Genomic DNA, 115,343 nt, shown 5'->3' with positions numbered 1-115,343 from the left:
GCGCTCGTCGGCACGCCGCAACAGGTCGCCGACACGCTCGCCGAGTACTACGCGCTCGGCGTCACGACCTTCCTCGTGCGCGGCTTCGATCCGCTCGAAGACGCCATCGACTATGGCCGCGAACTGATTCCCGCAACACGCGAACGCGTGGCGCGCGTTGCCCTGGCCGCGTGAACGGAGGCGCGATGACCGACCTTTCTCACGCGCATCCACGGACTGACGAAGCACGTTCGCCGGCCAGCACGCTCTCGACCCTGCAACGCCACGCGCCGCTGCGCAAATTCTGGTTCGACGACGTGCCGCCGCGCGCGGACCTCGCCGCCGAGCGCCGTTATCGCCAGGAGCGGCTTGCCGTCGCCTTTCGTCTCTTTGCGCGCTACGGCTTCGATCAGGGGCTCGCCGGTCACATCACCGCACGCGATCCGGAATGGACCGATCACTTCTGGGTCAATCCGTTCGGCAAGCATTTCAGCCGCATCCGCGTGTCGGATCTGCTGCTCGTGAATGCGCAAGGCGAGATCGTGGTGGGAGAAGGGCCCGTGAATCAGGCGGCGTTTGCGATTCATGCGGCGATTCACGAGGCGCGTCCCGATGTCATCGCGGCGGCGCACACGCATTCGCTCTACGGCAAGGCGTGGTCCACGCTGGGCCGCACGCTCGATCCGCTGACGCAGGATTCATGCGCGTTCTACGAGGACCACGCGCTGTTCGACGATTTTCGCGGCGTCGTGCTCGATACCGGCGAAGGCGCGCGCATCGCAGCGTCGCTCGGCACGCACAAGGCGGTGATCCTCAAGAACCACGGCATTCTCACGGCGGGTCCGAGCGTGGAGGCGGCCGCGTGGTGGTACATCGCGCTCGACAACGCGTGTCATGCACAACTGCTCGCCGAAGCGGCCGGCACGCCGCAACGTATCCCACACGACGTTGCCAAGCTCACGCACGAGCAGGTGGGCCGCGCGAATGGCGCATTGTTCGCGTTTCAGAGCCTGCTGGAAGGGCTCGTCGAAGCGGAGCCCGACGTGCTGAATTGAAGCGCGCGTACGCATGCCACGCGTAGTGTTTCTTCGCGAGACGCTGCGCGCCACGTCGTGCAGGCGGCAGCCGTTCGCGGTCGATGTTGCACCGCTTTGGGCCGCCGCTGCCGCGCGATGCTCTCTCGATGTGCGTAAAAGACGAAGAGAACTCGCGCGCATCAATCTTCGGACCTATCCTTCAATGTTAGCGATGACCCAGACCCTGCGGCCGGACCGGCTGCGCACGTTCGTCGGCCAGATCGCGGCGCTCGTCGACGGCGACACGCCCGAAGCGGCGCTGCTCGACGCCGGCGCGACCGCGCTGCGTGAACTGATTGCTCACGACGACTGGCTGCCCGACGCATTCGCGCGGCCCGATCCCGAGCGCTATCAGCAGTACCTGTTGCACGCGGACTCGCGGCAGCGCTTTTCGGTCGTCAGTTTCGTGTGGGGGCCGGGGCAGGCGACGCCGGTTCACGATCATACGGTTTGGGGCTTGATCGGCGTGCTGCGTGGCGCGGAAATTGCGCAGCGTTACCGTGTCGCGGCGCACGGCGAAGTCGTCGCCGGGGGCGCGCCCGAGCGCCTTGGCGCCGGCGCCGTGGATGCCGTGTCGCCACGCATCGGCGATATTCATCGCGTGAGCAACGCATTTGGTGACCGTACGTCGATCAGCATTCACGTGTACGGTGGAAATATCGGCGCAGTGAACCGCTCGGTGTACCCGGGCGGCGCCCGTCGAAAAAAGTTTGTGTCCGGCTACTCGAACGACGTGTTGCCGAACATCTGGAATGTGTCGAAGGAGTCTCCGATCCCATGACTTTCGTGAAAGATTTTCGTACCCGATCTTATGCAGACGTGCGCCGCGCACTGCTCGAACGCGAGGAAATCGCGCTCGTCGATGTGCGCGAGGAAGATCCGCACGCGCGCAGTCATCCGCTCTTTGCCGCGAATCTGCCGCTGTCGCGGCTCGAACTCGATGCACCGGTGCGCTTGCCGCGCCGCGACGTGCCGATCGTCGTGCTCGACGACGGCGAAGGGCTCGCCGCGCGCGCCGCTGAACGTTTCGAAAGCCTCGGCTATAGCGACGTCGCGCTGCTCGAAGGCGGCCTGCAAGGCTGGCGCAAAGCCGGCGGCGAGTTGTTCCAGGACGTCAACGTGCCGAGCAAGGCGTTCGGCGAACTGGTCGAAAGCGTGCGCCACACGCCGTCGCTCCCGGCACAGCAGGTGCAGGCGCTGCTCGACCGCGAAGAGAACGTGGTCGTGCTCGACGCGCGCCGTTTCGATGAATACCAGACCATGAACATTCCCGGCAGCATCAGCGTGCCGGGGGCGGAACTCGTGCTGCGCGCGCGCGAACTGGCGCCGGACCCGGCCACGCGGATCATCGTCAATTGCGCGGGACGCACGCGCAGCATCATCGGCGCGCAGTCGCTGATCAACGCGGGTTTGCCGAACCCGGTTGCCGCGCTGCGCAACGGCACCATCGGCTGGACGCTCGCGGGGCAGCCGCTCGCGCACGGCAGTTCGCGGCGGCCTGGTCCCGTCGTCGACGACGCGTTGCGTCTCATCGCAGCCGATGGCGCGCGCGCCGTCGGCGACCGTGCGAAAGTGGGCCGCACGTCACGCGATGAAGCGCGCCGCTGGGCCGACGAAGCGGTGCGCACCGTGTACCGCTTCGACGTACGCACGCCGGAGGAATACGAAGCGGGCCACGTGCCGGGCTTTCGTTCCGCGCCAGGCGGCCAGCTTGTGCAGGAAACCGAAATGTTCGCGCCGGTGCGCGGCGCGCGCGTGATTCTCGCGGACAGCGACGGCGTGCGCGCGAACATGACCGCGTCGTGGCTCGCGCAGATGAACATCGAGGTCTACGTGGTCGACGGTTTGACGGCCGCCGACTTCGCGGAAAAAGGCGCGGCGCCCGCGGCGCGCCTGGCCCCGCAGCCGCCCGACGCCGATGAAATCGCCCCCGCCGAACTGGCCGCGCTGCTTCAGTCGCCGGGCACGGTGGTGCTCGACTTCACGAGCAGCGCGAACTACGTGAAGCGCCACATACCGGGCGCGTGGTTCGTGATCCGCAGTCAGTTGGAAACGGCATTGCACAAGCTGCCGGACGCGCGCCGCTATGTGCTGACGTGCGGCAGCAGTCTGCTCGCGCGCTTCGCCGCGCCCGACGTGGCGGCGCTCGCCGGCAAGCCGGTGCAGGTGCTGACGGGCGGCACGGCGGCGTGGATCGAAGCGGGCCTGCCGGTGGAAAGCGGCGAGACGCGGCTGGCGTCACCGCGCATCGACCGTTACCGGCGTCCTTATGAGGGCACCGATAACGCGCGCGAAGCGATGAATGCCTATCTCGAGTGGGAATACGGGCTCGTCGCGCAACTGGCTCGCGACGGCACGCATGGTTTTCATGTGATCTGACGGGGTTCGGCGGATCGCGGGAACAGGGACGGCGACTGACGACGCGCGCCCGCGGCTGCGCGTGTGTCCTTGAATTGCCGCGCGATCGCGGTGCCGAACCGCTCCACCGGCTGCTGCAATTTGCCGAGCGCGCGTGGCTGCACGAGCCAGATGTCGATGAGCGGCTTGAAGTCGCTGACCGACACCACGGCGAGCCGGTCGGCATAGGCGCTCGCATTCAGGAGTGGCAGCGGCACGAGTCCAAGACCATGACCGTCCGCCACGAGTCGCAACTGCAACTCGGTGCCGAGCGTTTCCAGATTCAGCTTGAGCGCGAGACCGAGACCCGTCAGCGCGCGTTGCAGACCGTCGCGGAAGCCGCAGCCGTCCGGATTCAACACCCAGCCAATCGACTGACACTGCGCGAGCGTATGCGCGCGTTTCGTGAGCAAACCCTTGCGCGCGACCACCGCGAGTTTGATGCGGCCGAGCGAGCGCGCCGTCAGCGTGTCGTCGAAGGTTTTGTTGGCCGGGAGCAGGATCGCGGCGACATCCAGTTCGCCCTCTTGCAGCCGTTCGAGCAACTGGCCGCCCCAGCCGGTCGACGCGCGCGCCTGCAAATCGGGGTACGCGTCTTTCACCGCGCGCAGCGCGTCGCCGAGCGCGACGTCGGCGATGGTCTGCGCGACGCCCACGCGCAGCGTGCCGGTGGGCGGCGTATCGGTCGCGACCATTTCGCGCAGCACGTCGAGTTCGCGCTGAATCGCGCGACATTGCTCATAGACGATCCGGCCGGTCGCGGTCGCCTTCAGCGGACGCGTGTTGCGGTCGAGCAATTCGACGCCGAGCGCTTCCTCGAAATTCTGCAAACGGCGCGTGATGGCCGGTTGCGTGAGCCCGAGCGAGAGCGCCGCCTGCTGCAGCGACTGACAGCGAATAACGGTGACGTAGGCGTCGATTTCGTCGATCTTCATGATGAGCGATGAGGTGGTTCGTGCGCCCGATGATACCTGCATCGCTGTTCCCGCATACTTTGCAAGCAACAAAAATTCGCATATTTGCTTAGCACGATAATGCGTTTGTCTTATACAAGACGCTCGCTTATCGTCGTCGAATCTATTGCTCGACACGTTCCTGGAACGTCATCCTCATCATGTCTTTTGCGATTTTCTCCGTCGTGCCTCGGGCACTTGTCAAACCGCTTGCCGCAATTATCGTGGCCATTCCCGCGATGTTGATGTTGTGCGCGAGGCCCGCCGCCGCGGCCGACTTACCCGTGCTCAAGGTCGGCGATCAGTCGTTGCAGACACGCGGCATTCTCGAAGCGTCCGGCCAGTTGAAAGACCTGCCGTACAAGATCGAATGGTTCAATTTTCCGGCAGCGCAGCCGCTTGGCGAAGCATTGAACGCGGGCGCGGTGGACGTCGGCGGCCTCGGCGACGCGCCGCTCGTTTTCGCGCTCGCAGCGGGCGCGCGGGTGAGGGCGGTCGCCGCGACGCGCTCGAATCCGCTCGATCTGGCGATCGTCGTCGGTCCGCATTCGCCGCTCACGGACGTCGCGGGTCTGAAGGGCAAGCGTCTCGCGACGACGCGCGGCTCCATCGGCCACTATCTCGCGCTCGCCGCGCTGAAAAAGGCCAACCTGTCCGCAAGCGACGTCGCGTTCGTGTTCCTCGCGCCCGCCGACGCCAAGGCCGCGCTCGCGTCCGGCAGCGTCGACGCGTGGTCGGTATGGGACCCGTACACGGCGCTCGGCGAGTCGCGCGATCACGACCGCATCATCGCGAACGGCGTGGGTTTGTCGGAAGGGCTCAGCTATCAGGTCGCGACCGAGGCCGCGATTGCCGGCAAACGCGCGCAATTGGCGGACTTCCTGCGGCGCGTGGCGATCGGCCAGCGCTGGGCGCTCACGCATCCCGACGAAGTCGCGGCGATGCAATCGCGCGTGACGGGCTTGCCCACCGATGTGTTGAAGACGGTCTATCAGCGCGGCCAGGTGCATCCGGTCGCAATCGACGATACGGTCGTGGCCGCGCAGCAGCGCACCGCGGACACGTACGAAGCGGCCAACGTGATTCGCGCGCATCTGGATGTGCGTGCAAGTTTCGACCGCAGTTTCCCGTTGCCCTGACCGCGTCCCGCGGTGCCACTGACAGCGCCGCGAAATCCTCTGCAAATTCGGTGTAAACGCGCTCTCGTCTAGCGCTTCCAATCCCGTTAGATTAACGTCACTTGGAAGGCTTATTGAGGGGACCAGGGCGGCCAGTCAAGCAGCGGTTCGCCACTTCCGGCGATGGCGCAAGGTGTACGGCCAAGGCCGTTCATCGCCGCGCCGGAACGGACCGCTGCGCGTCGTCCTTCACGCGGTTTTCGCACATCTTCAAGACCGGCGTACTGACCGTACCCGCCGTCACGACCACCGCTTCACTGCCGTCCGGCATGGGCGACGCTTTGCACAGCGTCGCTTTTTTGCTTTCTGTTGCGTCTGTTGCGCTTTGCAATAATTGGCGCGCAGAGGGCGTCATCGTCGGAAAAGCGCTTTACGTCCTGCATTTTTCGCCTGCGAGGCCGGTTTCGCGGTGTCTTTGCGCGCCGTGTGCGCGCTCGCGGTTTTTGCGTCACGCGGTTATCCTGTAGCGCGCCCTAAGGAACGTCCAGCGGATGTCGAGCGGGAAATCCAGCGGGGAATCACTACACGACCGATGCGGGCACTCGCGTCCGCATCGCTACAGGAAATTTGCTGTGAGCCTGAAACTGCCTCTTGTCGCCATGCTGGCTGCATGCCTCGCGCTTACCGCGTGCGACGACCAACAGAGCGAGCACGCCGTGCAAAAAATCAAGGACCTGTTTAACGCCGTCAAGCCCGACGCGCTGCTGCTCAAGGACATGACGCCGGGCGTCACGACCGAAGCGCAGATCCGCGAGCAGATGGGCAAGCCCGAAACCGAACGCACTTATACGGACGGCTCGAAGCGCTTCGAGTATCCACGTGGTCCGCAAGGTATGAATACGTACATGGTGGACGTTGACCGGGACGGTAAACTGCAATCCATCACGCAAGTGTTGACCGCGGCGAACTTCGGCAAGATCCGCATCGGCATGAGCGAGGACGAAGTGCGGCGGCTGCTCGGCAAACCGGGTCAGGTCGCGGTGTTTCCGCTCAAGCCGGAAACGGTGTGGAGCTGGAAGTGGCGCGAGGGCGGCGTGACGGAAGAAGGCATTTTCAACGTGCACTTCGACCAGAATCACACGGTGTACACGACATCGCGTTCGGACGTCATGCGCGGGCGCTAGAAACGCTGTAAACAACGAGAAGCAGACGAAGAAAGACGGGGGGCATCATGATACGTCGACGTCGATACAGCCGTATCGGGCTGGTGTTGGGAGGCGGCGCCGCGCGCGGCTGGGCGCATATCGGCGCGATCCGCGCGCTGCACGACGCGGGCATCAAGCCCGACGTGGTATGCGGCACGTCGATTGGCGCGCTGGTCGGCGCCGTCTATGCGAACGGCGACCTCGACTGGCTCGAGGAGTGGGTGTCGCGGCTCACGTGGCAGACGGTCGTGCGCCTGCTCGACTTGCGTTTGTCGGGCGGTCTGCTTGGCGGGCGCAAGGTGATCCAGTTATTCGCCGACAAATTCAACGGCCGGTCCATCGCGCAACTGAACATGCCGTTCGCCGCGGTCGCCACCGAACTCGACACGGGCCGCGAAAGCTGGCTGCAGGACGGCAGCGTGGTCGACGCGGTGCGTGCGTCGATTGCGATTCCCGGCATTTTCACGCCGGTTTGGCACAACGGCGTATGGCTCGTCGACGGCGGCTTGAGCAATCCGGTGCCGGTGTCGGTCGCGCGCGGCATGCGGGCCGACTGCGTGATCGCCGTCGATCTGAACAACGACATTCTCAACGGACGCGATTTCGGCGGCGCGGTCGTGGACACGCCCGCCATCGACCCGAACGCACCGACGCCCGTTTCGATGCGCCGCAACGGCAAGCCTTGGCCGCGCTGGCTCGCGCCCGCCGAAGAGCGCGCCACCGACGACGTGCGCGTGCCGCCCGCGCCGAGCGCGCGCGTGCCGTCCATGCTCAGTTCGATCGCGCAAAGCATCGACATCATGCAGGTGCGGATCACGCGCAGCCGTCTCGCGGGCGAGCCCGCGGACATCCTGATCCAGCCGCGCCTGGGCGGCATGGGCATCTTCGATTTTCATCGCGCGGCGCCGGCCATCGAGGAAGGGCGCGCGGCGGTCGAATACATGCTGCCCGCGATCCGCGCGCGGCTCGGCATGGACTAGCGGCGGCCCGCTCCTGGTCTTCGCACGGCCGCGCTTCGCCTTGCGCGAAGCGCGCGCCGTCTATCGAAAAAGCGACCTCAAACTTGCTAAATCGCGGCGGCGCGTCCGGGCCGCGCTGGTGACTGCATCCCGCCGCGTCCCCCAACACCAAGCGCCGCGAGCCGCCCGGCGCTTTCCGCGTACCCTGTTGCGGCGCAGCAAACTTTGCGTCGGCCTTTGAGAAATTAATTTTCGCTTGGGAGACTCCGCGCCATGCCTGATGAGCCGGGGTCCGACGAGCCGGCTGCATCGAGGCGTTCTCAAACCAAACTGGATGGAGACACGCGTGGTGCTATACGGCTTTGGTCCGGTCCTGCTGGCCGGCACGATCCAGACGGTCGAACTGTCGGTGCTGTCGCTCGCGGCCGCCGTGCTGCTCGGCCTCGCGGGCGCGGCGGCGAAACTCTCCTTGAACCGGCCGTTGCGCGCGCTCGCCACCGGCTACACGACCTTGATCCGCTCGGTGCCCGACCTCGTGCTGATGCTGCTGCTTTTCTACAGCATCCAGATCGCGGTCAACAATCTGACCGACGCGCTCGACGTGGCGCAGTTCGACATCGACCCGTTCGTCGCCGGCGTGCTGACGCTCGGCTTCATTTACGGCGCGTATTTCACCGAGACGTTTCGCGGCGCGTTTCTCGCCGTGCCGCGCGGCCAGCTCGAAGCGGGCAGCGCCTACGGCATGAGCGGCGTGCGCGTATTCGCGCGCATTCTGTTTCCGCAGATGATGCGTTTCGCGCTGCCCGGCATCGGCAACAACTGGCAGGTGCTCGTGAAAGCGACGGCGCTGGTGTCGATCATCGGTCTCGCGGATGTCGTCAAGGCCGCGCAGGACGCGGGCAAAAGCACCTTCAACATGTTCTTCTTCATCCTGATCGCGGCGCTCATCTATCTCGCGCTGACGACCGTCTCGAACCTCGCGCTGATCTGGCTGGAACGCCGCTATTCGATCGGCGTCCGGCACGCGGAGCTTTAAGACCATGATCGACATTCTCAACGACTTCTGGCGCGCGTTTCTCTACTGGGACGGCCAGCGCATGTCCGGCCTCGCGGTCACGTTGTGGCTGCTGGTCGTGTCCGTCGGCATCGGCTTTTGTCTTGCGATTCCGCTCGCGGTCGCGCGCGTGTCGAAAAAGCGCTGGCTGTCGACGCCCGTGCGTCTCTACACGTATGTATTTCGCGGCACGCCGCTCTACGTGCAATTGCTGCTTATCTACACCGGCATGTACAGCCTCGAATTCGTGCGCTCGCACCAACTGCTGGATGCGTTTTTCCGCAGCGGCTTTCACTGCGCGATTCTCGCGTTCGCGCTGAACACCTGCGCGTACACCACGGAGATTTTCGCGGGCGCAATTCGCTCGACCTCGCATGGCGAAGTGGAAGCGGCCCGCGCCTATGGCATGAGCTGGTTCACGATGTACCGCCGCATTGTGATACCGTCCGCGCTGCGCCGCGCCTTGCCGTTGTACAGTAACGAAGTGATCCTGATGCTGCACGCGACCACCGTCGCGTTCACGGCTACCGTGCCGGATATCCTGAAGGTGGCGCGCGACGCGAATTCGGCAACCTACCGTTCGTTCGACGCATTCGGCCTCGCGGCGTTGATCTACCTCGTGGTGTCGTTTGCTCTGGTCGCGCTGTTCCGCCGCGCCGAGCGTCACTGGCTCGGTTATCTGGCGGTCCGCACGCATTGAGCGCGCCGTCGCAAGTTCGATCGTATTTTCAAAGGGAGAGCACCTTGCTCCACACCACGCAAACCCAGGCTTGCAAGCTCGCCGTGCAGGACATCCACAAGCGCTACGGCGACAACGAAGTGCTCAAGGGCGTGTCGCTGAACGCGAACAAGGGCGACGTGATCAGCATCATCGGCGCGAGCGGTTCGGGCAAGAGCACCTTCCTGCGCTGCATTAACTTTCTCGAGCGGCCGAACGCGGGGCAGATTGTCGTCGACGGCGAAGCGGTGAAGACCAAGGCCGACCGCGCCGGCAATCTCGAAGTCGCGGATCACAAGCAGTTGCAACGCATTCGCACGAAGCTCGCGATGGTGTTCCAGCACTTCAATTTGTGGGCGCATATGAACGTGATCGAGAACGTCGTCGAGGCGCCGATTCACGTGCTCGGCCTGCCGCGTCGCGAAGCCGAAGAGCGCGCGCGCGAATATCTCGAGAAGGTGGGCCTCGCGCCGCGCGTCGAAAAACAGTATCCGGCGCATCTGTCCGGCGGTCAGCAGCAGCGCGTGGCGATTGCCCGCGCGCTCGCGATGGATCCCGATGTGATGCTGTTCGACGAGCCGACTTCGGCGCTCGATCCCGAACTCGTCGGCGAAGTGTTGAAGGTCATGCAGAAGCTCGCGGAAGAAGGGCGCACGATGATCGTCGTCACCCACGAAATGGGTTTTGCGCGCAACGTGTCGAACCATGTGATGTTCCTGCATCAAGGCCGCACGGAAGAAGAAGGCTTGCCCGCCGAAGTGCTGAGCGCGCCGCGCAGCGAGCGGCTCAAGCAGTTCCTCTCCGGCAGCCTGAAGTAACGCGCGCCGCGTCCGCCCGTTCGCCCGCTCGCCGCGTTGTGATCCGCTGATGGCCCGTACGTCCAGTCCCGCACGCACCACGCAGGTTGCAATCGTCGCATTGCCGCCCGTGTCGATGTCGGGCGTCGGGCCGATTGTCGACGCGCTCAATCTCGCCAACGAAATCGACGGCCGCGCGCTGTATCGCGTGCAGGTCTGCTCGTGGGACGGCCGCGCGGTGCCGCTCGCGGGCGGAGCGCAATGGCCTGCGGACGCCGCATTCGGCGACGCGATCGCGTGCGACTGGCTGATCGTCATCGCCGAACGCTTTCAGCAATTTGCCGACTATCGGCTGTTTCTCGCGAGCCTTGCGCGCGTCGGGCAACGCACGCCGCTCGTCACGGGGATCCATCACGGCGTGTGGTGGCTCGCGATGGCGGGGCAATTGTCCGGCTATCGCGTGAGCGTGAACTGGGAAACCTATCAGCAGTTCGCCGAGCAGTTCGAGCGCTCCATCGTCACGCAGCAGATTTTCGAAATCGACCGCGATCGCGCGACCTGCGCGGGCGGTCAGGCCACCGTCGACTTCATGCTCGCGATGATCGGCCGCGAACACGGCCCCGAACTCGCGGATCGCATCGCGGATACGCTCGGCGTCGGCGTGTTGCGCGCGGGCGAGGAACGTCAGCGCATTCCGTTCGTGACCGCGCCGGGCGAGCGCCATCCGCGGCTGAACGATGCGTTGATGCTGATGGAAGCGAATATCGAAGACCCGCTCACCACCGACGAAATCGCCGGTCTCGTCGGCGTTTCGCGGCGGCAGTTGGAGCGCCTCTTTCGCCAGTATCTCGGCTCGATGCCGTCCAAATACTACCTGGGTCTGCGCCTTTCGAAAGCGCGCACGCAATTGCAGCGCACCAGCAAATCGGTCGTGCAGATCAGCCTCGCGTGCGGATTTTCGTCGGCGGCGCACTTTTCGAATGCGTACCGTGAACGCTTCGGCGTGACGCCGCGCGAGGATCGCCGCAACTGGCTCGACCGGCAGACGGGCGCGGGCGGCGCGGCGGCGAGCGAACCGCGCGCGGGCGCGTTGATCGAGCGGCCGGATCTCGCGGATTGAAAGCGCCTCGGCGCGCGGCGGGCGCCGCTCGCAGCACGCAACGAGGTGGAAGCTCATAGAAAGCGTCGCGTATGCGCAAGACGTATCGCGCGCGGTTTCCTACACTATCTGTATTACCTCTCACCGTAACGAGGATTTGCCATGAACGACCTGACTGTGACACGCAAGACCTTCGACGAAGTCATGGTGCCGGTATTCGCGCCCGCCGCCTTCGTGCCGGATCGCGGTCTCGGCTCACGCGTCTGGGATACGCAGGGCCGCGACTATATCGACTTCGCCGGCGGCATCGCCGTCACCGCGCTCGGTCACGCGCATCCCGAACTGCTGAAGGTTTTGCAGGAGCAGGGCAGCAAGCTGTGGCATATCGGCAATGGCTACACGAACGAGCCGGTGTTGCGTCTTGCGAAACGTCTCGAAGACCTGACCTTCGCGGACCGCGCGTTCTTCGCGAACTCGGGCGCCGAAGCGAACGAAGCGGCGCTGAAGCTCGCACGCCGAGTCGCGTTCGACCGCCACGGCGCCGAGAAATTCGAAGTGATCTCGTTCACGCAGTCGTTTCATGGCCGCACGTTCTTCACTGTCAGCGTCGGCGGTCAGCCGAAGTATTCGGAAGGCTTCGGACCGGTGCCGCAAGGCATCGTGCATTTGCCGTACAACGACATCGAGGCCGCGAAGAAGGCGATTGGCGCGAAGACCTGCGCGGTGATCGTCGAGCCGATTCAGGGCGAGGGCGGGGTGATTCCGGCCGATCCGGCGTTCCTGAAAGCGCTGCGCGAAGCCTGCGACCAGCACGGCGCGCTGCTGATTTTCGACGAAGTGCAAACCGGCGTGGGCCGCAGCGGCTACTTCTACGCGTATCAGGACACCGGCGTCACGCCGGACATTTTGACCACCGCGAAGGCGCTCGGCAACGGCTTCCCGATCGGCGCGATGCTGACCACGAACGAACTGGCCGCGCATTTCAAGGTCGGCGTGCATGGCACCACGTATGGCGGCAATCCGCTGGGCTCGGCCATCGCGGAGAAGGTTGTCGAACTGGTTAGCGATCCGAAGCTGCTCGAAGGCGTGCGCACGCGCAGCGAAGTGCTGAGGGGTCATCTCGCGAAGCTCAACGAGCGCTTCGGCCTCTTCACCGAAGTGCGCGGCAAGGGCCTGTTGATCGGCGCCGAATTGACCGACGCGTACAAGGGCCGCGCGAAAGACTTCGTCACGGCCGCGGGCCAGCATGGCGTGATCATGCTGATGGCGGGACCGGACGTGTTGCGCTTCGTGCCGTCGCTGATCATGCCGCTCGACGACATGAACGAAGGCTTCGAACGGCTCGCGAAAGCGATTGCCGAAGTGGTCGGCGCGAAGGCCGAAGCGGCGTCGAAATAAAACGGCGCGTTCAACGCCTCGCACCGACGCATAGGGGAACTCATGCGTCACATTCAACAGGAACGATGATGCTCTTCGTACGCCCCGGCCGCCTCGCCGATCTCGATGCGCTCGAACATATGGCGCGCACCGCGCAACCGGTGCTGCATTCCCTGCCGCACGACCGGCGCGCGCTCGAGGCACGCGTCGCGCTGTCGGAAGATTCGTTTCGCGCGGACGTCGACTTTCCGGGCGAGGAGTTCTATCTGTTCGTGCTCGAAGACAGCGAGACCGGCAAACTGATGGGCACGGCGAGCATCATTGCGGCGGCGGGTTATTCGGACCCGTTCTACGCGTTTCGTAACGACGCGCTGATTCATGCGTCGCGCGAATTGCACGTGAACCGCAAGATTCACGCGCTCACCATGTCGCATGAACTGACGGGCAAGAGCCGGCTCGCGGGCTATTACATCGACCCGTCGCTGCGTGGCGACGCCGCTGCGCATCTGCTGTCGCGCGCGCGCATGATGTACATCGCCGCGAATCGCAGGCGCTTTACGTCCGAGGTGTTCTCGCTGCTGCTCGGCGTGACCGACGAGCATGGCGTGTCGCCATTCTGGGAAGCGGTGGGGCGCAAGTTCTTCGGCCGCGATTTTGCCGACATCGAAATCGAATCGGGCGGACGCAGCCGAACGTTTATCGCCGAAGTGATGCCGACGTATCCGATCTATGTGCCCTTGCTGCCGGAAGCCGCGCAGCGCGTGCTCGGCGAACCGGATTCGAACGCTTTGCTGGCGTATGAAATCCATCTGGAAGAAGGCTTCGAGACGGACCGCTTCATCGATATTTTCGACGCGGGCCCGGTGCTCACTGCGCAAGTGGACCGCAGTGCGTCGGTCGCGCGCAATGAAACGCGCGTCGTGCACGAGACGGCCGCAGCCGCGAGCGGCGCTGCGTATCTGATCGCGCACAACGGCGTGGATGGCGAATTCCGCTGCGTGCTCGGCGATCTGCCGTCGACGAAAAGCGAAGGGGCACCCCTCGCGCAGGCGGCGCGGGCGGCACTCGGCGTGCAGGACGGCAATGCGGTGCGTTGCGCGCCGCTGCATCGTCCGGGAGACGAAGAAGATCAACAGCAGCACGAACAATCGGGAGACGCGCAATGATCGTCGTTCGCGTTGTGCAACGAGGCGATGTGGACGCGTTGATGCGGCTCGCGCAGGAAACCGGCCCAGGCCTCACCACCTTCAAGCCGGACCGCGAAGCGCTTGCCGCACGCGTCGAACGGGCGCGCCGCACGATGGAAGACAAGGCCGCGCCGCATGAAGCAGGCTACTTCTTCGTGATGGAAGACACGCAAACCGGCGACGTCGCCGGCGTCTGCGGCATCGAAGCGGCTGTCGGCCTGCAGCAGCCGTTCTACAACTATCGCGTGAGCACGGTGGTGCACGCGAGCCAGGACCTCGGCATCTGGACGCGCATGCGCGCGCTCAACATCTCGCATGACCTGACGGGTTACGCCGAAGTGTGTTCGCTCTTTCTGAGCCCGCGTTATCGCACGAGCGGAGTGGGCGGCCTGCTGTCGCGCTCGCGCTTCATGTTTCTCGCGCAGTTTCGCGAGCGCTTTCCGCAGCGTTTGTGCGCGGAATTGCGCGGCCATTTCGATGAGCAAGGCACGTCGCCGTTCTGGCGCGCGGTCGGCTCGCATTTCTATCAGATCGACTTCAACGCGGCCGATTACCTCAGTTCTCATGGACGCAAGGCGTTTCTTGCCGAGCTGATGCCGCGCTATCCGGTGTATGTCGAGTTGCTGCCTGAAGAAGCGCAGCAATGCGTCGGACTCACGCATAGCGACACGATTCCGGCGCGCCGCATGCTCGAAGCGGAAGGGCTGCGCTACGAGAACCACGTCGATATTTTCGATGCCGGTCCGGTGCTCGAATGCCATATCTCCGACTTGCGCACGGTGCGCGAAAGCGTGATGGTGCCGCTCGAAATCGCCGACGTGCCGGCGGGCGCGCCGCAGGATGCGCCGCGTTCGATGGTGTCGAACACGTCGCTCGGCGATTTTCGCGTGGGCGTGGCGGCGGGCGTGCCGCAAGACGGCGTGTTCCGCATGAACGCGATCGAAGCGTCGGCACTCGGCGTCAAGGCAGGCGACCCGGTGCGGGTGCTGCCGCTGAAACATAAACAGGGATGATCATGAGCGAGCTTTTCATCGGCGGCGAATGGGCTGCCGGCACGGGACCCGCATTCGCGTCGCGCAACCCCGGTACGGGCGCGACGGTGTGGGAAGGCAATAGCGCGTCCGCGGACGACGTGGATCGCGCGGTGCGCGGCGCACGGCGAGCGTTCGCGGCATGGTCGGCGCTGAGTCTCGATGAGCGTTGCGCGGTGGTGCGCCGTTTCGCCGCGCTCGTCACCGAACGCAAGGAAGCGCTCGCTGAAGCGATCGGCCGCGAGACCGGCAAGCCGCTGTGGGAAGCGCGCACCGAAGCGGCTTCGATGGCCGCGAAAGTCGAGATTTCGATTCAGGCGTACAACGAGCGCACCGGCGAAAAGCGTTCGTCGATGGCGGACGGCACCGCGGTTTTGCGGCATCGTCCGCATGGCGTGGTCGCCGTGTTCGGGCCGTATAACTTTCCTGGGCATCTGCCGAACGGGCATATCGTGCCGGCGCTGATCGCGGGCAATGCGGTCGTGTTCAAGCCGTCCGAACTCGCGCCGGGCGTCGCCGCGCTGACCGTGCAAATCTGGGCCGATGCGGGCTTGCCGGCCGGCGTGCTGAACCTCGTGCAGGGCGAGAAGGACACGGGCATTGCGCTCGCGAATCATCGGCAGATCGACGGTCTGTTCTTCACCGGTAGTTCGGATACCGGAACATTGTTGCACAAGCAGTTCGGCGGACGGCCGGAGATCGTGCTCGCGCTCGAAATGGGCGGCAACAATCCGCTCGTGATCGGGCCGGTCGCGGACATCGACGCCGCCGTGCATCACACGATCCAGTCGGCGTTTCTGTCGGCGGGGCAGCGCTGTACCTGCGCGCGCCGCATTTTCGTACCGAACGACGCGTTCGGCGAGCGCTTTCTCGCGCGCTTCGTCGAGGTGAGTTCGCGCATCAGCGTCGGCGAATATAACGCCGAGCCGCAGCCGTTCATGGGCGCGGTGATCTCGGCGCGCGCGGCCTCGCGTCTCGTCGCGGCGCAGGAACGTTTGCTTGCGGATGGCGCCCATGCGTTGCTGAAAATGGAGCAGCGCGATCCGAAGCTCGGCTTCGTCACGCCGGCCATTCTCGACGTGAGCGCCGTGAAGAATCTGCCCGACGAGGAACACTTCGGGCCGCTCGCGCAGATCATCCGTTACGACAGCTTTAACGAAGCGCTCGAAAAAGCCAACGACACCGAGTTCGGTTTGTCCGCGGGCCTGCTCGCCGACGACGAATCGCTGTGGACGCATTTCCAGCGCACTATCCGCGCGGGCATCGTCAACTGGAACCGGCCGACCAACGGCGCGTCGTCGGGTGCGCCGTTCGGCGGGCCGGGGCGTTCGGGCAATCACCGGCCGAGCGCTTATTACGCGGCCGATTACTGCGCGTATCCGATGGCGTCGGTTGAAAGCGCGCAACTGCAAATGCCCGCGAGCGTCTCGCCGGGCCTTCAATTCTAAGGATCGACGATGCAAGCCACTGAAGCCAATTTCGACGGCCTGGTCGGCCCGACGCACAACTATGCGGGGCTGTCGTTCGGCAACGTCGCGTCGCAGAACAACGAGAAGTCGGTTGCGAATCCGAAGGCGGCCGCGAAGCAGGGTCTGCGCAAGATGAAGCAGTTGGCCGATCTCGGCTTTCATCAGGGCGTGCTGCCGCCGCAGGAGCGTCCGTCGGTGCGTCTGTTGCGCGAGCTGGGTTTTTCCGGCGACGACGCCACGGTGATCGCCAACGTGGCGAAGAATGCGCCCGAGTTGCTGGCCGCCGCGAGTTCGGCTTCGGCGATGTGGACCGCGAATGCCGCGACCGTGAGTCCGTCCGCCGACACGCACGACGGCCGCGTGCATTTCACGCCGGCCAATCTGTGCAGCAAGCTGCATCGCGCGATCGAACACGAATCGACGCGCCGCACGTTGCGCGCGATTTTCAGCGACGCCGATCGCTTCGCCGTGCATGAGGCTTTGCCCGGCACGCCCGCACTCGGCGACGAAGGCGCGGCGAATCACACACGCTTTAGCGCGGAATATGGCGCACGTGGCGTCGAATTCTTCGTGTACGGCCGCAGCGAGTATCGCCGCGGACCCGAGCCGAAACGCTTTCCCGCGCGTCAGACGTTCGAAGCGAGCCGCGCGGTCGCGCATCGTCATGGCTTGCAGGAAGAAGCAACTGTCTACGCGCAGCAGAATCCCGAGGTGATCGACGCAGGCGTTTTTCATAACGACGTGATCGCGGTCGGCAACCGCAACACGCTGTTCTGTCATCAGCTTGCGTTTGTCGAACAGCAGGCGGTGTACGACGAGTTGCGCGCGAAGCTCGTTGGCCTGAAGGCGGATTTCAACGTGATCGAAGTGCCCGATGCGCAGGTGAACGTGGCGGACGCGGTCTCGTCGTATCTGTTCAACAGCCAGTTGCTGACGCGCCCCGACGGCAAGCAGGTGCTGGTGGTGCCGCAGGAGTGCCGCGAAAATCCGCGCGTGGCCGCGTATCTGGACGATCTGACGTCGCACACGGGTCCGATCGACGAGGTGCTCGTGTTCGATCTGCGCGAAAGCATGAAGAACGGCGGCGGGCCGGCGTGCCTGCGTCTGCGTGTAGTGCTGAACGAGGCGGAGCGCGCGGCGGTCACACGCGGCGTGTGGATCGACGACACGTTGTTCGGGCGGCTCGATACGTGGATCGAAAAGCATTATCGCGACCGTCTCGCACCGTCGGATCTCGCCGATCCTAAACTGCTCGTCGAGTCGCGCACCGCGCTCGATGAACTCACGCAGATTCTCGGCCTCGGATCGCTCTATGACTTCCAGCGCTGAGCGCGGCGAGCCGGTCGCAATGCTCGACGATTTCCTCGCCTATACGCTCGCGGGCACGCGGCCTGCCGCGAACGACATGCAAGGCACGTGCGCCGGCGGCGTGCGCTGGTCGTGGCTCGATGACGGCGTGCTGCTGCTGGAGCCGGCCGCGTCTTTGAACAACACACGCAGCGTGCTCGCATCGGCCGGCGTGCATGGCGACGAAACCGCGCCGATCGAACTGCTGTCGCATCTCGTGCGCGACATCGCGCGCGGCGAGGCAACGTTGACCTGCCGGCTGCTGGCGATTCTCGGCAATGTCGATGCGATGCGCGACGCGTGCCGCTATCGCGACGACGACCTGAACCGCCTCTTCAGCGGCCGGCATCTGCAACTGCCGCACAGTCACGAGGCTCCGCGCGCCGCGGCGCTCGAGCGGGCCGCTGTGCGGTTCTTCGATGCCGCTTCGAAAGAGCCGGGCGCGCGCTGGCATATCGACATGCACACGGCGATCCGCGCGTCCGCGTTCGAGCGCTTCGCGCTGCTGCCGCATACGGGCAGGCCATTTTCGCGCGCGATGTTCGAGTGGCTCGGCGAGGCGCGCATTAGCGCAGTGCTGTTGCACACCACGAAGGGCAACACGTACTCGCATTTCACCGCGCAGGCTTGCGCTGCCGACGCGTGCACGCTGGAACTCGGCAAGGTGCGTCCGTTCGGCCAGAACGACCTCACGCGATTCGAAGGTGCGAATCAGGCGTTGCGTCATCTGCTCGCGGGCACGAATGGCAATACGCAAGCGGAACTGCCGCGCGCCTTCACGGTGATCGACCAGATCACGAAGCAAAGCGACGCGTTCGAATTGCTGGTCGCGCCCGATGTCGCGAACTTCACGCCGTTCGCGAAGCACACGTTGCTCGCACGCGATGGCGACTATCGCTACGTCGTGCAACACGACGAAGAGCGCCTCGTGTTTCCGAATGCGACGGTGAAGCCTGGTTTGCGCGCGGGCTTGATGGTGATCGAGACGACTGAAGAGACGCACGGCGCGCTCGTCTAGCGGCACGATGTTTGAAGACGCGAGAGCGCATGCTATTTGCGTCGGTTGAACTCGTTGCATTGCTTGCGCCACCGCGACATCAACTTGCAGCTTTGCCCTTCAGCGCTGCCCCGCGCTCGCGATGCCGCCTTCACCCGAGCGCCACGCAGCCGCGGCAAACGAGCCTGTACAATCCCCGCCTCGCGGCTGTTGCGCTGCACCACAACGGCCGCGCGAGTTTGAATCGCATTTTTGGCGCGGCAATCATGCCTGTCCGGATTCGGCTCCGTCCTGTTCAATACCGTAGAGGAACACCCGTAATGAAGATGAATTGGCGAAACACGGCTGCGCTCGCGCTATTCGCGACGGCAACGCTCACGGCAGCGTCCGCTTCGGCGGCGGACATCAAGGAAGTGCGCTTCGGTGTCGAGGCGTCGTATGCGCCGTTCGAATCGAAGTCGCCGTCGGGCGAACTGCAGGGCTTCGACATCGACGTCGGCAATGCCGTGTGCGCGAAGTTGAAGGCAAAGTGCGTGTGGGTCGAGAATTCGTTCGACGGCCTGATTCCCGCGTTGCAGGCGCGCAAATTCAACGCGATCAACTCGGACATGACGATCACCGAGCAGCGTCGTCAGGCCATCGACTTCACCGACCCGATCTACACGATCCCGAATCAGATGATCGCGAAGAAAGGCAGCGGCTTGCAGCCGACGCCCGCGTCGCTGAAGGGCAAGCACGTCGGCGTGCTGCAGGGCACGATTCAGGAAACGTATGCGAAGGCGCGTTGGGCGCCGGCCGGTGTCGACGTCGTGCCGTATCAGACCCAGGACCAGATCTACGCGGACCTCTCGTCCGGGCGTCTGGATGCATCGTTCCAGGACGCGGAAGCGGCATCGAAGGGCTTTCTGAAGAAGCCGCAAGGCGCGGGCTTCGAGTTCGCCGGTCCGGCCGTCACGGACGAAAAGCTGCTCGGCGCGGGCGTGGGCTTCGGCATTCGCCGCGGCGACAAGGCATTGAAGGACGCGTTGAACCAGGCGCTGAAGGAACTCAAGGCCGACGGCACGATCGACCGTTTCGCGGCGAAATACTTCGACGTGAAAGTGGTGTTGAAGTAACGCGTTGCTGCTTGACGCCTCAACAAAAAACGGCCGCTGCTTGCGGCCGTTTCGCATGGTGCGCGTGGTTGTCCGCCTCGTCATGGGCGCTATCGGCTTTCTCCGCCCGCCAAATATTTCCAGATATTGTTTTGTGGACATGTGCGCGCAAGACAGCCTGCGCTAAAATCGCCGGGCGCGCTGCGATGGCGAACCTGGCCGTCGCCAACGCGACGTCGCAAACGATAAACACGCCGCGCGCGTTGCCGTGCGGCGAAAACCACAAGACAGCAGCAAGCGCCGGGGCGGCGCCTCGCGGGGGACCACAATGAGCACCATTGCAGTCGAAAATCCGGGCCGTGCATATGCCAGCGACGCCACGGACGATGCGCAGTTGAACGCCAGCTTCGCGCGGCAGCCCATCCTCAATCGGGACGGCATGCTGTGCGGCTACGAGCTCAAGATACGCGCGCCGGAAGCGCCGGCAGAGGCGCAGTCCGACCTCGGCTCTGAGGCAGACACCGAAAGCGGCGCAGACGATCAAGACGATCAAGACCCGCGAGCCGGCCGGGCGCCTACGCCCGCGCAGCGCGTGGCGCGCGCGATCATCCGCGGACTGGTCGAGAGCAATGTGCGCAACGCGCTGACCGGGCATCCGGCGTATATCGACACGAACCGCGACATGCTGTTCGACGACGCGATCGAGCGGCTGCCCGCCGAGCGCTTTCTGTTCGAACTGCCGCCCGACATGCACGTCGACGACGAGCTGATCGCGCGCATCGTGCTGCTGCATGGCCGGCGCTATCGCTTCGTGCTCGACGACGTCACGCAGCCCAACGAGACTTTCGCGAAGCTCTTGCCCTACGCGGAAGCCATCAAGATCGACATCACGCGCGCGCCCGCCGCGCTGTTGCCCAAGCTGACGAGCGTGCTCAAATCGGCGGGCAAGCTGCTGATCGCAGCGGGGCTCGACGCGCAAGCCGATTTCGAAACGGCGCACGGCCTCGGCTTCGACCGCTTCCAGGGTTACTTCTTCGCGCGTCCGCAAACGTCGATGACGCGCCGCGTGAGCGCGCCGCGCCACGCGTTGCTCAATCTGCTGCAATTGCTCGCCGGCGACCCGACCGTCGCGCAGCTCGAAGCGGAGCTCAAGCTCAACCCCGTGCTGGTGATGCATCTCATGAAGCTCGCGAATTCGAGCGGCTTCGCGGTCGGCCATAAGGTCACGACGCTGCGCGAGGCGATCAACGCAACCGGCACCGACCGCATCGCGCGCTGGACGCAGTTGCTGTTGTATGCGGACGGCCGCAAGGTCGCGCTCGAAGACGACCCGCTGCTGCAACTCGCGGCCACGCGCGCGCGTTTCATGGAACTGGCGATCGAGCGTCTGCCTGACGCGGGCCGCGACGAAGCGGACGCGGCGTTTCTCACCGGCGTGTTTTCATTCGTCGATGCGGTGTTCGGCGGCTCGCTCGAAAGCACGCTTAACGTGCTGACGTTGTCGCGTCCGATTCAGGCGGCGATTCTGCATCGCGAGGGCGTGCTCGGCCAACTGCTCGCCGCGGTCGAGGCGTTGGAAAATGGCGCGTGGGACACGCTCGCCGCGCGCTGCGCGCAGCTTGCGCCGTTGACGATCGAAGAGGTCGCGCAAATGGGACTCGCGGCCGGCGCCTGGGCAGGCGTCGCGGACCGCAGCGCGGAAGGGTTGGAAAGAATCGAGGACTGAGGCGGCACCTGCGACGAAGCCGGCATGCAGCGCATGCCGGCTTCAAAATCAGCCTTGGAAAACAGCCTCGCAAATCAGCTTAAAAACACCTGGCGTCGGGCAAACACAGAAAACTGCAGACTCACGCGACGTGATCAGCGATCACGCCACGTCTTTACATCGTCTCCATTTCCCGCATCTGCCCCAGGCCGAAAAAACGGCCTAACTCCCTGGCCAGTTCGTTCAGCACGCTCATCTCCTTCTGCGAGATACGGCGTGGCTCCTGCGTATGAGACCAGTCGCCATAGAGCAACGCGACCGTCTGGTCCGTTTCATCCACCACGGGTAACAGCACGAAGGCGCGGGCGTCGTCGAACGAACGGCGGAACCACTCGGGCAGCCGCGCGACCATTTTCGGATCGCGCGCATTTTCGATGAAGATGCCCACCGAATTCGCGATGGCCAGGTGGAACACATCGGGCTCGAACGCGGAACTGAACGTGAGCTTGGGCAGCGCCGCGTCGATTTTCGGGCCGAGGCCGAGACGCGCGCGGAACGTGCCGTTGCTGTGCTTGACGAATACCACGGTGCGCGCAAAGCCGAGCGCCGCGAGCACCGTTTCCGACGCCATGCCGAGGGCCGGCGCGAGCGAGCTGCTGTCAGGCAGATTGCGCAAATCCTGCACGCCCGCCGCAATGCGCGACTCGGGGTCGAGCGCCTCGCGCGCCATTGCGTCGGCATTCGCGCGCAACTCGACGATCTCGCGCATCACGCCGTCGCCGCCTTCCTCGCGCGCCAACGCCACGCTCATTTCGAGCAGCACTTCGGGATCGGTGTTGAGCGCGCGGCTATATTCCTGCGCGAGTTCGGCGATGCGCTCCTCGCGCTCGAAGTCGGGCATGTTCTGCTGCGTGAGGACGTCCGCGACCGCCGTCGAATAATTGGTGATCGCGCGCAGCCACTGCACCTGGCGCGGCTGTTCGGTGTCTTGCGGATCGAACTCGCCCATGCCCGAGCGGATCATGTCGGGCAGGCGCCAGCGCACCGCGGCTTCCGCGCCGATTTCGTCGAACGTCACGCCGAGCACCAGCACGCACGCATCCGCTTCGAGCGTGCCGCCTTCGATGTGCCGGCGAATCTGATCCCATTCCGCGTCGAGATAGAACACCACCAGCAGCTTGCCGATTTGCCGCATCAGCGTGCAGACCACGGCTTCCTCGCCGGCACGCAGATCGCCGCGCTCCGTCAGCTTGCGCGCGACGCAGCCCGACAGCAGCGTGCGGTTCAGTTCGAGTTTCGCGTCGATGCGGCGCGGCGCGCTGTGATGAAAGTGATCGACGATCTTCAGGCCGACGACGAGATGACCGACCGCATCCATGCCGAGCACCATCAACGCGCGCGACACCGTGGTGATATTGCCGCCGAACGCCATGTACATGGCCGAGTTCGCGAGCCGCAGCACTTTTTGCGTCAGTGCGAAGTCCGACAGCACCACCTGCACGAGGCCGGTGAAGTCGAGGTCGTCGTTGTTCATTGCCGCCATGGTGGTGCGCAACGACTGCGACAGCATGGGGAAATCGCCGCGCTCGCTCATTCGCGTCCAGAGCCGGTCGAGCACCGCCGCCTTTACCATGTGAGTCCCGCAAAAGCCATACGTGTTCCAATGAATGCCATGCCGGCGCGAGGCCGGCTGATGCCGCTGCTTGAGCGCTTGAGCCGCACTGCTATGCGCTGTGCAGATGAAGCGAACGCGCTTCGAAACGCTGCGCCAGTTCGTCGGAGGGCAGCGCCTTGCAGACGAGCCATCCCTGTATGTGGTCACATCCCATTTCGGTGAGCAGGCTGCGCTGCGCTTCCGTTTCGACGCCCTCGGCGACCAGTTCGAGGTCGAGTGTCTGGGCGAGCCCGACCACCGCGCTGACGATCGCCTGATCGTTCCGGGAGGTTAGCAGATTCTCGACAAAACTCCTGTCGATCTTAAGTTTTGCAAGGGGAAACCGTTGCAGGTAAGCCAGGCTCGAATAGCCGGTGCCGAAATCGTCGACGGCAAAGCGGATGCCCATCGCGGTCAGATCTTCGAGCAGCACCTTCGCGTGCGCCGGGTCGTGCATCAGCAGGCTTTCGGTGATCTCGAACACGAGGCGCCGCGGATCGATGCCGGTCAGCTCGATCGCCTCGCGCACGGCGTCCTTGAAGCGCGGGTCGCGGAACTGCTGCGGCGACACGTTGACCGCGACGTATTGCAGCGAGATGCCGCGCGCGTCCCACTGGATCAACTGCATGCAGGCGACCTTGAGCACCCAGTTGCCGAGGAAGTTGATGAGCCCGACCGACTCCGCGAGCGGAATGAACATGGACGGCGGCACGAGTCCATGCACCGGATGCATCCAGCGGATCAGCGCCTCGACGCCGACCACGCCGTGCGTGCGGCTGCTCGTGATCGGCTGGAAGTGCAGCGAGAACTCGCCGTTGCGCACGCCGTCGTACAGATCGGCCTCCAGCTTCAGGCGCTCGGCGTCGGCGGGATTGTCGTCCGGCACATAGAACGCGAGCGTGTTGCCGCCCGCAGACTTGGCCTGCAGCAGCGCGTGATCGGCCCAGCGCAGCAGATGGGTGTCGTGCGCGGCGGTGTCGTTGGCGTGACGCACGTCCGGATAGAGCGCAATGCCGATGCTCGCCGACAGGTGCACCTGCTGGCCGCTGAAGACATACGGCTGCTGGATCGCGGTCAACAGACGCCGCGCCAGCGCTTCGGCGGCGGCCGCGGCGTCGGTGCGGTTCGCGGCGGGCTTCACGAGAATCGCGAACTCGTCGCTGGCCACGCGCGCCACCGTCTCGTTCGGTCCCGTCATGTTCAGGATGCGCCGCGCTGTGTCGCGCAGCATGTCGTCGCCGGCGTCGTAGCCGAGCGCGCGGTTCACGCGCTGATAATCGTCGATGTCGAGCAGCAGCAGCGCGGCGGGCGTGCCGTGCGCGTCGGCCTGCTGTTGCGCCTCGAGCAGTGCGGGAATCAGCGCCGACTGGTTGGCGAGATTGGTCAGCCGGTCCAGATGCAGCGCCTGGATCAGGCGCTCCTCGCTCGCGCGCCACGCGGACACGTCGAAGCCGGCAATCGCAAAGCCGTCGATACCGTTATGGCTGTTGCGCACCACGCGCAGCTCGACGGTGATCGGATAGGTCAGCGACTTGATGAGCCCAAGCGTCGCCTTCTCGACATTGCCGGAGGCCGAGGCACGGACCAGCAGCGCGTCGAGCCGCGCGACGTCGGCCGGCGCCACCAGCTCATGCAGCGTGATCGTCTCCAGATACTCGCGGTGATAGCCGATAAAGCGCAGGCTCGCGTCGGACACATAGATAAAGCGCAGGTCGCTGTCCACGTGCGCCAGCAGGTCCACGGCGCCGACCACGTGCTCGAAGTGCAGCGCGGCGGGCGGCTCGGCTTGCGGTCGGGCTTGCGGCCTGGATTGCGGCTTCTGTTCGACGCGCCGGCCAAGCGCCAGAAGCCGGTCGACGACCGTGCGCAAGGAGCCCCGGCGGGGCGCGGTGATCCTGTTCGCTTCCATGTTTGTCGCTGGCAACCTGTGTTCGTCTGCGGGCGGAGCGGTTTGACGGTCCGCCAGGTGAGGGCGGTGAAAAACTATCAGGCCGCCCCATCAGGACTAGATAACGGCCTGCGCCCTGGAATCTTTAGTGCTTGCGCGAGAAAAACATCCCGTAAGGGACGAGACTGCGCGCGGCGGCAATTCCCAACCGCCGATTCCGTTAAAGTGCGGTTGCCTCACGTCCGTTAATACGGCAAACCCCCTGTGCGGTGGCGCGCGCCGCTGCCGTGCAGTCCTTCGAAAGCTGCATCGACGATCCATGTCTGAACTACATCTGGTCAGGGCCTCCGCCCGGCGCATCGAGGTGCGCGACGCGTCCGGCGACGATCCCGACGCGGCTGCCGCCCCGCAGTTCGTTTATCTGGGCCGGCAGCCGATCCTCGATCGCCAGGGCGCGCTCAACGCGTACGAGCTGCTGTTCCGGGCCGGCGCCCACAATTACGCCGAGGTGACCAACGACGCGCAGGCGACCGCGCAGGTGGTGGCGCGCGCGCTCGGCGGAATCGGCGTGCCGGCCGTGCTCGGCCCGCATCGCGGCTTCGTGAACATCGACCGGACCATGCTGTTCGACGACATCGTGCATGTGATGCCGCCCGAGCGCTTCGTGCTCGAGATCCTCGAAACCGTTCAGTTCGACGCGCAACTCGGCCGCCGGCTCGGCGAGCTGCGGCGCGGCGGCTTCCAGGTCGCGCTCGACGACGTGACCGCGCTGTCCGACGAACTGCTCGCGATGCTGCCGCATGCGGACATCGTCAAGATCGACTTTTTGCAGACCGAGCGCGCGCATTTGCCCGAGCTTGCGGCCGCGATGCGCGGCCAGGGCAAGACGCTGATCGCCGAGAAAGTGGAGACGCGCGAAGACTTCGCGCTGGCTCGCGAGCTCGGCTTCGATCTGTTCCAGGGTTATTTTTTCGCGCGGCCGCAAGTGCTGGCCGCGCCGCGCAACCGCTCGCCGCGGCCGGGTTTGCTGCGTCTGCTCGCGCTGCTGTCGCGCGATGCGGGCATCGTCGAACTCGAAGCCGAACTGAAGCTGAATCCGAGCGTGGTCGTGCAACTGCTGCGGCTCGTCAATTCGAGTGCGTTTGGTCTCGGGCGCAATATCGCGTCGTTGCGCGAGGCGATCATCGCGACCGGCACGCGGCAGATCGCGCGCTGGGCGCAACTGCTGCTTTACGCGGACAGCGGCGATCTGCCGTGGCGCGCCGATCCGCTCGTGCAACTGGCGGCGACGCGCTCGCGCTTCATGGAGCTGGCGGCAAGCTGGATGCGTCCCGCCGACGACGAATTCGCCGACGCCGCGTTCATGACCGGCATCTTTTCGCTCGTGCATGTGCTGCTCGGCACGACGCCGAAGGCCGTGCTCGAGAAGCTCGGTCTCGCGGCGCAGATCCGCGAGGCGATCGTCGAACTGCGCGGGCCGCTCGGCATGCTGTTGCGTATCGCGGAGGCGGCCGGCGAGGGTGCCGACGCGGCGTCGATCGCGCGCTCGGCGGATGCGCCGCCGGAATTCGCCGCGCTCACGCCGGAGATACTGGCCGAGCTGAATCTGTCGGCGGCCGCGTGGTTCGGCGCGCATGTGCAGGAAGCCGCCTGATTCTTTGCCCCTGATTCTTTGATCTGCGCCGATTGCTGCATGCGGCGCTGCGTTCCGCGCGTGTTTTTCGCGTACGTGGTCCAATAGAGCACAAGGCCGACGGACTCCTTTGCGAGGGAGACGCCGTGCATCAACGCAACGCTCAAAGGATCAGCCGATGAAACGAAAACTCCTGCCCGCCGTGCTGGCCGCTGCCGTGTCGGTGGCATGCGCCGCCTGGTCGTTGACCGCGGGCGCGACGCTCAAGCCCGGCGACACCGCGCCGCAGTTCACCGCGCAGGCGTCGCTCGGCGGCAAGACGTACACGTATTCGCTCGCCGACCAGCTCAAGAAAGGACCGGTGGTGCTGTACTTCTACCCGGCGGCTTTCACGAAGGGCTGCACGATCGAGGCGCATGAATTCGCTGAGGCCGTCGACGAATACAGCAAATACGGCGCGACGGTGATCGGCGTGTCGCACGACAACATCGACACGTTGACGAAGTTCTCCGTCAGCGAGTGCCGCAGCAAATTCCCGGTGGCGGCGGACGCGGAGTCGAAGGTGATCGGCGCCTACGACGCGGGCCTGCCGATGCATAGCTCGATGGCCAATCGCGTGTCGTACGTGATCGCGCCGGACGGCAAGATCATCTACGAATACACGAGCCTTTCGCCCGAAAAGCATGTCGAGAACACGTTGAAGGCCGTGAAGGATTGGGCCGCGGCGCACAAGCAATAAGGCTTTTTGTCGAGAGTTCGCGATGCCGATTCTGATTGCACTACTTGCGCTGATCGCGCTCGTGTATGGCGCCGTGCGCGCGTTCGACGCGTTGCAGGCGGCGGCGGGGACGGCGGTGGCCGTGGGCGTCGCCGTGCTCGTAGCGTTGCTGCTGATGGCCGCGCTCGCCTATTGGCTGCGCCGCCGCAAGGAAGTCGCGCCGAATATTCATGACGGCAACTGGACGCACTTGCTCGACGGCAGTTGGGGCTCGGTGCGGCTCGCCTCGGGCCAGCGTTTCTGCGAGATTCGCGTCGGCGCCGAGCACGGCGCGTATATCTTCGCGGATCTGCTTGGCGCGGATGTCGAGCGTCGCGAAACGCAATGGCAACTCGCGCTGAAGGTGAAGGACGCCGCTCACGGCCTGTGGCTGCTGCCGATGCAGAACGAGCGGCAGGCAAAGCAATGGCAGCGCATTTTTCTGCTCGCGATGGAGCAGAAGCTTTAGCGTTGCCCGGCTTCGAAGCCCGCCGCGCATCCCATGCAAGAACCTCACGCAGACGGAGCGACACCGCCTCTGCGCGCCTTCCTCGACTCCCACCGCACGCGAATCCGGTCCATATAAAGGTAGACCACCGGCGTGGTGTAGAGCGTGAGCATCTGGCTCATGATGAGCCCGCCGACAATCGCAATGCCGAGCGGCGCGCGCAACTCCGCGCCTTCGCCGCGTCCGAACGCGAGCGGCAACGCGCCGAGCATCGCGGCGAAAGTCGTCATCATGATCGGGCGAAAGCGCAACAGACACGCCTCGCGAATCGCGTCGCTCGACGAGCGGCCGTGGCGCGACGCTTCGATCGCGAAGTCCACCATCATGATCGCGTTTTTCTTGACGATGCCGATCAGCAGAATCACGCCGATCAACGCGATGATGCTGAAGTCGGTCTTGAAGAGCAGCAGCGCGAGCAAGGCGCCGACGCCCGCCGAGGGCAGCGTCGACAGAATGGTGAGCGGGTGGATATAGCTCTCGTACAGAATGCCGAGCACGATATACACGGCGGCGAGCGCGGCCAGAATCAGGATCGGCTGATCCGACATGGACTGCTGGAACGCCTGCGCGGTGCCCTGGAAACTGCCGTGTATCATCGCCGGCATGCCGATCTCGGCCATGGTCTGGTAGATCGCGTCGGTCGCAGTGGAAAGCGACACGCCGGGCGGCAGGTTGAACGAGATCGTCGACGCGACGAACTGGCTCTGGTGATTCACCGAGAGCGGCGTGTTGCCGGGCCCGAAGCTCGCAATGGCCGACAACGGCACCATCGTTTCCTTCGACGTCGACACCGCCGCGCCCGACGATGCGCTCGACTTGCCGCTCGTCGCAATCGAGTTGATCGCCTGGTTGCGCGCGGAATCCGCGGCAATGGAGGCGGCGCTCGATGCGGTCGTGCCCGCCGTGCCGCCCGCCGAAGCGCTAGTGGACGACGACGTGGACGTGGTCTCCTTCGTCACGGTTCCGGCCGGCGCGTTGGTGGTCTGCGCGCCGCTCGCGCTGCCTCCCGACGTGCTGATGTAGACCTGCTTGAGCATGTCCGGGCTTTGCCAGTACTTCGGCGCGACTTCCATCACAACGTGATACTGGTTGAGCGGGTTGTAGATCGTCGACACCTGGCGCTGGCCGAACGCGTCGTACAGCGTGTTGTCGATCTGCGCGGGCTTGATGCCGAGGCGCGCGGCGCTCGCGCGGTCGATCGTCACCATCGCTTCGAGGCCGCCTTGCTGCTGGTCGGAGTTGACGTCGGCCAGTTCCTTGCGCGCTTGTAGCGCCTCAGTCAGCTTCGGTCCCCACAGGTACAGGTCGGGCGTGGAATCGGCGAGCAGCGTGAACTGGTATTGCGCATTCGACTGCCGACCGCCCACGCGAATGTCCTGCACCGCTTGCAGGAAAGTGCGCGCGCCCGCCACGTCGCCGAGCGGCGCGCGCAGTTGCTGGATCACCTGATCGGCGGAAATCTTGCGCTCGCTCTTCGGCTTCAGCGAGACGAACATGAAGCCCGAATTGGTCTGCCGGCCGCCGGTGAAACCGACCACGCTATCCACCGCCGGATTCTTGCCGACGATGTCCATCATTTGCGAGAACTTGCCTTTCATCGCCTGGAACGACGTGCTCTGGTCCGCCTGAATGCCGCCGATGAGCCGCCCGGTGTCCTGCTGCGGAAAGAAGCCCTTTGGCACGATGATGTAGAGCCACACGTTGATGCCGATGGTCGCGAGCAGCACCATCAGGATCAGCCGCGGATGCAGCAGCGCCCAGCCGAGCGTGCGTTCGTAGCCGCGCTGCATCGACGCAAAGCCGCGTTCGAGCCAGCGCCCGAAGCGGCCTTCCTCTTTCTGTTCGTGCGGCTCGCGCAAGAGGCGCGAGCACATCATGGGCGTGAGCGTGAGCGAGACGATCAGCGACACGCCGATTGCGAGCGACAGCGTCAGCGCGAATTCGCGGAACAGCCGTCCGACGATGCCGCCCATCAGCAGGATAGGCAGAAAGACGGCGACGAGCGAGATGCTGATCGACATCACCGTAAAGCCGACTTCGCGCGCGCCGAGGAACGCGGCCTTCATGCGCGGCACGCCGTTCTCGATATGACGCGAGATGTTTTCCAGCACCACGATGGCGTCGTCCACCACGAAGCCGGTCGCGATGGTCAAGGCCATCAGCGAGAGGTTGTCGATGGAAAAGCCGAGCAGATACATCGCGCCGAACGTGCCGATGATCGAGATCGGCACGGCCACGCTCGGAATCAGCGTCGCGCGCCAGTTGCGCAGGAACAGGAACACCACCATCACGACGAGCGCGACGGCGATCATCAGCGTGTACTGCGTGTCCTTGAGCGACGCGCGGATCGTGGTCGAGCGGTCGGCGGTCGGCGTGATGTCCACGTCGGCGGGCAGCGACGCGTGCAGTTGCGGCAGCATCGCGGTGACGCGGTCGATTGTCTCGATGATGTTCGCGCCCGGCTGCCGGTACAGGATCACGAGCACCGAGCGCTTGCCGTTGAAGAGACCGAGGTTGCGCAGGTCTTCGACGGAATCGACCACTTCGGCGACATCCGAGAGTCTGACCGCCGAGCCGTTGCGATACGCGATCACGAGGTCGCGGTATTGCGACGCCTTGCTCGCCTGGTCGTTCGTGTAGATCTGCACGCGGTTCGCGCCGAACTCGATGGAGCCTTTGGGACTGTTCGCGTTGGCCGCGGCGAGCGCGGCGCGCACGTCCTCGAGACCGATGCCGTAGTGGAACAGCGCCTGCGGCTCGAGTTCGACGCGCACCGCCGGATTGGCCGACCCGCTCACGTCCACTTCGCCGACACCTTCGACTTGCGACAGCGACTGCTGCAGGACGGTCGCGGCGGAGTCGTACAACTGGCCGGCGGTCAGCGTTTTCGACGTCAGCGCGAGAATCATGATCGGCGCGTCGGCCGGATTCACCTTGTGGTACGTCGGGTTGCTGCGCAGGCTCGCCGGCAGGTCGGCGCGCGCGGCGTTGATGGCCGCCTGCACGTCGCGCGCGGCGCCGTCGATATTGCGGTTCAGGCCGAACTGCATCGTGATGCGCGCGGAGCCGACCGAACTCATCGAGGTCATTTCGGTGACGTCGGCGATCGAACCGAGATGCCGTTCGAGCGGACTCGCGACGCTGGTGGCGACCGTATCGGGGCTCGCGCCCGGCAACGACGCCTGGATCGAAATGGTCGGGAAATCCACTTGCGGCAGCGGCGCGACCGGCAGCTTCATGAACGCGAAGATGCCGGACAGCGCAATGCCGATTGCCAGCAGCGTGGTCGCGACGGGGCGCGAGATAAAAGGACGCGACAGGTTCATCGCATCAGTTCCCTGCGTCGGTCGCGCCGGCCGTCGGGCCGCCGCGGTTGAACCGTTCGCGCGCGCGGCGTGCGAGCGAGTCGAACGCGAGATAGATGACCGGCGTGGTGAACAGGGTCAGCAACTGGCTCACGATCAGACCGCCGGCAATCGCGATGCCGAGTGGCCGGCGCAACTCCGAACCTGCGCCGGTGCCGAGCATCAGCGGCAGCGCGCCGAGCAGCGCCGCGAGCGTGGTCATCAGAATGGGCCGGAAGCGCAGCAGACACGCCTGGTAAATCGCCTCGCGCGGGGCCTTGCCTTCCTCACGTTCGGCATACAGCGCGAAGTCGATCATCATGATCGCGTTCTTCTTCACGATACCGATCAGCAGCACGATGCCGATAATGCCGATGATGTCGAGATCGTGACCCGTGATCAGCAGCGCGAGCAACGCGCCGACGCCCGCCGAGGGCAGCGTCGACAGAATCGTGATCGGGTGAATGAAGCTCTCGTACAGCACGCCGAGCACGATATACATCGTGACGATGGCCGCGAGGATCAGGAACAGTTCGTTCGACAGCGAGGCCTGGAACGCGAGCGCCGCGCCCTGATAACGCGTCTGGAACGACGCCGGCAAGCCGATGTCTTTCTGCGCCTGGTCGATCGCCTTCACGGCCGCGCCGAGCGACGAACCGGGCGCGAGATTGAACGAGACCGTGGTCGCGGGGAACTGGCTCAGGTGCGTGACGAGCAGCGGCGCCGGCCTTTCGATGAACTTCGCGATGGCCGACAGCGGCACCTGGCCGCCGGACGACGTGGAAGAGGGCAGATAGATCGAATTCAGCGACTCGGTGTAATGCTGCATCGACGGCTGCGCTTCCAGAATCACGCGGTACTGGTTCGACTGCGTGAAGATAGTCGAGACGATGCGCTGGCCGAATGCGTCGTAAAGCGCGCTGTCCACGGTGGCGGGTGTGATGCCGTAACGCGACGCGGTCGCGCGGTCGATCTCGACATACACCGACTGGCCGTTGTCCTGCAGGTCGGTGGCGACATCGGCGAGTTCGGGCGCCTCTTTGAGCCGCTCGACGAGCTTCGGCACCCACGTTGTGAACTCGCTCATGTTCGGGTCCGTGAGCATGAACTGATACTGCGTGGGGCTGACGGTCGAATCGATTGTCAGATCCTGCACCGGCTGCATGTACAGCGACGCGCCCGCGATATGCGCGACGTCCTGCTGCAATTGCCGGATCACTTCGCTTGCGGTGCTGCTGCGGTCGTCGCGCGGTTTCAGGTTGATCAGCATGCGGCCGCTGTTCAACGTGATATTGCTGCCGTCCACGCCGATGAACGAGGTCAGGCTTTGCACATCCGGGTTCTTCAGGATCTGGGCGGCGAGTTCCTGCTGACGCTCGGCCATCGACGCATACGACACCGACTGCGGCGCCTGCGTGATCGCCTGGATCACGCCCGTGTCCTGCACCGGGAAGAAGCCCTTTGGAATGAACACGTAAAGCAGCGCCGTCAACACGAGCGTGAGCACCGCGACAACCAGCGTCGAGCGCTCGCGATCGAGCACCCAGGTGAGCGCGACCGCGTAACGCGCGATCACCCAGTCGATTGCGCGGTGCGCGCGCGCCTCGAAGCGGTGGCTCTCGTGCGGCGGCGTGTGGCGCAGCAGCTTCGCGCACATCATCGGCACGAGCGTGAGCGACACGATCGCCGAAATCACGATGGTCACGGCAAGCGTGATCGCGAACTCGTGGAAGAGGCGGCCGACCACGTCGCCCATAAACAGCAGCGGAATCAGCACGGCGATCAGCGAGACGGTCAGCGAAATGATCGTGAAGCCGATCTGCTTCGAGCCCTTCAGCGCGGCTTCGAGCGGCGGCTCGCCTTCTTCCACGTAACGCGCGATGTTCTCGATCATCACGATCGCGTCGTCGACCACGAAGCCGGTCGCGATGGTCAGCGCCATCAGCGATAAATTGTCCAGCGAGAAGCCGCACAGGTACATCACGGCGAGCGTGCCGATCAGCGAAAGCGGCACCGAGAGACTCGGAATGATGGTCGCGTAGACGTTGGCGAGAAAGAGGTACATGACCAGCACGACGAGCACGACCGACATCGCCAGTTCGAACTGCACGTCGCGCACGGAGGCGCGAATCGTCGTCGTGCGGTCGGTGACGGTGCGCACTTCGAGCGCGGCGGGCAGCGACTGCTGCAGTTGCGGCAGCAGCTTCTTGATGTTGTCCACCACCTGAATCACGTTCGCGCCAGGCTGGCGCTGCACGTTCAGAATGATCGCGGGCGTGCCGTCGACCCACGCGCCGAGCTTGGTGTTTTCCGGACCCTGCACGATGGTCGCGACGTCGGTCAGCATCACCGGGCGGCCGCTCTTGTACGCGACCACCGCGCTCTTGTAGGCGTCGGCGTCGGTCAACTGGTCGTTTGCGTTGATCGTGTAGTTGCGCGTGGGACCGTCGAAGTTGCCCTTCGGCGTGTTGACGTTCAGGTTCGAGATGGTGGTGCGCAGGTCGTCGAGATTCAGGCCGTACGCGGCAAGCGCGCGCGGGTTCGCCTGAATCCGCACGGCCGGCCGCTGACCACCGGAAAGACTCACGAGACCGACGCCCGCGACCTGCGAGATTTTCTGCGCGAGACGCGTGTCGGCGAGATCCTGAACCTGCGTGAGCGGCAAGGTTTTCGACGTGATCGCGAGCGTGAGGATCGGCGCGTCGGCGGGATTCACTTTCGCGTAGATCGGCGGCGCGGGCAGGTCGGACGGCAGCAGGTTGCCCGCTGCGTTGATCGCGGCCTGCACTTCCTGCTCGGCGATGTCGAGCGGCAGATCGAGGTTGAATTGCAGCGTGATGATCGACGAGCCGGCCGAGCTTTGCGACGACATCTGATTGAGCGACGGCATCTGTCCGAACTGACGCTCGAGCGGCGCAGTCACGGATGAGGTCATCACGTCCGGGCTCGCGCCCGGATAGAACGTCTGCACCTGGATGGTCGGATAGTCGACCTGGGGCAGCGCCGAGAGCGGCAAAAAGCGCAGCGCGACCAGGCCGACCAGCATGATTGCCGCCATCAGCAGCGCGGTGCCGACGGGACGCAGAATAAAAGCGCGGGATGGATTCATGCGGTAAGTGCCGTGCCTTTATTGCGACGCTTGCGACGCGTGCCTGCCGTGATGCGCGCGCGCGCCGGAGGCGCCCGAAGCGGCCGAAGCAGCCCACGCGCCCGATGCGCCCGACGCACCACGCGCGCCCGAAGCGCCGCGCGGCTTGTCGGCCGGAATGGTGATCTTCGCGCCTTCCTTCAGGCGGTCCGAACCGTCGATCACGACGCGCTCGCCGACCTGCAAGCCCGACTTGATGCTGGTGCGCTCGCCGTCGACGGGGCCGATTTTCACCGGCCGCACAGTGACCGTGTTGTCGGCTTTCACGACATACACGAACTGGCCCATCGAGCCGTTGAGCACCGCCGAGGTCGGCACGATCACCGCGTCCTTGATCGTATTGACGAGCAGGCGTGTGTTGACGAACTGATTCGGGAACAGCAGGTTGCTGGTGTTCTGGAAGAGCGCGCGCAGCTTCACCGTGCCGGTGGTGGTGTCGATCTGGTTGTCGAGCGTCTCCAGCGCGCCGCCTTCAAGCGACTTCGTGTTGCTGCGGTCGTACGCGGTGACAGACAGCTTCGCGCCCGTTTGCGTCTGCTCGAGAATCTGCTGGAGGTTGTCTTCCGACGTGGTGAAGATCACGCTGATCGGCTGCAACTGCGTAATCACGACGATGCCGTTCGTCAGGCTCGGCGTCACGTAGTTGCCCGGATCGACCTGGCGCAAGCCGACGCGCCCCGACACCGGCGCGGTAATGCGCGCATACACGAGGTCGAGCTTGAAGGTGTCGACGTTGGCCTTGTCCGACTTCACGGTGCCTTCGTACTGACGCACGAGCGACGCCTGCGTATCGACCTGCTGGCTCGCAATCGAATCTTGCGCGAGCAGCGTCTGATAGCGCTTCAGGTCCAGACGCGCGGTTTGCAGCAGCGCTTCGTCGCGGGCGAGCGTGCCTTGGGCGTTGTCGAGCGAGATCTGATAAGGGCGCGGGTCGATCTGCGCGAGCAGGTCGCCCTTCTTGACCATCTGGCCTTCCTTGAAATAGACGTCCTGCAGGATGCCGCTCAACTGCGGCAGAACGGTCACGCTCGCGAGCGGCGTGACGGTGCCGAGCGCGGTCAGCACGACCGGCATTTCGCCTTGCGTCGCCGTCGCGACATGAACCGGCTGCGGCATGTTGGCCATGCCGCCGGGACCGCCGCGGCCGGCACGGCCGCTATGCGTGCCGCTCGCGCCCGGCGCCGACGCGCCGTCCGGCGAGCCCCACGGATGCCAGCGCCACAGCACGAAGCCGAGGATCAGCAGCGCGAGGACAATCAGCGCGATATTGCGGCCGCGATGGCTCTTGACGACGCCAGGCGGTGTGTCCCGCTTGTCCGTCGGACGGCCTGGAGCGCCGCCGGGGGACTTCGGGGAAGCCGGAGCGGCGGGGCGTGAAGTTTCCGAATGCTGTTGTTGTTCGTCCATCGGTTCGGTCAGTGACTGGCTTGGAAGTGAGGCGTACGCGCGATTGTGCCGCATCGCGGCCTGGCGCTTGTTGGGCGATTGCCGGGCGCGTGCCTGGCGCTCACACTTGCGGATCGCATGACAGGCGGTCTCGACAGCGGACCGGCCGCGCAGATTCACCGCGATGCTACCGGAGATGCAAGCGAAGAGGCTTGCGCCGCGCGCCTAAGGTGAAGGCCGCGCAAGCCGGGCTCCGGCAGGCTGTATCAGGCGCCTCGCGCCGCACTGCGCGGGCGCCCCGCGACAGGAATGCATGATCCTACGTCCCGCGCTCTGTAACAGTCCACCCGTGTATTTTTCTTTTGATTACGCCGGTTACAGGATGGAGACAGTGTCGGTGACGGGATCGCAGCGGTCCGGTTGAAGCGGGCGGCTGGCGGCGCGGCGCGTTCAGTTGTCGAGGCGGCGCCCTGGCGTGCCGCCGATTTCCAGCACGATGCGCGCGACGCAATCGAGCAGCTCGGGCCCCGCGCGGCTGATGAGCCAATCGCGCGGGCACTGGTCGGCCGAGCCGCCGCAGTTGACGGCGTAGCGCTCGCCCGACGGCCCGGTGAACCCGAGCGCGATGGCGTTCAGGCCGTCGTACCACTCGCCGGTCGCGACAGCAAAACCGCGCTCGATGGTTTCCTGCAGCGCCGTTTCGAGCGGGCCGCCGACGTGGCCCCAGTCGTCGCCTTCGGCGGCCTGCAGGCCGGTCAGCAGTTTCGCGCGATCCGGCTCGTCGAGCGCGGCGAGATACGCGCGGCCGATCGCGGTGCGGCTCAGGCTCATGCGCGCGCCGACTTCGAGGCGCGACACGAGCACGGCCGAGCGCGGCCGGATCACGTCGATCACCACCATGTCGAGGCGGTCGCGCACCGCGAGATGCACGGAGAGCCGCGTGCGCTCGGCGAGTTCGATCAGGAAGGGCCGGGCGCGCGCGCGAATGTCGAAGTTGCGCAAGAAGCCGTTGCTCAGTTCAAGCACCGACGACGTCAGCACGAAGCGTTCGCTGTCGGGCAGCCGGAACAGGAAGCCGGTGCCGACGAGCGTCGCTGTGATTCGCGACACCGTGGGTTTGGGAATGCCCGTGATTTCGGTCAGCTCGCGATTGCTGAGCGGCGCGTCCGCCGCGGCAACGGAGCGCAGCACCGTCAGGCCGCGCGCCAGCGCGGTGACCTCGTCGCCGGAGCCGTCTTTGTCCTTGACGGTCTCGGCGGCGGAGCGGGATCGCGTTCGTGGATTCATATAAATTGTGGAACGATATTTCAGATTACCAGCGCCGGAACGGACAGCGGAGCACGCGGGTTTTGCACGCCGCGATGCGCCGCCGTTAGCGCCTTGTCACAGATTTCTTCGTATTATTCATTGTATCGGAATTATTTTCCGCGGCGCGCGGCGGCTGCTTAGATTTTGCTTGACTTAGTCAGCATAACCATAAAAAATGGAACCTCATTTCGAAAGAAAGTAGCAGGGTTGGCGGTTTCTTGCCGCGAGCGTTGGCTTTCCACCGTGCGAATGCGGTGAGTTGGCTCCCGGTCTGCCGCGGCAATCAAATGCTTTGCACCGCGTAGTTCGCGTGACCGCCCGGTCGCCTGGTTCTCTTCGAAATACCGTCTCTCAGGTTCTAGCACGGCCCTCGGAATGGCTAGAACTTTTCAAGGCGCTACGGAAACGTGGCGCCTTTTTTTTGCGCGCGCGGCCGAGCTCGCTCAGGACTCCCGTTGATACCAGCGCCGCGACGAGTTGACGACTTTCACGACTGCGAGCATCACCGGCACTTCGATGAGCACGCCAACCACAGTGGCTAGCGCCGCCCCGGACTTCAGGCCGAACAGACTGATTGCCGTTGCCACGGCCAGCTCGAAGAAATTCGACGCGCCGATGAGACACGACGGCGCGGCGACTTCATGCGACACGCCCAGTTGCCGATTCGCCAGGTAGGCAAGCGAAGCGTTCACCACAACCTGAATCAGGATCGGCACTGCAAGCAGAAGGATCACAACCGGCTGCGCGATGATCTGCTCACCCTGGAAAGCAAACAGCAACACGAGCGTCAGCAAAAGCGCCGCGATGGAGAACGGTCCGATCTTCGTCAGCGCGCGTTGGAACGCCGCCTCGCCCTGGCGCAAAAGCGCCCTGCGGACAAGCTGCGCGATGATGACCGGCACGACGATGTAGAGCACCACCGAAGTCAGCAACGTATCCCACGGTACGGCGATGTTCGAGATGCCCAGCAACAGGCCAACCACGGGCGCGAACGCGAACACCATGATCAGGTCGTTCAGCGCGACCTGCGACAACGTGAAGTACGGGTCGCCCTTCGTTAATTGACTCCAGACGAAGACCATCGCGGTGCAAGGTGCTGCGGCCAGCAAAATCAGCCCGGCGACGTAGCTGTCCAACTGGTCGGCGGGCAAGAGCGACGCAAACGCGTGCCGCACGAAGACCCACGCGAGGAAGGCCATCGTGAACGGCTTCACCGCCCAGTTGATGACCAGCGTCACGCCGATGCCCCTGAGTTGAGTCCGCACCTTGCCGAGCGACGCGAAGTCGATGCGTAACAGCATCGGAATAATCATTACCCAGATCAGAATGCCGACGGGGATGTTGACGTGGGCCAATTCGAGCATCGACACGGTGTGGACTGCGCCGGGCAACAGCTTGCCAAGCACGATGCCAACCACGATACAGAGCGCGACCCACAGCGACAAATAGCGCTCGAAAAATCCGATGCCGCCTGGCGCGCGCCGCGCGGCTTTCGCGACGGTTTGACTGCCCGCCATCGTTACTCTCCCTTCTCATGCAGCGACGTGCCGATACTTTGCATCTGCTGCTGGATGGCGAGACCGTCGAGCTTTTCGAGCGGGAGATTCGTGAAAAGCTCTATGCGCTTTTTCATCTGCACGAAGGCTTGCAGGAATGCCTCGCGCTTGTCGTCGTCCGAACCTTTTGCCTTCGATGGGTCCGCGACGCCCCAATGTGCTTTCGCAGGATGGCCCGGCCAGATCGGGCAGACTTCACCGGCTGCATCGTCGCAGACTGTGAAGATGAAGTCCATTTGCGGCGCGCCGTCTTTAGCGAATTCGTCCCAGCTCTTGCTGCGCAGCCGGTCCGTTTCGATACCTTGCGATTTGAGCAAGGCGATTGCGTAGGGGTTCGGCGCCGTTCCCGGATGACTGCCCGCGCTGTACCCGACAAAGCGGTCACCGGCGAGCTGATTAAGCGCAGCCTCGGCAAGGATGGAACGCGCCGAGTTGTGGGTGCAAAGGAACAAGACGTTGTACTTTCGGTTTTCTGTCACACATTTCTCCTGACGACGTCTCGCCGCGATTGAGTTTTAAATCGACATCTGCAGAAGCGCTTCACTAAGGCTTCCTCCACGCCTGGGTCTCATTGATCGCGCAGTCGCATTGCTCTGCCTGATCCGCGGCGCAACAGTTCTCCATCAGGAAGTCCATGAGCGTCAGCATGTGGTCATAACTGGCGCTGTAAATGATGAACCGCCCCTGACTTTTTCCCTCGATAAGCCCCGCGTGCGCAAGCTCCTTCAGATGGAACGACAGCGTCGGCGCGGGCAGTCCCATTTGTTCGGCGATGGCGCCCGGACTCATGCCCGAGGGGCCCGCCGTAACCAGAAGGCGGAAGACGGCGAGGCGAGTCTCATGCGCGAGCGCTGCCAGCGCCTTGACTGCGAGCTTCGAATCGAACGTTGCCATGACGTACCTTTATTGGTTGCTCGTCTGTGCTTCTTTCCGCGAATGGTCGGTAATTGCCTGCGATGTTGGGTCGGTCACCAGGTCGGTCGCCGGGTCGAGCAGACGGTCTTCCTTCACGCGTTCGCTGTACCGGTCGACGAGATAATCGGCGCGGCCGCGAAGCAGCAGCGTGAACTTCACGAGTTCTTCCATGACGTCGACGAGGCGGTCGTAATACGAGGACGGTTTCATCCGCCCGTTCTCTTCGAACTCTTCAAACACCTTGGCTACCGACGACTGATTGGGAATGGTGAACATGCGCATCCATCGTCCGAGCTGCCGCAGTTGATTGACGGAGTTGAACGACTGCGAACCGCCACTGACCTGCATGACGGCAAGCGTGCGCCCCTGTGTTGGGCGGATGCCGCCGCTGACGAGCGGCAGATGATCGATCTGCGTCTTTATCAAACCGGTGATCGTGCCGTGGCGCTCGGGGCTGCACCACACGTGTCCTTCGGACCACAGCGACAACTCGAGCAACTCTTTTACTTTCGGATGGTTCTTCACGTCGACGTCGTCGGCATGCGGCAGACCGCGCGGATCGAAAATCCGCGTTTCAGCGCCGAACGTCTGCAGCAGGCGGGCGGCTTCCTCGACTAGCAGCCGCGAATACGAGCGTTCACGCAGCGAACCGTAGAGCAGCAAAATCCTCACGGGCGATTGCCCATTCATGCCGAGGCGCGCTGCGATATCGGTGTCGAAAAAATCTGTCCTGGCGGCCGGAAATCTGCGGTCGTCGTTCGTTGCATCAACGGTCATCTGATTACCTTGCTATTTGATCTTTCCAATTGCACACGGATGTTTGGCGAGTCAATGCCGGCATTGCGGCGCATGACGAGCAATACATCACTGTTGGTGCTTTGCATTCTATGACGTTTCCGTTATTCTGGAAATATCAAAGTTACGACCGCGGCGTGAAAAGAAAGGCTGCACTGCGGACCTTTAATCCACGAAGCCAAATGAAAGGCCAAAAAAATTGAGCACGACGTCGAATCCGGACGAGAGCGCAAGAGACGACACAGAAACAACGGACAGTCGCGACAGACTGGTGACGTGGGCACTAGCCGTCGCTCAACTCGTATCGTGGGGCTCCGTCTACTATTCCTTTTCGCTGCTGGTCGTGCCAATGGAGCAGGCCATGGGCTGGAGCCGGACGGCGATGAACGCGGCGCTTTCCGTGGGCTTACTCGTTTCGGGCGTCGCGGCCTATCCGATCGGCCGCTGGATCGACCACGGATTTGGCCGCCGCGTCATGGCCCTCGGCTCCATCATCGCCGCGGCGATGCTGCTGCTGTGGGCCGATGCGCAATCGTTGACGGTGCTCTTCGTCGTGTGGATTGGCCTGGGCGTTTCGATGGCCGCCACGTTTTATGACCCGGTGTTCGCGGTCGTGACGCACCGTTATCCGCGAAGCTTCCGCACCAAGATCACGCTCATTACATTGGTCGCCGGATTCGCGAGCACGGTCTTTATTCCGTTGACGCAGTTCCTCGTTGGCGCCGTCGGCTGGCGCACGTCGCTTGTTGTCCTCGCCGCATTGAATGTGTTTATATGCCTTCCTGTTCACGTGGCGGCAATCCGTTCATCGAGGCTTGACGTCGAAGCACGGCCGACCAGCGCCGAAGTTAAACAGACGAACGATGCCGCTACGCAACGCGCGCTTCGTTCGCCCGTTTTCTGGGCGCTCGCCGTCTGCTTCACCGCCTACTACGCGACGTTCGCCGCGCTCACATTTCATCTCGTGCCGCTCATGGTCGAGCGCGGCATATCGAACGCAGTGCTCGTGACAACCATGGCGCTCATCGGACCGGCGCAGGTCGCCGCTCGAGCAATCTGGTTCATGTTCGGTCGAGGGGTGCATATCAGCACGGTGGGTATCGTCATCGTGACGTTGTTCCCGGTCTCGACGCTTATCCTGATCGGCGCGGGTCATTCGGCCGCGCTGCTATGGCTCTTCGCGCTGTGCTACGGCGCTGCGAATGGGATGATGACGATCCTTCGCGGCACCATTGTTCAGGACCTGATGTGGACCGAAGGCTACGGCGCGGTCAGTGGCATGCTTTCGTTTCCGTCCAACGTTGCGAAGGGCGTAGCACCGATTGCCGCTGCCAGCATATGGAGCTTTACGCACGGTTACGTGGCCGTCGAGTGGACAGTGTTTCTCGTCTCGATACTGTCGGCAATTGCTTTCTTTGCGGCTATCCGGTTTAGCCGACACGCGACAGTCCGAGCCGCCTGACTTCGCTTCAGGGATCATCCCCGGGGACAACATCGACTATGAAGATGCGCGCTGCACAAAGCGAAGACCTTGAGGCCATCAAGGCATTGCTCGCAGAAAACGAACTCCCGGTCGCCGATGTGAATGCAGCCATGCTCGCGGACTTCCTCGTCGCGGAAGACGAGGGTGGGAGGATTGTCGGCAGCGTTGGGCTCGAGCGGTTGGGAGTCAATGCGTTGCTACGCTCGCTGGCAGTCGCGCGGACCGCTCGTCACGCGCGATTGGGCACCATGCTGGTCGCTCATGCAGAGTCGATGGCGCGAGCGTCGGACATATCCGACTTGTGGCTGCTTACAACGACCGCGGCCGGGTTCTTCAGGCGCATGGGCTACGTGGATGTCGACAGAAGCAAAGTGGCCGCGGAAGTGAAGTCCACCACGCAGTTCGCGCAACTGTGTCCGGCGACTGCCGCTTGCATGAGGAAGACGTTGTAGCAGTTAATCGCGCGCGAAAAGCCGCGGGTGACCGCGGCGTTGCACACCAACTATCGCGCCGGCCTATCAGCTCTTCAGATCGTCCGGCACTTTGCCGCCGTTCTCCGCGAGCTTCTGCATGACCTGCTTGTGCAGCCACATGTTCATCGCGGCCGAGTCTTCCGTGCTGCCGGTGTAGTGCAATTCCGACGCGAGCTCCTTACGCGCGGCAAGGCTGCTGTCGAGACCGAGCAGTTTCAGCAGATCGACAATCGACGTGCGCCAGTTCAACTTTTCGCCGCTGCTTTCCTGCATTTTCGCGAGCACCGCTTCGACGTCGACGGTCGGCATCGGCGTGACAGGCGGTTGCGAATTGCCGGCGGCCGTGGTGGAGGGCGTGGCCGGCGTGCCGGCCGGAGCGCTCGCGCTGCCGGGTGCTGCAGTGGGCGAGGCCGCCGCGCCGGCCGCTGCGCCGGAGCCGGTGTTGGCCGGATGATCGTGCGGGAAAATCTTGTTGAGAATGCTTGAAAAAATGCTCATGTGTCGCTCCTCGTTCGTACCGGCCAATGCGGCCGGCCTTCACGGAGCGCAATGGCTGTGCCTGTGCGGCCGGCTTCGGCATAGATGCCGTCGTCTGCTGGGGCGCCGTCACTGATCAGACGTTTGCATGTGCAGTAAAAAAGCATCGCCATCCTAACTAATAACGATAAGCCGCACGCGAGGCACAACGTTTGCTGAACGTTGTCCACTCAACGCAAAGAGAGGGAGGTTGAAAATGGCCGAGTCTTATCAATCCACCAGTTCCGGTTCCGCCGATGCGTCGCGCGACGACAGCCTCGCGGGACGACCCAACGGCAGCGACGAATTGCGTGCCCGCAGCACGATGAAACTCTCGGAATTGAAGGACAAACTTGCGGACGCGCAGGACGTGGTCAAGACGAAATATCGCGTCGTGTCCGAATCGACCGATGATTTCGTTCACGACAGTCCGTGGAAAGCGGTGACGATGGCGCTGATCGGCGGGCTCATCATCGGCATGCTGGCTGCGCGCTAACTCACGCGCGTTGCGCCATGTGAAGAGGGATCGTGCGTTGCTTGCGCGCGATCCATGCCACCGCATTGCGACGCGGTGGCATGGTCACTCAGACGCGCGCTCCTTCGCGAGCGTCATCCTGCATCAGTGTTCGCTTGGCCGGATGGCCGGGTCGTCCTCGACGACGCCGCGTGTCGCGGACCAATACGGTTCCCGGTTGTAGTAGCTGTACGTCGATTCGCCCCAGGCACGGTCGGCCATCGACGGCCAGTGGTCCTTGTCGAAACCCGGATCGTCCTTCAGGCGCTGCGCGGTGATGTCGACGAAGAAGCACTTCTGGTCGGTATCGAGCGTCAGCGCACTCCACGGAATGGCGTGCAGGTTCGCGCCCATCCCGAGAAAACCGCCTTCCGACAGCACCGCGTAGGCGATGCGTCCGTTGCGCACGTCGAGCATGATGTCGGAGATCTTGCCGACATGTTCACCATCCGACGACATCACCTTCGTTCCGTCCAGCGTGGCAGCCGCCATGACTTCCGGCCCCGGACCTTCGCCGATGCCGCCGCCGACAATCTTTGCTCCGCCTCGAGTGGCGCCTTGCGGGTTGATTGAGCCCATCTTTCACCTCCTTAACGAAAAGGGTGCGTCCGAAGGTGCGCAAGCGATGTGCCCGCCCGGCGGCAAAACCGCTCTCTCAACGCGATAAAAGCGCGACCGTGGCGATGCCGAGAACCGTCATGCAAAGCGATGCGCCGACGTGAATCGCGACTTCGCCCGCGGCCCAGCCGAGGCGCCCGTCCTGCAGATGCTGCACGACTTCGGCGGAGAAGGTCGAGAAGGTGGAGAGTCCGCCCATCATCCCGGTGATCACGAAGAGCCGCCATTCCGGCGCGATCTGCGGCGCGCGCGCAAAGCCGGCGACGGCCACGCCGATCACGTAGCCGGCGATCACATTGGCGGCGAAGGTGCCGAGCGGCAGCGACGGAAATAGCGCGTTCAGACGCAGGCCGAGAAGCCAGCGAAACAGTGAACCGAGCGCACCGCCGATAGCGACGGCCAGGATGGACCAGTACATGAGTGGACTTTGCTGAAACCGGAGTCGACAAGCCGGGCTGAGCGGGGAGACGCGATGCCGCCTCCGCATGGGTCCGGGGAAGCAGGCATCATCAGCACGAGGCGGTTAATGGATTGACGTGAGCGTGTGCATTGAAGCGCACGCCGGACACCCATTGGAGAATGCCATCTCCAGCACGCAAGTCTAACATTCGGCGGCTCTATGGGGACAGGTCGGACCAGGCCGCGGCTTGCCCACTGGCATCGGCTTGTGCCCACGCGAGCCGCTGCATCAGCCGAGGCTTTCGCGCTCCGGCGTCGCGGAAATCTTGTGGATCGACAGGTCGGCTCCGTTGTATTCGTCCTCCTGGTCGAGCCGCAGGCCCACCGTCAGGCGAATCGCGCCGTACACGAGCGTGCCGCCGAGCGTCGCCACGACAATCCCGCCGAGCGTGCCGAGCACCTGCGCGCCGAACGACACGCCGCCCATTCCGCCGAGCGCCCGCAAGCCGAAGATGCCCGCTGCGACGCCGCCCCACGCGCCGCACAGACCGTGCAGCGGCCACACGCCGAGCACGTCGTCGATGCGCCAGCGGTTTTGCACGCACGTGAACATATAGACGAACAGCACGCCGGCGATGCCGCCCGTGACGAGCGCGCCGAGCGGATGCATCAGGTCCGAGCCGGCGCATACGGCGACCAGCCCGGCGAGCGGCCCGTTGTACGTGAAGCCCGGATCGTTGCGGCCCGCGAGCCAGGCGGTCAGCGTGCCGCCGACCATCGCCATCAGCGAATTGACGGCGACGAGTCCGCTGATCTTGTCGACGGTCTGCGCGCTCATCACGTTAAAGCCGAACCAGCCGACGGCCAGCACCCACGCGCCGAGCGCCAGAAACGGAATATTCGACGGCGGATGCGCGGCAATCCCGCCGTCGCGGTGATAGCGGCCGTGGCGCGCGCCGAGCAGCAGCACGGCCGGCAACGCGACCCAGCCGCCGAACGCGTGCACGACGACCGAACCGGCGAAGTCGTGAAACGGCGCGCCGAACGTCTGCGCGATCCACGCCTGCACGCCGAAGCGCTCGTTCCACGCGATGCCTTCGAAGAACGGATAGACGAAGCCGACCAGCACGAAGGTAGCGAAAAGCTGCGGATTGAACTTCGAGCGCTCGGCGATGCCGCCCGAGACGATCGCGGGAATCGCGGCGGCGAACGTCAGCAGGAAAAAGAAGCGCACGAGCGCGTAGCCGTTGTGCGCGGCGAGCGTCCCGGCGTTGTCGAAGAACTGCACGCCGTACGCGATCGTGTAGCCGATAAAGAAATAGGCGATCGTGGAGACCGAGAAGTCCACCAGAATCTTGACCAGTGCGTTGACCTGGTTCTTCTTGCGCACCGTGCCGAGCTCGAGAAAGGCGAATCCCGCGTGCATCGCCAGCACCATGGCGGCCCCGAGCAAAAGAAAGAGCGTATCGGTGCCGGTTTTCAAGCTATCCATCGGTTGTTTCCGCTTATGCCAAAAAGTCGGGCATTGGATGCAAGAAGCGGGCCAAAAAGGTGCTTGTCCGCCGAATGCAGTGCAAACGAGCACCGGATTGGGATTGTCGCCTGCGACGGCGAGCCCCGAGTCGCGCAGTCTGCACCTTCAATGCACGCGTCCAAGCACAAAAGATGTGCGGAAACGTCCCGTTTTGGTTCCTATGATCCATTACGGGTCCAAAGTTTTCGTCCGGCTTACGGGCGCGGCGTCGAGCCTGAAGGTGTGCGAGCACATCGGATGCAGCCCGACCTGCAGCCTGCATCGACACGCCTGCCGCCAAAGTTTGGGCGCTAGCCCGACCCTTTGTTTCCGCAGCAAACGCCGACATAATGTCCCGTCCCGTACACGACTGGCGGCCCACCTTCCAATGCGCACGCATGCGACTTACCACTAAAGGCCTGCTGCTGATCGCGATTCCGGCGGTCTTCGAACTGGCGCTTCTGTCAGGACTGGTCAAGGCGCAGTCCGACGCGGCCGACGCCGAGCGCTGGGCCGTCCACGGTCAGGAAGTGCTGCGCCAGACCACGTCGATTCTCGATCCGGTACTCGGCGAGTCTGTCGCGCTGCGCGGCGCGGTGCTTGCCGGCGACAACCACTTTGTGACACCGCTCTCCGTCTGGGTCGATGTCGACCGGCGGATCGATCAGCTCGCGGAACTCGTCTCTGACAACCCGGCCGAGGTCGAACGCGTCGTCCAGGTGCGCCAGGCGGTGCAGGCCTACCGGCAATGGTCCGACCGCATGCAGGACATGCTGCGCTCGGGCCGCGGCAACGACATCGTCGAGCGCTTCGGCGATCTTGCGCAGACCGACGTGCTCGACCGCTTTCGCCAGCAGGTGGCCGCCTTCCAGGCGGAAGAGCGGCGTCTCGACAGCCAGCGCGCCAATGCCGCCGACGCCGCGCGCGAGCGGCAGCAGGCGCTGGTCGGCGCGGCGGTGTTCGGCTCGCTGCTGTTTGTGGCGCTGGCCGTGTGGCTTTTCACGCGCGGCTTGCGTGGCCGGCTTGCGGTCCTGTCGGACAACGCCGGGCGCCTTGCCGGCAACGAGCCGCTCGCGCCGATCGGGCCGGGCCACGACGAAATCGCGCAACTCGACCTGACCTTGCACGAAACCAGCCGGCGTCTTCTCGAGGCCGAGCGCATCCAGGCGCGCTTTCAGGCGGACCTTGCGCGCCGCGCGGACGAGCTTGCGCGCATCAACGAGACGCTGCGGCAGCAGACGCAGGAAAACGAGATGTTCATCTACAGCGTGTCGCACGATCTGCGCGTGCCGCTCGTCAATCTGCAGGGCTTTTCGAAGGAACTGATCCGCGCGTGCGACGAACTGCGCGCGGCCCTGAGCGATTCGTCGATCGACGCGCAGATGCGGCAGCGCATCGAGCGGGTGGTCGACGAGGACATCGGCGAAGCGCTGCATTATCTGCAGACGGCGGTGCTGCGCGCGTCGCACATCATCGACGCGTTGTTGCGGCTGTCGCGGATCGGCCGCGTCGAATACCGGCATCAGAAAGTGGAGGTGCGCGATATCGTGCCGCGCGTGATCGACGCGATGCAGGGCTCGATCCGCGCGCGGCGGGCACAGGTGCAGGTGAGCGACTTGCCGGCCGTGTGGGGCGATCCGACCGCGCTCGAGCAGGTGTTCGCGAATCTGATCGGCAATGCGGTGAATTATCTGGACCCGTCGCGCGAAGGCCGGATCGAAATCGGCACGACGCCCGCGCCGCCGGGCGTTCAGTCGCTGCGGATCTTTTACGTGCGCGACAACGGCCTCGGCATTCCGGCGATCGCGCTGCCGCGGCTGTTCAACGCGTTTCAGCGCTTGCACGGCACGGCGGCCGCGGGCGAGGGGATTGGGCTCGCGCTGGTGCGGCGCGTCGTCGAGCGGCACGGCGGGCGGGTCTGGGCGGAGTCGGCGGAAGGCGTCGGTACGACGTTTTATCTGTCGCTGCCCGAAGCGGGGGCCCGGCCGGCGGCGGGGCGAGCGCGTGAAGGCGGTGAAGGGCGCGGCGGGCGACCGCTATCCGTGGCGGCCAACGATCAGGCGATGGACAAGCCGGGGAATCTGCGGATGGGCCCGTAAGGGCTGACGTGGGTTGCCGTGGGCAGCGGTCGAGCGGTGAGGCGCTAGTGCCCGCGACGGCCTGCGGGCGGCGCAGGCGCGAGCGAATCGAAAATCAGGAAGGGTTGCGTGAAGCGGAAACCGAGGCGATGGCTCGGAACCGATCAGGATGGTGGGCCGGCGTGACCGCAGGCTACATCACCTCAGCAAGAAGCAAACAAACGGCGTGACTTCAGCAGTTGCCGGCCGCGAACCGACCAGTAGCACGCGCAGGCAAGCAGAACGGCGACCACGACGAGCACCTGGTAGAGCGTGGGGCGCAGGCCGAGCAGGCCGTCGAGCGCGAACACGCAGCGCGCCAGAATCAACAAAGCCGCCCAGACCGAGCAGGCTGCCAGCACCAGCATTCGCGTGCCGGCGAGGCGCCGCGCGCGGTTTTCACGAGCCCAGCCGGCCGGCGTGCGCGCGCAGCGAAAAGCAATCGCGATCAACGCGACGGCGAGAATGACGATCCAGTCGGTAAGTTCCATCGAAAACCGCTCCACAAGTCAGCCCGTGACTATAGGAAGGCCCTCCGGCGCGAACCATAGGACGACTCTCAAATGCCGCGCGCGACCGCCGTGGCCGCCCGCGGCATTTGAGCCGGCTCAAAGCTCGATACGCGTGCCGAGCAGAACGAGGAATTGACGCAGCCATTCGGGATGCGCGGGCCACGCGGGCGCCGTCACGAAGTTGCCGTCGGTGATCGCGGCGTCGACGGGAATGTCGGCGTACTCGCCGCCGGCCAGCTTGACCTCGGGCGCGCAGGCCGGATACGCGGAGATGCGCTTGCCGCGGATCACGTCCGCGGCGGCGAGCAACTGCGCGGCGTGACAGATCGCGGCGATCGGTTTGCCGGCCTCGGCGAACTGCCGCACGATGTCGATGACTTTCGGATTGAGCCGCAGATACTCGGGCGCGCGCCCGCCGGCAATCGCGAGCGCATCGTACTGACGCGGATCGGCGTCTTCGAACGATGCGTTCAGCGCGAACAGATGCCCTGGCTTTTCGGTGTAGGTCTGATCCCCTTCGAAATCATGAATGGCGGTCTTGATCCGGTCGCCGGCCTTCTTGTCCGGGCACACCGCGTCGACCACGTGTCCGACTGCCTGCAGCGCCTGAAACGGCACCATCGTTTCGTAATCCTCGGCGAAATCGCCGGTGAGAAACAGAATCTTCTTTGCCGCCATCGTATGCCTCCAGTGGGTCAAGGGAACACAGCCAATGCTCGATTGCGTTGGCCAGTCTACCGCACAAGCTTTGACAGAACCGCGACGGCCGCCGGCCGCCGTGCGCGTCGATTTATCGCGCATGAAGCCGTTGTCCGGCAGGCAGCGGCAACAGCGTATGATGAGCGCGTTTTCGTCAGAGAGGCCGCTTCGCGCGGTTCACATACACACATGAATTCATCCATCCGTTCGCCGTTGCTGCGCCGTGCCGCCGTGGTCCTCTTCGTATTCGGCGGTCTCGCGGCCTGCCAGAAGAACGATGCGTCGGCGGGGCAGGTTGCCGGCAAGCTCAACGACGCCGCGCAGGCCGCGTCGCAGAAGCTCGATCAGGCCGCGAGCTACGTCGGCCAGAAGGTCGACGAAACCAAATCCGCGGCGCAGCAGAACATTCAATCGGCTTCGGCGCCGACGGTCACGATCGATCCGAACGCGCTCGCGTCGAGCGCTCAGGCGAATCTGCAGAACGCCGCCAGCGCGGCGCAGGCGCAGCTCGGCAAAGCCGCGTCGCTGACCGGCGAGAGCCTGGAAAACGCGGGGCGCAAACTGCAGCAGTGGTCGGCGCAAAGCTCGGCTTCGTCGACGAGTGCAGCGGCTTCGTCGTCCGGTTCGGGCTACGGCGGCGATGCGCAAAAGCAGATGGACAAGTGAGATGCGCGTGAGCCGATTCAATCGCGCGCGTTCGTGCGTTCGGCCGGGAAGAGCGGACGCGTTTGACAGTGCCGATAAATGTAATTACTATGGTTACACATTGTCGTCGCAGGGCGGGTTGTTGTGAACACCAGTAGCCGGTTTGCATTTGCGGTGCATGTGCTCGCGCTGTTGTCTTTGCAGGAGGGCACGCCGCTTTCGTCGGAGATGATCGCGGGCAGCGTGAATACGAATCCCGCGCTGATCCGGCGGCTTTTGACCATGCTGGCCGAAGCGGGCCTCACGACCTCGCAGCTCGGCGCGGGCGGCGGCGCGCTGCTCGCCCGGGCGCCCGAGCAGATTTCGCTGCTCGACGTGTACCGCGCAGTCGACGACGCGCAGCTCTTCGCGCTTCATCGCGAGGAGCCGAATCCGGCGTGCATGGTGGGGCGCAACATCCAGGTCGTGCTGCGCGGAATCATCGACGAAGCGCAGCAGGCGATGGAGGCGTCGCTCGCGCAGCGCACGTTGGCCGACGCGACGGCGGACTTGCTGCGCGCCGAGCGAGCGCGCGAACGCAAGCGGCGGCCGCATGCGTGACGCGGGTGCTTGAAGCTGAAACCGCGCTCGCCGATGATTGCTAATGCGCACGCAATGAGCGCGCAATAAGCGCGGAATGACAGACGGGGGCCGAGGCCCCTCTTTTTTGCGGCATATATGTAATCATCTTGGTTACATATAAACAAATGACAGGAGCATTGAAATGAGCAAGCAGTTGAAGATCGCATTGTTCGGCGCGACCGGCATGATCGGTTCGCGAATTGCGGCCGAAGCGGCGCGTCGCGGGCATCAGGTCACGGCGCTTGCGCGCAATCCCGCGCGCGTTCCGGCCGACGTGCCGAATCTCAAAGCGGCGCAGGCCGACCTGCTCGACGCGGCGAGCGTCGGCGCAGCGGTGCGCGGTCACGACGTGGTGGCGAGCGCGTATGCGCCGCCGCAAGGCGACGTCGGCGTGCTGGACAAGGCGACTCGCGCGCTGGTCGAAGGTGTGCGCGCCGCGGGTCTGAAGCGCCTCGTGGTGGTGGGCGGCGCGGGCTCGCTCGAAGTCGCGCCGGGCAAACAGCTCGTCGATAGCGAAGGTTTCCCGGATGCCTACAAGGCCGTCGCGCTCGCGCATCGCGATGCGCTCGGCTACTACCGCAGCGTCGCCGATCTCGACTGGACGTTCTTTTCGCCGGCCGCGATCATCGCGCCGGGGGAGCGCACGGGTACGTTCCGCACCGGCACGAACTCGCTGATCGCCGACGCCGAAGGCAACAGCCGCATTTCCGCCGAGGATTACGCGATCGCGTTCGTCGACGAACTCGAGCAGGGCCGTTTCGTTCGTCAGCTCACGACGGTCGCTTATTGAAGGCGCCGCGTGCTTGCGCGGCGTGCGTGCCGCGCGGCGTGGGTGGCATGGTGCCGCGGCTCGTCACCCTCCGCGGCGCGCTGCACGCATGAAATCATGCAAGCGTCCTAACAATCCGTTACGCATGTCCGGTTGCGGGCGCGCCAACTGAGGCTACACTGGCGTCTCCCGTTTTCTCACGGATTGCCATGCAGTCATGCCCATCGCGGCGTGAATCCGAGGCTGCGCCGTCAAACGGCGGGCTTTCTTCGATTCACGCTGCATTTGTTCGTCTTTCCGCTTGCGTCGGATGGCCGCACGTCCGCGGCGGCGCGCGCGTGCGCGCGGGCGGGTCGGCTCGCAGATATGCGGCGCGAAGCGGTTCAATCAGCGCCTCGCTCAGTGCGTGGCTTCGTGCCGTCATCAGCGCGTGTCCCGCCGCGATCGGAATCGCGCTTCTCGTCTGCATCGCATCGCTGCCTCTCGGCGCGCACGCCGCCGGCACTGCAGCCAGCAGCACGCCCGTCATTCCCGCGTTGCAGAGCCTGATCAACAGCGCGACGGTCGCGCCCGCGTCGGAGGCGTCCGGCGCATCGGCGGCCGAGGCCGCGTCGGCGCCGTCGCCCGCGAGCCAGGCGGAAATCGCGCGTTCGCTCGACAGCGTCATCGCCACCCTCGACAACGACCGCCAGCGCACCGCGCTCGTCGCGCAACTCAAAAAACTGCGCGACGTCTCGCGCACCGTCGGTCCGCTCGCGCCGGCGCCCGCGCAGCCGAGTCCCGGCTTGCTCGGCGCGATTGCGTCGGGCATCGCGTCGTTCGAATCGGACATGCATCAGGGCCGTACGCCCGTGCGCTACTGGGGCGGGCGCTTCAACGCGGCCGGCAACGAGCTTTACACCATCATCTCCGGGCAGGGGCCGGAGAGCTTCGGCCGCATTCTCCTGTCGATGTTCGCGATGCTGGCCGGCTGGGGCGCATGCGCGGCCGCGCTGATCTATTTGCAGCAGCGGCTGTACCGGCGCCTTGGCATCGTGATGGGACTGAATCCCAATCCGACGACACGCGAGCTGCTCGTCTTCGCGTTGCGGCGCGTGGGGCCGTGGATCATCGCGTTCGTCGCCGCGCTGCTGTTCGTGCGCGCGATGCCCGATGCGCTCGGCCGCACGCTCGGCATGGTGGTCGCCTATGCGATCGTCGCGGGCGCGGTGTTTTCGGCGATCTGCCTGATCATGTTTTCGCTGTTCGGCTCGGGGCACCGGCGCATCGCCGTGCGTCTGCTGATCGATCATGCGCGGCGCCTGCTGTTCGCGGTCGGCGTGTTCGGCGCGCTCGGCGACGCCGCGGTCAATTACGACGTCGCGCATCAACTCGGCACCAACCTGGCCGCACTCGTTTCGACCGCCGCCAACATGACGGCCGCCGTGCTCGCCGGCTATTTCGCGCTGGCGTTTCGCCGGCCGGTCGCGCACCTGATCCGCAACCGGCCTTACGAGCAGCGCAACGATCACAAGGCCGCGACCGACGCCTTCGAGGTGCTCGCCGCGCTGTGGCACGTGCCGGTCCTCGTGCTGGCGACGGCGTCCGTGGTCGCCACGCTCGGCGGCTCGGGGTCGAGCGAAAACGTGCTGCAAATCTCGGTGGTGACCGCGCTGTTGCTCGTGCTCGCGTTCTTCCTGTCGGCCATCGTCCTGCGCATGACGCGCCCGCGCAGTCCGCGCGCGCGGCGCCGCTCGCCGTATCTCACGCGCTTGCTGCGTTTTTGCGGCACGTTGCTGACGCTTTTCATCTGGCTGTTTTTCTTCGAACTGGCGGCGCGTTTGTGGGGCGTGTCGCTGGCCGCGGTCGTCGAGGAAAACGTCGCGGCGCGCGGCATCGCACATGCGGTGACCGCGATCGTCGCGACGGTGTTCATCGCGTGGCTGTTGTGGATTCTCGTCGACACCGCGATCACGGAGGCGCTCAATCCCGGCAGCTCGCGCAACAAGTCGCGCAACCCGAGCACGCGGGCGCGCACGATGTTGCCGCTCGTGCGCAACGTGTTGCTCGTGAGCATCATGACGATCGCGGGCATCGTCACGGCGGCGAATCTCGGCATCAACGTGACGCCGCTGCTCGCGGGCGCCGGCGTGATCGGTCTCGCGATCGGCTTCGGTGCGCAATCGCTCGTGACCGACCTGATCACGGGGCTTTTCATCATCATCGAAGACACGATTTCAGTGGGCGACTGGATCGATGTGGACGGCGGCCATGCGGGCACGGTCGAGCATCTGTCGATCCGCACGGTGCGCCTGCGCGACGGTCAGGGCGCGATTCACGCCATTCCGTTCTCGCAGATCAAGATCGTCAAGAACCTGTCGCGCGACTTCGCGTATGCCGTGTTCGAAGTGCGCATGTCGTTCTCTACCGACGTCGATGAAATCACGCAGATGATCCGCGAAGTCGGCGCCGACCTGATGGCCGACTTCCGTTACCGGCGTGAGATGCTCGGGCCGATCGAAGTGTGGGGCCTCGACCGTTTCGATCCGAACTGGATGGTCGTCAAAGGGCAGATCAAGACGCGGCCGCTGCAGCAATGGAGCGTGGCGCGGGCGTTCAATGCGCGGCTCAAGCGCAAGATGGACGAAGCCGGCATCGAGATTCCGGTGCCGCAGATGCGCTTGTTCACGTCGTCGAAAGACAGCGAGGGGCAGCCGTGGCGCGACGACAGTACACCGGACGAAACCGGACATGAAGAGCACGGCCACGAGTCCGGCCATGCTCGCCCGCACACGGAGAAAACGCTGCCGATGCGCGGCGCGCATCCGGCGGTAGCGGTGGCGCGCGACGTGTCGCATGAACCACGGCCGGCGCCGCCGGCGACCGCGCAAACGGCGCCGATTCCGCCGCAGGTTCCCACGGCGGGCGAAGGCAAGAGCTGATTATTCGGCGAGGGCAGAGGGCGCGAAGTTTTGTGCGTGTGTGTACGTATGTGCGTGCGCCTGTTCGTGCCTTGCCCGTGCTCGCCGTGCCGCTGTCAGACGAGCACGGGCGCGGCGCGCACTACATCGTTGACATGCGTGGCGATGCGCGCGCCGGGCACGCCGTAAATATGCAGCGACACGGCCGGCGCATCGCTGCAATTTTGCAGCCGATGAATGCTGCCGCGGCCGCCTCGCACGAACGACACCGCGCCTTGCCTGCGCGCCTGCGTGCGTTCAGCGCTCGCACACTGCTCGCGCTCGTTCCACTCAAAAACCGTTTCGCTCAACGCGCCGTCGATCACCGCGTATCCGCACCATGTGTGGTGCGCATGCACGGGGCTCGCCTGATGCGGCTGCCAGACAAGCGCGGCGATCGCATAGCGGCCGTGCGGATCGGCGGCGAGCAGATGACGGCGGTAGTTCTCACTCGATCCCTCGCGCTGCGCGGGCGTCAGCAGCGCGGCGTCCGCAGCCGCTTCCGCGAGCGCGATACGCATGCTGCGCGCGAAGAAGCTCGAATGCGAAGGCTCGGCAAAATGGGCGCACGCTTCGAACATGGCGTCGAGCGCATCGCACAGGCGGGCGAGAGGCGCGGGCTGAGCGGCGCGTGAAGGCAGATCGTGCGCGGCGCAAACTTGCTTGAACGTATCGAGGAGGGCGGCGGAGGAAGCGAGGTTGTGAGTCACGGTCGTTGAACGGCACTGGCTGCCGTGTTTTTCTTCGGATCAGGATTTATACCGTTTTGTCCGGAGAAAGAGTTTCCATATAATTCCCCCATCAATCTGAAAAGTAGAAAAATTTGCTAAAGGGGTGAGACGATGGGAATGGACATCATCGACAGGAAGCTGCTCGAGTTGCTGCAGGAAGACGCGACCATGCCGATTGCCGAACTGGCGCAGCGCGTGAATCTGTCGCAAACGCCGTGCTGGAAGCGGCTGCAGCGTCTGAAGGAGACCGGTGTGATCCGCGGGCAAGTGGCGCTGTGCGATGCGCGCAAGCTGGGCGTCGGCACGACCGTGTTCGTCGCCGTGCGCACGAATCAGCACACGCAGGCGTGGGCGCAGACTTTCACGCAGGCGGTGCAGGACATTCCCGAAGTGGTGGAGGTTTACCGGATGAGCGGCGAGACGGATTACCTGCTGCGCGTGGTGGTTTCCGACATCGACGACTACGACCGCGTGTACAAGCTGCTGATCGCCGCCGTGCCGCTGTACGACGTGAGTTCGAGCTTCGCGATGGAGCAGATCAAATATTCGACGGCGCTGCCCGTGCGGTATAGCGCGTGACGGCGAGCGGGCGCGTAGCGATCGGCTTCGCGTCTCTGACGGCGTTGGCCTACAAAAGCTCGCGCAGCTTGTAGTACCACATGCCCAGCACCAGAGCCCGCGTGCGAAGCGCCTTGCCGCCGGGGAAGCGTCGATGCCGGATGCGGCTGAACACGTCGAAGGTCGACGCGTCGCCCGCGATCGCGTCGGCGAGAATCTTCCCGGCCATTCCCGCGAACACCAGACCGTGCCCGGAAAAGCCTTGCACGTAGTAAATGTTCGCGCCGATCCGGCCGAGGTCCGGCGCGCGGTTCATCGTGACGTCGACGAAACCGCCCCACGCGTAGTCGATGCCGACATCGGCGAGTTGCGGGAAAACGCCCGTGATCCGATCCCGCATCCTGTCGATCAGATTACGCGGCGTCGTGGCGTCGTAGCTTTCTCCGGCGCCGAACAACAGCCGGTTGTCGGCGCTCAGCCGGAAGTAATCGAGGATGAGATTGTTGTCCGACGCCGCGGCTCGGCCCGGCATGAGCTCGTTGGCGAATGCGTCGGAAAGCGGCTCGGTGGCGACCATGTAGGTGCCCACCGGCATGATCCGCGCTTCGATTTCGGGTGCCGGATGATCGCCGAATTCGCCGAGATAAACGTTGCCGGCGATCACCACGCGGTCGCACGACACCGCGCCTTCGGCTGTCTTCACGACGGGCCGCGCGCCGCGTTCGAGCCGGGACACCGCTGAATTTTCGAAGACCTTGACTCCCGCTTGCCGCGCCGCTTCGCCGAGACCGAGGCAGTACAGCAGCGGATGCAGATGACCGGACCCGCCGTCATACACGCCGGCAGAAAATCTTTGCGTGGCGATATGCGAACGAAGCGCCGAACGATCCAGCCATTCGAGCGGATACGCATACCGGTCCTGCGTGCGCTCCATCCACTCCTTGAGTTTGCGCGCCTTGCGATCGTTGACGGCGAGCGTCAGATAACCGCGCCGATAATGGCATTCGATGCCATAACGCGCGAGACGCTCTTCGAGCAGGCGCAGACCTTCGAGCGACACGTCCCAGGCCTTGCGCGCGATCTCGCGCGAGCACTGCTGCTCGATCGCGTCTTCTCCTTCCGCGCCGAAGCCGACAATCGCCTGCCCGCCATTGCGGCCCGACGCGCCCCAGCCGATGCGCTGCGCTTCCAGCAGCGCGACGTCGAAGCCGCGCCCGGCGAGTTCCAACGCGCACGAAACGCCCGCGTAGCCGCCGCCGATCACGCACACATCCACGGACAGCTTTTGCTGCAGCGGCGCGCTCGGTTGCGGACGCGTGACGCTCGCCTCGTAATACGAGTCCTCGACGACACCAAGCTCCTTGTTCAGCAGCGACGACATAGGCTGCGCTCCAGGTATCGGTTCACCACGGAACCCGTACGTTGAGAAACTGCCAGGGGTCCTCGTCGTACGGCGTGTCGAAAAGCGGCGAGCGCTGGTCGAGCGGCGTCCATGTGTCGTACACGCCGACGAGTTCGCCCAGGTACGGACGAGCGACCCGCATCACCGTCCGATAGTCGATGTCGTCCGGTTCGACCACGCCGGCCCGCGGATTCTCGAGCGCCCACACGATGCCGCCCATGATGCCGGCCACCACCTGAAGGCTCGTCGCCGTGTTATGCGGTGCGAGCCGCCGGGCTTGCGGCGTGGTCAGCCGCGAGCCGTACCAGTAAACGCCTTTGTCGTTGCCCATCAGCAGCACGCCGAGTTCGTCGGCGCCGTCGACGATTTCGTCGCGCATGATCCGCTTGTTGTCCTGCATGCGCCAGCCACGTCCGGCGAATTCCTCGATCGACAGCAGCGCGTCGTCGCACGGACGATACGCATAGTGGACCGTCGGGCGGTACACGACCTCGCCGTCCTTGCGCAATGTCAGATGGTCCGCGATCGAGATCGACTCGCCATGCGTGACAAGAAAGCCCTGATAGCTGCCGGCGAGCGGCGTCCAACTGCGTACTCGCGTGGCAAGTCCCGGCCGTTGCAGATAGATCGCCGCATCGCTGCCGAACCCGTGACGCTGCGCGTCGGCGGGCCAATGACGTTCATGCGTGCCCCAGCCCAGTTCCGCCGGCTGCATGCCTTCTTCGACGAAGGCATCGACGGACCAGGTGTTGACGAACTCGTTGCGCGCCTTGCGGCGTTCGGAGAACTGCCAGTCCTGTTCAGCGACGTGAATCGCCTTGATGTCGAGGCGCTGCGCGAGCACGGCCCAATCTTCGTAGCTGTCGAGCGCGGTCGGCTGGATGCCGCTGTTTGCCGCCATGTCGACCAGCGCCTGTTTGACGAAAGCCGAAGCGAGCCCAGGGTTCGCGCCTTGCGTCAAAACCGCTGTCGGGCCGTCGCGCTTGTCGAGGCGAAAAGCCAGCACCGCCTCCCGCAGTGCGTAATTGCTGCGCCGTGACGGAGGACGGTCGGGATCGGTTGATCCGCCTTCCCACGGTTCGATGGACGTATCGAGATAGAGCGCGTCGCGAGACCAGCAAAAGCGAATCAGCGATTCGCTCGACACATTGACCGACAGGTTGACCAGCAGCGTGCCTTTCGTCACATAAGCTGTAAGCAGTGTCTCGAAGTTGTCTTCGCTGAGCGCCTGCTCGACGACATGCACGCCGCATTCATGGGCGATCGCCGTGTCATTACCAGGCGGACACACCACGGTCACGTCTTTTGGGCTCACCTCGATGTGTCTTAAAAGCACCGGTAAAAGCGAACTCGCTATGCTGCCGAATCCGATGATTACAACGCCGCTGTTGCAAACAGCGTGCTTCGTCCACTGCACATGCGCATCCATCTTTCCTCCCGACTACCGCGCGTTGGGTCGCGCTTCTTTGTGCGGGCGTGATGCGTGGCTCCAATGTTTCGGCCCGCATTAGCGGCGCAGCATTGCGCGTGCCGGGATTTTTCATTTCGGTTCGATTGCATCGCAAGCCTTGCTGTCCACCGCTTGCCGACTGCAAGGCGAGTGCAAGGCGCCTCGGCGTAGAATGCCGCCTTCTCCGCTATCTTCCGCGATTGCCTCGCGGTCCGAGTCGCCTCATGAACAAACCGCCGCGCAAGAAAAACCCGACCTTCGGCATCGCTGTATTCATCGTGGTCGCGGTACTGTTCGTCATCGCCACGCTGTTCTATAACGCGATCAAGGAGAAGCGCGAGTTCGACAACGACAACGCGCCGGCGGCTTCCGTTTCATCGGGCGCGGCTGCGGCGACGGCCACGGCGACGAGCGCTGCGGCTACTGCTGCGAAGCCTGCGAGCGGCACGGCGCAGTGAGCTTGTCGCGGTCATGGTGTATGACCGCGTTTGAGTTTGAGTCGGACGCGCTTAGGCGTCGCACTTCACTACGCTAGTTCAAGCCCGGTCGCGTCATTCATCGGGCAGGCGGATCACGCTCGCGTCCTTGCGAATCAACGCCGCCGCCGTCAGCATCTGCTTGCATTGATGCGCAAGCAGTTTGATGTCGTGCACCGCATCGGCCGAATAGTCCTGCGATTTCTCCGCTTCGACCACCATCGTGTCCAGTTCGCGCGTGATCTGTTTGATCTGCTCGCCCTGGTCCGCAGGCGGCGCAGTGCCTGCTTCTGCTTCGGTGAGATTGTCGCGCACGAGACTCAACGCGCGTTGCAGCGGCTGCAGCGACACGCCGTCGGCGTGTTGCGCGGAGGTGCGCAAGAGCGGCGCGGCTGCGGTGATTTGCGATGCAAGCACATGGCTGCTCACCAGCAAACCGTTGAGTTCGGGGACGAACTTCTGCGCCGATTTCGGTTCGAGCATCATCCGCTGAAAGGCCTGGCCGAGGTTCGCGAATGCGACGTGCACGTTCTTGCGCGCGAGGCGGTAGCGGTAATCGCGATCGAGTGCAGTGGCGGCGGCTGCGGCAGCGGGTGAGGCGCCGGCGACGGGCTTCGCCGTCGTGTTGGTGGTTGCGGAAGCTGGTGTGCTTGCGGGCGCGCTTGATGTTGTTGGTGCAGTTGCCGATGGGCTTGCTGTTGCGCCTGCTGATGTACCTGCTGCCGAACCTGCCGTTGCGCCTGCCGCTGAGCCTGCCGCTGAACCTGCCGTTGCGCCTAACGCCGCGCTCCCTGCGATGTTCGCTTCGGCGCGTATTCGCACGTCCGCCGCCACATCCGCTTGCGATAGCCCCCGATTGCCAGCCACCAAACCATCACTCGTCAGCGGCCCGCTTGCAGCCGCCAACGCCGGCCTGCCGACATCGATCGCCGGGTCCGCCATTGCCGCGACCGGCGCCCGCGCGCCCGCTTCGGTCACGGTGGCGGCGAGCGGCGCGGCCGGCTTGCCGCTCCACCACCAGCTTGCTTCGAGAAACTGCCGCGTCGCGCTGATCACGTTATTGACGAGCTTGCCCATCAGACGATATTCCCAGTACGGGAACAGATGGCTTGCGGCAATCGCGATCGCGCAGCCGACCACGGTGTCGATCGCGCGTTCGCCGATGATGTGCAGGCTGCCGGGCGCGAGCAGATGAAACATCAGCAGCACATACGATGACGTGAACACCACGCTCGCCGCGTAATTGAACAGCAGCAGGCTGTAGCTCATCACCATCGACGCGAACATTACCACCAGCAGAATGTGCGGCTCCTTCACGAAGATCATCAGCGCGATGCTCGCCGTGCAGCCGATCAACGTGCCGACGATCCGCTGCCCGTTGCGCTGCTTGGTCAGCGAATAACCGGGCTTCAGGATGATGACCGTGGTCATCACGATCCAGTAAGCGTTCGTGAGCGGCAGCAGGCGGCCGAGCCAGAAGCCGACCGCCACCGCGATCGTCACGCGCAACGCGTGACGAAAGCTCGGCGAGGACATCGTCAGGTTCGAGAAGATCTGGCCGAACGGCACACGGCGGCTCGACACGAAGCGGTTCAGCGCCTGATCGAGGCGCAGTTCCGTTTCGGTCGTGGCCGGATCGCTCGAAAGACTCTTGCGCATCTTGTCGATCAGTCGCGTGGCGCTCCACACGCGGCGGAATGTGGACGACACCGCCGAATACGCCTCGGGATTCTTCGCCGGCAACTCCTGCTTGCGCATCAGTTCGATTTCGAACTCGATGGCGCGCAGTTCCGCCTTCACATTCACGCGTGCGCGCGGCGCATGATTCTGCAGGACGGCGAGCCCGATTTCCTCGAGATCCTCAGCGGCTTTGCGGATCAGATCGCGATAGAACACCAGCAGGTCGGTGCCGCCGAAGGTATTGCGCACGAGCGGGTAATCGGTATGCGTGCCGACGAACAACTCATGCAAATCGACCGTGTTGATAAACAGATTGAACAGCATCGCGCGACGCGGCTCGAGCTTGCCGCTCTTTAACTTCGGCAGATTGCGCAGCACGATGTCACGCGCCGCGTCCTGCCGCTCGACCGCGGCGATCTGCTTGGCGACCAGGTTGCGATAACACTCGTCCAGATCGTTATCGAGGTCGTAAAACGCGGCGCGCGCGAGCAGATAATCGGCGCAGGCGAACACGCTTTCGGCGAGCGCCTGCTGCTCGATCCGATGCATCATCCAGCGGCTCACGGCAGTCGACCAGTACGTGAACCAGAGCCCGCCCACGAGTATCCACGACGCATTCACGAGCGCCTGCATCGGCGTGAAGTGCTCCTCGAGCGTCATGATCATCATGAAGAGCGTGGCGAAGCTGATCTGCGGCCAGCGGTTGCCATACACGACAATCAACGACAGCACGAACGTGAGCGGCACGACGGTGCACCACAGCGCCACCGGATTGACCGTGGCAAGGCCGGTGGCGAGCGCGGACAGAAAACCGATCACCGAGCACGCCAGCATTTCGTTGTGCTTGTACTTGAGCGGACCCGGCATGTCGACGACACATGCGCCGAGCGCGCCCGTCGCAATCGTGAAGCCCAGCTCGCGATTGTGAAACACGATCAGGCACAGCACCGCTGGTAACGACACGCCGACCGCGATGCGCAGTCCGCCATAAAAATACTGGCTGTAAAGGAATTTTTTTATCTCGACCGAATAGCGCATCGACAGCCTGGTTTCATTCTCTGACAAAAAGCGGTTGAGGACACAACTTCGGACACAACTTCGGATACAACTTCGGATACAACTTCGGATACAACTTCGGGCGCAACTTGGACAGCCCAAAACTGCCGACGAGTCTAACTGATTTTGCGTCTGATCTGACCTCCCCAATTCGGGCGGGTTCTGCGCCGCGAGCGGCTTTGTTATGCTGTCGCTTCAATGTCTGCCGAGCTTCGCGCGTTCGTCGCGAATGCGGCAAAGCCCCATCGCGTTGTCAGGACCCATGCTCCAGCTCTTCTACTCGAACCGCTATGAAACGCTCGTCGGCGCGCTGCTCGACGATCTCGCGCAAGCGCCGTCCGATCCCTGGACCGCGCAGCCCGTGATCGTGCCGAGCGCTGCTGTGCGGCGGCGGCTCGAACTGGACATCGCGGCGCGCCAGGGCGTCTGCGCGAACGTCAGCTTCGGCTATCTCGCGCAATGGCTGTGGGCGCAAATCGGCGGCGTGATCGCGGTGCCGCGGCATTCGCCGTTCGCGCCGGACCGGCTTGTGTGGCGTTGTTATCGTTTGCTCGGCGATTCGAACGAAGCCCTGCCGTGGAATGCGTCGCCGCGTCTTCGCACGTATCTCGATGCGGCCGATCCGTCCATGCGCTATGAACTCGCACGCCGTGTGGCGACCGTGCTCGATCACTATCTGACCTATCGCCCGGAGTGGCTGTTGCAATGGCAGAAGGGCGGTTCGATTTTCGCGAGCGGTGGGGCCGATGACACAGGCCCGCGCCTCGTCGGCGCAAGCGAGGCAGCGCGCGAAGATGAGCGATGGCAGGCGGCGCTGTGGCGCGCGGTGCTGACCGAACTCGCCGGGGAAGCCGGGGACGCGGGGGGGGCCGGGGGTGCCGGGGGTGCAAAAACGCCCGCAGCCGCGCTGCCGCCCGCCTATCGTTTCCTCGACGAAATCGGCACGCTGGATCTCGACGCGATTGCCAACGCCAGGTGGCCCGAAGCGGTGAGCGTGTTCGCGCTGCCCACCATGCCGCCATTGCACGTCGCGTTGCTGCGCGCGCTATCGCGTTGGGTCGACGTGCGTCTGTATGTGATGAACCCATGCCGCGAATTCTGGTTCGACGTGGTGAGCGAAGGCCGCGTTCAGGCGCTCGACGCGGCAGGGCAGTTGGACTATCAGGAAGTGGGTCATCCGCTGCTGGCCGAATGGGGTCGTCAGACGCAGGCGCAGTTGCACATGCTGCACGAACTCACCGAAAGCGCGGCTTCGGGCGAGACAGGCGAGTTCACGGAGAATCCCGAACCGAGCTGGCTCGCCGCCGTGCAAAACAGCATTCTCGATCTGCGTTCCGAGACGCAGACGGACGAGTTGCCATACGAAAACGGCATCGAAGTTCATGTGTGCCATAGCCTCTCGCGGCAGCTCGAAGTGCTGCACGATCGTCTGCTTGGCTGGTTCGACGAGTTCGACGACCTGGAGCCGTCTGACGTGCTCGTCGCCGTGTCCGATCTGACCGCCGCCGGTCCGCTGATCGACGCCGTGTTCGGCACCACGCCGGCTGGCGACACGCGCCGCATTCCGTATCGGATCACCGGCTTGCCGCCTTCGCAGGCCAACCCCGTCGCGCGTCTCTTGCTCGACTGGCTCGCGTTGCCCGAGCGCAGCGTCGGCGCGCCGGACCTGATCGAATGGTTGCGGGTCGACGCGGTTGCGGTGCGTTACGGCATCGACGCGGGTTCGCTCGAAGCCGCGCAGGAATGGCTCGCGGCGGCCGGCGCGCGGCGCGGGCTATCGCCTGCCGAGCCGAGCGGCGAACACGTGCCGGTCGCGCGTCACACGTTTGCCGATGCGTTGACGCGCCTGTACCTCGGCTATGCGATGCCCGACGGCGGCGAGCCGGTGGATGCGTGGCTGCCCGTCGAGGGCGCGGGCGGCTCGGACGCCGAACTGCTCGGCCGTCTGTCGCGTTTCGTCGACGACGTGGACAGCTTCGCGACCCGCTGCGCGAGCGAGCAGACGCCGGTCGAATGGACGCAGTTGCTGCTCGAAACGCTTGCTCAATGTTTTGACGGCGGCGTCCAGTTCGCCGAGTCGCTCTCCGCGGTGCGCGACGCGATCGACAAGATGAGCGACGCGATGCAGGCCGGCGCGCAGGAGGTCACGCTGCCCGCCGCGGTCGTGCGCGGCGCGCTCACGGAAGCACTCGACGACCCGGCGCGTGGCGGCGTGCCTTGGGGCAGCGTGACGTTTTCATCGCTGACGAGCTTGCGTGGCTTGCCCTACCGCGTGGTGTGTCTGCTCGGCATGGACGACGGCGTGCTGCCGAGTCTCGCGCGTGCCGACGAGTTCGATCTGATGGCCGCGTTCGGCAAAGCCGGCGACCGCCAGCGCCGCGACGACGAGCGCAATCTGTTTCTCGATCTGCTGCTCGCCGCGCGCAGCCGTCTCTTTATCGCGTACACGGGACGTAGCATTCGCGACAACGCACCGTTGCCGCCGGCCGCGCTCGTCGACGAACTGCTCGACTATCTCGCGCAAGTGTCGGCGGGCGAGGGCGCGAGTCCCGCGGAGGTTGACGAGGCGCGCCGCGCGTTCATTGTCGATCATCCGTTGCAGGCGTTCGCGTCGGAGTACTTCGCCGCGCAGCCCGAGCTTTTCACCTACGACGCCGATCGCGCGGAACTCGCGACCTTGCTGGCCGCGCCGCAGCAGAAAACCGCCGCGCCGTTCTTCGACCAGCCCTTGCCACCCGAAGACGCCGCGCCTGTCGCGTTCGACGATTTCGTGCGTTTCTGGCGTCATCCGGCGCGAGCAGTGCTGCGCGATCGCCTCGGCATCGTGTTGTCCGACGCGCAGGCCGAACTGCTCGACACCGAGCCGTTCGAACTCGACTACGCCGGTCGCGACGCGTTGGCCGGGCGTCTGTTGCCGGTACTGCTCGACACGGACGACGAAGACGGCGATCTCATGTTCGACCGCGTGCGGCGTGTCGCCGAGGCGAGTCCCGAATTGCCAGGAGGCGCGACCGGCGCGGTGTGGCGCGCGCGCGAACTGGGCGCGCTGCGCCAGTTGGCCGACAGCGTGCGCCGCGAAGTGGCGTCGGGCATCGAGCGCTTGCCGTTCGTGCTCGACATCGCGCCGCGCTGGCCGGACGCTGCGGACATCGCCGGCGACCTGTTCGGCTCGCATGACGAAGCGCTTCGCGAAGCCGCCGAAGCGCCGCTGCAATTGCACGGCACGTTGAACCTGCTGACCGATACGGGACAAGTGATTTTTCGCTACGCCAAACCCACCGCGCGCGACTATCTGTCGGCATGGCTCGCGCATCTGGCTTATTGCGCGGCCCGGCCGGACGGTCCGCGCCGCACCGTCTGGCACGGCAGCGGCGAGAGCTTCGAGCTTGCGCCGGTCGCCGCGCCGCTCGATCAACTCGCGCCGCTCGCCGCGCTGTTCAGGGCAGGGCGCAGATTGCCGCTGCGCTTTTTCCCGAAGAGCGCGTGGGCCAAAGTCAGCGAAAGCGATTCCGCGGCGCAGGGCGTGTGGATCAACGACCGCGTGCGCGGCGAGTCCGACGACCCGGCCTTGCGCATCGCGCTGCGAGGTACGCCGCTCACGCTCGACGAACCGTTCGGCAGTCTCGCGTCGATCGTGTTCAAGCCGTTGATGCAGCATCTGCGGAGCACGTCATGAGCGCGCTGCATCGTCATACGCTGGCGGCTGAGGAGCTTGACGTCTTCGCGTGCTCGCTCGACGGCGTCAATCAGATCGAAGCCTCGGCGGGCACCGGCAAGACGTGGAACATCTGCGCGCTGTATGTGCGCTTGCTGCTCGAGAAGAACCTGAACGCCGATCAGATTCTCGTCGTAACCTTCACGAAGGCCGCGACCGCCGAACTGCACGAGCGCATTCGCGGCCGGCTCGCGGAACTGCATCGCGCGATCGAACTTGACGACGACGGCGGCGATCCGTTTATCCGCCGGCTCTTCGAAACGACGCTTGCGCCGGAGCGCGGCATCGACCGCGAGACCGCGCTGAAGGTCGTGCGCCGCGCGCTGCGCACATTCGATCAGGCGGCCATCCACACGATTCACGCGTTCTGCCAGCGCGCGCTTCAGGAGGCGCCGTTTGCTGCCGCCATGCCGTTCGCCTTCGAGATGGAAGCCGACGACGCCGCACTCCGCTTCGAAATGGCCGCCGATTTCTGGCGCGAGCAGGTCGAGCCCGTCGCGCATGCGCATCCCTCATTCGCCGCATGGCTGGTGGCGAGACGCGCCGGGCCCGCATCGCTCGACGAACAACTCGCGCGGCGCCTGAAGAAGCCGTTGGCGCAATTGCGCTGGGGAAGCATGAGCGCCGACGCGAGCGCCGATCCGCAAGCCGGTTTCGACGCCGCCTGCGAGTTGTGGCATGCCGAGCGCGATGCGATCGTCAGCCTGCTCGCCGAGGCACAGGACCGCTTGAGCAAGACCACACACAAGCCCGATCACGTGAGCGCCGCGATTGCCGCATGGACCGAGTACTTCGCGCAAGGCGATTGCCATGCGCCGCCGCCGCGGGCCGCGCTGAAACTGACAGCCTCGGCGTTGAAGAAGGCCACGAAGGTCAAGTTCGATCCGCCGCAACACGCGTTCTTCGAGCACGCGGAAGCCTTGGCTGCGGCCGTCGTCGCGGCGGAAGCGGCGCAACGCGCGCGCTGGCTCGCGCTGGTGCAAACCTGGCTCGACCATGCGCCTGCCGAACTGGTCGCGCGCAAGCGCACGCGCCGCGTCGTTTCGTTCGACGATCTGTTGTCGAATTTGTACCGTGCGCTGGCCGCGCATCCGTGGCTAGCCGATGCGTTGCGCGCCCGTTATCCCGCCGCTTTGATCGATGAGTTTCAGGACACCGATCCGCTGCAGTTCGCGATCTTCAGCCGCATTTTCGCGCCGGCCGGGCCGCTCTTTCTGGTCGGCGATCCGAAGCAGGCCATCTACAGTTTTCGCGCGGCCGATCTGCATACGTATCTGGCGGCGCGCGCGTCGGCTTCGGCGCGTTATACGCTGGCCGTCAATCAGCGCTCCACGGCGCCGATCGTCGACGCTTGCAATCGCGTGTTCGAGGCGAACCCACAGGCCTTCGTGCTGGAAGGGCTCGACTATCAGCCGGTGCGCGCGGGAGAACGGCGCAGGCCGCCGTTCTCCGATCTCGATGCGAGCGGCGGCGACTTTTGCATCTGGACCTTGCCACCGGGCGAGCACGCGTTGATCAAGCGCGAGGCTCAGCGCGAAGCGAGCGAAGCGTGCGCGGCCGAAATCGTCCGGCTGTTGCGCGGCGCGCGCGAGGGCACCGTGACGATCGGCGACGCGCCGCTTGCGCCGGGCAATATCGCGGTGCTCGTGCAGACGCACAAGCAGGGCAGCCTCATCAAACGCGTGCTGGCGGCGTGGGGCGTCGGCAGTGTGGAACTGGCGCAGGCGTCGGTGTTCGCGACGCTCGACGCCGAGCAGATCGAGCGCGTGCTGGCCGCCGTCGATACGCCCGGCGACTTGCGCCGTCTGCGCGCCGCGCTCGCGACCGACTGGCTCGGGCTCGATGCTGCGGCGCTGTGGCGTTTGGAGCAGGTCGCCGACGCGCCCGCTGTCGCCGACGATCCCGCGCACGCCGCCGACGCGATGGGCTGGGTCGAGCGGTTTTCGCGCTATCGCATGCTCTGGCACGAGCGCGGCTTTGCCGTCATGTGGCGCACGCTGATGCGCGAACTGCGGATCGCACAACGGCTCGTCGCCGCGCCGGACGGCGAGCGACGTCTCACCAACGTCAACCATCTTGCCGAACTCGTGCAGGCGCGCGCGGCCACGCAGCCGGGCATCGCGCCGACCTTGCGCTGGCTTGCCGCGCAGCGGACGCAGGGCGGCGGCGAGGAAGCGCAGTTGCGGCTCGAGTCCGACCGCAATCTCGTGCAGATCGTCACCGTGCACAAGTCGAAAGGACTCGAATACGCGGTGGTGTTCTGCCCGTTTCTGAATGACGGCGGATTGCGCGAACCGCCGTCGTCGGGTTTGCCGGATGCACGCGAATATCACGATCCGGGCGGCGACGCGGTACTGCATTACGGCTGCGACGACGAAGAGGCGGAACGCGCGGCCCGTCACGCGGCGCGCGAGCAGGCGGCCGAGCGGGCGCGGCTCGTCTACGTCGCGCTGACGCGTGCGGTGTATCGCTGTTATCTCGTGGCGGGCACCTACCTGTCGTCGCGTTCCACGAAAGAGTCGCGGCGCAGCGTGTTGAACTGGCTGGTGGCCGGCAGCGGCTACGAATTCGACGACTGGCTCGCCGATCCGCCGGACGAAGCGGCGTTGTCCGCGCGCTGGCAAGCGCTGGCGGGCGGCCCGATTGCGTTGCAGCCGCTGCCGAAGGTGGAGCGCCGCAGGCCGCTCGAGAGCATGCAGGAAAGCGGCGCGCACAAACGCGCACGGAGCCATCGCCGGTCTTTACGCGATCAGTGGCGCATGGCGAGCTTTAGCGGTCTGATCGCCGCGGGCGACAAGGCCGAAGAGGCGCAAGCGCCGCTGGAGGAAGTGCGCCCCGATCACGACGAGATAGCCGATGTGCTGGCGGCAGCGCCGACGTTGTTGGCACCCGCGCCCGCGCTGCAAGTATCCTCGCTTGCCGCCGACGATATTCTCGCGTTTCCGCGCGGCGCCGCGGCCGGCGAGTGTCTGCACCGGATGTTCGAACTCGCGGATTTCAGCGATCCGCGTACGTGGCCCGACGCGATTCGCGGTGCGTTGCGCGAGCGTCCTGCGCCGGCGTCGCCGGACCTCGCGCCGCGTTTGCCGGCGATGATGCATAAGCTGCTGGAGGACGTGGTGAGCACGGAACTCGTGCCCGGCATGACGCTCGCGCAACTCGATCCACGGCGGCGTCTCAACGAGCTCGAATTTCTGTTCGCCGCGCCTTCGCTCGATTTCGCCGCGCTGCGCGCGTTGCTGATCGAGCACGGCTATCCCGACGTCGCGTTGGAGCCGGGCGCGCTGCGCGGTTTCGTCAAAGGATTCATCGACATGATCGTCGAACACGACGGGCGTTTCTGGATCGTCGACTGGAAGTCGAACCATCTGGGCGAGACCGCCGAAGACTACTCGGCCGTGCCGCTCGAAGCCGCGATGGCGAGCCATGCTTACCACCTCCAGGCGCTGCTTTATACGGTCGCGCTGCATCGCTATCTGAAGACGCGGTTGCGCGATTATTCGTACGACGCGCATATCGGCGGCTATCTGTATCTGTTCGTGCGCGGCGTGCGTCCGCATTGGCGCGACGCGGAAGGGCCGGCCGGCGTGCATGCCAGACGGCCGTCGTTCGAACTGGTCGCGTTGCTCGACGCGGCGATGATCGGAGGCGGCGTATGAGCACGTTCGATCGGGACGCATCGGTGCCGTTGGCGTCGGTGCCGTCGTTGCAACTCGAAGACATCGGCGTCAATCTGCCTGCGCCGGCTGATTTCAGCATTGCGCTCGCGGAGGGTTTCGCACGCCGCATTGGCGCATTGGCGCGACGCGGCGGCGCATCCGGCGACGCGGTCAAGTGGGCGGCGCGCGCTGCTTTCGCCGCGAGTCGCGCGACCGCGGAAGGGCACGTGTGTGTGCCGCTTGCGTCGCTCGCGCAGCGCTTCGAGGCGTCCGCTGCCGAAGTACGCGCGGCGTTGTTCGCGAGCGGTATGGCGAGCGGTATGGCGAGCGACGGCGCGAGCGGCGCGGCGGCGCTGCGGCCGCTTGTTATCGACGGACAAGGGCGGCTGTACCTCGCGCGCTACTACGATTACGAACGGCGTCTCGCACGGGCGCTGGTCGCGCATGCGGGCGCGGCTCACCGTTTTTCCGATGCCGCGGCGCCGTGGCTCGCCGGGCGTTCCGGGACAGCGGGCGGTGCGCGTAGCGACGAGGCGGTCGGTGCAAGAAAGGTGGCGGGCGGCGATGCCGACGCCACCTCGAACGCGGCCACCGACGCCACCACTGGCGCCACCACCAACGCCACCACCAACGCCACCACCAACGCCACCTCCAACGCCTCCACCAACGCCGACGACACCCAAACGCTCAACGAGCGTCTCCTACGCTACTTCGGCCCGCCGAAGGACGACCAGGTCGATTGGCAGCGCGTGGCTGCCGTGATGGCGCTGTCGGGACGGCTCACGATTGTCAGCGGCGGCCCGGGCACGGGCAAGACGACGACGGTGGTCGGCGTGCTCGCGTGTCTGCTCGATACGCGCGCCGATTTGCGGATCGCGCTTGCCGCGCCTACCGGCAAGGCGGCGCAGCGCATGCAGGAAGCCCTCCTCGCGCGCGCCGGCGATCTGCCGCCCGAGCTGGCCGCGCGTTTGCCGCAGACGTCGTATACGTTGCATCGGCTGCTCGGCTCGGGGCCGGGCGGGCGCTTCCGGCATCATCGGGATAATCCATTGCCGTATGACGTCGTCGTGATCGACGAGGCGTCGATGATCGACGTCGCGATGGCCGCGCATCTGCTCGACGCGATTGCACCGCATACGCGGCTCGTGATGCTCGGCGACAAGGATCAGCTCGCGGCGGTCGAGGCCGGCGCCGTGTTCGCGGAATTGAGCGCCCAGCCAGCTTTTACCGCGCAAGGGGTGAAGCGGATTGCCGGCGCTTTGGGCGTGGAGGAGGCGCGGCTGGTGCAGTCGCTGCCGCGAGTCGGGCGGGACATCGACGCGGACGCCGGGCGTTTCACGAAAGGCTCGCACTTGCCCGACAGCGATGGCGATGACGTCCCCGATCTTTTCCGCGGCCCCGAAGACGACGTTTTCTCAGAGCCCGTTGCGGCCCGTTCCGCTGCCCAACCAGTCACTGCGGACCTCTTTGACGCCGACGTCTCCAGCAACAACTTGCGCCCCGCGCCGGCCGCTCAGCAGCCGCCAAGCCCGCTCGCGGATTGCGTCGTGTGGCTCGAGCGCAATTATCGGTTCGGGCTCGAATCGCCGATCGGCCGCCTGTCGTTGGCGATTCGCAATGGCGCGGCGAGCGCAGCGCTCGACGTGCTGCTCGCCGACGCGACGCAAGCTGCGGCCGTGCTTCACGAAGACGCGCAGGCGACGCTGACCGAGCGCACCGTCGAGCGCCTCGCCGCCGGCTTCGCGCCTTATGCGCGAGCGCTGGCCGCAGCGCTCGCCGAGGCGACGCCGAACCCGTTGCCGCTATTCGACGCGCTCAATCGCTTCCGTGTTTTGTGCGCGACGCGCTCCGGCGCGCGCGGCGTCGATCAGGTGAACGCGCTGATGGCGGCGCAGGTGCGGCGCGTGGCCGGCGTCACGCTCGCAGTCGGTGCGCAGTGGTTTGCCGGGCGGCCGGTGATGGTCACGCGCAACGACTACGCGCTGGGGCTTTTCAATGGCGACATCGGCATTGCGCTGCCGGGCGCGGGCGGTGCGCTGCGGGTCTATTTTCGCACCGGCGATGGCGGTCTGCGAGCCGTGTCGCCCGCCGCGCTGCCGCCGCACGACACCGCGTTCGCGCTGACGGTGCACAAGTCGCAAGGCTCGGAGTTCGAGCATGCGGTTCTGATGCTGCCGTCCGCATTCAGCAGGGTGCTGTCGCGCGAACTGGTTTATACGGCGATCACGCGCGCTCGTGAACGGGTCGAGGTGATCGGGGCGCGCGCGGTGCTGGCGCAGGCGATCGCGACGCCGACGCAGCGCGACTCGGGGCTTGCCGCGAGAATTGCGGAGGCGTCGCGGGGGCGTTAGCGGTAGGAGGTGCATCGGTGTGAAAAGCGAGGGATGCACTGTGCTCGGTGCTTCGCGCCGCACACAGCAATCGCCTCGCACAACCGCCGCGTCGCCTCAACTGGCACTTGGCGCCGCTTCGACCGGTTCCTCCGCGCGCCTGCGCATCGTCCGGCGATAGTGCAGCGTCCACAGAGCCAACGCTCCGTAGATGCCGTAGCCGATGAACGGCGACATCGCGAGAAACCGCTCGATCGGCCAGGTCATTGCCAGCCATGCTCGCAGCACCATTTCGGCGGTGAGCCCGACGCCCCATACAACGGTCATCAGCCGCATACTGCTGACCACCGCGGGACGCTCGCGCCATAGCGCTTCGAAGCGTTGCGCACCGCCTTCCATCTCGCGGGCAACGGTCGCGCGCGCAAGGTAGAAAATCAGCGGCCGGCGCATGGCGAGCGACAGCAGGAAGGCCACGCCGACAGCGCCGGACACGAGCGACTCGCGCAACAGCAACATGCGAGGGCTGCCGCCGAGCGCCATCGCGCCGACCGAGAGCACGATGCCGGCAACGACCATCACGCTGAGTGCGTCGACGCGGCGAAACCGCGCCAGTTCGACGAGACTCCATATCACGGGCGGCGCGGCGGACCCGAGCAGCGCGCGCGTTTCGCCAAGATGCGGCAGGGCCAGCCGATAGGCGAGCCAGGGCAACACGAAATTGACGGCCAGTTCGGCCACGAAACCGGGACGAAGCTTCATGCAAAGATCCGTCGAAGGAGAAAGGGAAAGAGACAGCGCCCAGTATCGACGATTGCGCGGCGCCGGATCAACTCGTACGCCGGTTTTCACCCGCCCCCGACGCGCGCCGCATCGCGCGGCTGTGTACACTTTGAGCGCCATGACATCCCGCTATCCCATTCCATTGAACGAAGTCGAGTTGACCGCGGTTCGTGCGCAGGGCGCCGGCGGTCAGAACGTCAACAAGGTATCGAGCGCCATTCAGTTGCGTTTCGACGTGCGCGCTTCGTCGCTGCCCGAGGTGCTGAAGATGCGCCTGCTTGCGTTGCCCGATCGCCGCATCACGCGTGACGGCGTCGTGGTCATCAAGGCTCAGGAGCATCGGACGCAGGATCTGAACCGCGCGGCGGCGCTCGCGCGGCTCGACGAACTGGTGGAAAGCGTCAGCGTGACGCGCAAGCCGCGCGTCGCAACGCGGCCGACGCGCGCATCGAATACGCGGCGTCTCGAGAGCAAAACGCGGCGCGGCGAGATCAAGGCCGGCCGTGGCCGGATCGACGATTAGCGAGGCCGTCCGCCGGCGCGCGGTCCTGCAACGGAGCCGGCAGGCCCGGCAGACCCAGCAGGCACGAAGTCGACGCACAGCACGTGCGTCTTGCCGTCACGCTCGAACGCGAGCGCGGCGGTGTAGCAGTCGTCGCCGTCGGCGAGCGAGTAGTGCGGACCCATCATCGCGACGCGTCCGCGGGCGGCGAGCGCGTGCTTCAGATAGGCGCGCCGCGACCAGTTGCTGCGCGCGCTACTCGTGAGCGGCGCGAGCCGCAGTTCGGGCAGCGGCACCGACGCGGCCGTGACGGATGCCTGGGTCTGCTGACCGTGCTCGTCGGTGATGAACACGCGGCGCGCCTCGCTCAGATGCCACACTTTCTGCGCCGCCTGATCCAGATCGCCGGTGTTCCGGTATGCGTCGGCGGCGGCCGTGACGGCTTCCGCGAAACCTTCGAAACCGAGCTGCTTGTGGCGCGCGTGCGCGCGCTCGTAGTCCGCGAACTTGCCCCACATCGACTCGATCTGTGCCGGCACGCTCGCGACGGCGGCCTCGATCGAACCGTTCGGCTGGCCAAGCCAGAAGCCTTGCACGAAGTCGACGTCGGCCTGCATCAGGATCATCAGCTCCTCGTCCGTTTCGACGCCCTCGGCAAGCACCAGCGTGCCGGACTGATGCAGCATCGCGATTAGATGACTGATCATCGAGTCGTCGCCCTCGCGCTTGCCCGCGCGCGCGACGAGCGACCGGTCGAGCTTGACGATGTCCGGGCGGAAGCGCCAGACGCGATCGAAGTTCGAGAAACCGGTGCCGAAGTCGTCGATTGCAATCAGAAAGTCGCGCGGCTGCGAGGCGGCGAGCATGCTGGCGACGGCGGATTCGTCATCGGCGGGCTGCTCGAGCACCTCGATCACGATGCGCTCCTGCGGCAAGCCGAAATGCGCGGACAGTTCGTCGATGAACGTCCGCTGCGGCCAGCCGGTTTCGAACACCTGCGGCCGCGTGTTCAGAAAGAGCCAGCCGCTCGCGACGCGTTGCTCCATGAAATTCGCGACGTGCAGGCAACGCGCGATGCGGTCGAGCTCGCGCGCGTCGGCCGCCGAGCGCGTGCCCGAGAACAGCACTTCCGGCGACACCGGCAAACCGACCGGATCGAATGCACGCAGCAGGGCCTCGTAGCCGACCACGCATTGATGCGTGACCGAAAGCACCGGCTGAAACACGCTGTGCAGCGTGAGCGCGCGCCACGTCGCCGTCCAGCCGGACTCGTCGCGGACCAGATGCGGAAGCAGGCCGCTCAGACTCAGTTCGCTGACGGACGGCATAACGGCGGGCATAACGGCGGGCATGAGAGCGGACATGGTGGCATCGCGGCAATCGGGTGGCGGGGCACGCGCGCGAGTTCGGCGCGCGGCGGATGCGCAACGGAATACTCAACCGGAGCACCCGCACGGCGGACCGGATCGAACCCTGGAACGCGGAGAGCGGTGCCAGCCATGCGGGACTCCGGCGGAGTGGTCAAATTGAGTCTAGCAGCTTGCATTTCGCATGAATGTGCGGGCTGTCACAGAGGCGCGAACCGCGCGTGCAACGCATGACATTGCGTTGCCGCGGGCAAACGGCGCGGCGCGCGCGGTGTCACGGTGGATTCGCCGGCGTTCGCTGCGATGCGCGCTTGCATCGCTTCGCCCCGCGCGCCGGCTGTGGCGGGCCGCGGGCCGTCGTGAGGTATCTGCAAGCTTGCATGAGCCGAGGGTATCAGGGCGGCCCGTGAATGCCCGCCAAACTCCAGGCGGCGACGGTGCTCAGACGTTAGCTTCGCGCGCTCGATGGCTTCTACGCCGAACGGCGCGGCGGCGGTGCGCGGCCGCCTGCAACATCGGCGGGTGGCGGGTATGCTGCTGCTTTCGCAAAAACGGAGAGTCAAGATGTCGGAGATCGCGGTGGTCGCCATTTCGGTAGCGAAACCCGGTTACGAAGAGCGCTTGCGCGAAGCGCTCGAAGGAATCGTCGGGCCGACGCGCAAAGAGCAGGGCGCGCTTCAGTACGATTTGCACCGCGACATGCAGGAGCCGCGCCGGTTCGTCTTTTTCGAGCGCTGGACAAGTCAGGAAGCGCTCGCCGCACACGCAAAGTCGGCGCACATCACGGCCTACAAGCAGGCGGTGGCCGATTGGGTCGAACACGCGGAGATTCGCGTGGTGTCGAAAATTCTGTAAGTCTTCCGGGCGCTCTGCGGAGCGCCTGGCAGTTCGACGCGCTGATCGTGCGGCTTTCGTGCGATCAGCGGTGTGGGCTAGCGCGGCGCGCGCCGCGCACCGCTTAACCTGCGCATCAATGCGTGGCTTGCGGCACGTCGAGGATCAGAATGATCGTCCAGTCGGCCTCGCCATCGTGATGATACTGGCGCTCGGCGACGATGAACGGTTGCTGCTTGCCGTCCGGGCCGAGAAACAGCACGTCGCCTTCCATCGGCAGGCATTCGACGGGAGGCAGCGCAAGGAACGCTTCCTGACCGCCGCGCGGCATCAGTTTTTCGATTTTGCGGGATGCTGCTTCAGTCCATTCGATATCTAGCTGGATGTTGCTCATGCTGTCCTCCGCACCAGGGTGCGCACGGGTTAGGGTTCCGGCAGGCGCCGGTCGGTGCGCGACTTTAGCATACCGGGCATCGTGCGCCGGCCGGTCCATTGGACAATAAAAAAGCCGGAACCGGCGCTGCCGGCTTCGGCTTTTCCACTGCGCCGGCGAGGCCGCGGGGCGTTGCTGCGGGTCAGCAAAATGGCCCGCGATGCCCGCTCTCACCAAAGGCCGCGCACTGCGCTCAGGAGCTCGAGGCGTCGGCCTTCGCGCCCTTCTTGTGATGATGCTGCGAGCCCTTGTGATGCTTCATCGGCGCGGCGGGCGCGGTTTCCATCGTTTGCTGGCGGTTTTGCAAATCTTGCGCGCGCTGCTCGACGTCGGCGGCCCGCGCCGGATCGGTACTCATCGTGACGCCGCCTTGCTGCGCATAGGCCGCGCCGGATACGGCACCGAGAGAAATCAGAATCGCGAGGGACACTTTCTTCATTGCTACCTCCGCAGAGTGGTTGTGGACCCGAGTACTTGTCTATCCATTCGGAGAGACAGTGCATTCTAGCCAGCAATCTCCGCTCCAGCGGACGGTTTGTAACCGCGCGCGCCATTGGTTACATCTTGTTACTGGCTTCTTGATGCGCGTTGCTTAGGTGCGGCGTCCGTGTGTCGCGCGAGCGAGGCCACTCTGTCAGATTGATTGGCATCGCTAAGCAAAGCCGCTGCCGCGTATGTGGGACACATGTCAGACACATGTCAGAACAGGCCAATCGCGCTATACACGTGATATTGCGCGATGCCGATCAGCTCATGCAACGCGATCTCAGCGTTCGCCAGATTCGAGTAGCGCGGCAGCACGCCCAGGCGCGCGCGGCGCGCGCTCGAGATCAACGGCTGCGGCTCGAGCCCGAAATGTCTGAAGTCGAGCATGGCGCGCGGCATGTGATACGCGGACGTGACCAGTATCAAGGAATCGTAACGTGACTGGCCCACAATGGCCGACACGTTGCGGGCGTTCTCGTATGTCGTGAGGCTCTGGTTTTCAAGCACGATGTCCGAGCGCGGCACCTGTTCGCGCAGCAGATAAGGTAGATAGGTGTCGGCTTCCGTTGCAGGATGCCGCTGCGGATTGCCGCCGCTGACAATCACGCTGCAGACCGTCGCGCTGCGTTTGCATGCGGCGTAGTTTTTCGCGCTGACCGCGATGCGCGCGAGCACTTCGCGCGGCGGCACGAGCACCTTGTCGCGGTTGTACACCGTACCGCCGCCGAGCAGGACGATGGCGGTGCGCGGCGCGAATCTGGCGGGCGTGCTGGTTTGCGCTTGCGGCTGCGCAAGGCTCAAGAGCGGAGCCGTCAGCCAGCCGGCAGAAAGCAGCCAGAAAATGGCGATTGTGCAAAAGAGGAGAGGCCGTCGAGCGCGCTTCCATATAACAATTGCTGCAAAAAAAAGCGCCAATAAAGTGAATAGAATCAATTTAGATGGGGTAACGTATGTCTTTCGGGATTAAATCTTCGGGCCTGCTATCGCGCCGCAGCGGTTGCATCGTCGGTTCGTAGGTAGAACGCTAACATGCCGTTCTGACGGGGGTCCTGAAACATTAGACCAGGCAGCACCTGGCGGAATTCGGCCGTAGTGCTTACGGCCAGCTTCCAGCCATGGGCGGGTGCCAGGCGCGTCGCTGGTGGCGCGGCGACGTGTTGGCATAAATGTGTCATGGCTGCACTTTAAGAAAGAAGTGAGATGACCACGTATTCCAACGAAGCAGTACTCGAAGCGCTGCGGCGAGCGCAATATCGTCAAGTGCCGTGGGCCAGGCGCCCGGGCGTTTTCCAATATCTTCGCGCGCTCGGCCTGATGGACACCGTTCGGCAACGTACCGTCGCGCCGGCGCCTGGCTTTCATGCTCCTGTCGACATCGCCGTCCTCACGGATCGCGGCCGCGCCGAATTTGCGCGGCTCTCACACGACGAAACCCGCCTGACCTGGACCGTGCAGCGCATGAACGACTACGTCCTGGCTGCCGCCGAGACGCACGCCGTCGCACCGCTCGAAGCGCGCACCTAGCTGCGCCGCATTTAGCCAATCCCGCTGGTCGAGCGACGCACAAGCGCGAATCACGTGACGCGTGTGCGCGTTCGGCCCGTCGTTGTCCTTCTCGTTTCTTCCCTTTCTCGCCGGCGAAAAAAAGCCCGTATCGCAAGGATACGGGCGTACCGGAATTACTACTGCCACGCTGTGCTAATGGCGTTAAGTCAGACCGATACGGATAGCCGTGGTTCCCCGAGATTCGCTTGTCTTTCGGCGACTCGCGCCGATCTTCGCGCGAGCTGCGGTTCGCACTGCGCAGCTACCGAAGCCGGCATGTTAGCGGCGCCGCGGCGCGTCGCCATGCGGCGCTTCAGGCCGCGTGCGCACATTGCTCGCAATATCGCCGCGCAAGTCGCCCCGCGGCGCCGGTGGCGTGAAGTTGCGGCCACGCTCGGCGCTGCGCTGCCAGGCCTCTACGGAAGCCGTGCGGTCGGGCCGCCAGTTCCAGCCTTGCGGGCGCTGTTGGGCAAGCGCCGATGCGGCCATTGATGAAAGCACAATGCCGCACAGAAGCAGTGACATTGGTTTCATGCTGAGCTCCCGTCCAAGCCCCCTGGTTACCAGGCCTGTTTGCATACGTATAAGGTATGCGGATGGACGAAAGCACGCTGTAAGTAATAGTAAATGGATGTTTCACCCGCAACTCAGTGGTTGCGGGGAGTGTTCGATTCGAGACACGTAATGCGGCGGCACACGCGAGGAGGAGCGCGCCCAGCGGCGCGGTGGCTTGCCGATGCACTGCCGCCTCCCCGGCGACCGTCTGGAGACGCGGGCCGAGCGGCCCACGTGAACCGTAGCGGCCGCCCAGTTCCGTGGAAACGAGGCCGTCGGGAACAAGCCGCCGGGCGTGCGCCGGGCGGGTCCAGATAAGCTTCGGGCGCCCGCAGGCGCCCGGAGAAAAAACGAGGTTGCTTAGGCCATCTTCACCGGCGCGCGCCACGATTCCGGATTCGTCCAGAATGCGCCACGCAGACGGTCGCGGCTCGGCGGTGCGGGCGGCTTGGCTGCGGTTGCGCCGATGCGTCCGCGCAGCGAAATCTCGCGGCCGCTCGTGCCGAGTCGCTTCACAATTTCGGCGAGCGTGCCGTCGGCTTGCCACTCGTCGAAACGGCGGCGGCAAGTCGGCGGCGACGGATAGCGGCCCGGCAGTTTGGACCAGCCTTCGCCTGTCGACAGCACCCACAGCACCGCGTTGACGACCGCGCGCGCTTCGACACGCGGCCGACCGCGACGCTCGCTCCGTGCAGGCTCCGCACAGAACAACGCCTCGACCAGCGCCCACTCGTTGTCTCTCAAATCGTCGAACAGCATCATGTTTCACCTCAGCGAAGCTAACTCCGGTGCGCTGCCCCGCGCCGCGCACTCTCCATGCACTCGATAGGCGAGTGCCAAGGGGGTCGGGTTTGCCACGGTCTGCCATGCGGTCAGAAGTCGTGGCGCCGATCCTGTGAGCATGTCAATGCAGGATGTATGCCAAGTTGACTCCAACCGCCTCGAAGCCCCGTAACAGCGGGCCAGCGCGGGCGCTAGCTAGGGCCGTATGAGAATCCAAAAAACCCATCTCGCAAATCGGGACAATCACCAATCTTGTGCAACGAGGCCCGCAGGACGTGCGTTTGCGCCTCAATGCTGCATTGCAGCGAGTGCGTCGAAAGCCCGTGCCACCGCGCGCCGGCGCGTACAATGCGCATCAAAATATGCCATTGATGAGCCGAATAAATGAACGTCACGCTGCGCCAGCTAAGGGTTTTCATCGAGGTCGCGCGCCTGCAGAGCTTCAGCCGAGCGGGCGAGGAGGTCGGGCTGACGCAATCGGCGGTGAGCCGTTGCGTGCGCGAGCTGGAGGGCGAAATCGGCCTCAAACTGATCGACCGCACGACGCGCGAGGTGCAACTCACCGACGTCGGCGGGAATCTCGTCTCGAGCGTGTCGCGGCTCCTCGGCGATCTGGACGACGCGCTGCGCGAGATCCGCGAAATCGGCGAGCAGCGGCGCGGACGGGTGGTGGTGGCCGCGAGTCCGACCATCGCGTGCCGGTTGATGCCGGGCGTGCTCGCGTCGTGCGGCGAGCGCTTTCCTCACATTGCGCTGGGCTTGCGCGACGACGTGCAGAGCGACGTGGTGCGCAAGGTGAAGTCGGGCGAGGTGGATTTCGGCGTGATCATTGGGCCGTTCGCCGCCGACGATCTGCTGAGCGAATCGCTGATGACCGACTCCTTCTGCCTCGTCTCGCGCGACGATCATCCGCTTGCCCGCCAGAAGGAGGTCGCGTGGGCGGATCTCGAAGGCGAGCGGCTCGTGATGCTCGACTACGCATCGGGGAGCCGTCCCCTCATTGACGCGGTGATGCACGAGCACGGCGTGAACGCCACGGTGGTGCAGGAGCTCGGGCATTCGGCGACGGTGTTCGGTCTTGTCGAGGCCGGCATCGGCGTGAGCGTGCTGCCGTGGCTCGCATTGCCGTTGCCAGCGGGCGCTGCGCTTGCCGCGCGTCCTCTCGTGCCGCGGGCAGAGCGCACGGTCGAACTGGTGCGGCGGCGCGACCGCTCGCTGTCGCCGGCGGCCGAGGCGGTGTGGGAGTTGATCCGCGAACTGCCGTCGCGGGCGGAAGATCTGGTTTGAGGAGGGGGTTGGCCTGGATGCTTTTGAGCTCCCGATTGCGGGTGCGGTCGGTGCGGTCGGTGCGGTCGCCGAGGCTGAAGGGTGTGGCCCGGCGCACGGCGGGTTGCATTCGTCGTGGCGGACTTTTTCGACGCCTCAGCAGCACCAACGCGGTGTGACCTTCTTTCTCAATGCCTTGCCCCAACCCCCACCACTCATAACCGTGCTCGGCGCGACGTTTCACAACCGAACGCTGGGCTAAACTCCCGGCTGCGCTTCCCGACGACATACATCGCCTCGTGGCGCGCCAGCCCGACCTCTGCATTTCTTCTAACCTTGGAAGCCTTGATGAGCGAACCGGACCTCTCCGTGTCATCCATGCCCAACGCACGCGAGGCGGTGCGCGCGCTGCGTCCGTCGCAGATTCGCGAAGTGGCGAACGCCGGCTTCGGCGTCGCCGACGTGCTGCCGTTCTGGTTCGGCGAGTCCGACCGCGTGACGCCGGCCTTTATCCGCGATGCCGCCAGCGCCGCGCTGCAGGCGGGCGCGACCTTCTACACGCATAACCTGGGCATCGCGCCGTTGCGCGCGGCGCTCGCCGATTACGTCGGCGAACTGCACGGCGCCACCTTGCCGGACCACATTGCGGTGACGAGCGCGGGCGTCAACGCGCTCATGCTGGCGGCGCAACTGGTCGTGGGAGCGGGCGACCGCGTGGTTGCCGTTACGCCGCTGTGGCCGAATCTCGTCGAGATTCCGAAAATTCTCGGCGCTCATGTGGAAACCGTCTCGCTCGATTACGGCGAACGGGGTTGGCAGCTCGACCTGGCGCGCCTGCTCGCGGCGCTCACGCCCGACACGAAAATGCTGCTCATCAATTCGCCGAACAATCCGACCGGCTGGGTGATGAGCCGCGAGCAGCAGCGCGCGGTGCTTGCGCATTGCCGGCGGCACGGCATCTGGATCGTCGCGGACGAAGTCTACGAGCGCCTTTATTACCCGGACGCTTCCATCGAAAGCGAGGGCGCCGCTCCCGCCCGTACGGCGCCGTCGTTTCTCGATCTGGCCTCGCGCGACGAGCGGGTGATCTGCGTGAACTCGTTCTCGAAGGCGTGGCTGATGACAGGCTGGCGCCTCGGCTGGATCGTCGCGCCGACGCGTCTGATGGACGATCTCGGCAAACTCGTCGAGTACAACACCTCGTGCGCGCCGTCGTTCGTCCAGCAGGCCGGGATCGCCGCCGTGCAGCAGGGCGAGCGCTTCACGCAGGATCTGGTGCGCGACCTGAAGGCATCGCGCGACCATCTGGTGCGGGCGTTGTCTGCCGTGCCCGGCGTCGACGTTAAGGCGCCCCACGGCGCGATGTATCTCTTTTTCTCGATGACGGGCGCCTCGCGCAGCCTCGAACTGTGCAAGGCGCTGGTGCGCGAAGTCGGCCTGGGAATCGCGCCCGGCAGCGCGTTCGGTCCCGAGGGTGAGGGCTTTCTGCGCTGGTGCTACGCGTGCGACGTCGCGCGGCTGGATGCGGGCGTCGAGCGCCTGAAGCGCTTTCTCGCCAGGCATGCCGCGCTGTAGCTGATGCGGGAAAGACATGCGAGAGCTTCGCGTTCAATGAGCGCCTCTCACGGATGCACCCGCATTCGCGCATATGCACCAATGCGCCGGGCATGTTCTCCGGCGCCTGGCGGCGGTTGGCTTTACGCACCGGATGTTTTTGCGTAATATGGCGCTCAGTCACGCGATTCCTGTCCGGAATATCGCTGCTCCGTCCGGCTGGGTTTGGCTCGATAGTCTGTTTCGCCTCCCCCCGGTGCGTGCTCCCATCAATATGACCGATCAGAATCGGGCGAGCGCGTCTTCAGTTCCACATCGTCTGTTTGATCCGGTTCTTTGACCACAGGGTCTGACCTAGCTGCATGAATACCCAAGAGGCGAAGATCGTCCTCGAGACAGCCTTGATCTGCGCGCAGGAGCCGTTAAAGCTCGGCGATTTGCGCAAGCTCTTTGCCGACGGCGTGTCGGCAGACACCGTTAGGACTCTGCTCGAAGACCTGAAACAGGATTGGTCGGGGCGCGGTGTGGAGTTGGTCGGGCTGGCGTCGGGGTGGCGGTTTCAAAGCAAGCCCGCGATGCGTTCGTATCTGGATCGTCTGCATCCGGAAAAGCCGCCGAAATATTCGCGCGCGGTGCTCGAAACGCTCGCGATCATTGCATACAGGCAACCGGTCACGCGTGGCGATATTGAAGAGATTCGCGGCGTGACGGTGAACACGCAGGTCGTCAAGCAGCTTGAGGATCGCGGCTGGATCGAAGTGATCGGCCATCGCGACGTGCCGGGCCGCCCGGCGCTCTACGCGACCACGCGGCAGTTTCTCGACGACCTGGGCTTGCGCGCGCTCGACGAATTGCCGCCGCTCGCGGACCCGTCGGCGCAACTGAACGCGGACTTGCTCGGACAGCATGCAATCGAGTTTTCCGATGCGGACGCCGAGGTCGGCGAGACGCCGGCATCGAACGAAGAAGGCGAAGCGAGCGCGTCCGAACAGCCGGACATGGCTCACGCGGAAGCAACAAGCGGCGCGCAGCTCGCGGCAGGAACGGAAATCGCTGGCGAAGAGGCTCAGGGCGATCCGGCGCAGCAGGCCGATGGCACGCAAACGGGCATCGCGGCTGATGGCGTCGACACTCTTGAAGTCGCCGCGAATGAGGCTTTCGGAGCGCAACCCGACGTAGCACCAGAAGAAGCAAAACCCGCGGAGCAGGCGGACGTGATGAACGACGCGGAACACGCGGACAACGCGGACCGTGCGGAACACGCCCGCGAGGCCGGCGCCGAAGCGGCAAACGTTGCACCGCTGCCCGCCGCCGTGGCATCCGAAGAGAATCGCGATCCGGCCGCCAAGGCCGATCCGGCAGCAGCCGCACATGGTTCGGACGTTCTCCGCGACGCGGAGCATGCGGCCGGATCGAACCCGACCAGGGCGGCGCACGGCGATCAGGAAGATCGTCGCGACGCCGCACAGGACGCAGGCATTCTGACCGACGACGAAACCGAGTCGCGCAGCGCCTGACGTAACCGAACATTTTTTGCCGCGCCTGCAAGGGGCGCGCGCGACCTGACATTTTGAGGTTGTTTTGACACATACCCACGACACCGATTCGTCCGAATCCGAGCGCGCCGTGCCGTCGGCGCGCGCTGACGAAACGCGCACCACGCAAGCGTCGGCAGGCGAGCATGAGCGCCCGGCGCAGACCACGGAAGCAGACGGCGAGGACCGTCCGCGCCGCGGCCTGCGTCGCGGACCGCGCAGCCTGATCGCCCGGCGCCGTGCCGGCGCGAAGACGAAGGCCGTCGAAGGCGCGCCGGGGCAGGCCGCGCCGGTCGCCGGCGAGGCTGCGCCGGAAGGCGAAGCGGTGGCGCAAGCGCGTCCGCCGCGCAAGGACGCGGGCGCCAAGGGTCAAGGGCCGCGACGCAATGCAGGCGCCGCTAAACGCGAAGGGCAGCGCGAGGGTCAACGCGACGGCGCGCCGCGTGAAGGCGCCCCCCGCGAAGGTCAGCGCGAGCGTCAGCCGCGCGCAGGCGGTCAGCGGCAGAATCGCCGCGGCGGCGAAGCTCCGGCAGCAGCGGGCGCAGCGGCCGAAGGGAATCAGGATGATCTGTTCTCCTACGTCACGTCGCCGGCCTTCGATGCCGACAACAGCACGACGGGCGGCGTGCGCGCGCCGATGCTGCGCCGTGGCAAGCCGGCTGCGCCGAAGCGCGTGCTGTCCGCCGACGACGACGCGCCGAAGCTCCACAAGGTGCTCGCCGAAGCCGGCATGGGTTCGCGCCGCGACATGGAAGAACTGATCGTCGCCGGCCGCGTGTCGGTGAACGGCGAGCCGGCTCACATCGGCCAGCGCATCATGCCGACCGACCAGGTCCGCATCAACGGCAAGCCGGTCAAGCGCAAGCTCGCCAACAAGCCGCCGCGCGTGCTGCTGTATCACAAACCGACCGGCGAGATCGTCAGCCATGCCGATCCGGAAGGCCGTCCGTCGGTGTTCGACAAACTGCCGCCGATGAAAACCGCCAAGTGGCTCGCGGTTGGCCGTCTGGACTTCAATACCGAAGGTCTGCTGATGTTGACCACCTCGGGCGATCTGGCGAACCGGTTCATGCATCCGCGTTACAGCGTCGAGCGTGAATACGCGGTCCGCGTGGTCGGCGAACTGGCCGAAGGCATGCGTCAAAAGCTGCTGAACGGCGTCGAACTCGACGACGGCCCGGCGAACTTCCTGCGCATTCGCGACGGCGGCGGCGAAGGCACCAATCATTGGTATCACGTCGCGCTCGCCGAAGGGCGTAACCGCGAAGTGCGTCGTATGTTCGAGGCGGCCGGTCTGATGGTGAGCCGTCTGATCCGCACGCGTCACGGCCCGATTTCGCTGCCGAAGGGCTTGAAGCGCGGTCGTTGGGAAGAGCTTGAAGACAATCAGGTGCGCGCGCTGATGGCGTCGGTCGGGCTGAAGGCGCCGAGCGAAGAGCGCGGCGGCCGCAATGCGGCGCCTGAGCGCAAGCAACCCGATCCGATGCAGACGTCGATGGGCTTCATCAACCGCGAACCGGTGCTGATGTCGCATAGCCGCTTCGAGCAGCAGCCGCGCGGCCAGGGCCGGCGCGGTGCGGCAGGCGGCGGCTTCGGCGGCGGCGCGGGTGCGGGCACCGGGTTCGGCGGCGGCTACGGCAATCGCGGCACGGGTCGCGGCGCGGGCGGCGCTGGCGGATTTAGCGGAGGAGCGGGCGGCGCAGGCGGTGGTGCAGGCGGTCCGCGCGGCGGCCGCGACGTCGACGGCAACCGCGCGCCTTCGGGCGGCGGCAATCGGGCTCCTTCGGGCGGCGGCAAGCGCGCTGGCGGCAACGGTCCGAATGCGGGCGGCGGCAATCGTGCGCCCGCGGGCAACCGCGGCAACGCCAACCGCTCGGGTGGCGGCAACCCCAACGCCGGCGGTGCAAACCGTAGCGGCGGCGCACCGCGCGGCCGTTCGCGCGGGCGCTGATCGCGAGTGTGACGATCATTGCGGCCCGGCTTCATCGAGCCGGCCGCAAAGTGCCGTCTTAATCATTCAATCGACGGGCGTCGCGGTCGCTGACCGCGAGGCGTATGAAACGCCGCGCAGGCCGAACTCGGGCCACATCGCGCGGCGCCGCCTTGTAAAGTCCCGCAAGCGCCGCCATATCGTCGAAAGATCGCCATGAAATCAAGCGGGAATCCGCTTGGCGCGGCGCTCTGCGGTTTGCGTTTGTCCTGAAAAATGGCTACAATCGCGGAGTCGCTGGGCGTGCGGCTTTTCATGTGCGGCTCAGGTGCGACCACCGGTAATAAGATGATGGGCGTTTAGCCCATTTTTTTTTGCCGCTCAGTTCATCGTGGTTCGTCATCTCGGGTAGCACGAACGTGCGCCGGCCAGGCGCGCGGCCCGCATTGGTTGTTTGCAGAACAAGCGGCAGGCTCGCTGCGCGAACATCTAAGAGGGCACTGTGCAACTGACGGAACTGATTGAAACCACGGTCGTGGGACTCGGCTACGAGCTCGTCGATCTCGAGCGCACCGGGCGCGGCATGCTGTGTATTTATATCGACCAGCCTGCCGGCATCGCGATCGAAGACTGCGAGAAAGTCACGCGTCAGCTCCAGCACGTACTGACGGTCGAAAATATCGATTATGAGCGGCTTGAAGTATCGTCGCCGGGGCTCGACCGTCCGCTGAAAAAACTGGCGGATTTTGAACGCTTTGCAGGCAGCGAAGCGGTAATCACATTGAAAAAGCCATTGGACGGACGGAAATCGTACCGGGGTATTTTGCATGCCCCGCAAGGCGAGACCATCGGTCTGGAATTTGAAGGGAAGGAAGGCGCCGCGATGCTCGATTTCACGCTCGCGGACATGGACAAAGCACGCCTCGTTCCGAAAGTTGACTTTAGGAGCCGCAAACAATGAGTCGCGAAGTGTTGATGCTGGTGGATGCGCTGGCACGCGAGAAGAACGTCGACAAAGACGTGGTATTTGCCGCGCTCGAAGCGGCTCTCGCTTCGGCCTCCAAGAAACTCTTCGAAGAAGACGCGGACATCCGCGTCCATATCGACCGTGAAAGCGGCGAGCACGAAACGTTTCGCCGCTGGAAAGTGGTGCCGGACGAAGCCGGTCTGCAAGAGCCGGATCAGGAAATCCTGCTGTTCGAAGCACGCGAGCAGAAGCCTGAAATCCAGATCGACGACTACATCGAAGAACCGGTGCCGTCCATCGAATTCGGCCGGATCGGCGCGCAGGCCGCCAAGCAGGTGATCCTGCAGAAGGTGCGCGACGCCGAGCGCGAGCAGATCCTGAACGACTTCCTCGAGCGCGGCGAGCACATCATGACCGGCTCGGTGAAGCGCCTGGACAAGGGCAACTTCATCGTCGAAACCGGTCGTGTCGAAGCGCTCTTGCGCCGCGACCAGCTGATTCCGAAGGAAAACCTGCGCGTGGGCGACCGCGTGCGCGCCTATATCGCGAAGGTCGATCGCACCGCGCGCGGTCCGCAGATCGAACTGTCGCGTACGGCGCCCGAATTCCTGATGAAGCTATTCGAAATGGAAGTGCCCGAAATCGAACAGGGCCTGCTGGAAATCAAGGCGGCGGCGCGCGATCCCGGCGTGCGCGCCAAGATCGGCGTGGTCGCTTACGACAAGCGCATCGATCCGATCGGCACTTGCGTCGGCATTCGCGGTTCGCGTGTGCAGGCGGTGCGTAACGAGCTCGGTGGCGAAAACGTCGACATCGTGCTATGGTCGGAGGATCCCGCCCAGTTTGTGATCGGCGCGCTCGCGCCGGCAGCCGTCCAATCGATCGTCGTCGACGAAGAGAAGCATTCGATGGACGTCGTCGTGGACGAAAACGAACTGGCGGTCGCGATCGGCCGCAGCGGCCAGAACGTGCGTCTTGCCAGCGAACTCACCGGCTGGCAGATCAACATCATGACGCCGGACGAATCTGTGCAAAAGCAGAATCAGGAACGCGGTGTTCTGCGCGACCTGTTCATGGCGCGTCTCGATGTCGACGAGGAAGTCGCTGACATCCTGATCGACGAAGGCTTTACGAGCCTCGAAGAGATCGCCTACGTGCCGCTCAACGAAATGCTCGAAATCGAAGCATTCGACGAAGACACCGTCCACGAACTGCGTAACCGCTCGCGTGACGCGTTGTTGACAATGGCGATCGCGAATGAAGAAAAGGTCGAAAATGTAGCGCTCGACCTGAAGAGCCTGGACGGCATGGACGCCGACCTGCTCGCAAAGCTGGCCGAACATCAGATCCAGACGCGCGACGAACTCGCCGAGCTGGCTGTGGACGAACTGGTCGAGATGACCGGAATGGAAGAGGATGCCGCTAAGGCGTTGATCATGAAAGCACGTGAACACTGGTTCCAGTGAGAAATGACCATGGCGCACTAAATTGAACGCGGCCGTCAGGCCGCATGACCCGATGCTAACCGCAAGGAATCGGTCCTTGCATTAAGAGGAATGAATGGCGAGTAACAACGTAGCCCAATTTGCCGCGGAACTGAAAATGCCTGCAGGCGTGCTGCTCGAGCAGCTGCAGGCGGCGGGCGTCACCAAAGCGAGCGAAGCCGACTCCTTGTCCGAAACGGACAAGGCGCGTCTGCTCGACCACTTGCGCAAGTCACACGGCTCGACTGATGCAGACAAGCGCAAGATCACGCTGACGAAACGGCATACGTCGGAGATCAAGCAGTCCGATGCGACGGGCAAGGCTCGCACCATTCAGGTCGAGGTGCGCAAGAAGCGCACTTTCGTCCGCCGCGACGAAACCTCCGCTGAAGGCGGAGAGGCATCGAATCATGTGGCCGAGGCAGCGGAAGTCGACGATCTCGAACTCCAGCGCCGTGAAGAAGAAGCGCGTCATGAAGCCGAACTGCTCGAGAAGCAGGCTCAGGAACTGAAGGCACGTCAGGAGCAGCTCGAACGAGAAGAGGCCGAGCGCCAGGCGCGCGAGCAGGCTGCTGAAGCGGAGCGTCGCCGCGCGGAAGAAGAAGCGGCGAAGAAGCGCGCAGCGGCTGCGGCCGAGGTAACGGCTCGCGAGAAAGTGCAGCAGGCCACGCAAACGGCGAAGGTCGAGGCGGCGGCTGCAAGCGCGGCCGAACCGGCTGTCGCGAAAGACACCGAGCAGGACGACGAGCGTGCCGCAGCAGAACGCGCGGCACAACGCGAAGCGGCGAAGAAGGCGGAAGACGCAGCGCGTCAGGCTGCTGAAAAGGCGCGTGCCGAGCAGGAACAGATCGCCAAGCGCCGTGCCGCGGCGGAAGCCGAAGCGCGTGCGATCCGCGAAATGATGAACACGCCGCGCAAGGCGCAGGTGAAGGCGCCGGAACCGGCACCGAAGCCCGCCGAGCCGGCCAAGGCCGCCGAAGCGAAGGGCACGCTGCACAAGCCGGCGCGTCCGGCTGGCGAAGCGGCCGCGCGTCCCGCGGCCCGCAAGCCCGCTACCGCGGCTCCGGCTGCGACGACGATCACGCCGTCGGCAGGCGACAAGAAGAAGCCGGGCGGCAAGGGCGGCTGGCAGGACGACGCAGCCAAGCGCCGCGGCATCAAGACGCGCGGCGACACGAGCGGCGGCGTCGACCGCGGCTGGCGCGGCGGCCCGAAGGGTCGTGGCAAGCATCAGGACCAGAACACCACGTTCCAGGCGCCGACCGAACCGATCGTGCGTGAAGTGCACGTGCCGGAAACCATCACGGTCGCCGATCTGGCGCACAAGATGGCGGTGAAGGCGTCGGAAGTCATCAAGTCGATGATGAAGCTCGGCCAGATGGTCACGATCAACCAGATGCTGGACCAGGAAACGGCGATGATCATCGTCGAGGAACTGGGCCATCACGCGGTGGCGGCCAAGCTGGACGATCCGGAAGCCATGCTGGTGGAAGGCGAAGTGTCGGATGCGGAAGCACTGCCGCGTCCGCCGGTCGTCACCGTCATGGGTCACGTCGACCACGGCAAGACCTCGCTGCTCGACTACATCCGCCGCGCGAAGGTTGCAGCGGGCGAGGCGGGCGGCATTACGCAGCACATCGGCGCTTATCACGTCGAAACGCCGCGTGGCGTCATCACGTTCCTCGACACGCCGGGTCACGAGGCCTTTACGGCCATGCGTGCCCGCGGTGCGAAGGCAACGGACATCGTGATTCTGGTGGTCGCAGCCGACGACGGCGTGATGCCGCAAACGAAGGAAGCGATCGCCCACGCGAAGGCAGGCGGCGTGCCGCTCGTCGTCGCGATCAACAAGATCGACAAGCCGGATGCGAATCCGGACCGCGTCAAGCAGGAACTGGTCGCCGAAGGCGTCGTGCCGGAAGAATACGGTGGCGATTCGCCGTTCGTGTCGGTGTCGGCCAAGACCGGCTCGGGCATCGACGATCTGCTGGAAAACGTGCTGCTGCAAGCCGAAGTGCTGGAACTGAAGGCACCGGTCGAAGCGCCGGCCAAGGGTCTCGTCATCGAAGCGAAGCTCGATAAGGGTAAGGGTCCGGTTGCGACCATCCTCGTCCAGTCGGGTACGTTGAACCGTGGCGACGTCGTGCTGGCAGGCAGCGCCTATGGCCGCGTGCGAGCCATGCTGGACGAAACCGGCAAGCCGACCAAGTCGGCGGGTCCGTCGATCCCGGTCGAAATCCAGGGTCTGTCGGAAGTGCCGCAGGCTGGCGAGGAAGTCATCGTCATGCCGGACGAGCGCAAGGCGCGTGAAGTCGCGTTGTTCCGTCAAGGCAAGTTCCGCGACGTCAAGCTGGCGAAGCAGCAGGCCGCGAAGCTCGAGAACATGCTCGAGCAAATGGGCGAAGGCGAAGTGCAGTACATGCCGCTCATCGTCAAGGCCGACGTGCAAGGTTCGCAGGAAGCGCTGGTGCAGTCGCTGCTCAAGCTCTCCACCGACGAAGTGCGCGTACAGATCGTGCACGGCGCCGTGGGCGGCATCAGCGAGTCCGACGTCAACCTGGCAACGGCTTCGAAGGCGGTCATCATCGGCTTCAACACGCGGGCGGATGCTCAGGCTCGCAAGCTGGCCGAGTCCAACGGCGTGGACATTCGCTACTACAACATCATCTACGACGCAGTGGATGAGGTGAAGGCCGCGATGTCGGGCATGCTGGCTCCGGAGAAGCGCGAAGTCGTGACCGGTACGGTCGAAGTTCGCCAGGTATTCAAGGTGCCGAAGGTCGGCACGGTGGCCGGCTGTATGGTCACGGACGGTTTCGTCAAGCGCTCGTCGTCGGTGCGTGTGCTGCGCAACAACGTCGTCATCTTCACGGGCGAGCTGGATTCGCTCAAGCGCTTCAAGGACGACGTGAAGGAAGTCCGTCAGGGCTTCGAGTGCGGTATGTCGGTCAAGAACTTCAACGACATCGTCGAAGGCGATCAGTTCGAAGTCTTCGAGGTCACCGAAGTCGCGCGTACGCTGTAAGTCACGCGGCACGGTTCCAGGGGGCGGAGCGGGCATCAACGCCCGCTCCGCCCGTTGTTTTTGGGGCGGCCCGTTTGGGGCCTGCCGCTTGGGGCGACCCGCTTGGGGCGGCCCGTTTGGGCTCTGCCGCTTGGGGCCTTCCGTTTAGGGCTCTTCCGTTTCGGGCCTGCTGCTTCTGGCGCCGTGAGCGGCGCCGCCGCGCGAACGCCGCGATTTGTCCGGCACGCCCCGGCCGCGAACCATTTTTTGCATCCGTCACAACGGATCACACAACACCATGCCTAAAAAACGTTCTTCACCCAATCGCAACGTGCAAATCGCCGATCAGATCCAGCGCGATCTGTCGGAGCTGCTGCGCGAGGTCAAGGACCCGCGCATCGGCATCGTCACGATTCAAAGCGTCGAGCTGACGCCGGACTATGCGCACGCGAAGGTCTATTTCACGACCTTGACCGGCGATCCGCAGCAGACGCTCGCGGCGCTCACGCACGCGGCCGGCCATCTGCACAACCAGTTGTTCAAGCGCCTGCATATCCATACGGTGCCGACGCTGCATTTCCATTACGACAAGACGATCGAGCGCGCTGTCGAAATGTCGCGCCTGATCGACGAGGCTAACGCCAGTCGTGCGAAAGAGGACTGAGCGCTGCGTGGGGTTCTCGCGTTGCGCCGCGTGTTGCAACGGCCGCGGCGCAGCAACCCAGCGCACCTGACGCGCACCGATCCGGCTTCACTATCAAATTCCTCTTTCGACATGACCGCACCTCAACGCCCCCGCGTGCCGCGCCGCGCGCTCGACGGCGTGCTGCTGCTCGACAAGCCGCTCGGGTTGTCGAGCAACGACGCACTGATTCGCGCCAAACGCCTCTATCTGGCGAAGAAGGCGGGCCACACCGGCACGCTCGATCCGCTTGCCACGGGCCTGCTGCCGCTCTGTTTCGGCGAAGCCACCAAGTTCTCGCAGGATCTGCTCGAGGCCGACAAGACCTATGAGGCGACCATGCGCCTCGGCATTCGCACGACGACCGGCGACGCCGAAGGCGAGCCCGTCGACACGCGCGCGGTGACCTGCGACGAAGCGGCGGTGCTGGCGACCTTGCCCGGATTCCTCGGCAACATCGTTCAGATCCCGCCGATGTATTCGGCGCTCAAGCGCGACGGCAAGCCGCTCTACGAATACGCGCGCGCCGGTCAGACCGTCGAGCGGGAAGGGCGCGAGGTGACGATCCACGCGCTCGAACTGCTCGCTTGCGCGCTGCCCGACGTCACCTTTCGCGTCACGTGCAGCAAGGGCACGTACGTGCGCACGCTGGCCGAGGACATCGGCGAGGCGCTCGGCTGCGGCGCGCATCTGGTCGCGTTGCGGCGCACCGGCGTCGGCGCGTTGACGCTCGAGCATTCGGTGACGCTCGACGCGTTGTCGGACGCAACGGAAAGCGAACGCAATGCGTGGCTCCAACCGGTCGACGCGTTGCTGTCGACGTTCCCGTCCGTGCATCTCGACGAGGACGCGACGCGCCGCTTTCTGCACGGCCAGCGCTTGAAACTCGCGGAACTGAACGTTAGCCGCGAGGCGATGAACGCGTCGCGCGTGCGAGTCTACGCGGCGGCGCAGGGCCGCCTGCTCGGTGTCGCGAAGCCGGGCGAGGGAGTGCTTGCGCCCGAACGGCTCGTGGTCACGGCGGAAAACTAGGAACCAGGGTTCGGGGCGGCAACGCGTCTGACAGAAGTCGCGCAAGCGGCGCTTTGAAAAATCTGTCGGCGCGGCAATGTCCGCTTTGTAGAAACTTGAAGGCCCGTTGAGGGCCGACTTCTGCACGACGCGGACCGATCAATCGCGGCTTACTCGGCCAGTGCAACGTCGGACCGTGACCGGCCAGCTTCGGCCATTCGCTCGATCGAGTAGTTTGCCGCTTGAAAGGCTGTATGGCCTGAATCCAGTCCCAAAGCTGTAGGCACGGTTATCGGAGTTTCGCTTTGCATATCCGTATGCAAGGACCGCGATTCCGAGCGCTCCTGCATGGGTTGCCATGTGAAACCCATCAGCGAGCAACGCCATTGAGCCGGTGACGTACCCAGCGACTACCTCGCCGACCATCATGATGAACGTCAGTGCGACGACAGAGCGCGTCCGGCGTGCGTTCTCGTCGTGGGAGCTTCCTAAAAACGAGTGCTCGTGTCCGAGTGCCTGGTTCTTTGAGTCTGTCATTTCGTGTATCGCCGAATGGCTTCAATCAGTGCGTCAAGCCCGCTTTCTCGCTTTTTAGCGGTCAAGTCAGGGTGGGCAACATGCTCGCGGGCATGCGCCTGGATAATTTCGTCGAGAAGCCCATTCATTGCGCCACTGAGAGTTTCTGTTGCTGTGCGCTCAGGTCTCGATAATATTCAGGAACTGCCGGACGAGATCCAGAAGCACCGCAAGAAGTTCGGCACTGGTGGACGCCGTTGCTTCGGTATCCGAAGAAATCTGTCTGAAAGCGGCCGGCGTCGCGCAAGCCGTCTCCCTCTTCGACATCTGAGATCAAAGCGGACGTGGGTCGCAAGACGCACTGGTTGACCGCATAAAGACCGCGGCAGCGCCTCTCCAGTGAAGCGTCATAAGTCCATCCCGGTTCGCGCGACGCGATTCATCAGCTGCCGCCGGCGGAGATCGAGGTCGCCACTCTTCAACTGATCGAGAGGAGCTTTGGCGCCACGCGGGAGCAGGTCGTTCAGGCGGTATCACGTGGATTTGGTATCCGCAACACGAGCAGTCAGATTCGAAGCGTCCTTGAGCAGGCCGTCGACAGCATGGTCGCTCGACGGCAATTGAAGGAAGTCTCGGGAGTGTTGACTGCCGCGGAGGAATCGATGCGTTCAGTGTGACCTGCCGAACAACCAGCGGCATATCTAGTACATAGGAGACCGGTCAGCGCTGGAAGCGATTAAGCGTCAGGCGTGTGCTGCGCCGCTGGCTCGGGTCCGGCTCTTCGAGGTCGTGCTGCTTCCCCGTTTCGCGACTGGCCGTGGTTTCTTTGCCACTGCGGCCTTCGACGCGGTTTTGGCTTTTGCGGCTGCCCTTGGCACTGCCTCGGGCTTTGCCAACGTGAGGTGCAGGCCCATCGCCCCGATCACCTTCATGATCGTCGCGAACTCGGCATTTCCCTTGTTGGAGAGCGCGCGGTACAACGCTTCACGCGCGATGCCCGACTCGCGTGCGAGTGCCGTCATGCCACGTGCCTTGGCAACGTCGCCAAGTGCCGCCTGGATTTCGACCGGATCTCCACCTTCAAACGCTTGTGAGAGATACAGCCGGTAGTCGTTTTCATCCTTCAGGTACTTGGATGCGTCGAACTCCATCAACTCGCTGACTTTCATGTCAAAACTCCAACTCTTTCGCGATGACCTTGGCGCGCTTGATGTCTGCGGCCTGCGTGGACTTGTCGCCACCGCATAGGATGATCACCAGCACATCGCCACGCTGCGTGAAATAGACACGGTAGCCCTTGCCGACATCGATCTTCATTTCCGAGACTCCGTCGCCCACGGCACGCCAATGTCCAAGGTTGCCTAGCCGCGCCCGGCTGAGCCGACCGACGATCGCCGTCGCCGCCAGGCGGTCTCGCACGCGGGACAGCCAGTGTCGAATTCGGGCGTAATGATCAGCTTCGTCATGCTCGGATCGTAATCCATGGATTACGGAATATCAAAACGTTCGCGCTGGCATGCAAGCCCAGCAACCTAACCTTCCTCCCCAAACGCCCCAGTCCGCACCTCGCCCTCGCGCAAATACCGCGTGATAATCACCCCACGCGACGTCCCCACCGACTGCACCAGCCTGAACGCGCACGCCGCAGCGTCATCACCAAAAAGCCGCTTCCCCCGCCCAAGTATCACCGGATAGACAAGCAACCTCAGCTCATCCACCAAACCGGCAGCGAGCAATTGCCCCACCATATTCCCACTACCAAACGTCAACAAATCTGCCCCATCTTCATCTTTGAGCACGCGCAGCGCATCGACCAAACCGCCCTCAAGCGCATGACTGTTTTGCCACTCGAGCGTCTCCGGCCGATGCGTAGCCACATGCTTGCGCACGCTGTTGAACAGATCGGCGATGCCGCGACTCGGCGAACCAGCCGGCACCTGCGGCCAATGCGCCGCGAAAATGTCGTAGGTGCAACGTCCGAGCAGCAATTCGAAGGGCTTTGAGAGCAGTTCCTGCACATATCCGCCGATGGCTTCATCGCCATACGGCACGATCCAGCCGCCGAGGCGAAAGTCGCCGCTGAGATCTTCGCGCGGACCGCCGGGCGCCTGAATGACGCCGTCCAGACTGATGAATGCGGAAACAGTGAGCTTGCGCATGGAGTTCTCCAGGTTGACGGACCGGATCGGCCCATCCATACGACGAGCGAGTCGTATCACGATCGACAACCAGGCGACATCCTTGCACCGTCGATCGAGCCCCGCGCTGCCTCACCGCTTCATCGGCTCAATTCCGCGGACTCGCGTCGATCGGGACGCTTCTGGTCTCGCCGGTCGACGCTCGGTCCTGGCGGCGCGGACCCCGCGCATGCCTCGAGCGCGACCGCCGCACGTTTTGCAAGCTCAACGGTTTCGTTACACGCGACCACGTCCCTCAGCAGCTTGCAGCGAGCGCCGCCGCCGAGCTTCGACAACATCGTGCGCAGCTTCGCGAGCGCCGCTTGCGGCGAGCCGTTGTCCGAAATGAGCGAAGCGACGTCGAACGCGCTGCCGGCGGGCGTCGTGATCACCGTCGGACAACTCGACGTGGCGTCGGCGCTGGACACGAAGAGCGCCAGCGTCAGCCCGATCGTGCCCGCGCGCAAACTGCCCGGACCCTCGAAACACGCATTCATCGATACCGTCATGGCTCACTCCCGGTCGTCTTCACTCACTGCGATACGGATCGCGCGGCATGGTCCAGTATCGGCGGGGCACTTTTCATTTCGCTTGCGAGCGTTGCCAGTAAGCGCGTCATCGCTCGCGACGCCGCCGCGCCAGCGCCAGCGCTTTGTGGTACTTGCGCCGCGTATAAGCGCAAGCGTAAAGCGCCAATATCAGACCGACGCGACCGTCGCGGATCTTCCCCTTGCGAACCTACCACTTCACGAACGCGCCGAGCGGGCTGATGCAACTCTTGAGCCACAGCATCGCAGCCGGGTCGTTGCTGTCGAGCAGATCGATCGAAGCGAGATCGGTATAGAGATCGAGCTTTTGCATCATCGCGGCTGTGGTCTCGAACGTATGATGAACGAGCGGCGCTTCAGTCCGTCCGCCGCTTGCATGGCCCATCAGCGTTTCGTGCACGCTGTGGCGCTGAAATGCAAAGCGTCGCGTCGCTTGCTATTTCGTCGGCTGCCACGGCCGCTGAGACCGGTTCGCGTTTTGCCGTCCGGTCGCGAATGCAGGTTCAAAAGCAAGCTTCCGGCCTGGCCGCTCGACGCGCCGCGCCCGACGTCGGAGTGGATCGTTGTTTTTTCGCGACCTGCACAAAACGCCGCATGCGGGAACAGCACGCGCCAGAAGCATTTGACGGCACAACGCTAACCATTCATACGAAATACCCGATTTCCAGCGCGGGTAAACATGGCTACGATTTGTAAGGCGTCAGCGTTCCCAAACGTTCGGCGTGTGTGTTTGTTTTTTGGCCGCAGCTTTGTCTGCGGCTTTTTTCTATGCGCCTCGCAGTCGCAAGTCTCTGCGTTCGTCAGACGCCTTTGATCTGACGACAGGCGGCGCGCCTTCCTCCTCGCAACACGACTGAGTCTATCCCGGCGCCCGCGCTTCACGCGCACCCGCCCGGTTTTCGTCGACCTCTCCATCTCTCTGGTAAACCCGGTTGCATCATGATTTTGACGCGCATATATTGCTATACACCATCAACTATTGCGATGCGATAAATCATGAGCAATGACGTGCTGTTCTCGAATCACGGCCGCGTCGCGGTCATCACCCTGAACCGTCCCGAGCGCCTGAACGCGTGGACGACGCCGATGCGCGAGACGATCATCGACGCGCTCGAGCGCTTCAACCGTGACCCGGAGGTCGCGGCGATCATCATGACGGGCGCGGGCAATCGCGCGTTCTCGGCGGGCCAGGACCTGTCGGAAGCGCATGATTTCGACGGCGAACGCGCGGTCGCGTGGGTCAAGGAATGGCAGCGTTACTACACGGCGCTGCGCAGCCTGTCGAAGCCGCTCGTCATGGCGCTGAACGGCACGGCCGCCGGCTCCGCATTTCAGGTGGCGCTGCTCGGCGACATTCGCGTCGGGCATCCCGGCGTGCGCATGGGGCAGCCGGAGATCAACGCGGGCATCGCGAGCACCACGGGCCCGTGGATCATGAACGCGATGCTCGGCATGTCGCGCACTATCGAGCTCACGCTGACCGGCCGTTTGATGGAGGCGGAAGAGTGCCATCGCATCGGCCTCATTCATCACCTCGTCGACGAAGACAAGGTGTTCGACAAGGCACTCGAAATCGCCACCGAACTCGCCGCGAAGCCGCCCGTCGCGATGCGCCTCGACAAGCAGCGTTTTCGCGAAATGACGGAGCCGGGTTTCATCGACTGCATCGAAGCGGGCGAGCGGATTCAGCGCGAAGCGTACGACTCCGGCGAGCCTGCACGCATGATGGAAGAGTTCTTCAGCAAGCGCGCGAAGTAGCCGCCGCGAACGAAGCTCGCGAATCAGGCCTGCGAGCAGGCCCGTCCCACAGCAACCGCAAGTCAGCCGTTCCAATCTCAACCGTAGTGCGGAGACCTGAACAATGACGCAAGACTTCAACGCGGCGCGCCGCCGCATCCTTCACGGCGCGGGCGCGCTTGCCGTGGCGAGCGCATTGCCGCTCGCCGCGCGTGCGCAGGCCAAGCAGATCGTGGTGTCGGACCCGGGCGGTCCCTACACGACCGCCTATCGCGAAGCGTTCTACGATCCGTTCGAGAAAGCGACGGGCATCAAGGTCGTGAGCGTCGCGCGCGAATCGCAGCCCGTTGCCCAGTTCGCGGCGATGGTGCAGACGAAGAACTACGTGTGGGACGTCACCACGCTGACGCTCTCCGCCGATATTCCGTACCTCGAAGCACAAGGTCTGCTCGAACCGATCGGCCTGAAAGCGAGCGATTATCCGGAGCTCATGCCCGAAGCGATCACGCCGAACTGGCTCGGCGTCGACGTGTATTCGACGGTGCTTGCGTATCGCGCCGACAAGTTCAAGGACGGCGGCCCGAAATCGTGGGCCGACTTCTGGGACGTGAAGAAATTCCCCGGCCGCCGCTGCCTGCGCCGCAGTCCGCTCGACACGCTCGAACAGGCGCTGCTCGCCGACGGCGTGCCGCTCGACAAGCTTTATCCGCTCGACGTCGACCGCGCGTTCAAGAGCCTCGACAGGATCAAGCCGCACGTCAACATCTGGTGGACCTCGGGCGCGCAGGCCATGCAGGCGATCCAGAGCGGCGACGTCGACATGATCTCGACATGGAACGGCCGCGCGCAAGCCGCGAAAGACGCGGGCGCGCCGGTCACGATCGTGTGGAATCAGGGGCTGTATTCGATCGAAGGCTGGGGCATTCCGAAGGGCACGCCGCGCGCCGATGCGGCGAAGCAGTTCGTGCGTTTTTGCGCCGACGCGAAGCGCCAGGCGCTGCTCACGCGCACGCTCGCCTACGGGCCGACCAACAAAAAAGCGTTCGAGACGATTTCGAAAGAGCGTGCGACGTTGCTGCCCACGGCGCCCGACAATCTTCGCGACATGCGGCTGCCGAGTCCGCAATGGTGGGAAGCGAACCGCCAGAAAGTCACCGAACGGTTCAATTCGTGGATCATTTCGTAAGGACGCACGATGAGCTCCAAACTCGAGGCGATAGGCATTGCGAAGCGCTACGGCGAGGCTCTCGCGCTGGAACCGACGGATCTCGCCGTGCAGGCAGGCGAATTCCTGACGCTGCTCGGTCCCTCGGGTTCGGGCAAGACGACGCTGCTGCAGATGATCTCGGGGCTCGTCGCGCCGAGCGCGGGACGCATCGAAATCGACGGGCGCGACGTCACGCACGTCGAGCCGGGCAAGCGCGGCATCGGCATGGTGTTCCAGAGCTATGCGCTGTTTCCGCACATGAGCGTGTGGGACAACGTCGCGTACGGTTTGCGCATGCGCCGCAAGTCGCGCGACGAAGTACGCGCGGCTGTGGACAGCGCGCTCGCGATGGTGCGCATGACCGACTACGGGAAGCGCTTTCCGAAGGAACTGTCGGGCGGGCAGCAGCAGCGCATCGCGCTGGCGCGTTGCTTCGCCTACCGGCCGTCGGTGATTCTGCTCGACGAGCCGCTCGGCGCACTCGACAAAAAATTGCGCGAGCACATGCAGGGCGAAATTCGTCGCTTGCATAAGGAGCTCGGCGCAACGTTCGTGTACGTCACGCACGATCAGGACGAAGCGCTCACGCTGTCCGACCGCATCTGCCTGATGAATCAGGCGCGCATCGAGCAGGTGGGCACGCCTGCCGATCTGTACGACCGTCCCGCAACGCGTTTCGCGGCCGGCTTCATCGGTCATTCGAATCTGCTCGAAGGCGCGATCGACGACACGCGTGGCGCGAGCGGCGAACCGATCCTGCTCGCAGCCGGCGGCCGCATTCCATTGCCGATGAACGCAATGAACGCGATGAATACGATGAAGGCGGCGAACGGGAAGGGCGCGGCTTCCGGTGCGCGCCACACGCTGCTCGTGCGGCCCGAAGCGCCGCGGCTCGTCGAGCCGCGCAGCGGTTTTGTCGACGGCACGATTGCGGACGTCGTGTTCTTCGGCAGCGACACGCGCGTGCAGCTCGCGATGAACGACGGCAGCGAGCTCACCGTGCGTTGCGAACGCAGTCTGTCCCCGCGTATCGGCGACAAGGTGGGCCTCGTGTGGGACCCGTATCGCACGACGCTTCTGCATAGCTGAAAGGGATCGGAATGACCATCGCTCTTCACGCGCATCGCGAAAACGAAGCCTCGCGGCGCGGCCGTTCGATGTGGCTCGCGCGCTGCCTGCGCTTTCTGCCTATCGTGCCGACGCTGCTGTTTCTGCTCGTGTTCTTTATCGTACCTGTCGGCGAGATTCTGCAAGGCGGACTCGTCGGTGCGGACGGGCAGATCGGGCTCACGCAGTTCGAGCGCATCGCGCGCACGCCGGTTTACGCGAAGGTTTTATGGATCACCTTCGCCATTTCGTTCATGACAGCGGCGCTTTCCATCGTGCTCGGCTATCCGGTCGCGTATCTGTTGAGCCGTCTGTCGGAGCGCGCCCGCGAACGCTGGCTGCTGTGGGTGATGCTGCCGTTCTGGACCAGCTATCTCGTGAAGACGTATGCGTGGATGCTGCTGCTGTCGAAGACCGGCGTGCTGTCGACCATCGCGCTATCGCTCGGTCTCGTGAGCGAGACGAGCGGCACGATTCCGTCGCTGACCGGCGTGCTGATCGGCATGGTGCATTCGATGCTGCCGCTCGCCGTGATGACGATGCTGCCCGTCATGCGCGGCATCGACGACCGTTTGACGCAAGCCGCCGAAACGCTCGGCGCCGAACGCAGCACGAGTTTCTTTACCGTCTATCTGCCGCTGTCGTCGCCCGGTGTGGCGGCAGCGGGCCTGCTCGTCTTCATCTCGAGCCTCGGCTTCTTTATCGTGCCCGCGCTTCTCGGCTCACCGAAGGAAACGATGATCGCGCAACTCGTGATCTCGTCGGTGCTCGAGCTTTTCGACATGCGCTTTGCCGGCGCGCTCTCGACCGTGCTGCTGGTCTGCTCGATCGTGATCTTCTTCATCTACGACCGGATGGTGGGCCTCACGTCGCTGACCGGCGAAGTCGCCGAGCGTCAACGCGGCTCGCGTGCGCAAGGATTCAAGCTCGCGCTGCTGATGACCGCGGGACGCGTCTTCGCACCGCTGACGATGCGCCGCAAGGTGCACGCCGGCGAAGCATCGCGCGCGCTCGGCCCGCTGGGTTTTTACACCTGTGTCGTGATGCTCGTGCTGGTCGTGCCGGTGCTTTCCGTGATCCCGTATGCGTTCACGAAGAGCGACTACATCGCGTTTCCGCCGAAGCTCTTCAGCATCCGCTGGTTCGGCACGTTCATGGATTCGCCGGTGTGGCAAAGCGCAGTGATCCGTTCGTTCGAAGTGGGTCTCGGCACCGCGCTGCTGTCGCTGCTGCTCGGCTTCGGCGCGACGCTCGCGATGACGCGCATGCCGCGCCGCGTGAGCAAGCCCGTATTCGCGTTGCTGGTTGCGCCGCTGATCGTGCCGCGTATCGTGGTGGCCGTCGGTTTGCTGTATCTGTTCGCGCGCTTTGGGCTGACGGGCACGAACCTCGGCCTCGTGATCGGCCATACAGTGCTCGCTATTCCGTATGTCGTCGTGACGCTGGCCGCAGGCTTCCAGCGCTTCGACTGGCGCCTCGACGACGCCGCGCGCGTGATGGGCGCGTCGCCGTTGCGGCGCATCACGTCGATCGTGTTGCCGCTCCTCATGGCAAGCGTGACCGCCGCGTTCCTGTTCGCATTCCTCGTTTCGTTCGATGACCTGACTATCGCGATCTTCGTCTCCGGCGGCATTAACTCGACGCTGCCCAAGCAGATGTGGGACGACATCCAGCTCGCCATCACGCCGACGCTCGCGGCCGTGTCGACCACGCTCGTGATACTGATCGCACTCGTCGTCGCGGTTTCTTCCTGGCTCAAGCGCAAGGCGCGCTAATTTTCGGTCATTCAACCGGTTCACACATGCATCGTTATCCAGAATATTTTGCTCACCGGCACGCAAGCGACGAGCTCGACTGTGTGCCGCTGCTCGCGGCAGGATTGCGCCGCGATCCCACGCGCACCGTCGTGCATTTCGAGGATCACGCGATCACCTGCGAAGACGCTTCACGGCACGTCGCGCAGTTACAGCGCTGGTTCGGCGAACGCGGTCTCGTACAGGGCGATCGCGTCGCCGTGATGCTCGGCAATAGTCCCGAACACATTCACCTGATTTACGCGCTGCATGTGAGCGGGCTTGTGTGGGTGCCCGTCAACACGAAGCTGCGTGCAGCGGGCCTCGACTATCTGCTGCAACACGCACAGCCCAAACTCTTCGTGATCGACGATGAATTCGACGCGGTGACCGCGCAACTCGATTGCGGCGCGGCGCAACGCACGCGTCTGCCTGCGTTCGATGCAAGCGACACCCATGCGGCGTTCGCGACGCCCGCGATCGGCGTGCACGATCCGCTGTGCATCATCTACACATCGGGCACGACGGGCGCGCCGAAGGGCGTCGTCTTCACGCACCGGATGATGCGCATCGCGAGCGAGGCGGCGCTGCGTGTCGCCGATGTGTGCGACGGCGACCGGCTGTTTCTGTGGGAGCCCCTGTGTCACATCGGCGGCGCGCAAATGCTGCTGCTGCCGTTCCTCGAGAACGTGACGTTGCATGCGGTGCCGCGTTTTTCGGCATCGCAGTTCTGGCCGCAGATCGAGCGCGCGGGCGCGACTCAGTTGCATTATCTCGGCGGCGTGCTCGACATTCTGATGCAGTTGCCCGAGAGCGAGCAGCCGGCGGCGCACACGCTGCGCGTCGCGTGGGGCGCGGGTGTGAGCGCTGCGTCGTGGCAAGCGATTCAGGCGCGGCTCAAGGTGTCGCTGCGCGAGTGCTACGGCATGACCGAATGCTCGAGCTTCGCGACCGCCAATCTCACGGGAAAGCCGGGCTCGATCGGCCGCGCGTTACCGTGGATCGACATCGAGTTACTCGACGAAAACGGGCAGCGCGTGCAAGACGGCGAAGCCGGCGAGATCGTGCTGTCGAGCAAAGTGGAGGGCACGTTTTTGCCGACGTATCTGAACAATCCCGATGCGACGAAAGCCGCGCTGCGCGACGGGCGGCTTCACACCGGCGATCGTGCACGGCGCGATGCGGACGGCGATCTGTTCTTCATCGGCCGGCAGACGGACAGCATGCGCGTGCGCGGCGAGAACGTGTCCGCATGGGAAATCGAGCGTATTTTTGCGGCGCATCCGGCGATTCGCGCCAGCGCGGCAATTGGCGTCGCGTCGGCAATCGGCGAGCAGGATATTCTGCTCAACGTCCAGTTCAAGGACGAAGCGGTCGCGTGGCCGGCGTTGCACGCGTGGGCGCAAGAACGCCTTGCGAGCTTCCAGTTGCCGCGCTATTACCGCGCGGTCTCAGCGTTCGAGTTGACCGCGAGCGAGCGCGTGAAGAAGCATCTGCTGTCGCGCAACACCGAAGACGCGTGGGACCGTCTCGCGACGGTCACGCAATAGTTATCGTATAGAGGTGGATTGTTAGGGCTATGCGATAATTTCCCGTTCGAACCAGACAGACACTGACGTGATGAGCGACGAGCCCAAAGCCGCACGCAAGCGCAACACTTCGCAGGCAAAGCTGCCCGCGGAGGCAGCCGACCCGAGCGCGTCGCCGCTTTACGTGCAGTCGGTCGAGAAGGCGATGAAGGTGCTCACCGCGTTCGACGGCAGCAAGCGTCAGTTGTCGCTCTCCGAGATTTCGGCGTCCACGGGCTTCGACATGAGCGCGACACAGCGCTTTACTTACACGCTCGCTGCGCTCGGCTATCTCTTCAAGGACGCGGACAGCCGCAAATACGAACTGTCGCCGCGGCTTCTCGACTTCACCTATCACTATCTGACGTCGAACGATCTGGTGAGCCGCGCGACGCCTTATCTGCAGCAACTCGGCTCGGAGACGGAAGAGGCGACCAACCTCACGGTGCTGGACGATACGGACATTGTGTTCGTGCTGCGCATCGTCAGCCGCAATGTATTCAACGCGCACGTCATTACCGGCTCGCGGCTGCCTGCGTATTGCACGGCGCCGGGTCTCGCTATTCTTGCGACGCTGCCCGACGGCGAAATCGACGACATTCTGTCGCGCACGAACCTCGTCGCTTATACGGCTTCCACGGTTTATCAGCCGCGCAAGATCAAGGAGCGGATCGTGCAGATCCGCAAGCAGGGCTACGCGCATACGGAAGACGAGTACTTCGTGAGCGATATTTCGACGGCGGCGGCTATTACGAACGCGCACGGACGCGGCATCGGCGCGGTGAATATCGCCGTGGCGCGCTCGCGCTGGCAGGCCGATCGCGACGAAAAACGCTTCGCCGATCTCGTGATTTCGACCGCTTCGGCTATTTCCACGCGTCGGCGGATCGAATAACCGCGCCTGTTTCCGCACGCGGCACGGTCCATGCTGTGCTTCTAAAAAGCGGCAAGCGCCGTGAAACTGGGAGACAGACATGAGAACCTTCAAGGTTGCCGGCATCGCGTTGATCGTCTGCATGAGCAGCGTGGCTTACTCGCAACAAAGCGGTAACGCGCCGGCGAACAGCGGTACGCAAAACGGAAAACAGATTCAGCCAGGACAGGCCGGGCAGGCCGTGGATAAACCGGCGGACGTCGGCGCGCCAGGCAACAAGCCCGGCACGCTGATGGACAAGCGGGCGAATGCCATGTCGCCGGAAGGCGCGTCGGCGCCGCCGCGGACTGGCGAGGTCAAGCAGTAGCGCAGGGTAGAGCGCGGCGGCGGTCCCGTCGCCGTGTGACACCGTCCACCAATGCCAATCGGACAACTCTGTCCGCCGATTCAATCGTGCTTGACAATCTATCTTCAGGTAGATAGAGTTCGGTTCATGGACACGACGACTTCAGTGCGCGAACAGATTCTCGAGCACGCCATCACGCTTATCATGATGCGCGGCTATAACGGCTTTAGCTATCGGGACCTGTCGAGTCTGGTCGGCGTCAAGACGTCGAGCATTCATTACTATTTCCCGTCGAAAGACGACCTCGTTCTCGAAGCGGTGAACGCGTATAGCAGCGAAGTGTTCGACACGCTCAAGGGCATTGACGAATCGTTGCCCGCTGAGGCCAGGCTCGGCAAGTACACCAAGCTGTTCGGCCGCACGCTGGGCGACGGGCACCAGATCTGCCTGTGCGGCATGCTGGCGTCGGACATCGAAACATTGCCGGACAATATTCGGCAAGCGGTGCAGGCATTCTTCAAGGCGAACGAGAAGTGGCTCGCGAAGGTGCTCGCGGAAGGCTCGAAAGCGGGTACGCTCGCAGTGAACGGCAAGCCTGAGAACGCGGCGCGCGCTCTCTTTGCGGCGTTTCAAGGCAGTGTATTGGCGAGCCGGTTATTCAATACCAAGGCCCGGCTGGATGATGTCGAGGCGTCGGTAAGGATAGCTCGGTAAGACGTAAGGCGGGCATATCCGAAAGCGGCACGTCTGTCTTTTTTGCGGTGTGTTGTCTATCTTGTGATAGATAGACTTGAATGATGTAAGTGGTAGTTTTATAAAACCCGTTTGACTGTGCAATCGCATCTATCTGTACATAGATAGGCGACTTTAAACCTGTTCACTAAGGAGCTTCACCATGTCGGTCGAAAAAGTTCTGTATCGCGCTCATGCTCACGCTACCGGAGGCCGCGATGGCCGCGCCATCGTCCCCGAAGGCAAGCTCGACTTCAAGCTGACCACGCCGCGCGAACTCGGCGGCGCAGGCGGCGACGGCGCGAATCCCGAGCAACTGTTCGCGGCCGGCTACAGCGCGTGCTTCCTCGGTGCGATGAAATTCGTCGCCGCGCGCGACAAGATCGCGATTCCCGCGGATGTTTCGATCGACGGGAGCGTGGGTATCGGCGCAATTCTGAACGGTTTCGGCATCGAAGTCGAACTGAAGATCGCATTGCCCGGCATGCCGCGCGACGCCGCTCAGGCGCTCGTCGACAAGGCGCATATCGTTTGCCCGTATTCGAACGCAACGCGCGGCAACATCGACGTGACGCTGACGATCGTTTAATGCGTCGCTTCACGGCATGATCGCAAGCGGCGGCCAGGGCGAACCCCTTGCCGCCGCACAAAGATTGGTGCATGGCGATCATGCCGGATCGCTATCAACATCGCGCAGTGCTCCGCTGTCTATAATCGGCCGGATGCAACGGCGAAGGTGGCACGTCAAATCGAGGCCACGGCAGGCGAAAATTTTTTATTGCCGTCGTGTCGATTCGGATGATCCTCCTTCGTCGTTCTAATAGCGGCATGCGGCTCGGCCGCCATTTGACCGATCCTGACAGGAGACTCGCCATGACGATTCAGAAGATCACCCCGTTTCTCTGGTATTTGAACGAGGCCGAAGAGGCTGCGGCTTTCTACACGAGCATCTTTCCGGACTCGCGCGTGGTTCGCGTCACGGCCGTGCCGAGCGCCGGCTCGACGAAAGTCGTCGACTTCGTGCTATTCGGACAGCCGTTTCTCGCAATGAGTTCGAGCGGCAAAGACCCGTTCAATCACGCGGTATCGTTCCTGGTCAATTGCGCCGATCAGGCGGAAATCGACCGTTACTGGGACGCGTTTCTGGAAGGCGGCGGTGTGCCCGAGGCATGCGGCTGGCTGAAAGACCGCTTCGGCGTCTCATGGCAGATCGCGCCGAACGATGTGATCGGCATGATGGGCGACCCCGACGCGGAGAAGGCGCGGCGCGCCGCCGAGGCGATGATGAAAATGGTGAAGTTCGACGTCGCAGCGCTGCGGGCAGCGTACAACGGGACGGCGGGGTAGTCTCACACGTGCAGCGCGTCGCGCGCCACACATAATGCGCGCGCCGCACTTGCACCTTCAGTTCATCAGCTTGTTTTCCAGCGCGCGTCCACCACGCTCAGCTTGCCGGGAATCAGCTTCAGCGCGCTGAACGTGTCGGCGATCTGCTGCTGATAGGCGAGGGTTGCATCGGTGATCGGCTGTACGCCGTAGCCGGTGCGCTTGAGCGCGACTTCGAGCGTGGCCGCGTCGAGGCCCACGAGCGGCGACAGCAGGCTCGCCACTTCGGCCACGTTATCGCGTCCCCAACTGTCGACAGCGTTCACTTCCTCCAGCAGCGCATTCAGCAGGCGCGGTTGCGCCGTCGCGAACTTGCGCGCCGAGACGTAGTACTGCGTATTGCGCACGAGCCCGTCGCCGTTCGCGATGGTGCGCGCATTCGCCTGCCGTTCGATAGCGGCGAGGTACGGGTCCCAGATCACCCACGCGTGCACGCTGCCTTGCACGAACGCGGCGCGCGCGTCGGCGGGCGTCAGGTAGACCGGCTCGATGTCCGCGTACGTCAGTCCCGCCTGCTGCAGCGCCTTCACGAGCAGGAAGTGCACATTCGAGCCTTTGTTGAAGGCGACCTTCTTGCCGCGCAATTGCGCCACCGTGCGAATCGGCGAATCCTGCGGGACGACGATCGCTTCGCCACGCGGCGCGGGCGGCTCGTTGCCGATATAAACGAAGTCCACGCGGCCAGCCTGCGCAAAAATGGGTGGCGTTTCGCCGACCGTGCCGACATCGACGGCACCGGCATTCAATCCTTCGAGCAACTGCGGGCCGGCCGGAAATTCGAGCCACTGCACCGCGACGCCTTCGCTTGCCAGCCGCTTTTCCAGCGTGCCGCGCGCCTTCAGCACGACAAAGTTGCCGTACTTCTGATAACCGATGCGGATGCGCTTGCTGTCGCCTTGCGCCTGCGCGAAGCCGCCCGTGAACGGCGCGATCGGCGAGAGTACGCCGCCGAGCGCGGCGCCCGTCAAACCGGCTGCGGCGCCGTGCAGAAGGCGGCGCCTGCGTGTATCGATCGAATCTTTGCGTGTGGTCATCGGTCTTTGCTCTCTGCGTGAAAGATGCGGCGCACGGTGCGCGTTGAACTCGCGACGTTAAATCGACGCCCGCGCAAATCCAACCAATGTTTGCGCATATCGAAAGCACGCAATCGAAGATGGCCTTCGCGCCGCTCGCTCCTTTCGTCAGAGGATCGCGCTCATCCACACGCTCACGGCTGAACTCTCAGCCTGCCCACCGCGGCGAATTCTGAAGTCTCGGAACACGGGGCTTGCGGTGTCCGCTCACGTCACAAAAAAGCCCGCTAGATCAATGGCTTAAAACATATCCGCAATCAGGCCGCCATTGGCATAGGCCTTGCCTTATACCCCTACAAGAGCGCCCAGAGCGCAATCCACAAGACTCGAGATCCTCACGGAGACACTCATGACCCAGCCCAACTCTCATCGACCCGCGCGGCGCTAACCCGCGCGCATCGCTTCCCGCTTTCCACAATATTTTCCACGGATCGCCCGGGTTTTCCCCGAGCTTATCCAGCACCTGGCTCGAAGAGCCGCAGCCGGATGCGCCGACATCCGCATCGAAACGCGACGCCGCCATGCCACCGCGGCGCGCCAAAGCAAGGAGACATGTTTTGTCCACACCCGCCCATACCCAGGACGCTTCGCGTTCCACGCCCGCGCTCGAAGCCGCGCCGTTGTCCAACGAAAAGACCCGCTTCTGGCCAGAAGGCTGGTGGAAGCTGATGGAATACCGCATTGGCATCATCCCGCTGCCGGTCTATTTCATTCTTCTCGCGCTGATCGTCGGCTTTGCGGTGACGGGCAAAATGCCGGGCGAAATTTCGATGGCAATCGCCGTGCTCGCATTCTTCGGCTTCACCTGCGCGGAGCTTGGCAAGCGTCTGCCGCTTCTGCGCAACATCGGCGCGGCCGCAATCTGCGCGACGTTCGTGCCGTCGGCGCTCACGTACTACCACGTGCTGCCCAAGCCGATTCTTCATCTCACGACCGAGTTCACGAAGTCGACGAACTTCCTGTATCTCTTCATCGCGTCGATTATCGTCGGCAGCATTCTGAGCATGGACCGGCGCGTGCTGATCCGCGGCTTCGTGAAGATCTTCGTGCCGCTTGCGCTGGGTTCGCTGGCCGCGGCCATCGTCGGCATTGCGGTCGGCGCGGCATTCGGGCTCGGCGCGCGCCATACGCTTTTGTATATCGTCGTGCCGATCATGGCCGGCGGTGTCGGTGAAGGCGCTATTCCGCTGTCGATCGGCTATTCGGAAATCATGCACTTGCCGCAAGGCGAGTTGTTCGCGCAAGTGCTGCCGCCCGTCATGCTCGGCAGCCTCACCGCGATCGTTCTGTCGGGTGCGCTCGACATGCTCGGCAAGCGCTTTCCGCACCTCACCGGCGACGGACGTCTGCAAGTCGGCGAGACCGACGAAATGGCGCCCGCCGAAGAAGAAATCCGCGGCCATATCGACGTCACGCATATCGCGGCGGCCGGCATCACCGCGATCACGCTGTATCTGCTCGGCCTGATGTGCCGCAATCTGTTCGGCTTGCCCGCGCCGGTCGCGATGCTGTTTCTCGCCGTGCTCGTCAAGCTCGCGCGCGCCGTGTCGCCGCAATTGCAGGAAGGCGCGTTCGTCGTCTACAAGTTCTTCTCGACCGCGGTCACGTATCCGCTGCTGTTCGCCATCGGCGTCGCGATGACGCCGTGGGACAAGCTGATGGCCGCCTTCACCATCGCCAATATCGTGACGATCGTCGCGACCGTGGCGACGCTGATGGGCACCGGTTTTCTGGTTGCCCGCAAGCTTAAGATGTACCCTATCGACACCGCGATCGTGAACGCCTGTCACAGCGGGCAGGGCGGCACCGGCGACGTCGCGATCCTGACCGCGGCCAACCGCATGCAACTCATGCCGTTCGCGCAGATCGCCACGCGCATCGGCGGTGCGATCGTCGTCACGGTTACGCTGATCGCGGTCGCGCATGGTGTCTGACGCGTCGCGTTCCGGTGCGGCGCGCGGGTGGCGTCGTCGGGCATCGGGTATTCGCGAGGTCGAACATCAAGTGAGAATAAGAGGGATACCGCTGTGGGTGTGGGCGGTCGCGGCACTGCTGTATGCCGGCATGGCCGCGGCGGCAATCGAACTCGCGTGGAATCGCGCCATCGACGCGCTCGCCGAGGCCGGCGCGCATCAGCTCGACCTGTACGGCGCGAGCCTGAAAAGCGAACTAGGGCGCTTCGAGATGATGCCCGCGATCGTCGCGCGACAGGACAGCGTGCGTGCGTTGCTCAACGCCGGGCCGCACGCGTCCCCAGCGCTGGTGCAGGGCGTCAATACGTATCTCGAAGCGGTCAACCAGGAGGCGGGCAGCGTCGCGGTCGACGTGATCGATCTGCAAGGCTCGGTGATCGCCGCGAGCAACTGGAACCAGCCGCTGAGCTTCGTCGGGACTAACGTGTCGTACCGGCCTTACTTCAAGGATGCACTCGCGCGCGGCAACGGGCGCTTCTTCGGCATCGGCACCAATACCGGCATTCCGGGGCTTTACTTCGCGAGCGCCGTGCGGGACCGCGGCAAGGCGATCGGCGCGGCCGCGGTGAAGATCAGCGTCGACGAACTCGAGTCGGCGTGGCGCCGGCCGAATGAGGCGGCGATGGTCATCGACCACAACGGCGTGATCGTCATCTCGACTGTGGCGGCGTGGAAATTCACTGCGCTGCGGCCCATCACTTCGGAACAGCAGCGCGAGATTCAGGCGTCGCGGCAATACGCGGGCCGCCTCGTGGAGCCGCTTCAATATCGGCGCATCGGCGAGTGGGGCGCAAGTGCGTGGCTCGGCCGCTTTCCTGACCCGCGCCGCCCCGGTCACACCACGCGTTATCTCGCGATGTCGCGGCCCGCGCCACAGGCGGGCGACTCGATCATGGTGCTGCTCGACGTCGCGGGCGCGCGGCGTCAGCAGGAGCTTGCGCTCGGCTTCGTGACGGGCGGCTTTCTGATCGCCGGCCTCTATGCGCTTTACGCGGTGCAGCGCCGTCGCACGATTGCGGAGAAGCTGAAAGCGCAGGACGCATTGCGCCGCGCCAACGACGAACTCGAGGCGACCGTCGCGCAACGTACCGCGGCGCTCACGCAAACGAACGAACGGATGCAGCAGGAGATCGCCGAGCGCAAACGGACTGAAGAGCGCTTGCGCGAGTCACAGCAGGAAGTCGTGCATGCGGGCAAGCTCGCGGTGCTCGGCCAGATGGCTGCGGGTCTCACGCACGAGCTGAGTCAGCCGCTCGTCGCGATCCGCACGCTGTGCGATAACGCGCGCACGTTTTTCGAACGCGATCAGCCGGCGCACGCGATCACGAATCTTGAGCGCGTGTCGCGTCTCGTCGACAACATGGCCACGCTCACCGGCGAATTGAAAGCGTTTGCGCGCAAGCCGGTTGTCGAGCGCGTGGCCGTGTCGCTCAACGAAGCCGTGGCGCACGCGCGGCTTATCTACGATGCGCGAATCCGCGACGAGGCCGTGCAAGTCGACGTGCGAATCGCGCCGGGCACGCTGGTATGTGCGGAGGCGAGCCAGTTGCAACAGGTGATCGTCAATCTGCTCGGCAATGCGCTCGACGCGGTTCGCGAACAGGAGCAGCGCGTGATTACGCTCGAAGCAACCGATTCCGCCGACAATAGCCGCGTGCTGTTCTCGATTGCCGACAGCGGCACCGGCATCGCGCCCGAAGTGCTCGAGCATCTGTTCGAGCCGTTCGTCACGACCAAGCCGCGAGGCCACGGCCTCGGGCTTGGGCTTGCGATTACCTCGCGTATCGTCGAAGCATTCGGCGCGAAAATTTCCGCTGCCAATCGCGATGAAGGCGGCGCGCGCTTCAATATCGAGTTTGCGTCAGCGAAGGGAGTTGTCGATGGGAGATGAAATTCGCGTTCTCGTGGTAGAGGACGACGAGAACGTGCGCTTCGGTGTCCAGCAGGCCGTCGAGCTCGCGGGCCTGCCCGTGTCCGCTTACGCGGGCGCGGCCGATGCGCTCGCCGAAGTCGCGCCGGGCGCGCCGCTCGTGATCGTGTCCGACGTGAGAATGCCGGGCATCGACGGCTTGCAGTTGCTCGACAAGGTCATGGCGATCGACCCGCAAATCCCGGTCGTTCTGATCAGCGGACACGCGGATATTTCCACCGCCGTCGGCGCGATGCAGGTGGGCGCGTACGACTTCATCGAAAAGCCGTTCTCGTCGGACCATATTGCGCGGCGCGTGGCGCGTGCCGTCGAAAAGCGCCGCCTCACGCTCGAAGTACAAGGCTTGCGCGCCGCGCTCGACAACTGGCAGGGTATCGAAGCGCTCGTGCTCGGCAAGTCGCCCGCCATCGCCGAGGTGCGCAAGAAGATCCTGCGTCTCGCGGATACGTCGGTGTCGGTGCTCATCACCGGCGAGACCGGCACGGGCAAGGAACTGATCGCCCGCAGCCTGCACGAGTTCGGCGCGCGACGCGACAAGCATTTTGTCGCGCTGAACTGCGGCGGCTTGCCGGAACAGATTTTCGAAAGCGAGCTGTTCGGTCATGAAGCGGGCGCCTTCACCGGTGCGATCAAAAAGCGCATCGGCAAAATCGAATGGGCGCATGGCGGCACGCTTTTTCTCGACGAAATCGAAACCATGCCGGTGTCGTTGCAGATCAAGATGCTGCGCGTGCTGCAGGAACGCACCGTCGAGCGTCTCGGCGCGAACGAGCCGATAGCGGTGGATTGCCGGATCGTTGCGGCGTCCAAGGCCGACCTCATGCAGCTTTCCACCGAGGGCCAGTTTCGCGCGGACCTGCTGTATCGCCTGAACGTCGCGCAGATCGAATTGCCGCCGTTGCGCGAACGGCGCGAGGACGTGCCCTTGCTGTTCGAGCATTTCGTGCTCGCGGCCGCGCGCCGTTTCGGGCAGCCCGCGCCGATCGTATCGGCGTCGCAGCTTTCCGAACTGATGACGCATTCGTGGCGCGGCAACGTGCGCGAGTTGCAGAACGTCGCCGACCGCTTCGTGCTCGGACTAACCGGCGATAGTCTGCTGACCCCTGGCGGCAACGCAAGCAAGGGCGGCACGCTCGGCGAACAGCTTGCGTACTTCGAGCGCATGCTGATTGAAGACATGCTGCGGCGTCACAACGGCAACGTCGCGGAAGCCAGCGTCGAGCTCGGCATGCCGAAAAAGACGCTGTATCACAAGCTCCGGCAACTCAAGATCGCCGCTCGCGATGTGCCGGGCGACGAGAGCGACGTCGACCGGTCGTCATCGGGAGGCGAGTAGACCCGCATGGACCGTCTACCTCTGACTACACAAGAGCCGATTGAAGGGGCGATTCAGGGCTATCTGATCAAGGGCATCACGCATTCGCAGAAGACCTTTCGGCCAGGCGACTGGCCCGAGCGTCTTGCCGGCGTCATCACGCTTTTCGTCGGCGAAAAGCGGCCGGGCATTCATATCGCGTGCACGCGTCTCGCGATGCCTGTGATCGACGCCGGGATCAAATGCTTTTTCGTTTCCGACGAACTGCGCGCAGTCTGTGCCGACGCATTCGACTTCGCGATGCGCTTCGCGAAAGACAATGATCTACCGGTCGATGTGCGTCGCGCACAGAGGCTCGCTTCGCCGGACGCCCTTGCGTCCGAGGCTTCGACAGCGCCGCGTTGCTGACCCGGAGCGTGGCCCCATCGGCCAGGCAGCGTTGCACGCCGAAGGTGCTGCGCCGCACCATCATCGCGCGTTCATGCATCGGAATGCGCCAGCCCACGGCTCCTCGCGCGCGCTCCGATTCCTGCCACAAGCCCACCGCGCGGGGCCTTCGCGGCGTTCCCGTCTAATGGCATGAGCCTTGCATTTAACGTGGCTGCGGATCAAAGGCGATCCGGCTCATCTGCAGCACGCACTCTGTTTTAGATCACTGGTTTTGGACAACGGCGTCCCCCGAATACAGTCGCACTGGCGATTGCATCCGCGGGACGCTTTTTTATTGCCGGACACATCATGCCGCGTACCGCATCGCAAATGAAGGAAGCCTTTGTCATGAACGTTGCCGAGAGGAACTCCGCCATGAGTCACGACCGCTTGCCGCAAACCTGGACGCCTGTTTGCACGCTCGACGACATCGTTCCGAATACGGGCGTCTGCGCGCTCGTCAACGGCGGACAGGTCGCCGTATTTCACGTCGCGGACGGTGAGGGCGGCGTGTACGCCATCGACAACTTCGATCCGGGTTCGCGCGCGGCCGTGCTGTCGCGCGGGCTGATCGGCAGCCTCGGCGAGCGCATCGTCGTGGCCTCGCCGATCTACAAGCATCACTTCGATCTGCGCACCGGCGAGTGCCTCGAAGCGCCCGAGAATTCGGTCAGCGCGTATCCGGTGCGGGTGGAAAGCGGCAAGGTGTGGGTCGCGGCATGAGACACGAGATCGACGCACAGTTGTCGGGAGGCGCCTCGCACGCGTCACACGCCTCCCACGCCGCGCCCGCGCGCCCGCGGCTCGTGGTGATCGGCAACGGCATGGCCGGCATGCGCACCGTCGAAGAGTTGCTGAAGCTCGCGCCGGATCTGTACGACATCACCGTGTTCGGCGCCGAGCCGTACGGCAACTACAACCGCATTCTGCTGTCGCCGGTGCTCGCGGGCGAAAAGACGGTCGACGACATCATCCTCAATACGCGCGACTGGTATGACGAGAACGGCATTCGCCTCTATGCGGGCGACCCGGTGATCGCGATCGACCGCAGGCGCCGCGTCGTGCGTTCGCAAGGCGGCGTGGAAGTCGGCTATGACCGTCTGCTGATCGCGACGGGATCGAAGCCTTTCCTGATTCCGGTGCCGGGCCACGATCTGCCTGGTGTGATCGCGTTTCGTGACATTCAGGATGTCGAAACAATGCTCGAGGCGGCGCGCAATCATCGGCATGCCGTGGTGATCGGCGGCGGATTGCTCGGGCTCGAGGCCGCCAACGGACTCATGCGCCAGGGCATGTCGGTAACCGTCGTGCATGTGATGGACAGCCTGATGGAGCGCCAGCTCGACCGCAGCGCGTCGGTCCTGCTGCAACAGGCGCTCGAGCGCAAGGGCCTGCGTTTCCTGCTGAAGGCGAACACCGCGGAGATCGTCGGACCGGATCGTGTGAGCGCCGTGCGTTTCGCCGACGGCACGCAGATTCCCGCAGACCTCGTCGTGATGACGGCCGGCGTGCGCCCGAACATCGACCTCGCGAAACAGGCGGGGCTGCATTGCGAGCGCGCGATTGTCGTCGACGATACGTTGCAGACCTACGATCCGCGCGTCTACGCAGTCGGCGAATGCGTGCAGCACCGCACGGCGACCTTCGGCCTCGTTGCGCCGATCTGGGACCAGGCGCGCGTGTGCGGCGCGCATCTCGCGGGCGCGGGGCATCGCCGCTACGTGCAGCGCGCGACTGCAACGAAGCTCAAGGTCACCGGCGTCGAACTGTATTCGGCCGGCGACTTCATCGGCGGCCCGGACAGCGAAGACCTCGTGCTGCGCGATCCGCGGCGCGGTGTCTACAAGCGCCTCGTGATCGAAGAGAACCGCGTGATCGGCGCCGTGCTGTATGGCGACGTCAACGAAGGCGCGTGGTACTTCGAGCTGATCCAGAACCGGACCGACATTTCCTCGCTGCGCAGCCAGTTGCTGTTCGGCAAAGCCCTCTGCGAGACGCAGGCAGCCTGACCTGGAACACACCGTGAGTTTTCCCATCGCTATTTCGAGCACGTCCGGCAGCGGCGATGCTGTCAGAACCACCTGTCCGTATTGCGGCGTCGGTTGCGGCGTGCGCGCGCGAGCGCGCCCCGACGGCGGCCATGACATTGCCGGCGACGAACAGCATCCCGCGAACTTTGGACGCCTGTGCGTGAAAGGCTCGGCGCTCGGCGAAACGATCGGGCTCGACGGACGGCTGCTTCATCCGAAGATGCGCGAGCGCGCGAGCGGCGCGTTGCGCGATGTTTCGTGGGACGAAGCAATCGATGCGGTCGCGGACGGCTTTCGCCGGATCGTCGACGAACACGGGCCGGATGCGGTCGCGCTCTACGTATCGGGCCAGTTGCTGACCGAGGACTACTACGTCGCGAACAAGCTGATGAAAGGCTACGTCGGCAGCGCGAACATCGATACGAATTCGCGGCTCTGCATGTCGTCTTCCGTTGCGGGACACAAGCGGGCTTTCGGCGAAGACGTGGTGCCGGTGTGCTACGAAGATCTCGAACTCGCCGATCTCGTCGTGCTGGTTGGTTCGAACACGGCGTG

General features: G+C 64.5%; 96 protein-coding genes, 4 pseudogenes and 1 riboswitch (2 of these 101 cut by a window edge). Of the genes and pseudogenes, 65 read left to right on the top strand and 35 right to left on the bottom strand.

The window, feature by feature from the left end; genetic code table 11:
* The 4 genes from P0D87_RS02510 to P0D87_RS02495 form a co-directional block, all read left to right on the top strand.
* On the top strand, positions 1 to 174 hold the 3' end of the coding sequence (locus tag P0D87_RS02510) for an LLM class flavin-dependent oxidoreductase (RefSeq protein WP_006051106.1). It extends 903 nt beyond the left edge of the window; 174 of the gene's 1,077 nt are visible here — the last part of the coding sequence; its start codon lies beyond the left edge, outside the window; it ends in the stop codon at positions 172 to 174.
* A gap of 11 nt (positions 175 to 185) precedes the next feature.
* Positions 186 to 1,034: a class II aldolase/adducin family protein gene (locus P0D87_RS02505; protein ID WP_321175795.1), complete on the top strand. Its 849-nt coding sequence runs from the start codon at positions 186 to 188 to the stop codon at positions 1,032 to 1,034.
* 193 nt (positions 1,035 to 1,227) lie between these two features.
* Complete coding sequence (locus P0D87_RS02500; protein ID WP_053859004.1) at positions 1,228 to 1,836, top strand: cysteine dioxygenase family protein; 609 nt, start codon at positions 1,228 to 1,230, stop codon at positions 1,834 to 1,836.
* Positions 1,833 to 3,434 (top strand): rhodanese-related sulfurtransferase, encoded by a 1,602-nt coding sequence (locus tag P0D87_RS02495; protein ID WP_053857887.1) that lies wholly within the window; start codon positions 1,833 to 1,835, stop codon positions 3,432 to 3,434. The genes P0D87_RS02500 and P0D87_RS02495 overlap by 4 nt, the downstream gene beginning before the upstream one ends.
* On the opposite strand, the gene P0D87_RS02490 is transcribed toward P0D87_RS02495, so the two are convergent.
* Positions 3,422 to 4,387 (bottom strand): LysR family transcriptional regulator, encoded by a 966-nt coding sequence (locus P0D87_RS02490; RefSeq protein WP_149029203.1) that lies wholly within the window; start codon positions 4,385 to 4,387, stop codon positions 3,422 to 3,424. The genes P0D87_RS02495 and P0D87_RS02490 overlap by 13 nt on opposite strands.
* 179 nt (positions 4,388 to 4,566) lie before the next feature.
* Between P0D87_RS02490 and P0D87_RS02485 the strand changes: the two genes are divergently transcribed.
* The 15 genes from P0D87_RS02485 (at position 4,567) to P0D87_RS02415 (ending at position 21,583) form a co-directional block, all read left to right on the top strand.
* Entirely contained in the window at positions 4,567 to 5,544 is a 978-nt protein-coding gene (locus P0D87_RS02485) for an ABC transporter substrate-binding protein (RefSeq protein WP_053857889.1), read from the top strand.
* 611 nt (positions 5,545 to 6,155) lie between these two features.
* Complete coding sequence (gene bamE, locus P0D87_RS02480) at positions 6,156 to 6,707, top strand: outer membrane protein assembly factor BamE domain-containing protein (protein ID WP_053857890.1); 552 nt, start codon at positions 6,156 to 6,158, stop codon at positions 6,705 to 6,707.
* 47 nt (positions 6,708 to 6,754) lie between these two features.
* Positions 6,755 to 7,708 carry a patatin-like phospholipase family protein gene (locus P0D87_RS02475; protein ID WP_006051098.1) on the top strand — a complete coding sequence of 318 codons (954 nt, stop codon included), beginning with the start codon at positions 6,755 to 6,757 and terminating at the stop codon, positions 7,706 to 7,708.
* A gap of 325 nt (positions 7,709 to 8,033) precedes the next feature.
* A complete protein-coding gene (locus P0D87_RS02470; protein WP_006051097.1) occupies positions 8,034 to 8,723 on the top strand; it encodes an ABC transporter permease in 690 nt (229 codons plus the stop codon).
* 4 nt (positions 8,724 to 8,727) lie between these two features.
* On the top strand, positions 8,728 to 9,441 hold the full coding sequence (locus P0D87_RS02465; RefSeq protein WP_006051096.1) for an ABC transporter permease: 714 nt from the start codon (positions 8,728 to 8,730) through the stop codon (positions 9,439 to 9,441).
* 44 nt (positions 9,442 to 9,485) lie between these two features.
* Positions 9,486 to 10,277, top strand: a complete 792-nt coding sequence (locus P0D87_RS02460) for an ABC transporter ATP-binding protein (protein WP_006051095.1) — start codon at positions 9,486 to 9,488, stop codon at positions 10,275 to 10,277.
* 49 nt (positions 10,278 to 10,326) lie between these two features.
* Positions 10,327 to 11,376 (top strand): GlxA family transcriptional regulator, encoded by a 1,050-nt coding sequence (locus P0D87_RS02455; protein WP_053857891.1) that lies wholly within the window; start codon positions 10,327 to 10,329, stop codon positions 11,374 to 11,376.
* Positions 11,377 to 11,517: 141 nt separating this feature from the next.
* A complete protein-coding gene (locus P0D87_RS02450; protein ID WP_053857892.1) occupies positions 11,518 to 12,753 on the top strand; it encodes an aspartate aminotransferase family protein in 1,236 nt (411 codons plus the stop codon).
* A 68-nt stretch (positions 12,754 to 12,821) separates the two neighbouring features.
* Positions 12,822 to 13,898, top strand: a complete 1,077-nt coding sequence (gene aruF, locus P0D87_RS02445) for an arginine/ornithine succinyltransferase subunit alpha (protein ID WP_053857893.1) — start codon at positions 12,822 to 12,824, stop codon at positions 13,896 to 13,898.
* Complete coding sequence (gene astA / locus P0D87_RS02440; RefSeq protein ID WP_006051091.1) at positions 13,895 to 14,932, top strand: arginine N-succinyltransferase; 1,038 nt, start codon at positions 13,895 to 13,897, stop codon at positions 14,930 to 14,932. The genes aruF and astA overlap by 4 nt, the downstream gene beginning before the upstream one ends.
* 2 nt (positions 14,933 to 14,934) lie before the next feature.
* The gene (gene astD, locus P0D87_RS02435; protein WP_053859005.1) at positions 14,935 to 16,398 is read left to right on the top strand and encodes a succinylglutamate-semialdehyde dehydrogenase; all 1,464 of its coding nucleotides are present in this window, start codon (positions 14,935 to 14,937) and stop codon (positions 16,396 to 16,398) included.
* A gap of 9 nt (positions 16,399 to 16,407) precedes the next feature.
* Entirely contained in the window at positions 16,408 to 17,748 is a 1,341-nt protein-coding gene (gene astB, locus P0D87_RS02430; RefSeq protein ID WP_029969180.1) for an N-succinylarginine dihydrolase, read from the top strand.
* Entirely contained in the window at positions 17,732 to 18,784 is a 1,053-nt protein-coding gene (astE, locus tag P0D87_RS02425) for a succinylglutamate desuccinylase (RefSeq protein ID WP_053857894.1), read from the top strand. The genes astB and astE overlap by 17 nt, the downstream gene beginning before the upstream one ends.
* A gap of 299 nt (positions 18,785 to 19,083) precedes the next feature.
* Complete coding sequence (locus P0D87_RS02420) at positions 19,084 to 19,878, top strand: ABC transporter substrate-binding protein (protein WP_053857895.1); 795 nt, start codon at positions 19,084 to 19,086, stop codon at positions 19,876 to 19,878.
* A 307-nt stretch (positions 19,879 to 20,185) separates the two neighbouring features.
* A complete protein-coding gene (locus P0D87_RS02415; RefSeq protein WP_053857896.1) occupies positions 20,186 to 21,583 on the top strand; it encodes an EAL and HDOD domain-containing protein in 1,398 nt (465 codons plus the stop codon).
* A gap of 154 nt (positions 21,584 to 21,737) precedes the next feature.
* On the opposite strand, the gene P0D87_RS02410 is transcribed toward P0D87_RS02415, so the two are convergent.
* Both P0D87_RS02410 and P0D87_RS02405 read right to left on the bottom strand, forming a co-directional pair.
* A complete protein-coding gene (locus tag P0D87_RS02410) occupies positions 21,738 to 23,195 on the bottom strand; it encodes an HDOD domain-containing protein (RefSeq protein ID WP_006051085.1) in 1,458 nt (485 codons plus the stop codon).
* A gap of 91 nt (positions 23,196 to 23,286) precedes the next feature.
* Positions 23,287 to 25,125, bottom strand: a complete 1,839-nt coding sequence (locus tag P0D87_RS02405; RefSeq protein WP_053857897.1) for a putative bifunctional diguanylate cyclase/phosphodiesterase — start codon at positions 25,123 to 25,125, stop codon at positions 23,287 to 23,289.
* Between the two features lie 298 nt (positions 25,126 to 25,423).
* Between P0D87_RS02405 and P0D87_RS02400 the strand changes: the two genes are divergently transcribed.
* From P0D87_RS02400 to P0D87_RS02390, 3 genes are all read left to right on the top strand, one after another.
* Positions 25,424 to 26,758, top strand: coding sequence for an EAL and HDOD domain-containing protein (locus P0D87_RS02400; RefSeq protein WP_006051083.1), 1,335 nt, complete (start codon positions 25,424 to 25,426; stop codon positions 26,756 to 26,758).
* A 157-nt stretch (positions 26,759 to 26,915) separates the two neighbouring features.
* Entirely contained in the window at positions 26,916 to 27,476 is a 561-nt protein-coding gene (locus P0D87_RS02395) for a peroxiredoxin (RefSeq protein ID WP_006051082.1), read from the top strand.
* A gap of 22 nt (positions 27,477 to 27,498) precedes the next feature.
* Complete coding sequence (locus P0D87_RS02390) at positions 27,499 to 27,963, top strand: hypothetical protein (protein ID WP_053857898.1); 465 nt, start codon at positions 27,499 to 27,501, stop codon at positions 27,961 to 27,963.
* A 44-nt stretch (positions 27,964 to 28,007) separates the two neighbouring features.
* Here P0D87_RS02390 and P0D87_RS02385 read toward each other — a convergent pair whose 3' ends face one another.
* From P0D87_RS02385 to arsH, 8 genes are all read right to left on the bottom strand, one after another.
* Entirely contained in the window at positions 28,008 to 31,328 is a 3,321-nt protein-coding gene (locus P0D87_RS02385; RefSeq protein ID WP_053857899.1) for an efflux RND transporter permease subunit, read from the bottom strand.
* A 4-nt stretch (positions 31,329 to 31,332) separates the two neighbouring features.
* Entirely contained in the window at positions 31,333 to 34,455 is a 3,123-nt protein-coding gene (locus tag P0D87_RS02380) for an MdtB/MuxB family multidrug efflux RND transporter permease subunit (RefSeq protein ID WP_053857900.1), read from the bottom strand.
* An 18-nt stretch (positions 34,456 to 34,473) separates the two neighbouring features.
* Positions 34,474 to 35,901, bottom strand: coding sequence for an MdtA/MuxA family multidrug efflux RND transporter periplasmic adaptor subunit (locus tag P0D87_RS02375; RefSeq protein WP_053857901.1), 1,428 nt, complete (start codon positions 35,899 to 35,901; stop codon positions 34,474 to 34,476).
* 429 nt (positions 35,902 to 36,330) lie between these two features.
* Positions 36,331 to 37,167 (bottom strand): IclR family transcriptional regulator, encoded by an 837-nt coding sequence (locus P0D87_RS02370; RefSeq protein ID WP_006052958.1) that lies wholly within the window; start codon positions 37,165 to 37,167, stop codon positions 36,331 to 36,333.
* Between the two features lie 464 nt (positions 37,168 to 37,631).
* A complete protein-coding gene (gene arsB / locus P0D87_RS02365; protein ID WP_053857902.1) occupies positions 37,632 to 38,705 on the bottom strand; it encodes an ACR3 family arsenite efflux transporter in 1,074 nt (357 codons plus the stop codon).
* 2 nt (positions 38,706 to 38,707) lie between these two features.
* Positions 38,708 to 39,223, bottom strand: a complete 516-nt coding sequence (locus P0D87_RS02360; RefSeq protein ID WP_053857903.1) for an arsenate reductase ArsC — start codon at positions 39,221 to 39,223, stop codon at positions 38,708 to 38,710.
* Between the two features lie 64 nt (positions 39,224 to 39,287).
* Positions 39,288 to 39,638 carry an ArsR/SmtB family transcription factor gene (locus P0D87_RS02355; protein ID WP_006052955.1) on the bottom strand — a complete coding sequence of 117 codons (351 nt, stop codon included), beginning with the start codon at positions 39,636 to 39,638 and terminating at the stop codon, positions 39,288 to 39,290.
* A 9-nt stretch (positions 39,639 to 39,647) separates the two neighbouring features.
* Entirely contained in the window at positions 39,648 to 40,349 is a 702-nt protein-coding gene (gene arsH / locus P0D87_RS02350; protein WP_321175805.1) for an arsenical resistance protein ArsH, read from the bottom strand.
* Between the two features lie 304 nt (positions 40,350 to 40,653).
* Here arsH and P0D87_RS02345 point away from each other — a divergent pair, with 304 nt between their 5' ends.
* Entirely contained in the window at positions 40,654 to 41,916 is a 1,263-nt protein-coding gene (locus P0D87_RS02345; RefSeq protein WP_171799826.1) for an MFS transporter, read from the top strand.
* Between the two features lie 44 nt (positions 41,917 to 41,960).
* Positions 41,961 to 42,389 (top strand): arsenic resistance N-acetyltransferase ArsN2, encoded by a 429-nt coding sequence (arsN2, locus tag P0D87_RS02340; protein ID WP_321175796.1) that lies wholly within the window; start codon positions 41,961 to 41,963, stop codon positions 42,387 to 42,389.
* A 66-nt stretch (positions 42,390 to 42,455) separates the two neighbouring features.
* On the opposite strand, the gene P0D87_RS02335 is transcribed toward arsN2, so the two are convergent.
* Positions 42,456 to 42,908, bottom strand: coding sequence for a DUF3597 domain-containing protein (locus P0D87_RS02335; RefSeq protein WP_006052951.1), 453 nt, complete (start codon positions 42,906 to 42,908; stop codon positions 42,456 to 42,458).
* Positions 42,909 to 43,143: 235 nt separating this feature from the next.
* Here P0D87_RS02335 and P0D87_RS02330 point away from each other — a divergent pair, with 235 nt between their 5' ends.
* On the top strand, positions 43,144 to 43,422 hold the full coding sequence (locus P0D87_RS02330; protein ID WP_029969205.1) for an ElaB/YgaM/YqjD family protein: 279 nt from the start codon (positions 43,144 to 43,146) through the stop codon (positions 43,420 to 43,422).
* Between the two features lie 123 nt (positions 43,423 to 43,545).
* Here the strand turns inward: P0D87_RS02330 and P0D87_RS02325 are convergent, their stop codons facing one another.
* The 3 genes from P0D87_RS02325 to P0D87_RS02315 form a co-directional block, all read right to left on the bottom strand.
* Positions 43,546 to 44,019 (bottom strand): PRC-barrel domain-containing protein, encoded by a 474-nt coding sequence (locus tag P0D87_RS02325; protein WP_006052949.1) that lies wholly within the window; start codon positions 44,017 to 44,019, stop codon positions 43,546 to 43,548.
* A gap of 76 nt (positions 44,020 to 44,095) precedes the next feature.
* Entirely contained in the window at positions 44,096 to 44,476 is a 381-nt protein-coding gene (gene crcB / locus P0D87_RS02320) for a fluoride efflux transporter CrcB (RefSeq protein ID WP_053857906.1), read from the bottom strand.
* A 75-nt stretch (positions 44,477 to 44,551) separates the two neighbouring features.
* Positions 44,552 to 44,657, bottom strand: a riboswitch (Fluoride riboswitch).
* A gap of 89 nt (positions 44,658 to 44,746) precedes the next feature.
* On the bottom strand, positions 44,747 to 45,949 hold the full coding sequence (locus P0D87_RS02315) for an ammonium transporter (RefSeq protein ID WP_006052947.1): 1,203 nt from the start codon (positions 45,947 to 45,949) through the stop codon (positions 44,747 to 44,749).
* A gap of 419 nt (positions 45,950 to 46,368) precedes the next feature.
* Here P0D87_RS02315 and P0D87_RS02310 point away from each other — a divergent pair, with 419 nt between their 5' ends.
* A complete protein-coding gene (locus tag P0D87_RS02310) occupies positions 46,369 to 48,069 on the top strand; it encodes a sensor histidine kinase (RefSeq protein WP_029969211.1) in 1,701 nt (566 codons plus the stop codon).
* Between the two features lie 182 nt (positions 48,070 to 48,251).
* Here the strand turns inward: P0D87_RS02310 and P0D87_RS02305 are convergent, their stop codons facing one another.
* Together P0D87_RS02305 and P0D87_RS02300 are read right to left on the bottom strand one after the other, a co-directional pair.
* A complete protein-coding gene (locus tag P0D87_RS02305) occupies positions 48,252 to 48,578 on the bottom strand; it encodes a hypothetical protein (protein WP_006052945.1) in 327 nt (108 codons plus the stop codon).
* A gap of 117 nt (positions 48,579 to 48,695) precedes the next feature.
* Positions 48,696 to 49,277 carry a DJ-1/PfpI family protein gene (locus P0D87_RS02300; RefSeq protein WP_029969212.1) on the bottom strand — a complete coding sequence of 194 codons (582 nt, stop codon included), beginning with the start codon at positions 49,275 to 49,277 and terminating at the stop codon, positions 48,696 to 48,698.
* A 210-nt stretch (positions 49,278 to 49,487) separates the two neighbouring features.
* On the opposite strand from P0D87_RS02300, the gene P0D87_RS02295 reads away from it, so the two are divergent.
* From P0D87_RS02295 to P0D87_RS02280, 4 genes are all read left to right on the top strand, one after another.
* The gene (locus tag P0D87_RS02295; RefSeq protein ID WP_006052943.1) at positions 49,488 to 49,964 is read left to right on the top strand and encodes a BCAL1086 family glycoprotein; all 477 of its coding nucleotides are present in this window, start codon (positions 49,488 to 49,490) and stop codon (positions 49,962 to 49,964) included.
* A 123-nt stretch (positions 49,965 to 50,087) separates the two neighbouring features.
* Complete coding sequence (locus tag P0D87_RS02290) at positions 50,088 to 50,543, top strand: Rrf2 family transcriptional regulator (RefSeq protein WP_053857908.1); 456 nt, start codon at positions 50,088 to 50,090, stop codon at positions 50,541 to 50,543.
* A 163-nt stretch (positions 50,544 to 50,706) separates the two neighbouring features.
* Positions 50,707 to 51,354 (top strand): NAD(P)-dependent oxidoreductase, encoded by a 648-nt coding sequence (locus tag P0D87_RS02285; protein WP_053857909.1) that lies wholly within the window; start codon positions 50,707 to 50,709, stop codon positions 51,352 to 51,354.
* Between the two features lie 188 nt (positions 51,355 to 51,542).
* Positions 51,543 to 54,254, top strand: a complete 2,712-nt coding sequence (locus tag P0D87_RS02280) for a mechanosensitive ion channel family protein (RefSeq protein ID WP_053857910.1) — start codon at positions 51,543 to 51,545, stop codon at positions 54,252 to 54,254.
* Between the two features lie 95 nt (positions 54,255 to 54,349).
* On the opposite strand, the gene P0D87_RS02275 is transcribed toward P0D87_RS02280, so the two are convergent.
* A complete protein-coding gene (locus tag P0D87_RS02275; RefSeq protein ID WP_053859007.1) occupies positions 54,350 to 54,853 on the bottom strand; it encodes a cysteine dioxygenase family protein in 504 nt (167 codons plus the stop codon).
* Between the two features lie 261 nt (positions 54,854 to 55,114).
* Between P0D87_RS02275 and P0D87_RS02270 the strand changes: the two genes are divergently transcribed.
* Positions 55,115 to 55,582, top strand: a complete 468-nt coding sequence (locus P0D87_RS02270) for an Lrp/AsnC family transcriptional regulator (protein ID WP_006052938.1) — start codon at positions 55,115 to 55,117, stop codon at positions 55,580 to 55,582.
* 49 nt (positions 55,583 to 55,631) lie between these two features.
* On the opposite strand, the gene P0D87_RS02265 is transcribed toward P0D87_RS02270, so the two are convergent.
* Both P0D87_RS02265 and P0D87_RS02260 read right to left on the bottom strand, forming a co-directional pair.
* On the bottom strand, positions 55,632 to 56,942 hold the full coding sequence (locus P0D87_RS02265; RefSeq protein WP_053857911.1) for an NAD(P)/FAD-dependent oxidoreductase: 1,311 nt from the start codon (positions 56,940 to 56,942) through the stop codon (positions 55,632 to 55,634).
* A 22-nt stretch (positions 56,943 to 56,964) separates the two neighbouring features.
* On the bottom strand, positions 56,965 to 58,392 hold the full coding sequence (locus tag P0D87_RS02260) for a homospermidine synthase (RefSeq protein ID WP_053857912.1): 1,428 nt from the start codon (positions 58,390 to 58,392) through the stop codon (positions 56,965 to 56,967).
* A gap of 245 nt (positions 58,393 to 58,637) precedes the next feature.
* Here P0D87_RS02260 and P0D87_RS02255 point away from each other — a divergent pair, with 245 nt between their 5' ends.
* On the top strand, positions 58,638 to 58,871 hold the full coding sequence (locus P0D87_RS02255; protein WP_029969219.1) for a hypothetical protein: 234 nt from the start codon (positions 58,638 to 58,640) through the stop codon (positions 58,869 to 58,871).
* A 93-nt stretch (positions 58,872 to 58,964) separates the two neighbouring features.
* Here the strand turns inward: P0D87_RS02255 and P0D87_RS02250 are convergent, their stop codons facing one another.
* Entirely contained in the window at positions 58,965 to 61,607 is a 2,643-nt protein-coding gene (locus P0D87_RS02250; RefSeq protein ID WP_053857913.1) for an FUSC family protein, read from the bottom strand.
* Positions 61,608 to 61,887: 280 nt separating this feature from the next.
* On the opposite strand from P0D87_RS02250, the gene recC reads away from it, so the two are divergent.
* From recC to P0D87_RS02235, 3 genes are read left to right on the top strand one after another with little or no spacing between them, the layout of a single operon-like run.
* The gene (gene recC / locus P0D87_RS02245) at positions 61,888 to 65,301 is read left to right on the top strand and encodes an exodeoxyribonuclease V subunit gamma (RefSeq protein WP_053859008.1); all 3,414 of its coding nucleotides are present in this window, start codon (positions 61,888 to 61,890) and stop codon (positions 65,299 to 65,301) included.
* Positions 65,298 to 68,999, top strand: a complete 3,702-nt coding sequence (recB, locus tag P0D87_RS02240) for an exodeoxyribonuclease V subunit beta (protein WP_053857914.1) — start codon at positions 65,298 to 65,300, stop codon at positions 68,997 to 68,999. Before recC ends, recB begins: the two co-directional genes overlap by 4 nt.
* The gene (locus tag P0D87_RS02235) at positions 68,996 to 71,350 is read left to right on the top strand and encodes an AAA family ATPase (RefSeq protein ID WP_408636715.1); all 2,355 of its coding nucleotides are present in this window, start codon (positions 68,996 to 68,998) and stop codon (positions 71,348 to 71,350) included. Before recB ends, P0D87_RS02235 begins: the two co-directional genes overlap by 4 nt.
* 96 nt (positions 71,351 to 71,446) lie before the next feature.
* Here P0D87_RS02235 and P0D87_RS02230 read toward each other — a convergent pair whose 3' ends face one another.
* Positions 71,447 to 72,088, bottom strand: a complete 642-nt coding sequence (locus P0D87_RS02230) for a VC0807 family protein (protein ID WP_053857916.1) — start codon at positions 72,086 to 72,088, stop codon at positions 71,447 to 71,449.
* 139 nt (positions 72,089 to 72,227) lie between these two features.
* Between P0D87_RS02230 and arfB the strand changes: the two genes are divergently transcribed.
* Positions 72,228 to 72,632, top strand: coding sequence for an alternative ribosome rescue aminoacyl-tRNA hydrolase ArfB (gene arfB, locus P0D87_RS02225; RefSeq protein ID WP_029969227.1), 405 nt, complete (start codon positions 72,228 to 72,230; stop codon positions 72,630 to 72,632).
* Here the strand turns inward: arfB and P0D87_RS02220 are convergent.
* Positions 72,629 to 73,939, bottom strand: a complete 1,311-nt coding sequence (locus P0D87_RS02220; protein WP_053859009.1) for an EAL domain-containing protein — start codon at positions 73,937 to 73,939, stop codon at positions 72,629 to 72,631. The two genes, arfB and P0D87_RS02220, sit on opposite strands and share 4 nt — an antisense overlap.
* A gap of 603 nt (positions 73,940 to 74,542) precedes the next feature.
* Here P0D87_RS02220 and P0D87_RS02215 point away from each other — a divergent pair.
* Entirely contained in the window at positions 74,543 to 74,833 is a 291-nt protein-coding gene (locus P0D87_RS02215) for a putative quinol monooxygenase (protein ID WP_006052975.1), read from the top strand.
* Positions 74,834 to 74,948: 115 nt separating this feature from the next.
* Here P0D87_RS02215 and P0D87_RS02210 read toward each other — a convergent pair whose 3' ends face one another.
* The 3 genes from P0D87_RS02210 to P0D87_RS02200 all read right to left on the bottom strand — a co-directional run bounded on the left by P0D87_RS02210 (position 74,949) and on the right by P0D87_RS02200 (position 76,664).
* The gene (locus P0D87_RS02210) at positions 74,949 to 75,206 is read right to left on the bottom strand and encodes a hypothetical protein (RefSeq protein WP_006052974.1); all 258 of its coding nucleotides are present in this window, start codon (positions 75,204 to 75,206) and stop codon (positions 74,949 to 74,951) included.
* 232 nt (positions 75,207 to 75,438) lie between these two features.
* Positions 75,439 to 75,684: a hypothetical protein gene (locus P0D87_RS02205; RefSeq protein WP_053857917.1), complete on the bottom strand. Its 246-nt coding sequence runs from the start codon at positions 75,682 to 75,684 to the stop codon at positions 75,439 to 75,441.
* 260 nt (positions 75,685 to 75,944) lie between these two features.
* Complete coding sequence (locus tag P0D87_RS02200; RefSeq protein ID WP_171799827.1) at positions 75,945 to 76,664, bottom strand: YdcF family protein; 720 nt, start codon at positions 76,662 to 76,664, stop codon at positions 75,945 to 75,947.
* A 267-nt stretch (positions 76,665 to 76,931) separates the two neighbouring features.
* On the opposite strand from P0D87_RS02200, the gene P0D87_RS02195 reads away from it, so the two are divergent.
* On the top strand, positions 76,932 to 77,255 hold the full coding sequence (locus tag P0D87_RS02195; RefSeq protein ID WP_053857918.1) for a hypothetical protein: 324 nt from the start codon (positions 76,932 to 76,934) through the stop codon (positions 77,253 to 77,255).
* A 300-nt stretch (positions 77,256 to 77,555) separates the two neighbouring features.
* Here the strand turns inward: P0D87_RS02195 and P0D87_RS02190 are convergent, their stop codons facing one another.
* Together P0D87_RS02190 and P0D87_RS02185 are read right to left on the bottom strand one after the other, a co-directional pair.
* Entirely contained in the window at positions 77,556 to 77,810 is a 255-nt protein-coding gene (locus P0D87_RS02190) for a hypothetical protein (protein ID WP_006052970.1), read from the bottom strand.
* 384 nt (positions 77,811 to 78,194) lie between these two features.
* Positions 78,195 to 78,590: pseudogene (locus P0D87_RS02185) on the bottom strand (transposase); the annotation flags it as partial.
* Between the two features lie 408 nt (positions 78,591 to 78,998).
* Here P0D87_RS02185 and P0D87_RS02180 point away from each other — a divergent pair.
* The 9 genes from P0D87_RS02180 (at position 78,999) to truB (ending at position 92,068) form a co-directional block, all read left to right on the top strand.
* On the top strand, positions 78,999 to 79,901 hold the full coding sequence (locus tag P0D87_RS02180; RefSeq protein WP_053857919.1) for a LysR family transcriptional regulator: 903 nt from the start codon (positions 78,999 to 79,001) through the stop codon (positions 79,899 to 79,901).
* 327 nt (positions 79,902 to 80,228) lie between these two features.
* On the top strand, positions 80,229 to 81,455 hold the full coding sequence (locus P0D87_RS02175) for a pyridoxal phosphate-dependent aminotransferase (protein ID WP_053857920.1): 1,227 nt from the start codon (positions 80,229 to 80,231) through the stop codon (positions 81,453 to 81,455).
* Between the two features lie 341 nt (positions 81,456 to 81,796).
* Positions 81,797 to 82,951, top strand: coding sequence for an SMC-Scp complex subunit ScpB (scpB, locus tag P0D87_RS02170; RefSeq protein ID WP_029969238.1), 1,155 nt, complete (start codon positions 81,797 to 81,799; stop codon positions 82,949 to 82,951).
* Between the two features lie 64 nt (positions 82,952 to 83,015).
* The gene (gene rluB, locus P0D87_RS02165) at positions 83,016 to 84,920 is read left to right on the top strand and encodes a 23S rRNA pseudouridine(2605) synthase RluB (RefSeq protein WP_053857921.1); all 1,905 of its coding nucleotides are present in this window, start codon (positions 83,016 to 83,018) and stop codon (positions 84,918 to 84,920) included.
* Positions 84,921 to 85,401: 481 nt separating this feature from the next.
* The gene (gene rimP / locus P0D87_RS02160) at positions 85,402 to 85,860 is read left to right on the top strand and encodes a ribosome maturation factor RimP (protein WP_006052964.1); all 459 of its coding nucleotides are present in this window, start codon (positions 85,402 to 85,404) and stop codon (positions 85,858 to 85,860) included.
* Positions 85,857 to 87,332, top strand: coding sequence for a transcription termination factor NusA (gene nusA, locus P0D87_RS02155; RefSeq protein ID WP_053857922.1), 1,476 nt, complete (start codon positions 85,857 to 85,859; stop codon positions 87,330 to 87,332). Before rimP ends, nusA begins: the two co-directional genes overlap by 4 nt.
* A gap of 94 nt (positions 87,333 to 87,426) precedes the next feature.
* Entirely contained in the window at positions 87,427 to 90,375 is a 2,949-nt protein-coding gene (gene infB / locus P0D87_RS02150) for a translation initiation factor IF-2 (protein WP_053857923.1), read from the top strand.
* Between the two features lie 277 nt (positions 90,376 to 90,652).
* Positions 90,653 to 91,018 carry a 30S ribosome-binding factor RbfA gene (rbfA, locus tag P0D87_RS02145; protein WP_006053158.1) on the top strand — a complete coding sequence of 122 codons (366 nt, stop codon included), beginning with the start codon at positions 90,653 to 90,655 and terminating at the stop codon, positions 91,016 to 91,018.
* Positions 91,019 to 91,129: 111 nt separating this feature from the next.
* Positions 91,130 to 92,068, top strand: coding sequence for a tRNA pseudouridine(55) synthase TruB (gene truB / locus P0D87_RS02140; protein WP_053857924.1), 939 nt, complete (start codon positions 91,130 to 91,132; stop codon positions 92,066 to 92,068).
* Between the two features lie 243 nt (positions 92,069 to 92,311).
* On the opposite strand, the pseudogene P0D87_RS02135 reads toward truB, so the two are convergent.
* The 6 genes and pseudogenes from P0D87_RS02135 to P0D87_RS02110 form a co-directional block, all read right to left on the bottom strand.
* Positions 92,312 to 92,584: pseudogene (locus P0D87_RS02135) on the bottom strand (cation efflux transmembrane domain-containing protein); the annotation flags it as partial.
* An 815-nt stretch (positions 92,585 to 93,399) separates the two neighbouring features.
* Positions 93,400 to 93,732: pseudogene (locus tag P0D87_RS02130) on the bottom strand (addiction module antidote protein); the annotation flags it as partial.
* A 1-nt stretch (position 93,733) separates the two neighbouring features.
* Positions 93,734 to 94,029: pseudogene (locus P0D87_RS02125) on the bottom strand (type II toxin-antitoxin system RelE/ParE family toxin).
* A 66-nt stretch (positions 94,030 to 94,095) separates the two neighbouring features.
* On the bottom strand, positions 94,096 to 94,722 hold the full coding sequence (locus tag P0D87_RS02120; RefSeq protein WP_053857926.1) for a dihydrofolate reductase family protein: 627 nt from the start codon (positions 94,720 to 94,722) through the stop codon (positions 94,096 to 94,098).
* Between the two features lie 119 nt (positions 94,723 to 94,841).
* On the bottom strand, positions 94,842 to 95,249 hold the full coding sequence (locus P0D87_RS02115) for a hypothetical protein (protein ID WP_029969247.1): 408 nt from the start codon (positions 95,247 to 95,249) through the stop codon (positions 94,842 to 94,844).
* A 229-nt stretch (positions 95,250 to 95,478) separates the two neighbouring features.
* The gene (locus P0D87_RS02110) at positions 95,479 to 95,673 is read right to left on the bottom strand and encodes a hypothetical protein (protein WP_310034309.1); all 195 of its coding nucleotides are present in this window, start codon (positions 95,671 to 95,673) and stop codon (positions 95,479 to 95,481) included.
* Positions 95,674 to 95,702: 29 nt separating this feature from the next.
* Between P0D87_RS02110 and P0D87_RS02105 the strand changes: the two genes are divergently transcribed.
* The 11 genes from P0D87_RS02105 to P0D87_RS02055 all read left to right on the top strand — a co-directional run bounded on the left by P0D87_RS02105 (position 95,703) and on the right by P0D87_RS02055 (position 105,999).
* Positions 95,703 to 95,984, top strand: coding sequence for a hypothetical protein (locus tag P0D87_RS02105; RefSeq protein WP_149029170.1), 282 nt, complete (start codon positions 95,703 to 95,705; stop codon positions 95,982 to 95,984).
* A gap of 300 nt (positions 95,985 to 96,284) precedes the next feature.
* The gene (locus tag P0D87_RS02100; protein ID WP_006053145.1) at positions 96,285 to 97,046 is read left to right on the top strand and encodes an enoyl-CoA hydratase/isomerase family protein; all 762 of its coding nucleotides are present in this window, start codon (positions 96,285 to 96,287) and stop codon (positions 97,044 to 97,046) included.
* Positions 97,047 to 97,149: 103 nt separating this feature from the next.
* Positions 97,150 to 98,211 (top strand): ABC transporter substrate-binding protein, encoded by a 1,062-nt coding sequence (locus P0D87_RS02095; protein WP_053857928.1) that lies wholly within the window; start codon positions 97,150 to 97,152, stop codon positions 98,209 to 98,211.
* Positions 98,212 to 98,220: 9 nt separating this feature from the next.
* Positions 98,221 to 99,321, top strand: coding sequence for an ABC transporter ATP-binding protein (locus P0D87_RS02090; RefSeq protein WP_053857929.1), 1,101 nt, complete (start codon positions 98,221 to 98,223; stop codon positions 99,319 to 99,321).
* An 11-nt stretch (positions 99,322 to 99,332) separates the two neighbouring features.
* Positions 99,333 to 101,114 (top strand): ABC transporter permease subunit, encoded by a 1,782-nt coding sequence (locus P0D87_RS02085; RefSeq protein WP_053857930.1) that lies wholly within the window; start codon positions 99,333 to 99,335, stop codon positions 101,112 to 101,114.
* Positions 101,115 to 101,140: 26 nt separating this feature from the next.
* Positions 101,141 to 102,682 (top strand): AMP-binding protein, encoded by a 1,542-nt coding sequence (locus tag P0D87_RS02080; RefSeq protein WP_053857931.1) that lies wholly within the window; start codon positions 101,141 to 101,143, stop codon positions 102,680 to 102,682.
* Between the two features lie 70 nt (positions 102,683 to 102,752).
* Positions 102,753 to 103,595, top strand: a complete 843-nt coding sequence (locus tag P0D87_RS02075) for an IclR family transcriptional regulator (protein ID WP_006053140.1) — start codon at positions 102,753 to 102,755, stop codon at positions 103,593 to 103,595.
* Between the two features lie 79 nt (positions 103,596 to 103,674).
* Positions 103,675 to 103,941, top strand: a complete 267-nt coding sequence (locus tag P0D87_RS02070) for a hypothetical protein (protein ID WP_053857932.1) — start codon at positions 103,675 to 103,677, stop codon at positions 103,939 to 103,941.
* A gap of 126 nt (positions 103,942 to 104,067) precedes the next feature.
* Positions 104,068 to 104,634 (top strand): TetR/AcrR family transcriptional regulator, encoded by a 567-nt coding sequence (locus P0D87_RS02065; RefSeq protein ID WP_053857933.1) that lies wholly within the window; start codon positions 104,068 to 104,070, stop codon positions 104,632 to 104,634.
* A gap of 181 nt (positions 104,635 to 104,815) precedes the next feature.
* Positions 104,816 to 105,241, top strand: a complete 426-nt coding sequence (locus P0D87_RS02060) for an organic hydroperoxide resistance protein (protein WP_408636713.1) — start codon at positions 104,816 to 104,818, stop codon at positions 105,239 to 105,241.
* A 284-nt stretch (positions 105,242 to 105,525) separates the two neighbouring features.
* On the top strand, positions 105,526 to 105,999 hold the full coding sequence (locus P0D87_RS02055) for a VOC family protein (RefSeq protein WP_053857934.1): 474 nt from the start codon (positions 105,526 to 105,528) through the stop codon (positions 105,997 to 105,999).
* 65 nt (positions 106,000 to 106,064) lie between these two features.
* Here P0D87_RS02055 and P0D87_RS02050 read toward each other — a convergent pair whose 3' ends face one another.
* Positions 106,065 to 107,072, bottom strand: a complete 1,008-nt coding sequence (locus P0D87_RS02050) for a sulfonate ABC transporter substrate-binding protein (protein WP_029969261.1) — start codon at positions 107,070 to 107,072, stop codon at positions 106,065 to 106,067.
* A 596-nt stretch (positions 107,073 to 107,668) separates the two neighbouring features.
* On the opposite strand from P0D87_RS02050, the gene P0D87_RS02045 reads away from it, so the two are divergent.
* From P0D87_RS02045 to P0D87_RS02015, 7 genes are all read left to right on the top strand, one after another.
* Positions 107,669 to 109,045 (top strand): 2-hydroxycarboxylate transporter family protein, encoded by a 1,377-nt coding sequence (locus P0D87_RS02045; RefSeq protein ID WP_006051075.1) that lies wholly within the window; start codon positions 107,669 to 107,671, stop codon positions 109,043 to 109,045.
* A complete protein-coding gene (locus P0D87_RS02040) occupies positions 109,035 to 110,975 on the top strand; it encodes a sensor histidine kinase (protein WP_216649009.1) in 1,941 nt (646 codons plus the stop codon). The genes P0D87_RS02045 and P0D87_RS02040 overlap by 11 nt, the downstream gene beginning before the upstream one ends.
* Positions 110,965 to 112,350, top strand: a complete 1,386-nt coding sequence (locus P0D87_RS02035) for a sigma-54-dependent transcriptional regulator (protein WP_053857935.1) — start codon at positions 110,965 to 110,967, stop codon at positions 112,348 to 112,350. The genes P0D87_RS02040 and P0D87_RS02035 overlap by 11 nt, the downstream gene beginning before the upstream one ends.
* Positions 112,351 to 112,356: 6 nt before the next feature.
* Positions 112,357 to 112,737 carry a DUF3579 domain-containing protein gene (locus P0D87_RS02030; RefSeq protein ID WP_171799828.1) on the top strand — a complete coding sequence of 127 codons (381 nt, stop codon included), beginning with the start codon at positions 112,357 to 112,359 and terminating at the stop codon, positions 112,735 to 112,737.
* A 396-nt stretch (positions 112,738 to 113,133) separates the two neighbouring features.
* Positions 113,134 to 113,481: a nitrite reductase small subunit NirD gene (nirD, locus tag P0D87_RS02025; protein ID WP_006051071.1), complete on the top strand. Its 348-nt coding sequence runs from the start codon at positions 113,134 to 113,136 to the stop codon at positions 113,479 to 113,481.
* On the top strand, positions 113,478 to 114,767 hold the full coding sequence (locus tag P0D87_RS02020; protein WP_053857937.1) for an NAD(P)/FAD-dependent oxidoreductase: 1,290 nt from the start codon (positions 113,478 to 113,480) through the stop codon (positions 114,765 to 114,767). Before nirD ends, P0D87_RS02020 begins: the two co-directional genes overlap by 4 nt.
* Before the next feature lie 13 nt (positions 114,768 to 114,780).
* On the top strand, positions 114,781 to 115,343 hold the beginning of the coding sequence (locus P0D87_RS02015) for a nitrate reductase (RefSeq protein WP_053857938.1). 2,269 nt of this gene lie beyond the right edge of the window; the window shows 563 of its 2,832 coding nt (coding positions 1–563); the start codon lies at positions 114,781 to 114,783; the stop codon falls past the right edge of the window.

This window comes from Paraburkholderia sp. RL17-368-BIF-A (genome assembly GCF_046054045.1).
GTDB lineage: Bacteria > Pseudomonadota > Gammaproteobacteria > Burkholderiales > Burkholderiaceae > Paraburkholderia > Paraburkholderia graminis.
The sequence above is the reverse complement of the archived record's forward strand: the minus strand, read 5'-3'. Positions and strand labels throughout refer to the sequence as shown.

What these genes read in the sequence shown, in the direction of transcription:
- P0D87_RS02210 (WP_006052974.1), bottom strand. Translation starts at nt 75,206, where the DNA reads ATGAGCAACATCCAGCTAGATATCGAATGGACTGAAGCAGCATCCCGC.
- rbfA (WP_006053158.1), top strand. Translation starts at nt 90,653, where the DNA reads ATGCCTAAAAAACGTTCTTCACCCAATCGCAACGTGCAAATCGCCGAT.
- P0D87_RS02490 (WP_149029203.1), bottom strand. Translation starts at nt 4,387, where the DNA reads ATGAAGATCGACGAAATCGACGCCTACGTCACCGTTATTCGCTGTCAG.
- recB (WP_053857914.1), top strand. Translation starts at nt 65,298, where the DNA reads ATGAGCGCGCTGCATCGTCATACGCTGGCGGCTGAGGAGCTTGACGTC.
- P0D87_RS02235 (WP_408636715.1), top strand. Translation starts at nt 68,996, where the DNA reads ATGAGCACGTTCGATCGGGACGCATCGGTGCCGTTGGCGTCGGTGCCG.
- arfB (WP_029969227.1), top strand. Translation starts at nt 72,228, where the DNA reads ATGACATCCCGCTATCCCATTCCATTGAACGAAGTCGAGTTGACCGCG.
- P0D87_RS02020 (WP_053857937.1), top strand. Translation starts at nt 113,478, where the DNA reads ATGAGACACGAGATCGACGCACAGTTGTCGGGAGGCGCCTCGCACGCG.
- P0D87_RS02310 (WP_029969211.1), top strand. Translation starts at nt 46,369, where the DNA reads ATGCGACTTACCACTAAAGGCCTGCTGCTGATCGCGATTCCGGCGGTC.
- P0D87_RS02415 (WP_053857896.1), top strand. Translation starts at nt 20,186, where the DNA reads ATGAGCACCATTGCAGTCGAAAATCCGGGCCGTGCATATGCCAGCGAC.
- P0D87_RS02190 (WP_006052970.1), bottom strand. Translation starts at nt 77,810, where the DNA reads ATGAAACCAATGTCACTGCTTCTGTGCGGCATTGTGCTTTCATCAATG.
- P0D87_RS02065 (WP_053857933.1), top strand. Translation starts at nt 104,068, where the DNA reads ATGGACACGACGACTTCAGTGCGCGAACAGATTCTCGAGCACGCCATC.
- P0D87_RS02275 (WP_053859007.1), bottom strand. Translation starts at nt 54,853, where the DNA reads ATGTTCGAAGCGTGCGCCCATTTTGCCGAGCCTTCGCATTCGAGCTTC.
- P0D87_RS02215 (WP_006052975.1), top strand. Translation starts at nt 74,543, where the DNA reads ATGTCGGAGATCGCGGTGGTCGCCATTTCGGTAGCGAAACCCGGTTAC.
- P0D87_RS02500 (WP_053859004.1), top strand. Translation starts at nt 1,228, where the DNA reads ATGACCCAGACCCTGCGGCCGGACCGGCTGCGCACGTTCGTCGGCCAG.
- P0D87_RS02410 (WP_006051085.1), bottom strand. Translation starts at nt 23,195, where the DNA reads ATGGTAAAGGCGGCGGTGCTCGACCGGCTCTGGACGCGAATGAGCGAG.
- P0D87_RS02505 (WP_321175795.1), top strand. Translation starts at nt 186, where the DNA reads ATGACCGACCTTTCTCACGCGCATCCACGGACTGACGAAGCACGTTCG.
- infB (WP_053857923.1), top strand. Translation starts at nt 87,427, where the DNA reads ATGGCGAGTAACAACGTAGCCCAATTTGCCGCGGAACTGAAAATGCCT.
- P0D87_RS02070 (WP_053857932.1), top strand. Translation starts at nt 103,675, where the DNA reads ATGAGAACCTTCAAGGTTGCCGGCATCGCGTTGATCGTCTGCATGAGC.
- P0D87_RS02105 (WP_149029170.1), top strand. Translation starts at nt 95,703, where the DNA reads ATGCAAAGCGTCGCGTCGCTTGCTATTTCGTCGGCTGCCACGGCCGCT.
- P0D87_RS02265 (WP_053857911.1), bottom strand. Translation starts at nt 56,942, where the DNA reads ATGTCGTCGCTGCTGAACAAGGAGCTTGGTGTCGTCGAGGACTCGTAT.
- P0D87_RS02260 (WP_053857912.1), bottom strand. Translation starts at nt 58,392, where the DNA reads ATGGATGCGCATGTGCAGTGGACGAAGCACGCTGTTTGCAACAGCGGC.
- nirD (WP_006051071.1), top strand. Translation starts at nt 113,134, where the DNA reads ATGAGTCACGACCGCTTGCCGCAAACCTGGACGCCTGTTTGCACGCTC.
- P0D87_RS02380 (WP_053857900.1), bottom strand. Translation starts at nt 34,455, where the DNA reads ATGAATCCATCCCGCGCTTTTATTCTGCGTCCCGTCGGCACCGCGCTG.
- P0D87_RS02090 (WP_053857929.1), top strand. Translation starts at nt 98,221, where the DNA reads ATGAGCTCCAAACTCGAGGCGATAGGCATTGCGAAGCGCTACGGCGAG.
- recC (WP_053859008.1), top strand. Translation starts at nt 61,888, where the DNA reads ATGCTCCAGCTCTTCTACTCGAACCGCTATGAAACGCTCGTCGGCGCG.
- P0D87_RS02400 (WP_006051083.1), top strand. Translation starts at nt 25,424, where the DNA reads ATGTCTGAACTACATCTGGTCAGGGCCTCCGCCCGGCGCATCGAGGTG.
- P0D87_RS02115 (WP_029969247.1), bottom strand. Translation starts at nt 95,249, where the DNA reads ATGACGGTATCGATGAATGCGTGTTTCGAGGGTCCGGGCAGTTTGCGC.
- truB (WP_053857924.1), top strand. Translation starts at nt 91,130, where the DNA reads ATGACCGCACCTCAACGCCCCCGCGTGCCGCGCCGCGCGCTCGACGGC.
- P0D87_RS02325 (WP_006052949.1), bottom strand. Translation starts at nt 44,019, where the DNA reads ATGGGCTCAATCAACCCGCAAGGCGCCACTCGAGGCGGAGCAAAGATT.
- arsH (WP_321175805.1), bottom strand. Translation starts at nt 40,349, where the DNA reads ATGAATGGGCAATCGCCCGTGAGGATTTTGCTGCTCTACGGTTCGCTG.
- P0D87_RS02250 (WP_053857913.1), bottom strand. Translation starts at nt 61,607, where the DNA reads ATGCGCTATTCGGTCGAGATAAAAAAATTCCTTTACAGCCAGTATTTT.
- P0D87_RS02050 (WP_029969261.1), bottom strand. Translation starts at nt 107,072, where the DNA reads ATGACCACACGCAAAGATTCGATCGATACACGCAGGCGCCGCCTTCTG.
- P0D87_RS02255 (WP_029969219.1), top strand. Translation starts at nt 58,638, where the DNA reads ATGAACAAACCGCCGCGCAAGAAAAACCCGACCTTCGGCATCGCTGTA.
- P0D87_RS02330 (WP_029969205.1), top strand. Translation starts at nt 43,144, where the DNA reads ATGGCCGAGTCTTATCAATCCACCAGTTCCGGTTCCGCCGATGCGTCG.
- P0D87_RS02110 (WP_310034309.1), bottom strand. Translation starts at nt 95,673, where the DNA reads ATGGGCCATGCAAGCGGCGGACGGACTGAAGCGCCGCTCGTTCATCAT.
- P0D87_RS02205 (WP_053857917.1), bottom strand. Translation starts at nt 75,684, where the DNA reads ATGAAGAAAGTGTCCCTCGCGATTCTGATTTCTCTCGGTGCCGTATCC.
- P0D87_RS02335 (WP_006052951.1), bottom strand. Translation starts at nt 42,908, where the DNA reads ATGAGCATTTTTTCAAGCATTCTCAACAAGATTTTCCCGCACGATCAT.
- P0D87_RS02495 (WP_053857887.1), top strand. Translation starts at nt 1,833, where the DNA reads ATGACTTTCGTGAAAGATTTTCGTACCCGATCTTATGCAGACGTGCGC.
- P0D87_RS02465 (WP_006051096.1), top strand. Translation starts at nt 8,728, where the DNA reads ATGATCGACATTCTCAACGACTTCTGGCGCGCGTTTCTCTACTGGGAC.
- P0D87_RS02095 (WP_053857928.1), top strand. Translation starts at nt 97,150, where the DNA reads ATGACGCAAGACTTCAACGCGGCGCGCCGCCGCATCCTTCACGGCGCG.
- P0D87_RS02375 (WP_053857901.1), bottom strand. Translation starts at nt 35,901, where the DNA reads ATGGACGAACAACAACAGCATTCGGAAACTTCACGCCCCGCCGCTCCG.
- P0D87_RS02355 (WP_006052955.1), bottom strand. Translation starts at nt 39,638, where the DNA reads ATGGCAACGTTCGATTCGAAGCTCGCAGTCAAGGCGCTGGCAGCGCTC.
- P0D87_RS02270 (WP_006052938.1), top strand. Translation starts at nt 55,115, where the DNA reads ATGGGAATGGACATCATCGACAGGAAGCTGCTCGAGTTGCTGCAGGAA.
- P0D87_RS02030 (WP_171799828.1), top strand. Translation starts at nt 112,357, where the DNA reads ATGGACCGTCTACCTCTGACTACACAAGAGCCGATTGAAGGGGCGATT.
- astE (WP_053857894.1), top strand. Translation starts at nt 17,732, where the DNA reads ATGACTTCCAGCGCTGAGCGCGGCGAGCCGGTCGCAATGCTCGACGAT.
- P0D87_RS02120 (WP_053857926.1), bottom strand. Translation starts at nt 94,722, where the DNA reads ATGCGCAAGCTCACTGTTTCCGCATTCATCAGTCTGGACGGCGTCATT.
- P0D87_RS02175 (WP_053857920.1), top strand. Translation starts at nt 80,229, where the DNA reads ATGAGCGAACCGGACCTCTCCGTGTCATCCATGCCCAACGCACGCGAG.
- scpB (WP_029969238.1), top strand. Translation starts at nt 81,797, where the DNA reads ATGAATACCCAAGAGGCGAAGATCGTCCTCGAGACAGCCTTGATCTGC.
- P0D87_RS02485 (WP_053857889.1), top strand. Translation starts at nt 4,567, where the DNA reads ATGTCTTTTGCGATTTTCTCCGTCGTGCCTCGGGCACTTGTCAAACCG.
- P0D87_RS02450 (WP_053857892.1), top strand. Translation starts at nt 11,518, where the DNA reads ATGAACGACCTGACTGTGACACGCAAGACCTTCGACGAAGTCATGGTG.
- P0D87_RS02060 (WP_408636713.1), top strand. Translation starts at nt 104,816, where the DNA reads ATGTCGGTCGAAAAAGTTCTGTATCGCGCTCATGCTCACGCTACCGGA.
- P0D87_RS02035 (WP_053857935.1), top strand. Translation starts at nt 110,965, where the DNA reads ATGGGAGATGAAATTCGCGTTCTCGTGGTAGAGGACGACGAGAACGTG.
- P0D87_RS02055 (WP_053857934.1), top strand. Translation starts at nt 105,526, where the DNA reads ATGACGATTCAGAAGATCACCCCGTTTCTCTGGTATTTGAACGAGGCC.
- P0D87_RS02280 (WP_053857910.1), top strand. Translation starts at nt 51,543, where the DNA reads ATGCAGTCATGCCCATCGCGGCGTGAATCCGAGGCTGCGCCGTCAAAC.
- P0D87_RS02370 (WP_006052958.1), bottom strand. Translation starts at nt 37,167, where the DNA reads ATGAATCCACGAACGCGATCCCGCTCCGCCGCCGAGACCGTCAAGGAC.
- P0D87_RS02040 (WP_216649009.1), top strand. Translation starts at nt 109,035, where the DNA reads ATGGTGTCTGACGCGTCGCGTTCCGGTGCGGCGCGCGGGTGGCGTCGT.
- P0D87_RS02085 (WP_053857930.1), top strand. Translation starts at nt 99,333, where the DNA reads ATGACCATCGCTCTTCACGCGCATCGCGAAAACGAAGCCTCGCGGCGC.
- P0D87_RS02075 (WP_006053140.1), top strand. Translation starts at nt 102,753, where the DNA reads ATGAGCGACGAGCCCAAAGCCGCACGCAAGCGCAACACTTCGCAGGCA.
- P0D87_RS02390 (WP_053857898.1), top strand. Translation starts at nt 27,499, where the DNA reads ATGCCGATTCTGATTGCACTACTTGCGCTGATCGCGCTCGTGTATGGC.
- P0D87_RS02405 (WP_053857897.1), bottom strand. Translation starts at nt 25,125, where the DNA reads ATGGAAGCGAACAGGATCACCGCGCCCCGCCGGGGCTCCTTGCGCACG.
- astA (WP_006051091.1), top strand. Translation starts at nt 13,895, where the DNA reads ATGATCGTCGTTCGCGTTGTGCAACGAGGCGATGTGGACGCGTTGATG.
- P0D87_RS02385 (WP_053857899.1), bottom strand. Translation starts at nt 31,328, where the DNA reads ATGAACCTGTCGCGTCCTTTTATCTCGCGCCCCGTCGCGACCACGCTG.
- P0D87_RS02220 (WP_053859009.1), bottom strand. Translation starts at nt 73,939, where the DNA reads ATGCCGTCCGTCAGCGAACTGAGTCTGAGCGGCCTGCTTCCGCATCTG.
- crcB (WP_053857906.1), bottom strand. Translation starts at nt 44,476, where the DNA reads ATGTACTGGTCCATCCTGGCCGTCGCTATCGGCGGTGCGCTCGGTTCA.
- P0D87_RS02475 (WP_006051098.1), top strand. Translation starts at nt 6,755, where the DNA reads ATGATACGTCGACGTCGATACAGCCGTATCGGGCTGGTGTTGGGAGGC.
- P0D87_RS02080 (WP_053857931.1), top strand. Translation starts at nt 101,141, where the DNA reads ATGCATCGTTATCCAGAATATTTTGCTCACCGGCACGCAAGCGACGAG.
- P0D87_RS02420 (WP_053857895.1), top strand. Translation starts at nt 19,084, where the DNA reads ATGAAGATGAATTGGCGAAACACGGCTGCGCTCGCGCTATTCGCGACG.
- nusA (WP_053857922.1), top strand. Translation starts at nt 85,857, where the DNA reads ATGAGTCGCGAAGTGTTGATGCTGGTGGATGCGCTGGCACGCGAGAAG.
- P0D87_RS02100 (WP_006053145.1), top strand. Translation starts at nt 96,285, where the DNA reads ATGAGCAATGACGTGCTGTTCTCGAATCACGGCCGCGTCGCGGTCATC.
- aruF (WP_053857893.1), top strand. Translation starts at nt 12,822, where the DNA reads ATGCTCTTCGTACGCCCCGGCCGCCTCGCCGATCTCGATGCGCTCGAA.
- P0D87_RS02180 (WP_053857919.1), top strand. Translation starts at nt 78,999, where the DNA reads ATGAACGTCACGCTGCGCCAGCTAAGGGTTTTCATCGAGGTCGCGCGC.
- astD (WP_053859005.1), top strand. Translation starts at nt 14,935, where the DNA reads ATGAGCGAGCTTTTCATCGGCGGCGAATGGGCTGCCGGCACGGGACCC.
- P0D87_RS02295 (WP_006052943.1), top strand. Translation starts at nt 49,488, where the DNA reads ATGAATTCATCCATCCGTTCGCCGTTGCTGCGCCGTGCCGCCGTGGTC.
- P0D87_RS02195 (WP_053857918.1), top strand. Translation starts at nt 76,932, where the DNA reads ATGACCACGTATTCCAACGAAGCAGTACTCGAAGCGCTGCGGCGAGCG.
- P0D87_RS02285 (WP_053857909.1), top strand. Translation starts at nt 50,707, where the DNA reads ATGAGCAAGCAGTTGAAGATCGCATTGTTCGGCGCGACCGGCATGATC.
- P0D87_RS02395 (WP_006051082.1), top strand. Translation starts at nt 26,916, where the DNA reads ATGAAACGAAAACTCCTGCCCGCCGTGCTGGCCGCTGCCGTGTCGGTG.
- P0D87_RS02305 (WP_006052945.1), bottom strand. Translation starts at nt 48,578, where the DNA reads ATGGAACTTACCGACTGGATCGTCATTCTCGCCGTCGCGTTGATCGCG.
- P0D87_RS02300 (WP_029969212.1), bottom strand. Translation starts at nt 49,277, where the DNA reads ATGGCGGCAAAGAAGATTCTGTTTCTCACCGGCGATTTCGCCGAGGAT.
- P0D87_RS02230 (WP_053857916.1), bottom strand. Translation starts at nt 72,088, where the DNA reads ATGAAGCTTCGTCCCGGTTTCGTGGCCGAACTGGCCGTCAATTTCGTG.
- arsB (WP_053857902.1), bottom strand. Translation starts at nt 38,705, where the DNA reads ATGGCGGGCAGTCAAACCGTCGCGAAAGCCGCGCGGCGCGCGCCAGGC.
- P0D87_RS02315 (WP_006052947.1), bottom strand. Translation starts at nt 45,949, where the DNA reads ATGGATAGCTTGAAAACCGGCACCGATACGCTCTTTCTTTTGCTCGGG.
- astB (WP_029969180.1), top strand. Translation starts at nt 16,408, where the DNA reads ATGCAAGCCACTGAAGCCAATTTCGACGGCCTGGTCGGCCCGACGCAC.
- P0D87_RS02455 (WP_053857891.1), top strand. Translation starts at nt 10,327, where the DNA reads ATGGCCCGTACGTCCAGTCCCGCACGCACCACGCAGGTTGCAATCGTC.
- arsN2 (WP_321175796.1), top strand. Translation starts at nt 41,961, where the DNA reads ATGCGCGCTGCACAAAGCGAAGACCTTGAGGCCATCAAGGCATTGCTC.